Annotated in this window: 111 protein-coding genes and 2 pseudogenes (1 of these 113 only partly in view); 45 read left to right on the top strand and 68 right to left on the bottom strand. The window is 66.1% G+C overall.

Annotated elements, in window-relative coordinates:
* A protein-coding gene (locus tag ACTIF6_RS18025; RefSeq protein WP_439589304.1) for an ATP-binding protein crosses the window boundary here: on the bottom strand, positions 1-2,374 show its 5' portion. It extends 20 nt beyond the left edge of the window; only the first 2,374 of its 2,394 coding nucleotides appear in the window; it begins with the start codon at positions 2,372-2,374; its stop codon lies beyond the left edge, outside the window.
* Positions 2,375-2,567: 193 nt separating this feature from the next.
* Between ACTIF6_RS18025 and ACTIF6_RS18020 the strand changes: the two genes are divergently transcribed.
* The 5 genes from ACTIF6_RS18020 to ACTIF6_RS18000 all read left to right on the top strand — a co-directional run bounded on the left by ACTIF6_RS18020 (position 2,568) and on the right by ACTIF6_RS18000 (position 8,162).
* Entirely contained in the window at positions 2,568-3,764 is a 1,197-nt protein-coding gene (locus tag ACTIF6_RS18020; protein ID WP_439589303.1) for a threonine ammonia-lyase, read from the top strand.
* Positions 3,765-3,848: 84 nt separating this feature from the next.
* Positions 3,849-5,309, top strand: a complete 1,461-nt coding sequence (locus ACTIF6_RS18015; RefSeq protein WP_439589302.1) for a mechanosensitive ion channel — start codon at positions 3,849-3,851, stop codon at positions 5,307-5,309.
* A gap of 4 nt (positions 5,310-5,313) precedes the next feature.
* Complete coding sequence (locus ACTIF6_RS18010) at positions 5,314-5,724, top strand: PaaI family thioesterase (protein WP_439589301.1); 411 nt, start codon at positions 5,314-5,316, stop codon at positions 5,722-5,724.
* Between the two features lie 52 nt (positions 5,725-5,776).
* The gene (locus ACTIF6_RS18005) at positions 5,777-5,920 is read left to right on the top strand and encodes a hypothetical protein (RefSeq protein WP_439589300.1); all 144 of its coding nucleotides are present in this window, start codon (positions 5,777-5,779) and stop codon (positions 5,918-5,920) included.
* A gap of 382 nt (positions 5,921-6,302) precedes the next feature.
* On the top strand, positions 6,303-8,162 hold the full coding sequence (locus ACTIF6_RS18000; protein ID WP_439589299.1) for a phosphoenolpyruvate carboxykinase (GTP): 1,860 nt from the start codon (positions 6,303-6,305) through the stop codon (positions 8,160-8,162).
* A gap of 63 nt (positions 8,163-8,225) precedes the next feature.
* On the opposite strand, the gene ACTIF6_RS17995 is transcribed toward ACTIF6_RS18000, so the two are convergent.
* The gene (locus ACTIF6_RS17995) at positions 8,226-8,795 is read right to left on the bottom strand and encodes a hypothetical protein (protein ID WP_439589298.1); all 570 of its coding nucleotides are present in this window, start codon (positions 8,793-8,795) and stop codon (positions 8,226-8,228) included.
* Positions 8,796-8,901: 106 nt separating this feature from the next.
* Here ACTIF6_RS17995 and ACTIF6_RS17990 point away from each other — a divergent pair, with 106 nt between their 5' ends.
* From ACTIF6_RS17990 to ACTIF6_RS17980, 3 genes are read left to right on the top strand one after another with little or no spacing between them, the layout of a single operon-like run.
* Positions 8,902-9,918 carry a LysR family transcriptional regulator gene (locus tag ACTIF6_RS17990; RefSeq protein ID WP_439589333.1) on the top strand — a complete coding sequence of 339 codons (1,017 nt, stop codon included), beginning with the start codon at positions 8,902-8,904 and terminating at the stop codon, positions 9,916-9,918.
* A gap of 14 nt (positions 9,919-9,932) precedes the next feature.
* The gene (locus tag ACTIF6_RS17985; protein WP_439589297.1) at positions 9,933-10,769 is read left to right on the top strand and encodes a metallophosphoesterase; all 837 of its coding nucleotides are present in this window, start codon (positions 9,933-9,935) and stop codon (positions 10,767-10,769) included.
* Between the two features lie 23 nt (positions 10,770-10,792).
* Positions 10,793-11,215 (top strand): universal stress protein, encoded by a 423-nt coding sequence (locus ACTIF6_RS17980; RefSeq protein WP_439589296.1) that lies wholly within the window; start codon positions 10,793-10,795, stop codon positions 11,213-11,215.
* A gap of 10 nt (positions 11,216-11,225) precedes the next feature.
* On the opposite strand, the gene ACTIF6_RS17975 is transcribed toward ACTIF6_RS17980, so the two are convergent.
* A complete protein-coding gene (locus tag ACTIF6_RS17975) occupies positions 11,226-11,873 on the bottom strand; it encodes a TetR/AcrR family transcriptional regulator (RefSeq protein ID WP_439589295.1) in 648 nt (215 codons plus the stop codon).
* Positions 11,874-11,968: 95 nt separating this feature from the next.
* Entirely contained in the window at positions 11,969-12,898 is a 930-nt protein-coding gene (locus ACTIF6_RS17970; RefSeq protein WP_439589294.1) for a LysR family transcriptional regulator ArgP, read from the bottom strand.
* A gap of 112 nt (positions 12,899-13,010) precedes the next feature.
* Here ACTIF6_RS17970 and ACTIF6_RS17965 point away from each other — a divergent pair, with 112 nt between their 5' ends.
* Complete coding sequence (locus tag ACTIF6_RS17965) at positions 13,011-14,360, top strand: D-amino acid dehydrogenase (protein ID WP_439589293.1); 1,350 nt, start codon at positions 13,011-13,013, stop codon at positions 14,358-14,360.
* A 9-nt stretch (positions 14,361-14,369) separates the two neighbouring features.
* Here ACTIF6_RS17965 and ACTIF6_RS17960 read toward each other — a convergent pair whose 3' ends face one another.
* From ACTIF6_RS17960 to ACTIF6_RS17945, 4 genes are all read right to left on the bottom strand, one after another.
* Positions 14,370-15,263, bottom strand: coding sequence for a M14 family zinc carboxypeptidase (locus ACTIF6_RS17960; protein ID WP_439589292.1), 894 nt, complete (start codon positions 15,261-15,263; stop codon positions 14,370-14,372).
* Positions 15,256-16,524 carry an acyl-CoA dehydrogenase family protein gene (locus ACTIF6_RS17955; protein WP_439589332.1) on the bottom strand — a complete coding sequence of 423 codons (1,269 nt, stop codon included), beginning with the start codon at positions 16,522-16,524 and terminating at the stop codon, positions 15,256-15,258. Before ACTIF6_RS17955 ends, ACTIF6_RS17960 begins: the two co-directional genes overlap by 8 nt.
* A gap of 23 nt (positions 16,525-16,547) precedes the next feature.
* Positions 16,548-17,357: an alpha/beta fold hydrolase gene (locus ACTIF6_RS17950; protein ID WP_439589291.1), complete on the bottom strand. Its 810-nt coding sequence runs from the start codon at positions 17,355-17,357 to the stop codon at positions 16,548-16,550.
* Positions 17,358-17,442: 85 nt separating this feature from the next.
* Positions 17,443-18,492, bottom strand: a complete 1,050-nt coding sequence (locus ACTIF6_RS17945) for a peptidase M29 (RefSeq protein WP_439589290.1) — start codon at positions 18,490-18,492, stop codon at positions 17,443-17,445.
* Positions 18,493-18,553: 61 nt separating this feature from the next.
* Here ACTIF6_RS17945 and ACTIF6_RS17940 point away from each other — a divergent pair, with 61 nt between their 5' ends.
* The 3 genes from ACTIF6_RS17940 to ACTIF6_RS17930 all read left to right on the top strand — a co-directional run bounded on the left by ACTIF6_RS17940 (position 18,554) and on the right by ACTIF6_RS17930 (position 20,593).
* The gene (locus ACTIF6_RS17940; RefSeq protein WP_439589289.1) at positions 18,554-19,075 is read left to right on the top strand and encodes a flavin reductase family protein; all 522 of its coding nucleotides are present in this window, start codon (positions 18,554-18,556) and stop codon (positions 19,073-19,075) included.
* A 101-nt stretch (positions 19,076-19,176) separates the two neighbouring features.
* Complete coding sequence (locus ACTIF6_RS17935; RefSeq protein ID WP_439589288.1) at positions 19,177-19,668, top strand: MarR family winged helix-turn-helix transcriptional regulator; 492 nt, start codon at positions 19,177-19,179, stop codon at positions 19,666-19,668.
* Positions 19,669-19,687: 19 nt separating this feature from the next.
* The gene (locus ACTIF6_RS17930; protein WP_439589287.1) at positions 19,688-20,593 is read left to right on the top strand and encodes a DMT family transporter; all 906 of its coding nucleotides are present in this window, start codon (positions 19,688-19,690) and stop codon (positions 20,591-20,593) included.
* Here ACTIF6_RS17930 and ACTIF6_RS17925 read toward each other — a convergent pair.
* The gene (locus tag ACTIF6_RS17925; protein ID WP_439589286.1) at positions 20,526-21,509 is read right to left on the bottom strand and encodes a LysR family transcriptional regulator; all 984 of its coding nucleotides are present in this window, start codon (positions 21,507-21,509) and stop codon (positions 20,526-20,528) included. The two genes, ACTIF6_RS17930 and ACTIF6_RS17925, sit on opposite strands and share 68 nt — an antisense overlap.
* A 104-nt stretch (positions 21,510-21,613) precedes the next feature.
* Between ACTIF6_RS17925 and ACTIF6_RS17920 the strand changes: the two genes are divergently transcribed.
* On the top strand, positions 21,614-22,258 hold the full coding sequence (locus tag ACTIF6_RS17920; RefSeq protein ID WP_439589285.1) for an NAD(P)-dependent oxidoreductase: 645 nt from the start codon (positions 21,614-21,616) through the stop codon (positions 22,256-22,258).
* On the opposite strand, the gene ACTIF6_RS17915 is transcribed toward ACTIF6_RS17920, so the two are convergent.
* Positions 22,242-24,416, bottom strand: a complete 2,175-nt coding sequence (locus ACTIF6_RS17915; RefSeq protein ID WP_439589284.1) for an acetoacetate--CoA ligase — start codon at positions 24,414-24,416, stop codon at positions 22,242-22,244. The genes ACTIF6_RS17920 and ACTIF6_RS17915 overlap by 17 nt on opposite strands.
* A gap of 134 nt (positions 24,417-24,550) precedes the next feature.
* On the opposite strand from ACTIF6_RS17915, the gene ACTIF6_RS17910 reads away from it, so the two are divergent.
* Positions 24,551-25,906: a solute carrier family 23 protein gene (locus ACTIF6_RS17910; RefSeq protein ID WP_439589283.1), complete on the top strand. Its 1,356-nt coding sequence runs from the start codon at positions 24,551-24,553 to the stop codon at positions 25,904-25,906.
* A gap of 7 nt (positions 25,907-25,913) precedes the next feature.
* Here the strand turns inward: ACTIF6_RS17910 and ACTIF6_RS17905 are convergent, their stop codons facing one another.
* Positions 25,914-27,179, bottom strand: a complete 1,266-nt coding sequence (locus ACTIF6_RS17905; RefSeq protein ID WP_439589282.1) for a hypothetical protein — start codon at positions 27,177-27,179, stop codon at positions 25,914-25,916.
* A 102-nt stretch (positions 27,180-27,281) separates the two neighbouring features.
* Here ACTIF6_RS17905 and ACTIF6_RS17900 point away from each other — a divergent pair, with 102 nt between their 5' ends.
* Positions 27,282-27,704 (top strand): hotdog fold thioesterase, encoded by a 423-nt coding sequence (locus ACTIF6_RS17900; protein ID WP_439589281.1) that lies wholly within the window; start codon positions 27,282-27,284, stop codon positions 27,702-27,704.
* On the opposite strand, the gene ACTIF6_RS17895 is transcribed toward ACTIF6_RS17900, so the two are convergent.
* Together ACTIF6_RS17895 and ACTIF6_RS17890 are read right to left on the bottom strand one after the other, a co-directional pair.
* The gene (locus ACTIF6_RS17895) at positions 27,705-28,067 is read right to left on the bottom strand and encodes a hypothetical protein (protein WP_439589280.1); all 363 of its coding nucleotides are present in this window, start codon (positions 28,065-28,067) and stop codon (positions 27,705-27,707) included.
* Entirely contained in the window at positions 28,064-28,630 is a 567-nt protein-coding gene (locus ACTIF6_RS17890; RefSeq protein ID WP_439589279.1) for a cob(I)yrinic acid a,c-diamide adenosyltransferase, read from the bottom strand. The genes ACTIF6_RS17895 and ACTIF6_RS17890 overlap by 4 nt, the downstream gene beginning before the upstream one ends.
* A 537-nt stretch (positions 28,631-29,167) precedes the next feature.
* Between ACTIF6_RS17890 and ACTIF6_RS17885 the strand changes: the two genes are divergently transcribed.
* From ACTIF6_RS17885 to ACTIF6_RS17870, 4 genes are read left to right on the top strand one after another with little or no spacing between them, the layout of a single operon-like run.
* Entirely contained in the window at positions 29,168-29,776 is a 609-nt protein-coding gene (locus ACTIF6_RS17885) for a TetR/AcrR family transcriptional regulator (RefSeq protein WP_439589278.1), read from the top strand.
* On the top strand, positions 29,773-30,744 hold the full coding sequence (locus ACTIF6_RS17880; RefSeq protein ID WP_439589277.1) for a Bug family tripartite tricarboxylate transporter substrate binding protein: 972 nt from the start codon (positions 29,773-29,775) through the stop codon (positions 30,742-30,744). The genes ACTIF6_RS17885 and ACTIF6_RS17880 overlap by 4 nt, the downstream gene beginning before the upstream one ends.
* Positions 30,741-32,279 carry an amidase gene (locus ACTIF6_RS17875; protein ID WP_439589276.1) on the top strand — a complete coding sequence of 513 codons (1,539 nt, stop codon included), beginning with the start codon at positions 30,741-30,743 and terminating at the stop codon, positions 32,277-32,279. The genes ACTIF6_RS17880 and ACTIF6_RS17875 overlap by 4 nt, the downstream gene beginning before the upstream one ends.
* A 26-nt stretch (positions 32,280-32,305) precedes the next feature.
* Positions 32,306-33,730, top strand: coding sequence for an FAD-binding oxidoreductase (locus tag ACTIF6_RS17870; RefSeq protein ID WP_439589275.1), 1,425 nt, complete (start codon positions 32,306-32,308; stop codon positions 33,728-33,730).
* 6 nt (positions 33,731-33,736) lie between these two features.
* Here the strand turns inward: ACTIF6_RS17870 and ACTIF6_RS17865 are convergent, their stop codons facing one another.
* Positions 33,737-34,642, bottom strand: a complete 906-nt coding sequence (locus ACTIF6_RS17865; protein WP_439589274.1) for a helix-turn-helix domain-containing protein — start codon at positions 34,640-34,642, stop codon at positions 33,737-33,739.
* Between the two features lie 178 nt (positions 34,643-34,820).
* Here ACTIF6_RS17865 and ACTIF6_RS17860 point away from each other — a divergent pair, with 178 nt between their 5' ends.
* The gene (locus tag ACTIF6_RS17860) at positions 34,821-35,324 is read left to right on the top strand and encodes a 2,4'-dihydroxyacetophenone dioxygenase family protein (protein WP_439589273.1); all 504 of its coding nucleotides are present in this window, start codon (positions 34,821-34,823) and stop codon (positions 35,322-35,324) included.
* Positions 35,325-35,332: 8 nt separating this feature from the next.
* Here the strand turns inward: ACTIF6_RS17860 and ACTIF6_RS17855 are convergent, their stop codons facing one another.
* Entirely contained in the window at positions 35,333-36,136 is an 804-nt protein-coding gene (locus ACTIF6_RS17855) for a YbaY family lipoprotein (RefSeq protein WP_439589272.1), read from the bottom strand.
* 281 nt (positions 36,137-36,417) lie between these two features.
* On the opposite strand from ACTIF6_RS17855, the gene ACTIF6_RS17850 reads away from it, so the two are divergent.
* On the top strand, positions 36,418-37,407 hold the full coding sequence (locus ACTIF6_RS17850) for a pyrroline-5-carboxylate reductase family protein (RefSeq protein WP_439589271.1): 990 nt from the start codon (positions 36,418-36,420) through the stop codon (positions 37,405-37,407).
* A 12-nt stretch (positions 37,408-37,419) separates the two neighbouring features.
* Here ACTIF6_RS17850 and ACTIF6_RS17845 read toward each other — a convergent pair whose 3' ends face one another.
* From ACTIF6_RS17845 to mprF, 8 genes are all read right to left on the bottom strand, one after another.
* On the bottom strand, positions 37,420-38,337 hold the full coding sequence (locus ACTIF6_RS17845; RefSeq protein WP_439589270.1) for a ParB/RepB/Spo0J family partition protein: 918 nt from the start codon (positions 38,335-38,337) through the stop codon (positions 37,420-37,422).
* A gap of 14 nt (positions 38,338-38,351) precedes the next feature.
* Positions 38,352-38,891 (bottom strand): RBBP9/YdeN family alpha/beta hydrolase, encoded by a 540-nt coding sequence (locus ACTIF6_RS17840; protein WP_439589269.1) that lies wholly within the window; start codon positions 38,889-38,891, stop codon positions 38,352-38,354.
* A gap of 15 nt (positions 38,892-38,906) precedes the next feature.
* Positions 38,907-39,677 carry a ParA family protein gene (locus ACTIF6_RS17835; RefSeq protein WP_439589268.1) on the bottom strand — a complete coding sequence of 257 codons (771 nt, stop codon included), beginning with the start codon at positions 39,675-39,677 and terminating at the stop codon, positions 38,907-38,909.
* Positions 39,678-39,682: 5 nt separating this feature from the next.
* Positions 39,683-40,297, bottom strand: coding sequence for a LysE family transporter (locus ACTIF6_RS17830; protein ID WP_439589267.1), 615 nt, complete (start codon positions 40,295-40,297; stop codon positions 39,683-39,685).
* A 79-nt stretch (positions 40,298-40,376) separates the two neighbouring features.
* Complete coding sequence (rsmG, locus tag ACTIF6_RS17825) at positions 40,377-41,051, bottom strand: 16S rRNA (guanine(527)-N(7))-methyltransferase RsmG (RefSeq protein WP_439589266.1); 675 nt, start codon at positions 41,049-41,051, stop codon at positions 40,377-40,379.
* Positions 41,048-43,021, bottom strand: a complete 1,974-nt coding sequence (gene mnmG, locus ACTIF6_RS17820; protein ID WP_439589265.1) for a tRNA uridine-5-carboxymethylaminomethyl(34) synthesis enzyme MnmG — start codon at positions 43,019-43,021, stop codon at positions 41,048-41,050. The genes rsmG and mnmG overlap by 4 nt, the downstream gene beginning before the upstream one ends.
* 63 nt (positions 43,022-43,084) lie before the next feature.
* Positions 43,085-44,464: a virulence factor family protein gene (locus ACTIF6_RS17815; protein ID WP_439589264.1), complete on the bottom strand. Its 1,380-nt coding sequence runs from the start codon at positions 44,462-44,464 to the stop codon at positions 43,085-43,087.
* The gene (gene mprF, locus ACTIF6_RS17810; RefSeq protein ID WP_439589263.1) at positions 44,461-47,028 is read right to left on the bottom strand and encodes a bifunctional lysylphosphatidylglycerol flippase/synthetase MprF; all 2,568 of its coding nucleotides are present in this window, start codon (positions 47,026-47,028) and stop codon (positions 44,461-44,463) included. The genes ACTIF6_RS17815 and mprF overlap by 4 nt, the downstream gene beginning before the upstream one ends.
* Positions 47,029-47,193: 165 nt before the next feature.
* On the opposite strand from mprF, the gene ACTIF6_RS17805 reads away from it, so the two are divergent.
* The gene (locus ACTIF6_RS17805) at positions 47,194-47,964 is read left to right on the top strand and encodes a class II aldolase/adducin family protein (protein WP_439589262.1); all 771 of its coding nucleotides are present in this window, start codon (positions 47,194-47,196) and stop codon (positions 47,962-47,964) included.
* A 1-nt stretch (position 47,965) separates the two neighbouring features.
* Here the strand turns inward: ACTIF6_RS17805 and ACTIF6_RS17800 are convergent, their stop codons facing one another.
* The 14 genes from ACTIF6_RS17800 to ACTIF6_RS17735 form a co-directional block, all read right to left on the bottom strand.
* Positions 47,966-49,027, bottom strand: coding sequence for a hypothetical protein (locus tag ACTIF6_RS17800; protein ID WP_439589261.1), 1,062 nt, complete (start codon positions 49,025-49,027; stop codon positions 47,966-47,968).
* A gap of 2 nt (positions 49,028-49,029) precedes the next feature.
* The gene (locus tag ACTIF6_RS17795) at positions 49,030-49,449 is read right to left on the bottom strand and encodes a hypothetical protein (RefSeq protein ID WP_439589260.1); all 420 of its coding nucleotides are present in this window, start codon (positions 49,447-49,449) and stop codon (positions 49,030-49,032) included.
* A complete protein-coding gene (locus ACTIF6_RS17790; RefSeq protein ID WP_439589259.1) occupies positions 49,446-50,075 on the bottom strand; it encodes a hypothetical protein in 630 nt (209 codons plus the stop codon). Before ACTIF6_RS17790 ends, ACTIF6_RS17795 begins: the two co-directional genes overlap by 4 nt.
* A gap of 334 nt (positions 50,076-50,409) precedes the next feature.
* Positions 50,410-51,147 (bottom strand): hypothetical protein, encoded by a 738-nt coding sequence (locus ACTIF6_RS17785; protein ID WP_439589258.1) that lies wholly within the window; start codon positions 51,145-51,147, stop codon positions 50,410-50,412.
* Between the two features lie 9 nt (positions 51,148-51,156).
* Positions 51,157-52,503, bottom strand: coding sequence for a type III glutamate--ammonia ligase (locus tag ACTIF6_RS17780; RefSeq protein ID WP_439589257.1), 1,347 nt, complete (start codon positions 52,501-52,503; stop codon positions 51,157-51,159).
* The gene (gabT, locus tag ACTIF6_RS17775; protein ID WP_439589256.1) at positions 52,500-53,807 is read right to left on the bottom strand and encodes a 4-aminobutyrate--2-oxoglutarate transaminase; all 1,308 of its coding nucleotides are present in this window, start codon (positions 53,805-53,807) and stop codon (positions 52,500-52,502) included. The genes ACTIF6_RS17780 and gabT overlap by 4 nt, the downstream gene beginning before the upstream one ends.
* Positions 53,808-53,817: 10 nt before the next feature.
* A complete protein-coding gene (locus ACTIF6_RS17770) occupies positions 53,818-55,287 on the bottom strand; it encodes an aldehyde dehydrogenase (protein WP_439589255.1) in 1,470 nt (489 codons plus the stop codon).
* Between the two features lie 105 nt (positions 55,288-55,392).
* Positions 55,393-56,229 (bottom strand): ABC transporter permease, encoded by an 837-nt coding sequence (locus tag ACTIF6_RS17765; protein WP_439589254.1) that lies wholly within the window; start codon positions 56,227-56,229, stop codon positions 55,393-55,395.
* Positions 56,230-56,242: 13 nt separating this feature from the next.
* Positions 56,243-57,157 carry an ABC transporter permease gene (locus ACTIF6_RS17760; RefSeq protein ID WP_439589253.1) on the bottom strand — a complete coding sequence of 305 codons (915 nt, stop codon included), beginning with the start codon at positions 57,155-57,157 and terminating at the stop codon, positions 56,243-56,245.
* Positions 57,158-57,159: 2 nt separating this feature from the next.
* Positions 57,160-58,257, bottom strand: coding sequence for an ABC transporter ATP-binding protein (locus tag ACTIF6_RS17755; RefSeq protein WP_439589252.1), 1,098 nt, complete (start codon positions 58,255-58,257; stop codon positions 57,160-57,162).
* Between the two features lie 104 nt (positions 58,258-58,361).
* On the bottom strand, positions 58,362-59,540 hold the full coding sequence (locus ACTIF6_RS17750; protein ID WP_439589251.1) for an extracellular solute-binding protein: 1,179 nt from the start codon (positions 59,538-59,540) through the stop codon (positions 58,362-58,364).
* A gap of 149 nt (positions 59,541-59,689) precedes the next feature.
* Entirely contained in the window at positions 59,690-61,129 is a 1,440-nt protein-coding gene (locus tag ACTIF6_RS17745) for an aspartate aminotransferase family protein (protein WP_439589250.1), read from the bottom strand.
* A gap of 24 nt (positions 61,130-61,153) precedes the next feature.
* Complete coding sequence (locus ACTIF6_RS17740; RefSeq protein WP_439589249.1) at positions 61,154-62,524, bottom strand: glutamine synthetase family protein; 1,371 nt, start codon at positions 62,522-62,524, stop codon at positions 61,154-61,156.
* 32 nt (positions 62,525-62,556) lie between these two features.
* Positions 62,557-63,369 (bottom strand): gamma-glutamyl-gamma-aminobutyrate hydrolase family protein, encoded by an 813-nt coding sequence (locus ACTIF6_RS17735; RefSeq protein WP_439589248.1) that lies wholly within the window; start codon positions 63,367-63,369, stop codon positions 62,557-62,559.
* Between the two features lie 91 nt (positions 63,370-63,460).
* Between ACTIF6_RS17735 and ACTIF6_RS17730 the strand changes: the two genes are divergently transcribed.
* Positions 63,461-64,954, top strand: coding sequence for a PLP-dependent aminotransferase family protein (locus ACTIF6_RS17730; protein ID WP_439589331.1), 1,494 nt, complete (start codon positions 63,461-63,463; stop codon positions 64,952-64,954).
* On the opposite strand, the gene ACTIF6_RS17725 is transcribed toward ACTIF6_RS17730, so the two are convergent.
* The 3 genes from ACTIF6_RS17725 to speB are packed head-to-tail and all read right to left on the bottom strand — an operon-like array spanning position 64,947 to position 68,416.
* Positions 64,947-66,113: an ATP-binding protein gene (locus ACTIF6_RS17725; RefSeq protein WP_439589247.1), complete on the bottom strand. Its 1,167-nt coding sequence runs from the start codon at positions 66,111-66,113 to the stop codon at positions 64,947-64,949. The two genes, ACTIF6_RS17730 and ACTIF6_RS17725, sit on opposite strands and share 8 nt — an antisense overlap.
* Before the next feature lie 57 nt (positions 66,114-66,170).
* Positions 66,171-67,481 (bottom strand): NAD(P)/FAD-dependent oxidoreductase, encoded by a 1,311-nt coding sequence (locus tag ACTIF6_RS17720; RefSeq protein ID WP_439589246.1) that lies wholly within the window; start codon positions 67,479-67,481, stop codon positions 66,171-66,173.
* Positions 67,482-67,483: 2 nt separating this feature from the next.
* Positions 67,484-68,416, bottom strand: a complete 933-nt coding sequence (speB, locus tag ACTIF6_RS17715) for an agmatinase (RefSeq protein ID WP_439589245.1) — start codon at positions 68,414-68,416, stop codon at positions 67,484-67,486.
* A gap of 167 nt (positions 68,417-68,583) precedes the next feature.
* Between speB and ACTIF6_RS17710 the strand changes: the two genes are divergently transcribed.
* Both ACTIF6_RS17710 and ACTIF6_RS17705 read left to right on the top strand, forming a co-directional pair.
* Entirely contained in the window at positions 68,584-69,258 is a 675-nt protein-coding gene (locus ACTIF6_RS17710) for a LuxR C-terminal-related transcriptional regulator (protein WP_439589244.1), read from the top strand.
* A complete protein-coding gene (locus ACTIF6_RS17705; RefSeq protein WP_439589243.1) occupies positions 69,255-71,000 on the top strand; it encodes an ATP-binding response regulator in 1,746 nt (581 codons plus the stop codon). Before ACTIF6_RS17710 ends, ACTIF6_RS17705 begins: the two co-directional genes overlap by 4 nt.
* A 4-nt stretch (positions 71,001-71,004) precedes the next feature.
* On the opposite strand, the gene ACTIF6_RS17700 is transcribed toward ACTIF6_RS17705, so the two are convergent.
* Entirely contained in the window at positions 71,005-72,345 is a 1,341-nt protein-coding gene (locus tag ACTIF6_RS17700) for an AsmA family protein (protein ID WP_439589242.1), read from the bottom strand.
* A gap of 117 nt (positions 72,346-72,462) precedes the next feature.
* Between ACTIF6_RS17700 and gstA the strand changes: the two genes are divergently transcribed.
* Complete coding sequence (gene gstA / locus ACTIF6_RS17695; protein WP_439589241.1) at positions 72,463-73,071, top strand: glutathione transferase GstA; 609 nt, start codon at positions 72,463-72,465, stop codon at positions 73,069-73,071.
* Between the two features lie 4 nt (positions 73,072-73,075).
* Here gstA and ACTIF6_RS17690 read toward each other — a convergent pair whose 3' ends face one another.
* The 3 genes from ACTIF6_RS17690 to ACTIF6_RS17680 all read right to left on the bottom strand — a co-directional run bounded on the left by ACTIF6_RS17690 (position 73,076) and on the right by ACTIF6_RS17680 (position 77,345).
* Complete coding sequence (locus ACTIF6_RS17690) at positions 73,076-74,296, bottom strand: YbfB/YjiJ family MFS transporter (RefSeq protein ID WP_439589240.1); 1,221 nt, start codon at positions 74,294-74,296, stop codon at positions 73,076-73,078.
* A 58-nt stretch (positions 74,297-74,354) separates the two neighbouring features.
* Positions 74,355-74,951: a hemerythrin domain-containing protein gene (locus ACTIF6_RS17685; RefSeq protein ID WP_439589239.1), complete on the bottom strand. Its 597-nt coding sequence runs from the start codon at positions 74,949-74,951 to the stop codon at positions 74,355-74,357.
* Positions 74,952-75,020: 69 nt separating this feature from the next.
* Positions 75,021-77,345: a heavy metal translocating P-type ATPase gene (locus ACTIF6_RS17680; RefSeq protein WP_439589238.1), complete on the bottom strand. Its 2,325-nt coding sequence runs from the start codon at positions 77,343-77,345 to the stop codon at positions 75,021-75,023.
* Positions 77,346-77,498: 153 nt separating this feature from the next.
* On the opposite strand from ACTIF6_RS17680, the gene ACTIF6_RS17675 reads away from it, so the two are divergent.
* The 8 genes from ACTIF6_RS17675 (at position 77,499) to infA (ending at position 82,070) form a co-directional block, all read left to right on the top strand.
* A complete protein-coding gene (locus ACTIF6_RS17675; RefSeq protein WP_439589237.1) occupies positions 77,499-77,696 on the top strand; it encodes a heavy-metal-associated domain-containing protein in 198 nt (65 codons plus the stop codon).
* A 5-nt stretch (positions 77,697-77,701) separates the two neighbouring features.
* On the top strand, positions 77,702-78,223 hold the full coding sequence (gene cueR / locus ACTIF6_RS17670) for a Cu(I)-responsive transcriptional regulator (protein WP_439589236.1): 522 nt from the start codon (positions 77,702-77,704) through the stop codon (positions 78,221-78,223).
* 67 nt (positions 78,224-78,290) lie between these two features.
* On the top strand, positions 78,291-78,890 hold the full coding sequence (locus ACTIF6_RS17665) for a Spy/CpxP family protein refolding chaperone (RefSeq protein ID WP_439589235.1): 600 nt from the start codon (positions 78,291-78,293) through the stop codon (positions 78,888-78,890).
* Positions 78,891-79,279: 389 nt separating this feature from the next.
* Positions 79,280-80,044, top strand: a complete 765-nt coding sequence (gene minC, locus ACTIF6_RS17660) for a septum site-determining protein MinC (RefSeq protein WP_439589234.1) — start codon at positions 79,280-79,282, stop codon at positions 80,042-80,044.
* A 34-nt stretch (positions 80,045-80,078) separates the two neighbouring features.
* Positions 80,079-80,894 carry a septum site-determining protein MinD gene (gene minD / locus ACTIF6_RS17655; protein ID WP_439589233.1) on the top strand — a complete coding sequence of 272 codons (816 nt, stop codon included), beginning with the start codon at positions 80,079-80,081 and terminating at the stop codon, positions 80,892-80,894.
* 3 nt (positions 80,895-80,897) lie between these two features.
* Positions 80,898-81,158 carry a cell division topological specificity factor MinE gene (gene minE, locus ACTIF6_RS17650; RefSeq protein ID WP_297648695.1) on the top strand — a complete coding sequence of 87 codons (261 nt, stop codon included), beginning with the start codon at positions 80,898-80,900 and terminating at the stop codon, positions 81,156-81,158.
* A gap of 409 nt (positions 81,159-81,567) precedes the next feature.
* Positions 81,568-81,786, top strand: coding sequence for a hypothetical protein (locus ACTIF6_RS17645; protein ID WP_439589232.1), 219 nt, complete (start codon positions 81,568-81,570; stop codon positions 81,784-81,786).
* Between the two features lie 29 nt (positions 81,787-81,815).
* Positions 81,816-82,070 (top strand): translation initiation factor IF-1, encoded by a 255-nt coding sequence (infA, locus tag ACTIF6_RS17640; protein ID WP_056265133.1) that lies wholly within the window; start codon positions 81,816-81,818, stop codon positions 82,068-82,070.
* Positions 82,071-82,074: 4 nt separating this feature from the next.
* Here infA and ACTIF6_RS17635 read toward each other — a convergent pair whose 3' ends face one another.
* Together ACTIF6_RS17635 and ACTIF6_RS17630 are read right to left on the bottom strand one after the other, a co-directional pair.
* The gene (locus ACTIF6_RS17635; RefSeq protein ID WP_439589231.1) at positions 82,075-83,103 is read right to left on the bottom strand and encodes a patatin-like phospholipase family protein; all 1,029 of its coding nucleotides are present in this window, start codon (positions 83,101-83,103) and stop codon (positions 82,075-82,077) included.
* 8 nt (positions 83,104-83,111) lie between these two features.
* A pseudogene (locus ACTIF6_RS17630) lies at positions 83,112-84,208 on the bottom strand (3-deoxy-7-phosphoheptulonate synthase).
* Positions 84,209-84,377: 169 nt separating this feature from the next.
* On the opposite strand from ACTIF6_RS17630, the gene ACTIF6_RS17625 reads away from it, so the two are divergent.
* Positions 84,378-84,887, top strand: a complete 510-nt coding sequence (locus ACTIF6_RS17625; protein ID WP_439589230.1) for a hypothetical protein — start codon at positions 84,378-84,380, stop codon at positions 84,885-84,887.
* On the opposite strand, the gene ACTIF6_RS17620 is transcribed toward ACTIF6_RS17625, so the two are convergent.
* The gene (locus ACTIF6_RS17620) at positions 84,868-85,500 is read right to left on the bottom strand and encodes a 3'-5' exonuclease (RefSeq protein WP_439589229.1); all 633 of its coding nucleotides are present in this window, start codon (positions 85,498-85,500) and stop codon (positions 84,868-84,870) included. The two genes, ACTIF6_RS17625 and ACTIF6_RS17620, sit on opposite strands and share 20 nt — an antisense overlap.
* A 104-nt stretch (positions 85,501-85,604) precedes the next feature.
* Between ACTIF6_RS17620 and ACTIF6_RS17615 the strand changes: the two genes are divergently transcribed.
* Genes ACTIF6_RS17615 through ACTIF6_RS17605 form a run of 3 tightly spaced genes read left to right on the top strand, consistent with a single transcriptional unit; the run spans position 85,605 to position 88,542 of the window.
* Positions 85,605-86,366, top strand: coding sequence for an endonuclease/exonuclease/phosphatase family protein (locus ACTIF6_RS17615; protein WP_439589228.1), 762 nt, complete (start codon positions 85,605-85,607; stop codon positions 86,364-86,366).
* Positions 86,363-87,571 carry a cardiolipin synthase ClsB gene (clsB, locus tag ACTIF6_RS17610; protein WP_439589227.1) on the top strand — a complete coding sequence of 403 codons (1,209 nt, stop codon included), beginning with the start codon at positions 86,363-86,365 and terminating at the stop codon, positions 87,569-87,571. Before ACTIF6_RS17615 ends, clsB begins: the two co-directional genes overlap by 4 nt.
* 14 nt (positions 87,572-87,585) lie before the next feature.
* Complete coding sequence (locus ACTIF6_RS17605) at positions 87,586-88,542, top strand: lysylphosphatidylglycerol synthase domain-containing protein (RefSeq protein WP_439589226.1); 957 nt, start codon at positions 87,586-87,588, stop codon at positions 88,540-88,542.
* Here ACTIF6_RS17605 and ACTIF6_RS17600 read toward each other — a convergent pair.
* The 5 genes from ACTIF6_RS17600 to ACTIF6_RS17580 form a co-directional block, all read right to left on the bottom strand.
* Positions 88,521-89,909 carry a sensor histidine kinase gene (locus tag ACTIF6_RS17600; protein WP_439589225.1) on the bottom strand — a complete coding sequence of 463 codons (1,389 nt, stop codon included), beginning with the start codon at positions 89,907-89,909 and terminating at the stop codon, positions 88,521-88,523. The genes ACTIF6_RS17605 and ACTIF6_RS17600 overlap by 22 nt on opposite strands.
* A gap of 22 nt (positions 89,910-89,931) precedes the next feature.
* Entirely contained in the window at positions 89,932-90,336 is a 405-nt protein-coding gene (locus ACTIF6_RS17595; protein WP_439589224.1) for a response regulator, read from the bottom strand.
* A 152-nt stretch (positions 90,337-90,488) separates the two neighbouring features.
* The gene (locus ACTIF6_RS17590; protein WP_439589223.1) at positions 90,489-90,803 is read right to left on the bottom strand and encodes a BON domain-containing protein; all 315 of its coding nucleotides are present in this window, start codon (positions 90,801-90,803) and stop codon (positions 90,489-90,491) included.
* A 62-nt stretch (positions 90,804-90,865) separates the two neighbouring features.
* Positions 90,866-91,306 (bottom strand): BON domain-containing protein, encoded by a 441-nt coding sequence (locus ACTIF6_RS17585; protein WP_439589222.1) that lies wholly within the window; start codon positions 91,304-91,306, stop codon positions 90,866-90,868.
* A gap of 16 nt (positions 91,307-91,322) precedes the next feature.
* Positions 91,323-91,571, bottom strand: coding sequence for a CsbD family protein (locus ACTIF6_RS17580; protein ID WP_439589221.1), 249 nt, complete (start codon positions 91,569-91,571; stop codon positions 91,323-91,325).
* A gap of 267 nt (positions 91,572-91,838) precedes the next feature.
* Here ACTIF6_RS17580 and ACTIF6_RS17575 point away from each other — a divergent pair, with 267 nt between their 5' ends.
* From ACTIF6_RS17575 to ACTIF6_RS17565, 3 genes are all read left to right on the top strand, one after another.
* Entirely contained in the window at positions 91,839-92,471 is a 633-nt protein-coding gene (locus ACTIF6_RS17575) for a response regulator (RefSeq protein WP_439589220.1), read from the top strand.
* A 131-nt stretch (positions 92,472-92,602) separates the two neighbouring features.
* On the top strand, positions 92,603-92,767 hold the full coding sequence (locus ACTIF6_RS17570) for a DUF1328 domain-containing protein (protein WP_439589219.1): 165 nt from the start codon (positions 92,603-92,605) through the stop codon (positions 92,765-92,767).
* A 42-nt stretch (positions 92,768-92,809) separates the two neighbouring features.
* A complete protein-coding gene (locus tag ACTIF6_RS17565; RefSeq protein WP_439589218.1) occupies positions 92,810-93,058 on the top strand; it encodes a hypothetical protein in 249 nt (82 codons plus the stop codon).
* A 4-nt stretch (positions 93,059-93,062) separates the two neighbouring features.
* Here the strand turns inward: ACTIF6_RS17565 and ACTIF6_RS17560 are convergent, their stop codons facing one another.
* Positions 93,063-93,947, bottom strand: a complete 885-nt coding sequence (locus ACTIF6_RS17560) for a LysR family transcriptional regulator (RefSeq protein WP_439589330.1) — start codon at positions 93,945-93,947, stop codon at positions 93,063-93,065.
* A 73-nt stretch (positions 93,948-94,020) separates the two neighbouring features.
* Here ACTIF6_RS17560 and ACTIF6_RS17555 point away from each other — a divergent pair, with 73 nt between their 5' ends.
* Entirely contained in the window at positions 94,021-94,458 is a 438-nt protein-coding gene (locus ACTIF6_RS17555) for a PACE efflux transporter (RefSeq protein WP_439589217.1), read from the top strand.
* 57 nt (positions 94,459-94,515) lie between these two features.
* Here ACTIF6_RS17555 and ACTIF6_RS17550 read toward each other — a convergent pair whose 3' ends face one another.
* The 12 genes from ACTIF6_RS17550 to ACTIF6_RS17495 all read right to left on the bottom strand — a co-directional run bounded on the left by ACTIF6_RS17550 (position 94,516) and on the right by ACTIF6_RS17495 (position 105,697).
* Positions 94,516-94,887 carry a DUF4148 domain-containing protein gene (locus tag ACTIF6_RS17550; protein ID WP_439589216.1) on the bottom strand — a complete coding sequence of 124 codons (372 nt, stop codon included), beginning with the start codon at positions 94,885-94,887 and terminating at the stop codon, positions 94,516-94,518.
* A gap of 126 nt (positions 94,888-95,013) precedes the next feature.
* Entirely contained in the window at positions 95,014-95,439 is a 426-nt protein-coding gene (locus ACTIF6_RS17545) for a PaaI family thioesterase (protein ID WP_439589215.1), read from the bottom strand.
* Between the two features lie 39 nt (positions 95,440-95,478).
* Complete coding sequence (locus tag ACTIF6_RS17540) at positions 95,479-96,837, bottom strand: MATE family efflux transporter (protein ID WP_439589214.1); 1,359 nt, start codon at positions 96,835-96,837, stop codon at positions 95,479-95,481.
* Entirely contained in the window at positions 96,834-97,541 is a 708-nt protein-coding gene (locus tag ACTIF6_RS17535) for an SDR family oxidoreductase (RefSeq protein ID WP_439589213.1), read from the bottom strand. The genes ACTIF6_RS17540 and ACTIF6_RS17535 overlap by 4 nt, the downstream gene beginning before the upstream one ends.
* A 73-nt stretch (positions 97,542-97,614) precedes the next feature.
* Positions 97,615-98,205 (bottom strand): TetR/AcrR family transcriptional regulator, encoded by a 591-nt coding sequence (locus ACTIF6_RS17530; RefSeq protein WP_439589212.1) that lies wholly within the window; start codon positions 98,203-98,205, stop codon positions 97,615-97,617.
* Positions 98,206-98,290: 85 nt separating this feature from the next.
* On the bottom strand, positions 98,291-99,262 hold the full coding sequence (locus ACTIF6_RS17525; protein WP_439589211.1) for a Csu type fimbrial protein: 972 nt from the start codon (positions 99,260-99,262) through the stop codon (positions 98,291-98,293).
* Positions 99,253-101,673, bottom strand: a complete 2,421-nt coding sequence (locus ACTIF6_RS17520) for a fimbria/pilus outer membrane usher protein (RefSeq protein WP_439589210.1) — start codon at positions 101,671-101,673, stop codon at positions 99,253-99,255. Before ACTIF6_RS17520 ends, ACTIF6_RS17525 begins: the two co-directional genes overlap by 10 nt.
* On the bottom strand, positions 101,636-102,478 hold the full coding sequence (locus ACTIF6_RS17515) for a fimbrial biogenesis chaperone (RefSeq protein ID WP_439589209.1): 843 nt from the start codon (positions 102,476-102,478) through the stop codon (positions 101,636-101,638). Before ACTIF6_RS17515 ends, ACTIF6_RS17520 begins: the two co-directional genes overlap by 38 nt.
* Positions 102,479-102,483: 5 nt before the next feature.
* Positions 102,484-102,966: a Csu type fimbrial protein gene (locus ACTIF6_RS17510; protein WP_439589208.1), complete on the bottom strand. Its 483-nt coding sequence runs from the start codon at positions 102,964-102,966 to the stop codon at positions 102,484-102,486.
* Between the two features lie 202 nt (positions 102,967-103,168).
* Complete coding sequence (locus ACTIF6_RS17505) at positions 103,169-103,963, bottom strand: SDR family NAD(P)-dependent oxidoreductase (protein WP_439589207.1); 795 nt, start codon at positions 103,961-103,963, stop codon at positions 103,169-103,171.
* Between the two features lie 113 nt (positions 103,964-104,076).
* Entirely contained in the window at positions 104,077-104,418 is a 342-nt protein-coding gene (locus ACTIF6_RS17500) for a YciI family protein (RefSeq protein WP_439589206.1), read from the bottom strand.
* 22 nt (positions 104,419-104,440) lie between these two features.
* Entirely contained in the window at positions 104,441-105,697 is a 1,257-nt protein-coding gene (locus ACTIF6_RS17495) for an RNA polymerase sigma factor (RefSeq protein ID WP_439589205.1), read from the bottom strand.
* A 119-nt stretch (positions 105,698-105,816) separates the two neighbouring features.
* On the opposite strand from ACTIF6_RS17495, the gene ACTIF6_RS17490 reads away from it, so the two are divergent.
* Positions 105,817-106,224, top strand: a complete 408-nt coding sequence (locus tag ACTIF6_RS17490) for a response regulator (protein ID WP_439589204.1) — start codon at positions 105,817-105,819, stop codon at positions 106,222-106,224.
* On the opposite strand, the gene ACTIF6_RS17485 is transcribed toward ACTIF6_RS17490, so the two are convergent.
* The 3 genes and pseudogenes from ACTIF6_RS17485 to ACTIF6_RS17475 all read right to left on the bottom strand — a co-directional run.
* Entirely contained in the window at positions 106,205-106,456 is a 252-nt protein-coding gene (locus ACTIF6_RS17485) for a hypothetical protein (RefSeq protein WP_439589203.1), read from the bottom strand. The two genes, ACTIF6_RS17490 and ACTIF6_RS17485, sit on opposite strands and share 20 nt — an antisense overlap.
* A gap of 177 nt (positions 106,457-106,633) precedes the next feature.
* Entirely contained in the window at positions 106,634-106,876 is a 243-nt protein-coding gene (locus tag ACTIF6_RS17480) for a hypothetical protein (RefSeq protein ID WP_439589202.1), read from the bottom strand.
* Positions 106,877-106,952: 76 nt separating this feature from the next.
* Positions 106,953-107,129, bottom strand: a pseudogene (locus ACTIF6_RS17475) (twin-arginine translocation signal domain-containing protein); the annotation flags it as partial.
* 422 nt (positions 107,130-107,551) lie between these two features.
* On the opposite strand from ACTIF6_RS17475, the gene ACTIF6_RS17470 reads away from it, so the two are divergent.
* Together ACTIF6_RS17470 and ACTIF6_RS17465 are read left to right on the top strand one after the other, a co-directional pair.
* Complete coding sequence (locus ACTIF6_RS17470; RefSeq protein WP_439589201.1) at positions 107,552-108,010, top strand: MerR family transcriptional regulator; 459 nt, start codon at positions 107,552-107,554, stop codon at positions 108,008-108,010.
* 386 nt (positions 108,011-108,396) lie between these two features.
* Positions 108,397-108,789 carry an aspartyl protease family protein gene (locus ACTIF6_RS17465; RefSeq protein ID WP_439589329.1) on the top strand — a complete coding sequence of 131 codons (393 nt, stop codon included), beginning with the start codon at positions 108,397-108,399 and terminating at the stop codon, positions 108,787-108,789.
* Positions 108,790-109,086 lie beyond the last annotated feature (297 nt).

Below are 109,086 nucleotides of genomic sequence, written 5' to 3'. Positions count from 1 at the left end.
GGGCTTCCCGCACCTCGGGCTTGATGCGGTGCTCGGCCTCGAGCTGAGCCAGGAATTCCTCCGGCTCCATGGTTTCAGCCAGGATCTCCACCTGCCGTTTCACGGCGGCGAAGTCGCCAGGGCAGAGCTGTTCCAGCTTGGCCAGCCGGTTGACCAGTGAAGCGTCCAGCCGCGACGCATCGCCACCGAGCGCCTCCACCACGAACATCGTCTCACGCTGCGTCGCCGTGAGCGGCTTGAAGCGGATCTTGAAGGTGAAACGCCGCAGCGCCGCCTGATCGATGCTGTCCATCAAGTTGGTGGTGCAGATGAAGATGCCGGCAAAACGCTCCATGCCCTGCAGCATCTCGTTGACCTCGGTCACTTCGTAGGTGCGTTGCGCGCCACGGCGGTCCTGCAGGAAGCTGTCGGCCTCATCAAGCAGCAGCACGGCCTTTTCGGCTTCCGCCTCGCGAAACATGGCCGCCATCTGCTGTTCGGTTTCACCCACGAACTTGCTCACCAGGTCGCTGGCGCGGCGGATCATGAGCGGGCGCTCGAGCTGCTGCGCCAGGTGCTCGGCCAACGCCGTCTTGCCGGTGCCCGGCGCGCCGTGGAAACACAGGCAGCCATGGCCCCGCGCCTTGAGCGCGGCAATGATGCGCGGCAGTTCGTGGCGCGACTCGACGTTGAGCATGTCCAGGCTGTATTGCGTGGGACTGGGCCGCTGCACGATATCGGGTTTGCGGCCCAGCGCGAGGTCGGCGTTCTTGAGCTGGCGCTCGATCAGCGCATCCAGCACGGGCACGGGGGCCTTGCTGCGGCGGCGCGTGGCCGGGCGGGGGCTGGCGGCGAGCTGGGCGAAGCGCAGCGCAGTGCGGATCTGGGCCGGGGTGAGCCCCTTGCGTTCGGTCAGGCGGGCCACCAGCGCATCGGACACGGGGGCATCTTCCAGCGTCTTGCGCACCAGTTGCTCGCGCGCACCGGGCGGCGGACTCTTGAGTTCCAGGTGGTAGGCAAAACGGCGGCGGAACGCCGGATCGATCTGTTCGATGCGGTTGGTCACCCACAACGTGGGCACGGCATTGGTTTCCAGGATCTGGTTGACCCAGGCCTTGCCACTGACGCTGCCAGTGTGCGAGGCCGCGACGTGTTCGGCACGCGCCATGATTTGCGCCGCTTCGCTGGAGATGGGCGGGAACACGTCCTCCACTTCGTCGAACAGCAGCGCCGAGTGCGCCGTGCCTTTCAGGAACACCTGCGCGATCTGCAACGAGCGGTAGCGGTCGCGGCCCGACAGCGCGTTGCCGTCGCGGTCGGCGTATTCCACCTCGAAGAGCTCGAGGCCGGCGGCCTGCGCCACCACGCGCGCCAGCTCGGTCTTGCCGGTGCCGGGCGGGCCGTACATGAGCACATTCACGCCGGGCTCCTTGCGCGCCACGGCCTCGCGCAGCAGACCGCAGAGCAGGCGTACGTCTTCACCCACGTAGTCAAAATCCTTCTCGCTCAGCGCAGACCGCGCCGCTGGCCGCGTGAACACGGCCATGAGCTCACTCTGTGTGCGGTACTCGCGCATCAGCACCGGAGGCAGCTTCTCGCTGACCTTCATGAGGTCGGCCAGGTCGGTGATGTTGTGCTCGGAGATCAGGTTCTCCACCATGCCGATGCGCTCCAGCCGCGAGCCCGCGCGCAAGGCCTCGCCCACCTCGCTGGCCTTCACGCCCGCCACATCGGCGATGGCGGCGTAAGCCTCGGGCGCGTTGTTGACCTTGAATTCCACCAGGATGGAGCGCAGGTCGCGCTGGTAGCGCGCCAGCGTGCCGTAGAGCAGCAGGGCTCTTTCAGCGCGGTTGAGCTGCAACAGGCCCGCGAGGGCGTCGATGTTCTTCTCCACCAGGGTCGACTGTTTCTTCAGCGCCTGGCTCAGCCATTCGCCCGTGACGGCGAGCACCGACAGCAGGTCCTTGGGCGACTCCTTGGCGTATTCGTCGAGGTAGAAGAACAGCGTGCCTTCCTCGTAGGGGCCCCGCCAGACACCATAGCGCTCCATGAACGCGTTGGTGGTCAGGCGGTCGTGCCCCAGCCAGAGTTCGTTTTCCTTGCACCGGCGCTGCAGGAATTCGCGCAGGCGGGAAAGCACGGTGTGCGGCCAGACCAGGTGGCGGCCAGCGAGCGAAAGCAGGGTGTTGAGGTCGCGCCGCACGTTGAAGCGCGGACCCTGGCGCGCGGCCAGCGTAAGGACGAAGTGCGAGCACATGAGATCGAGCACCGGCGCCTGCCGCAAACCCGGGGGCACGAACACACGGCCTTCGCTTGCGAAGGGCTGGCGCCCCTCTCGTGCGTCGTGCACCGAGCGGGTCGCAGCGGCCGGTGGCGGCAACGATCGCTTGTTCATACAGACCTCCAGACATCCTTTCCAACGACGCCATGCCGTGCCCAGGCCGGCAGTCGATCGGACCATAACCCAGCTTGATCAATCATGGAAGTGACTGATGATGCGCGTTTGAGGAATCTGTAGGGCTTTATCAGCGCACCGGGCGTCGATGCGCGTTCACAATCGCGCCATGCAGCCACCAATTGACACTCAAGTGCAACAAAGCGATATCGAAGCGGCAGCCGACCGTCTGGCGGGCCAGATTCTGGACACGCCTTGTGTGGAATCCCGCACACTGTCGCAGCTCACCGGCTGTCAGGTTTTCCTGAAATTCGAGAACCTTCAGTACACCGCCTCGTTCAAGGAACGCGGCGCCTGCAACAAACTCGCGCAGCTCGACGCCGACGAACGGGCACGCGGCGTGATCGCGATGAGCGCGGGCAACCACGCGCAAGGTGTGGCGTACCACGCACAACGGCTGGGCCTGCGCGCGGTGATCGTCATGCCGCGCTTCACGCCGGGTGTGAAGGTGGAGCGCACGCGCGGCTTCGGCGCCGAGGTGGTTTTGCACGGCGACACCCTGGAAGCGGCACGCGCCCATGCGCGCGAACTCGCCGAGCAGCAGGGGCTGGTGTTCGTGCATCCCTACGACGATGCCGCCATCGTGGCCGGCCAGGGCACGGTCGCGCTGGAGATGCTGCGCGCGCAGCCCGACCTGGACACGCTGGTGATCGCCGTGGGCGGTGGCGGGTTGATCTCCGGCATGGCCACGGCCGCCAAGGCGATCCGTCCGGGCATTGAAGTGGTGGGTGTGCAGACCGAGCGTTTTCCCGCCATGTACAACGCCATCAAGGGCACGCACCTCGCACAGGGCAGCAGCACCATCGCCGAGGGCATTGCGGTCGGTACGCCGGGCGAGATCACGCAGACCATCATTCGCAACCTGGTCGACGACATGGTGCTGGTCGACGAAGGCGACATCGAGCAGGCCATCGTGATGCTGCTGGAGATCGAGAAGACGCTGGTGGAAGGCGCGGGCGCAGCCGGCCTGGCCGCGCTGCTCAAGCACCCCAGGCGCTTCGCGGGCAAGCGCGTCGGCCTGGTGCTGTGCGGCGGCAACATCGACCCGATGCTGCTGGCTTCCATCATCGAGCGCGGCATGGTGCGCGCCGGGCGGCTTGCGCGCATCCAGGTGAATGCGCGCGATGTGCCGGGCAACCTCGCGCGCATCACCGCGACCGTGGCCGACGCAGGCGCGAACATCGACGAAGTGCACCACCAGCGCGCGTTCACGCTGCTCGCGGCGCAGAACGTGGCCATTGAACTGGTGCTGCAGACGCGTGGGCGTGAACACGTGGCACAGGTGATCGAGCGCCTCCAGGAAGCCGGCTTCGAAGCTTCGTTGCTCTGAAATGCCTGAGGGCGTCGGGTTGACGCGGCGCGGCGCGCTCTGACATCATGCCCCGCATCGCAACCGCACCAAGGAGGACGCACCATGAACACCAATGCCTTGTGGGATTCGCTGCAAAGCGCGCTCGGCACCCACATACCGCAATTGCTGGGCGCGCTGGCCATCTTCATCCTGGGCTGGTTGATCGCCGTGCTTGTGCGCGCCGCGGCGCGCAAGACACTGGGCTTCATCGGCGTGAACCACCGCTTCGGCAAGCTCACCGGCACCGGCGTGGATATCGAGGGCGCGGTGGCGCTCGCGCTGTTCTGGCTGGTGATCCTGCTCACGCTGGTGGCGGTGTTCAACTCGTTGAACCTGGCACTGGTCTCGGGGCCGTTCTCGGCCTTCACCACCCAGCTTTTCGAATACGCACCGCGCCTGCTGGGCGGCCTGGTGCTGGCGCTGGTGGGCTGGCTGGTGGCCAGCGTGGTGCGTGCCATCTCGCAGAAGCTGCTGGACAAGACCACGCTGGATGAAAAGCTCTCCGAGCACGCCGACATGGCGCCCATCGGGCAAAGTCTCTCGGGCGCACTGTTCTGGCTGGTGATCCTGTTGTTCGTGCCCGCCATCCTGGGCGCACTGCAGCTCGAAGGTCTGCTGGACCCGCTGCGCGCCATGGTCACCAAGACGCTGGACATGCTGCCCAATGCAGTGGCCGCGCTGATCATCGGCGGCGTGGGCTGGATCCTGGCCACGGTGCTGCGCAACCTCACCACCCATCTGAGCCACACGGCCGGCGTGGACAAGCTGGGCAGCCGCGCCGGGCTGAGCGACACCGTGCGGCTCTCGCGCGTGATCGGGCTGCTGGTGTTCGTGGCGGTGTTCCTGCCCTCGCTGATCGCCGCGCTGGACGCGCTCAAGGTCGAGGCGATTTCCCGCCCGGCCACCGACATGCTGCAGACCCTGATGCAGGCCGTGCCCAACCTGATCGCCGCCGCCCTCATTCTTGTGGTCACCTGGCTCGTGGCCTCGTTCGCCAGCCAGTTGCTCGCCACCCTGCTGGCTACGCTGGGTTTCGATTCGCTGCCTGCGCGCATCCAGATGGCGCACGCCTTCGAACGCACCAGCGCCTCCGCCATGGTGGGACGCGTGGCACTGTTCTTCGCCATGTTGTTCGCCACCGTGGAGGCCGCCGCCCAGCTCGGCTTCATGCAGGTCAGCGACATCGTCGCCAGCTTCATCCGCTTCGGTGGCGACATCCTGCTCGGCTCGGCCATTCTGGTGATCGGTTTCTGGCTGGCCAACGTGGCCTACGAAGCCATCGACCGCGCCAGCGGCGCCGGTACCAAGGGCCTGGCACGCATCGGCCGCTACGCCATCCTCGCCCTGGTCATCGCGATGGGCCTGCGCGCCATGGGCATCGCCGACGACATCGTCAACCTCGCCTTCGGTCTCACGCTGGGTGCGGTGGCGGTGGCGGTAGCACTCTCCTTCGGCCTGGGCGGGCGAGAAGCGGCTGGCAAGCTGATGGACCACTGGCTCGCCCGTTTTCGCCGGGGAGAATGAGCGCATGACGACCAGCGTCGAATCCCTTCAGGGCCTGCTGGCCGACTGGTTCGCCCCCTGGATCCAGGCCATGGGCCTGCAGGTCGAGTCGTTCTCCGACGGCGAGGTCACCCTGCGCCTGCCGCAAAGCGACCAGCTTTCGCGCGTGGGCGGCATGCTGTGCGGCCAGGCCATGATGTCGGCCGCCGACACCGCCATGGTGCTGGCCATCGTCACCCAGCTCGGCGTTAAACGTCCGATGACCACGGTGCAGCTCAACTCCAGCTTCCTCAAGCCACTTTCGAACCAGGACGCGCGCATCACCGCCCGCGTGATCCGCGCCGGCAAGAACCTGGTGTTCGGCGAGATCGACATCTGCGGAGCCAACGATGGCAAGAGCGTGTGCCGCGCAAGCACAACCTACGCGCTGCTGTGATTCGGCTTCCCTTAAAATCCCCGGAGTTTTGAAACCACCGACGGAGCTCATCATGTCCAGCCACGACCACCACACCCCCAGCGACGCATCCGAGGATCTGGTGGAATCCATCGTTCCCTACATGCCCGTCGTGTTGCCCGTGGCCGGTGCCGTTCTCATGTTCCTGCTGGCCTTCATCGCCATCTACATGGCCTGAACGTTCTTCAAGGTTGCGCCGAAAAGGCCGGCATCCCTGGTGGGATCCGGCCTTTTTTCATGGCTGCCGCCCGAAAACCCCCGCCCATCCCCGTCAGACCGTTTAATGCATCACGTTATGCGGGTTTTGCATGTAACTACTTCGTAACCTTCCGGGCACTTTCATAAAATCGCCTCATTGGCCGACACGCCGATCAAGACCCGGGTCCACAAGCCCGGTTTTTTGTCTCTTCCGCTGCATGCGCCACCCGCATTGCAGCCAGGCGCCGACCGCAGATTTATGCCCCGGGATTTCCGAAACAGCCGCCCCGTCACCCAGCGTGACGTCTGCGGCTGTTGGTGTCTTGGAGGCTCGCCGCTTTACAAACTTCTGGAGCCGATCCATGAACTCTCCTGTGATGCAGGGCCTGGCCCTCAACACCCCCGCGCATGTCAAGAACGCCCGGCTGGTCGCCTGGGTGGCCGACATGGCCGCGCTGTGCAAGCCCGACCGCATCGTCTGGTGCGACGGCAGCGATGAGGAATACGCCCGCCTGTGCCAGCAACTGGTGGACGCGGGCACGATGAAGCGGCTCAACCCGGTCAAGCGGCCCAACAGCTTCCTGGCCTGCTCCGACCCTTCGGACGTGGCCCGGGTGGAAGACCGCACCTTCATCTGCTCGGAAAAGCAGGAAGATGCCGGCCCGACCAACAACTGGAAAGCGCCTGCCGAGATGCGCGCCACCCTGCAGCCGCTGTTCGACGGCTGCATGCGCGGGCGCACGATGTACGTGATCCCGTTCAGCATGGGCCCCCTGGGCAGTCCGATCGCCCACATCGGCGTCGAGCTCTCCGACAGCGCCTACGTGGCAGTGAACATGAAGCTCATGACCCGCATGGGCAAGGCGGTGTTCGATGTGCTGGGCACCGACGGTGAGTTCGTGCCCTGCGTGCACACGGTGGGCGCACCGCTGGCCGATGGCGAGAAGGACCAGAACGGCTGGCCCTGCAACCCGACCACCAAATACATCGTTCACTATCCCGAGACGCGCGAGATCTGGAGCTATGGCTCAGGCTACGGCGGCAACGCGCTGCTGGGCAAGAAGTGCTTCGCGCTGCGCATCGCCTCCACCATGGGTCGCCAGCAAGGCTGGCTGGCCGAACACATGCTGATTCTTGGCGTGACGAACCCCCAGGGCAGGAAGTACCACGTGGCGGCGGCTTTCCCCAGCGCCTGCGGCAAGACCAACTTCGCCATGCTGATTCCGCCCAAGGGCTTCGAGGGCTGGAAGGTCACCACCATCGGTGACGACATTGCCTGGATCAAGCCGCATGCCGACGGCCGCCTCTACGCCATCAACCCGGAAGCGGGCTACTTCGGCGTGGCACCTGGCACCAACCAGCAGACCAACCCCAACTGCATGGCCAGCCTGGACCGCGACGTGATCTTCACCAACGTAGCGCTCACCGACGACGGCGACGTGTGGTGGGAAGGCATGAGCGATGCGCCCGCGCACGCGATCGACTGGCAAGGCAAGGACTGGACGCCGCAGATCGCGAAGGAAACCGGCGCCAAGGCGGCCCATCCGAACGCGCGCTTCACCGTGGCCGCGACCAACAACCCGGCACTGGATCCCGCGTGGGACGATCCGGCCGGCGTGCCGATCGACGCCTTCATCTTCGGTGGCCGCCGTTCCACCACCGTGCCGCTGGTGACCGAGGCCCGCAACTGGACCGAAGGGGTCTACATGGCCGCCACCATGGGCTCGGAAACGACAGCCGCCGCCTTCGGTGCGCAAGGCGTGGTGCGCCGCGATCCGTTCGCCATGCTGCCGTTCACCGGCTACAACATGAGCGACTACTTCCAGCACTGGCTGGACCTGGGCCAGAAGCTCACCAGCCAGGGCGCGAAGCTGCCCGGCATCTTCTGCGTGAACTGGTTCCGCAAGGACGAGGCCGGCAAGTTCGTCTGGCCAGGCTTCGGTGAAAACATGCGCGTGCTCAAGTGGATGATCGATCGCCTGGAAGGTCGTGCGCAGCAGGGCACCGAACATGCCTTCGGCCTGAGCCCGCGCTATGAAGACATCCAGTGGAATGGCCTGGACTTCACGGTCGAACAGTACCGCACGGTGACCCACATCGACCGGGACGCCTGGGCCAAGGAACTGGAGCTCCATGGCGAACTGTTCACGCAGCTCGCCCACCACCTGCCACGCGAATTGCAGGACACCAAGGCACAGATCGAAAAGCGCCTGGTCGCCTGATCCACTTACCCAAAGAAAAAGCCACCGCATGCGGTGGCTTTTTTCATGGGCGAATCTCGACGTTCAGACGAAGCGGTGCAGCAAGGCCTGGCGGCTGCGGAATTCGACCCAGCGGTCCCACGCCGAGCTTTCGGCGGCATCTGCCTTCACATTCACTTCCATGCCCAGCGGTGCCAGGGCTTCGCTGAAGTCGGTGTGACCCGTGGTGGCAACGATGTCATCTTCTGCAGCCTCGGCACGCGTACGGGCCAGCGTCAGTTCGCTCATCAGGCGCGGATCGTGGCGTGCCATTTCCCACATGCGCATCTCGGCGCGGGCTTCGGCCATCGACTGCGACCAGCTGTCGAGATAGACACCGGCGCGACGCGCCAGGGAGCGGGCGGTACCGGCAAACAGCGCCAACCCTGCAAACACCACCACCCACAGCAGGACCCAGGCCAGGAAGAGGTGCCCGTCGGCCCAGGTGCTGATCACCTGATCGGCCAGCACCACCATACCCGCGACCACGGCGGCGAGCAAAAGGCCTGCCAACCCGCGCGTACCCGCGAAGCGGCTACCGGCTTCGTTGCGCGCCGAACCGGCTGCGGCGCTCAGCCCCAGGGGGGAGGAATGGGTGGATGCGAAACTGCTCATGGCGGACTCCTGAAAAGGATGAAATGTCTTTTGGACACCGCAATACTAGGGTAAACCCCAATTATTCGCCAATTTATTCTTGTGATGCCTTACATTCACACGGGTGATAAATAACCTCAATTTCCGCACACTCGACCTGAACCTGTTGCGCGTGTTCGACGAGGTGATGGCCGAGCGCAACCTCACGCGCGCGGCACACAACCTGGCCATGACACAGCCTGCGGTGAGCAACGCCCTGCGTCGCCTGCGCGAGGTCTTGGGCGACGAACTGGTGCAGCGCGCCGGCTACGGCGTGGAGCCCACGCCGACCGCGCTGGCGCTGTGGCCCACGGTGCGCGATGCGCTGCATTTGCTGCGCCAGTCCCTGGCGCCCGGCACTTTCGACCCGGCCAGCGCGCGAAACGCCTTCGTGCTGGCCATGGCCGACGCCACGGCCGCCAAGCTCGTCCCTGGCCTGATGGACATCTTTGAAAGCGAGGCGCCCGGAGCCAACCTGCGCGTGCTGCCCCTGACCACGCGGGATCCGCGCGACATGCTCGAATCGGGCCTGGCCGATCTGGCCATCGGCCACTTCCCCGGCGTGCTGGCCGAACTGGGCGCGCTGCACCTGCAGGAGCGCAACCCGCACTTCCTGCACCAGCGCCTCTACGATGGCGAGTACGTGGTGGTCATGCGCCGCGGTCATCCGCTGGCTGGCCAGACCATGAGCCTGGACACCTATTGCGAGGCGCGGCACCTGCTGGTGAGTTTCTCCGGTCGCCCGTTCGGTTTCGTGGACGAGGCGCTCGCCGCCCTGTCGCGCCAGCGCCGGGTGGTGCTGACGGTGAACCAGTTCTTCACCGCGGGACGCGTGGTCGCCACCACCGATCTGCTGACCGTGCTGCCGCGCCACTTCGTGGGCGCCACGGGTATCGAGCACGAACTGGCGCTTTGCGAGCTGCCCCTGGCCGTGCCGGCCGTGCATGTGGATTCGCTGTGGCACCGCAACGCCATGCACAACAGCGCGCACCGCTGGCTGCGCCAGGCGGTGGAGCGAGCCTCCGCCGTTGGATTCCGCACCACGCGGCCAACGGACGCGCCCGCGCCGCGCCGTTCCCGTAAGCGCCCCGCCCAAAAGCCCTGATCGACAATGCCCGCATGAACATCCAGTTGCTCAGCGACCTGCACCTCGAAGCCAACCCCGACTTCCGTCCCGAGCCTGCACCCGGCGCAGACCTGCTGGTGCTCGCGGGCGACGTGGGCTCCTACCAGAAGCGCCGTGACGGCAGCACCATGGACGAGCCCGACTGGGGCCTGGGTCGTTTTGCGGACTGGCCCGTGCCGGTGTTGTTCGTGCCGGGCAACCACGAGTACGACGCCCTCGACGTGGACGCAGCACACATCGAGCTGCGCGCGGCTTGCGAACACCTGGGGCTGATCTGGCTTGAGCGCGAGACACGCGTGCTGCAGGGTGTGCGCTTCGTGGGCACCACCTTGTGGAGCGACTACGACGCTTTGGGAGATCGTGAAAAAGCGTTCCGCGCGGCCAATCACTACCTGGTAAAGATGGCGGGCCTGCGCGATGGCCGTCTGTTTGATGCCCAGGCCATGCGCGAACTTGCGCTGGATTGCCAACAGTGGCTGAAAGAAGCGCTGACCGAAGAATTCGACGGCACCACCGTGGTGGTCACGCATTTCGCTCCCACGCTGCACAGCATGGACCCCCGCTACGGCCTGAGCCCTGGCACGGCGGGGTTCTGCAATGCGCTGGACGCGTGGTTGCCACGCGCCGATCTCTGGCTGCACGGCCACCTTCACTGCCCGACCGACATCCAGGTGGGGCGCTGCCGCATCGTGGCCAACCCGCTCGGCTACAGCGACAAGGACGAGCAGGCTGGCTTCGTGCCGCGCCAGTTGATCAGCGTGCCCGATACGAAGGGGTCTCTTGAGCCAGCGCAAAGTGGGCCGCGGCACAGGTCTTACACTGCCCCTTGACCAACCTTGAACAGGAGACCTCCATGAAAATTCTGCTGGCTGTCGACGGCAGCGCCTACACCAAGAAAATGCTGGGCTACCTCACCACGCACGATGAACTGTTCGGCGCATCCAACGCCTTCACCCTGTTGACGGTGCAGCCGCCTCTGCCTCCCCGCGCGCGCGCCGCAGTGGGTGCCGATGCGGCCAACGAGTACTACGCGGAAGAAGCTGGCAAGGTCACGGCGCCGGTGGTGAAGTTCCTCAAGCGCCACGGCATTGAGCCCAAGGTCGTCTACAAGGTGGGCTCGCCGGGCGAGCAGATCGCCAAGGTTGCCGACGCGGGCAAGTTCGACATGCTGATGATGGGCTCCCACGGCCACGGATCGCTGGGCAATCTGGTGATGGGATCTGTCGCCACGCAGGTGCTCGCGCACTGCGGCGTGCCGGTCCTGCTGGTGCGCTGACGCGCGCCGGTCAGCGGGCGCGCAGGCCTTCGAAGCAGGTGCCGAGCACCATGTCGATGATCTGCTCGCTGCTGTATTGGCCGTGGCTCTTGAGGAAACCGAGCACGGGATCGCAGGCGCGCGCGTACAGGGTGTAGAGCACGGCGATGGGCGGCAGCGCCTTGTTCAGGCTGCCGTCGGCCTGCGCGGCCGTGATCCACGCACCGAGGCGATCGCTCACGTCCATCAGCCCGTCCACGTAAGCCTTGTTGGTGGTGAGCGCTGCGCGCAGGCTGGAATTCTCACTGGGCAGCGAAGGCATCTCACCGGCCAGTTGCACTTCCAGCGTCCAGCGCGCGACCGCGCGCAACTGATCGATCGGGCGGGCATCGGCGTTGCCACCTTGCAGGCTGTCGAGAAAGGCGCGGGCGCGGTCCATGACCCGAACCATGGCCGCCGCCGCCAGATCTTCCTTGCTGGGGAAATGCTTGTAGAGGCTGGCCTTGGCGATGCCGACCTCCGCCGCCACCTCATCCACCGTCATGGCCTCGAAGCCCTTCTCGGCCAGCAGGCGGTTCACGGCAGAAACGATGGCGTCCTCGCGGGCGAGGTGCATCTGGGCGCGAAAGCTTCGTTTGGGGGGCGTTTCTGCGGCCGGCTTGAGGAGGGCGCTGGTCATGGACATCCTTGTGATCGGAGGCGAATTCTGCCTGAGTTTGACGGGTCCGTCGATATTCCTACCGATCGGTCACTTTGAATACCTGACGTCCAGACTCAGGCCGACACCGCCACGCCGGAGCGAAGGTTTTGTGCAGCGGCTCCCCGCAAGGCGGCACTCAAGCCATCCAGCACATCCGAGCTGAGGTTCCAGCAATGCCAGTACAAGGCCACGCCGAGCTGGTGGCGCGGCGCGAGGTTGACCAGTTCACCACTGACCAGTTGGTCGCGCACCCGGAGCTCGGGCAGCACGCTCACGCCCCAGCCGCCCAGCACCGCACGCACCTGGCCTTCGCTGGAAGGCACGAAGAGCTGCTTGAGCATGACCCGGGGCAGGCCAAAGGCCTTGGTCACGAAGCTGTGCTGCAGGTTGTCCTTGCGGTTGAAGGCCACAAAGGGAACCTTGTGGAAATTGTGCGCATTCAGTCCTTTGGGGCAGTGCACGGCTGCGTAATCGGCGTGGGCCACGGCCACGTAGTCCATCGTGCCCAAGGCTTCCATGCGGCATCCGCGCAAGGCCTGCCCGAGGGAGGTCACGCAGCCCAACACCTGTCCTTCGCGCAGCCACTCGTGGGTGAACTCCTGGTCGTCGGTGATGATTTCGATGGGCAGGCCGTTGCAAGCCAGTTGGTGCAGCGCCGGCAGTGCCCAGGTGGCGATGCTGTCGGCGTTGATGGCCACCGAGATGCGCTCTTCCTCCCGGCCACCGCCGGTGGAACTGGGCGCGAGTTCTTTCAGGTCTTTTTCGAGATCGGCGCGCAACAGACGCATCATCTTCGCGTGCTTGAGCATGAGCTGGCCGGCCGCCGTGGGCTTGAGCGGCCGGCTGCGCACGATCAGCACCGTGCCCACCTGGGCCTCGAGTGCGCGCAAACGCTGTGATACGGCCGACTGGGTGATCGAAAGCCGCTGCGCAGCCCGTTCGAACCCCCCCTCCTCAATGATGGCGGCCAGGCATTCAAGGGCGTCGGGATCAAATGTGCTCATGACAACTTATAAGCCGTTCTGATGTCAGTAATTTTAGTTTAATTTCACTTCACTTAGAGCCGGGTTTTTCCCATACTGCGTACCCAATTCCATTCATTTTCTGGAGCAGGCCATGCAAGTCACGGTATTGGGCGCGGGCATCATCGGGGTCAGCACCGCCTGGCACCTGCTGCAGCGGGGTCACGAGGTCACCCTGGTGGATCGACAGGAGGACGCGGCGCTGGAAACCAGCTTCGCCAACGCGGCTCAGATCTCGGTGAGCTATTGCGAACCCTGGGCCAACCGGGAGGCGCCGCTCAAGACCCTGAAGTGGATGTTCTCCGACGAGTCCCCGTTGCTGTTTCGTCCACAGCTCGACTGGGCGCAATGGCGCTGGGGCCTGCAATTCCTCGCCGAATGCAACGACGCCGCGTTCGTGCGCAACGTGGCCCAGTTGGTGGCGCTCGGCGCCTACAGCCACGCCGCCCTCAAAGACATGGTGAGCGAGACCGGCATCGAATACCACCGGCTCGAGCGCGGCATCGCGCACTATTACACCGACCAGAAATCCTTCGACGGCGCGGCTGGCGCTGCCGCGGTGATGCAGCGCTTCGGCGTGCAGCGCAGCGTGGTCTCGCGCGACGAGCTGCTGGCGATCGAGCCGGCGCTCAAGTCGTTTGCCGATCGCATCGTCGGCGGCACCTACACCAAGACCGACGAATCGGGCGATGCCCGGGTGTTCACCCAGAAGCTGGCGGCCCTGTGCGGCCAGCGTGGTGCCCGGCTGATGTTCGGCCACGACATCGAACGCATCGAGAGCGACGGCAGCGAGGTGCGGCAGGTGCGCGTGCGCGACCGTGCCACCGGCATGGCCAGCCTGCTCAAGGCCGACGCCTTCGTGGTGGCCTGCGGTTCCTACACCACGCCGCTGCTCAAGTCGGTGGGCGTGAACGTGCCGATCTACCCCGGCAAGGGCTACAGCGCCACGCTGCCGCTGATGCGGCCCCATCACGCGCCGAACGTGAGCATGATCGACGACCAGATGAAGTGCGCGGTTTCGCGCCTGGGCAGCCACCTGCGCGTGGCCGGCACCATCGAGCTGGGCGGTTTCGATCTTTCGCTCAACACACCGCTGGCGCGCAAGCGTTGCGAAATGCTGGTGCGCCGCATCGAGCAGGTGTTCCCCGGGGTGGCCGACACGCGCACGCCGGAGGAAGGCGGTGATCCGAAGTTCTGGTGCGGCCTGCGCCCGGCCACGCCGACCAACATCCCGCTGATCGGCCGCTCCAGGCTGCGCCGTCTGTGGGTGAACGCAGGCCACGGCACGCTCGGTTGGACGCACGGTGCGGGATCGGGCAAGGCCTTGGCCGAACTCATCAGCGGCGAGCAGCCTGCCATGCAGTTCGGCTTCTACGGCATGGATTCCCGCAACGGCCCGGTATCCAGCCCATTGCCCAGGCGCCTGCAGACCGATCGGGGCTGAACGAGCGTCTCAGCCCGGCCGGTGGGGTCGAAACGCGGGCATGGGCGCCACGGTGGGCGCGATGCGCTCGCCCATCCAGCGCAACAGGTCCATCCACATCTGCCGCATCTCTGCGTCCAGCGGTGTGCGAAACGCGTTGGGCAGTTCCACGGTGACCACCGGCATGCCCTGGTGCACGCCGCCATAGTTGCCCAGGCTGCCCGGAAAGATGCCCACCTGGTCCAGGTAGAGCCGGCCCAGTTGCGGCGGCGGCACACCGGGGCCATCGAAGTCCAGCACGCCGTAGGGCGCATGGATGCTGACGATGAGGTGGGGCTGGAAGCGCGCCATCTCTTCGTGCAGGAACCGTGACTCGGGCTCGGACAGCGGGCTGGGACCGGGCCAGCGGCGCGGGTCCTTGCGGGTGCGCTGCTCCCAGTACACCTTGGCGTCGCGCTTCCAGTTCGGTGTGGGGAAGTTGCGGTTGAGATCGACGCCGCGCGCGTTGGTGCGCCGCGCAGGTCGGGCCAGCAGCCCGTCGGGATTGAGCGCGGGCAGGAAGCGCCAGTGGGCGTTGACAGGTGTCTGCACGGCGTGCTGGATCCAGTGCAGCGCCACCGAGGCCGACGACAGTTCGTCGCCGTGCATCGCACCCACCACCAGCACACGAAGGCGCGCGTCCGGCCCGACGACGTCGCGCGCAAACAGAGGCCGACCCTGCACCGAACGCCCGCCGGTGTCCTTCAACTCGGCGGCATCGCACAGGGGGCGTTTGAGGTTCGGCAGGCGGGCCACAAAGGCATCGCAGGGTGATGCATCCGGCGTGGACGAGGATGTTTCCATGCCGCGCGGGGCTGCGTGGATGCTCACTGCCGTCAGACCAAGCGCCAGCGCCCACAGCCCGTTGCGGGCGAGCTCATTCATCGCGCTCACCGGCCTCGTACAAGGTCTCGCGACCCATGCGGTCCAGGATGAGCTCGGCCGTCCAGGGCAGCATGAGCGCACCGCAACGGCTGTCGCGGTACATCCGCTCCAGCGGCAGGTGTTTCATCATGCTCTGGCCGCCGCAGGTGCGGATGGCGAGGCGTGCGATGTCGTTGGCGCCCTCCATCACGCTGTAGTGCGCGGCGTACAGGCGCAACTTCTCGTCCTTCGACGGGTTGGGTCGTGCCTCGGCGATGGCGCGGGCAAAGATGCTCTTCATATTTTCGAGCTGGATGCGCATCTGCGCCACCGCGATCTGTTTGGTGGGGTATTGCCGGCGCTTGACCGGTGGCTCGCCCTCGACCTCGCCACGCAGGTACTGCACGGTGAAGTCGTAGGCCGCATTGGCCAGGCCCAGGTAGGTGGGCGAAAGGGTGAAGAACATGGCCGGCCAGGTCTGTGCGCCCTTGAAGTAGATGCCGCGCGGCATGAGCTGCTCCGCGTCGCTCACGAACACGTCCTTGAAAGCGAGGTTGCGGCTGACGGTGCCACGCATGCCCAGCGGGTCCCATTCGCCGCTGATGGAGAAGCCCTCGCTGGTGGCCGGCACGCTGATGTAGAGCGTGTCGCGCGCGTCGGGGTGGTCATCGCCCTTGTCTTCGGTGCAGAGGATGCCGTAGTAATCGGCCGCGCCGGAGAGGCTGGCGAAGATCTTGCGGCCGTTGACGAGCCAGCCGCCATCGACCTTTTTTGCCGTGGTGCCAAAGGGCGCCCGGCCGGCGGCGGCGGCGCTGCCTTCGCTGAAAGGCTGCGCGTAGATGGCACCGTCGTTCACGATGCGGCGGAAGTGCAGCTCGCGCCGCGCCAGGTGCTCGGCGCGCTGCGCGTCGGTCATGGCGATACCGTCGGCGAGCACGCCGGTCCACATGGTGCTGCAGATGTGCATGTTCCAGGTGAGCGCGGTAGCGCCGCAGAAGCGCCCGATTTCGGCCGCCACCATCATGTAGGTGGTGTAGTCGGCGCCAAGGCCTCCGTGAGAAGTGGGCACGCAGAGCTTGAGGAAACCGGCCTCACGCAGGTCCTTGTAGTTCTCGAAGGGAAAGCTGGCCTCGCGGTCCCACTGAGCGGCGCGCGCGGCAAAGCGGTCTCGGCCCAGCGCATGGGCGCGGGCCAGCAGCTCGCGCTGCAGGGGGGTGAAGGGCAGGTCGCCCACGGCGGGTGTGAAATCCAGGCCGGTGGCGGCAGCGGCAGGCAAAGGCATGTTCATGGCGTGTCTCCGTCGGCTCAGTGGGTGCCCTGTGTGGCCACGGGCAGGGGTTCGCGCAGGAAGTGAATCAGCAGCGCATCGAATTCGTCGGGCGCTTCCAGGTTCATCAGGTGACCAATACCGGCCAGCTCTGCATAGCGCGCCTGTGGAATGGCCTGCGCCATCTGCTTCATGACCGCTGGCGAGCCCACGCGGTCGAACTCGCCGCCGATGAGCAGCGTGGGCACGCGGATGTCGGCCAGTGCGTGCTGCCGGTCGAAGGTCACCAGGCAGTCGAGCGCGCGGCGGTAGGTGGCCGCAGGCACACTGGACATGCAGTGCTCGGCCAGACGCAGGCCTTCAGGCAGGGCGCCCGGACCGACCATCTGCGGCACGAGCTTCTGCGCCACATCGGCCATGCTCTTGCCGGCATCCAGCGGCGCGGTGCGCTGGTTCACGAATTCGCGTGCCCAGGCGTCGGCACTGCGGCCATCGGTGCGCTTGCCGAATGCGGCCGAGGTGCCGCAGAGCACCAGCCGGTTCACGCGATCGGGCCGGCGTGCCATCACTTCCTGCGCCACCATGCCGCCCATGCTGTGGCCAAGCAGGGTCACGTGTTCGCATTGCAAAGCGTCGATCAGGTCCACGCAGCTCTGCGCGAGGCCTTTGAAGGTGTAGGGCTCGATGGGTGCGCTGTGGCCGTAACCCGGCATGTCCCAGGCCACGGCACGAAAACCTGCGTTGGCCAGCGTTTCAACCTGGGGTGAGAAAGCGAGGTGGCCACCGCCGATGCCGTGCAGCATGAGCACAGTGGGACCACTGCCGAGCATGGTGAAGGCGGGTGTCATGACGCCCCCACGCTTGTCGCTGCGCGTACTGCGCTGTCCCCCAAGGGGGCTGGCCTTGCTTGGGGCGGCCCTGCGCGGCGGCCGTTCATGCGACCACCTTGCCCGCGTCGATCACCGCCGTGCCATCGAGCGTCACGGTGCAATGGCGCAGAGGGAAATCGAAATGGCCGCGCGTGTGGCGCCCTGCCACCTCGTTGGCGCCGGTGCTGTAGAGGAAGTTGCCGGCGAAGGCGCGCAGTTCGGTGCCGTTGAAATCGCGCTTGTCGTAGAGCGCCATGCTGTCCCAGCGCGCAGCCTCGTTCAAACCGTATCCGACGTGGCTGACGGCATAGGCCTCCTTTTCACCCCACGCCGCGTAGTGGCTGCGCAGCAGCTCGGCGTCCACGCCGCTTCCATCAATGCGCATCACATGGTCGTCCTCGATGGTGAGCGTGATGGCACGCTCGATGTAGCGCTTGAAGGTCAGGTTCACGTCGCCCTCGGCCAGCACCAGGGTACCGTTGACGCTGCCTGCGGAGGGAAACGCCAGCACCATGCCACCAGGCCAGTGGGTCAGTGTGCCGGCGCGGGTGGTGGTGCCCCAGTTGCCACCTGCCACCGCGCCCTGGAGCGAGATCGAGAGATCGGTGCCTGCAGGCGAGGTTACGTGCATGGCCTTGGCACCACGCACACGTTTCACATGTTCCTTCACACGTGCTTCGGTGGCGCCGTCGGGCAGCAGGCGAACCAGCGCTTCAGGGTGCTCGTTGCTCACGTAGACGATGCGCGGCTGCGTGGTCCCGTTGCCCTTGAGGATCGCAGGCAGTTCGGGCGCGTGCATCAGGCCCTCGACCGTGCAATCCACCACCAGCGTGCAACCCGCGAGCGCGGCGATCACCGGCGCGAGTTGCTGGATCGCCGGGCTGGCGCCGGTGGACCGCGAAACCGGTTCGCTGGCACTGAACACAGATGGCAGCACGAGCGTGAATATCCGCACGCCCAGGCGGCTCGCGGCGAGCCGGGCGAGCTCCAGCAGCACCGTGCGGCTCTGGGTTTCACCGAGAATGGCCACAGTGTCGCCCGGCTGGAGTGCGCAGCGGCGCAACACCGTTTCGAAGGCGTCAATCCAGGCGGGTTCGATCCGCTCCTGCAGCATGAAGTCTCCTTTTTGGTGGTGGTGTTGCCATTATTCATGAATTTTCATATAAATTCCAACCATGTCACCCGCTCGCTCCGCTGGCCTGCAAGCCAGGCCTCCTGATTTCTCGGTGCACGATTTCCGCGCCTCCCTGGGCATGTTCGCCACAGGCGTGACCATCGTGACCGCGCGCACCGATGCGGGAGAGCTGGTGGGTCTCACGGCCAATTCGTTCAACTCGGTCTCGCTGAGTCCGCCGCTGGTGCTCTGGAGCCTGGGCCGGGCCGCCGGCTCGCTGGCGGTGTTTTCCAACGGGGGGCACTACGCCATCAACGTGCTCGCGGCCGACCAGCAAGCCCTGGCCGAGCGCTTCGCCACGCGCGGCGCCGACCGCTGGACCGGTGTGGGCTTCAGCACCGGCCCGAGCGGTGCACCTGTGCTCGATGGCGCGGCCGCCAGCTTCGAATGCTTCAACCGCAGCCAGTACGCCGAGGGTGATCACGTGATTTTTGTGGGTGAAGTCGAGCGTTGCAGCCACCGGCCCAACGCATCGCCGCTGCTGTTTCACGGTGGCCGCTTCTACGCTGAACATCCCTTGTGAGCAAAGCCGGGCCAGCCGCAGGGCCGCTCCCAAGGCGGGCCCAGCCCCCCCGGGGGGCAGCGATCCGCAAAGGGGTGGAGCGTGGGGGCTCCCAGGCCGCAGTGCCGGGCCGCCCCAAGCCAGGCCAGCCCCCCCGGGGGGCAGCGACCCGCGCAGCGGCGGAGCGTGGGGGCTCCCGCTTCGTCGACGAATATCTGGGCTATCTCCTGGGCCAGGCCAACCACGCCCTGTTCAAGGATTTCGACGACGTCGTGCGCGAAGCCGGGCTGGGCTCACTCGAGTGGCGGGTGCTCGCGGTGCTCGAGTCCCAGGCGCCGATCAGCGTGGGCCAGCTCACGCAGGACGTGCTGAGCCTGCAACCCACGGTGACCAAGCTGGTGCAGCGCCTGGCCGCGCAGGGCTGGGTGGTGCTGCGCGACGACCCCGCCGACCAGCGCCGCACGCTGGTGGCCATCACGCCAGCCGGGCAGAAGAAGGTGGCGCCACTGATCTTGCAGGCGCGTGCCCATGAGACCACCGTGCTCGCCGGCCTGAGCGCAGCCGAGGTGCGCCGGCTCAAGGCGCAGTTGCGCCGTCTGGCGCAACCGGACTAAGCACCGACAATCCCTTCCCATGACCGCTGCCACTGCCCAACGAAAGGCGCACCTGGATGCGCTTGCCATCACGCTGCTCATTCTCTGCTGTGCCTTCTGGGGCTTCCAGCAGATCCTTATCAAGTACGCGGTCCGGGAGATTCCTCCCTTGTGGCAGGCCTCCCTGCGCATGTGGGGCGCCACTGCCCTGCTCTGGGCCTGGTGCGCGGCGCGCGGGGTGCCGCTGTTCGAGCGCGACGGCACCTTGCGCGCTGGTGTCCTGGCCGGCCTGCTGTTCGCGGGCGAATTCTGTTTCATCTACCTCGGCCTGATGCACACCAGCGCCTCGCGCCTGACGGTATTCCTCTACACCAGCCCTTTCGTGGTGGCGATCCTGCTGCCGCGCGTGGTGCCTGGTGAACAGCTGCGCCGCATCCAGTGGGCCGGAATGGTGATCGCGTTTGCGGCCGTGGCCATCGCCTTCAGCGAAGGTTTCCTGCACACCTCGCCCGTGGCTGGCCAGTGGCGCGGCGACCTGATGGGCCTGGCAGCCGGCGTGCTCTGGGGACTGACCACGCTGACGATTCGCGCCACTCGCCTGACCAGCGCAAGCGCAGAAAAGACGCTGTTCTACCAACTGGCCGTCACCGCGCTGGTGGCTCCGCTGCTCTCGGTGGCGCTCGGCGAGACCTGGGATGTCAACTATTCGGCGCTGGCGTGGGGCTCGGTGGTGTTGCAGACCGTGGTGGGCGCCTTCGCCAGCTACCTCACCTGGATGTGGATGCTGCGCCACTACCCGGCCACGCAGATGTCGACCTTCACGTTCCTCACACCGGTTTTCGCGCTGGTGTTCGGCATTGTGCTGCTGGGCGAGCCGCTCACCCCGCAGCTGGTGGTGGCTCTGACTGGTGTGGCGCTGGGGATCGTGCTGGTGTCCCGACGCTGATGCCGGCCGGATCGGCGTCGAAGTGCGCGCGCAGCGCTGCCAGCGCATGGCGCACTTTGGCCGGGAGTTCGTCGCGACGGGGTGTGACTGCGAAGACCGGAATGGGCGCGAGTTGCCAGCCGGGCAACACCGGTACCAGTCTGCCCTGAGTCATCGCGACCCGGGTGTCCTTGGTGACGGCGATCTGGATGCCCCAACCAGCCTCGGCCATGGCCTGCAGCGCGACTACCTGACTCGCCTGCACGCGCGCCTGCAGGCGCACGGTCTCATGTTCACCATGTGCGTTGGTCAGTTCCAGGGTTTCGGCACTGCCCTGCCGGGGCGGCAGACCCAGCCAGTCATGCTGTGCGAGATCGCGGGGATGCTGCGGCCAGCCGCGTTCAGCCAGGTAACGTGGCGCAGCGCACAACTGCCGAGGCAGGTGGCCCAGGGGCCGGGCCACCTGCGACGAATCCGGCAGCGGGCCCGTGCGCAAGGCCATGTCCACGCGAGAAGCCAGCAGATCGATCCGCGTGTCGTCCAGCAGCAGATGCAGGCGCAGGCGAGGATGCCGACGCAGCGGCTCGAGCGCCGTGGCCAGCAGTTCGCCGAAGCCGATGGGCGCGGCCAGCCGCAACTCGCCCTCGGGCTCGTCGCGCAGGCGTTCCAGCGCCTGATCGGCGCTGCGGGCCTGCGCCACCATGGCCGCGCACGCGGGGTAGTAGCGCTCACCCGCCTCGGTGAGCGTGATGCGCCGCGTGGAGCGGTTCAACAGCACCAGGCCCAAGGCCTGCTCGAGCAGTCGCAATTGCTGGCTGAGCGCCGACGGCGTGCTGCCGACACGGCGCGCCGCCGCGCTGATCGAGCCGCTGTCCACGATCTCGGCAAACAGGGCCATGCGCTTGAGCTTGTCGGTCCAGGTGGTGGTTTCGCTCATTCGTTAGATTTTCTACATAAAGATAGATGAAATTGCCTTCTACCGCCGATTTTATGTAGCTGTGACACTAACTGTCATCGCAACCCTTTGAAAAGGACCTCATCATGAAAATCGCCCTGATCGGTGGCACCGGCTTCGTCGGCAGCGCCGTGCTGACCGAATTGCTCTCCCGCGGCCACGCTGTGACCGCACTCGCGCGCCACCCCGAAAAGCTGGCTGCCCAGGCCACGCTGAAGGTGGTGAAGGCCGACGTCGCCCAGGCTGCGGAGGTGGCTTCGGCCGTCACCGGCCACGACGCCGTGGTGAGCGCCTACAACCCGGGCTGGGGCGAAGCGGACATCTTCCGCCTGTTCGGCCGAGGCTACGACGGCATCCTGGCGGGTCTGAAGCAGGCGGGTGTGAAACGCGTGCTGGCCGTGGGCGGCGCGGGCAGCCTGGAAGTGGTGCCCGGCCTGCAACTGGTGGATACGCCGGAGTTCCCAGCCGAATGGAAACAGGGCGCACTCGCCGCGCGCGACCTGCTCACACGCCTGCGCAACGAGACCGCGCTGGACTGGACCTTCCTCTCACCGCCGATCGCGCTCGCACCGGGCGAACGCACGGGCCAGTACCGCGTGGGTGGCGACCAGTTGCTGCCCGGTCAGGGCGAACAACCGGCCGGCATTTCGGTGCAGGACCTGGCGGTGGCGATCGTGGACGAGATCGAGAAACCCAAGCACGTGCGCCAGCGCTTTACGGTAGCGAACTGAGCGTCCCGAACACCCGCGAAGCCGCGAAGCTCACATACCACTCCAGGCATCCTGGATTGGCCATGGCCTCGCGGTTGATGACTTTCTCCAGCGGCTGACCCAGCAAGAGCTTCTTGATCGGCAGTTCCTGCTTCTTGCCCGAGAGCGTGCGTGGAATCTCGGCGACCTGGAACACGTCGTTGGGCACGAAGCGCGGGGAGAGCGCGGTCTTGATGCGGTCGACGATGCGCTGCCGCGTTGCATCGTCCAGCTGGTGGCCTTCGCGCAGCACCACGAAGAGCGGCATATAGCTCTCGCGGCCCAGGTATTCCAGGTCCACCACCATCGAGTCCATCACCTCGGGCAGGGCCTCCACCGCGCTGTAAAGCTCGCTCGTGCCCATGCGCAGGCCGTGTCGGTTGATGGTGGCGTCGGAGCGGCCGTAGATGACGCAGGAGCCGTCCGGGTGGATGCGCAGCCAGTCGCCGTGTCGCCAGACCGCGCCCGCCTGTGCATCGAGATCACCGCCACCGGGCTTTCGCCCCTGGCCAGGCGGGTAGGTGTCGAAATAGCTGCCGATCAGCCGGCGGTTGTCGACGTCGCCCACAAAGTACAGCGGCATCGAGGGAATGGGTTGCGTGCACACGAGTTCCCCCACCTCGTCCATGACAGGTTGCCCCTGCTCGTTCCAGGCCTCGACTGCGCAGCCGAGCAGGCGGCACTGCATGCGGCCTGGGGTCTGCGGCAGTTCGCGATGGCCACCGATGAAGGCACCAGCGAAGTCCGTTCCGCCCGAGATGTTGCACCACCAGATCTCGCCCCCACGCTCCGCCGCTGCGCGGGTCGCTGCCCCCCGAGGGGGCTGATCCGGCTTGGGGCGGCCCGGCGCCGGATCGTCGCGCAGGGCCGCGATGCGGGCGAACTGCTCCGTGCCCCAGCGCTGTGCGTCTTCAGACAGGGGTGAGCCGGTGGTGCCGAGCGCGCGCACGGCCGAGAGATCGCCGCAGGTGGAGAGGTCCACACCCGCCTTGAGGCAGTTGGCGAAGAACGCCGCGCCGGCACCGAAAAAGGTCACGCCTTCCTCGGCGGCGAAGCGCCAGAGCGTGGTCCAGTCCGGGCGTTCCTTGCTGCCGCCCGGGTTGCCGTCGTAGATCACGCAGGTGGTGCCGTTGAGCAGTCCGCTGGTCTGCGCGTTCCACATCACCCAGCCGGTGGAGCTGTACCAGTGGTAGCGCTCGCCCCAGCTGTTGGGGGCGTAGCTGCAGCCGATGTCGTTGTGCAGGATCTTCAGTGCCAGCCCCACGATGAGTGTGCCGCCGTGGCCGTGCACGATGGGCTTGGGCAGGCCGGTGGTGCCACTGGAATAGACGATCCACAGCGGGTGATTGAACGGCAGCCACAGGGGTTCGAAGGCGTGCACGCTGTCGTCGTCGCGCGCGGTGGCAGCCGTGAACCCCGTGCAGGGCGCGGCGCGTTGAAGGGCCTCGGCCTGCGCCGTATCGCCTTCAGCCAGGTTGGTGTGCAGCACCACGTGGCGCACGGTGGGCAAGGCCGCGCGCAACTGCGCCACCACGTCGAGCCGGTCGAAATCGCGCCCGCCGTACGTCACGCCGTCGCAGGCGATGAGCACCACCGGCTCGATCTGGCGGAATCGGTCGAGCACCGCGTTCGTGCCCATGTCGGGTGCGCAGATGCTCCAGACGCCACCGATGCTCACGGTGGCAAGAAAGGCCACCATGGCCTCGGGAATGTTGGGCAGGTAGGCGGCCACGCGGTCGCCCGGCTTCACGCCCTGGGCCTGCAGGTGCAGCGCAAGCGATGCCACCTGGCGCTGCAACTCGGGCCAGCTCAGCTCGGTGCGACGGCCTTTTTCATTGCGGCTGACCACGGCCGCAAAACCGGCCGCGTGCGCGGGCCGTGCATGGCGCATCACCTGCTGCGCGTAGTTCGCCTGCGCGCCAGGAAACCAGTTCGCACCCGGCATCACGTTAGTAGCCAGCACCGCCGTGTGCGGCGTGGGCGACTGCAGTTCGAAATAGTCCCAGATGCTTTGCCAGAAGGCATCAAGCTCGGTGGTGGACCAGCGCCACAGCGCGTCGTAGCTGTCGAAGCGCAGGCCTCGGTGTTCGGTGAGCCATTGTTGGTAGAGGCGGATCTGGGGCACATAGGGCGCGGTCATGGGCCGAGCTTAGTTCGCGCCCTTGCGGAGGGTGCCTAGGGTTTGCACGGTTGGGGCAGCGCAATGCCATTGGGAGCACAATGCCCGTCGGCGCGAGAGGCGCCGTTTCCAATACACACGACGAGGAGGCAAGCATGGGCATGTTCAACTGGACCGAGAAACCGGCTTCGACGCTAGCCGGCGGCGGCGTGATCGCGCCCGACGAACGCCTGCCCTGGCCGCAGACCGGGGTGATGGGTGTGCAGCATGTGATTGCCATGTTCGGCGCCACCGTGCTGGCGCCGTTGCTCATGGGGTTCGACCCCAACGTCGCCATCCTCATGAGCGGCATCGGCACGCTGATCTTCTTCGTCATCACCGGCGGCAAGGTGCCGAGCTACCTGGGGTCGAGCTTCGCCTTCATCGGCGTGGTGATCGCGGCCAGCGGCTACGCGGGCCCGGGCCTCAACACCAACCTGGGCGTTGCGCTGGGCGGCATCATCGCCTGCGGGGCGATCTACACGCTCATCGGCTTCATCGTGCACCTGACCAACGTGCGCCACACGCGCACCACGCCCATCAAGGGCATGGAGGTCGAGGAAGTGGAAAACGATGTCGCCGTGCACTGGATCGAGCGCTTCATGCCACCGGTGGTGACCGGTGCGGTGGTGGCCGTGATCGGCCTGAACCTCGCGGCCATCCCGATCAAGAACATGGCGCCCACCGGCTTCGATGCGTGGATGCAGGCCGTGACCTTCGTGAGCGTGGGCCTGGTCGCCGTGTACACGCGCGGCATGACGCAGCGGCTCCTCATTTTGGTCGGCCTCATCGTGGCCAGCCTGATCTACGCGGTGCTCACCAATGGCTTGGGGCTGGGCAAGCCGATCGACCTCTCGGCGCTGGCCACGGCACCGCTGTTCGGCCTGCCCAGGTTCGCCGCACCGGTGTTCGAGATCCAGGCCGTGCTGCTGATTGCCCCGGTGGCGCTGATCCTGGTGGCCGAGAACCTGGGTCACATCAAGGCGGTGAGTGCCATGACCGGGCGCGACCTGAACCCCTACCTCGGCAAGGCCTTCATCGGTGACGGCGTGGCCACCATGGTCAGCGGCGCCTCGGGTGGCACCGGCGTGACCACCTACGCGGAAAACATCGGCGTGATGGCCGCGACCAAGATCTATTCCACCGCCATGTTCGTGGTGGCCGCATGCGTGGCCATCGTGCTCGGCTTCAGCCCCAAGTTCGGCGCACTGATCCAGGCCATTCCACTGGCGGTGATGGGCGGCGTGTCCATCGTGGTGTTCGGTCTGATCGCCATTGCCGGCGCGAAGATCTGGGTCGACAACAAGGTGGACTTCTCGGACAACAAAAACCTGCTGGTGGCGGCGATCACGCTGATCCTCGGCACCGGTGAATACACGCTGAAGTTCGGCAGCTTTGCCCTGGGCGGCATCGGCACCGCCACCTTTGGCGCCATCCTGCTCTACGCCTTGTTGAACCGTCGCAAAGGCTAGCAAGTCCTCAGGGCGCCTGCGGCTCGGCCTGAGGCTTGGCGGGCGCGCTCAATGCGCCGCCGATTTTCGCGCCCAGCACGGTGCCGATCCCTGGCAACACCGCCGTGCCCGCCACCGCGCCGGCAATGGCTCCCCAGGCCACGGCAAAATCCGGCTGACGGGTGGGGCCCTTCACCGTGAACGGCACCTCGACCACGCCGCCACCTGTCTCGACCTTGCCCTCGGCATCGATCTGGCGGCGGTAGAGCGTGGCCCGGCCATGCGCCATGTAGGGGCCCGAGACAGCTTTCACTTGCGTGAACTCGGTCCTCATGCCCTGCTGGGTGTTCTGCGTGTCCATCACGCCGGTCAGGCTCTCCAGCGCGGTTTCGCCCGCGCGGTCTTCGCCCAGGGACTTGACGGCTTTTTCCATGTCGAAGCGCAGGATCTTCGCGCGCTCCACCCGCAGCACGCTGCGCGTGTGCAGCGAGCGGAAGAGCTCGGCGTAGCTGTCGCCGTCGGCGCGCAGTTCGGTCTTACCGGACGCAAAGCCACCGATGGGCGAGCGGCGATTGAAGGCCTTGAGCAGCGATTCCACCTCCACGTTGCGTGGCGCGAGCTCGCCCTCGAGGCTCATGCGGCCTTCGGGCGTGGTCGTCAGGCGGGCCTGTCCTTCTGCCGAACCACCGGCCGCCTGCAGTTGCAGCTGGTAGGTGTGAGCGCCGCCCTCGGCGGTGCCTTCCCGCGTGGCTTCCAGCAAGGTGGGCTGCTCCATCTCGGGCCGGCGGATCATCACGCGCTCGGGCAGGCGGTCGGCACCGAATAGCATCTCGCCCGCGTACACCACGGGGATGCCGCTGTAAGAGATGTAGGTGACGTCGTTGAACGAGAGTTCACGCAGCAACAGGCTGCCCCTGGAGGCCTGTTCCCTCCCTCGGTACGCGGCCAGGGCGTTGCGCGGCACCTCGGCGCCGTCCACCTCCAGGCGGTCGATCACGAGTTGCCGGTGAAGCAGGGGCAGGAGTTCGGGGTGGACACTCAGGCGGCGGATGCGGATGGGCTCGGGCTGCACGGTGTGCGCGTCCCTCAACTCGAGCATGGCACCGCCGAACACCCGCCACTGAACTGCGCCGACGACCAGCTTCTGCCCCAGGCGCGCCTCGAACTCGGCCTCCACGCGGCGCGCGAGCTCATCATCGGACGGCAGCCATGCCATCAGCGCCAGCCATGCGGCGGCCAGCAGCGCTGTGAGGCTGGCTGCGGCAACGGCCCAACGGCGGTTTGCGGGTGTCATGGGATGGTGTGCTCCAGACCCGATGGTGCGCGCGCGACGCGCTGCGGTCTGTAGGCGCACGCCGCGTCCTATAGTGACGCTCATGGTCACAGGAGAACACCATTGAGCGTCTGGAAAAAACCCATCTCGGTCGAAGAACTCACCCGCATCCACGACAACACCGCCGTGCGTCAACTGGGCATCGAGTTCCTGGAAGTCGGTGACGATTTCATCACCGCGCGCGTGCCGGTGGACACGCGCACGAAGCAGCCTTACGGCCTGCTGCACGGCGGCGTGAGCGTGGTTTTGGCGGAAACGCTGGGTTCGTGCGGCGCGGCCTACAGCTGCCCGGAAGGCCACCGCGCCGTGGGGCTGGACATCAACGCCAATCACCTGAAAGGCGCCACCAGCGGCTGGGTGACCGGCGTCACACGGCCGGTGCACATCGGCCGCACCACCCAGGTCTGGCAGATCGACATGACGAACGACGCGGGCGAACTCACCTGCGTTTCGCGCATCACGATGGCGGTGCTAGCACCGCGCTGATCAGCGCCGCTCGCAGCGGCCTTGTGAAGTAGCCGCCCCCCGGAAATCGCTGGTCCAGGTCTGGCTGGCGGTGTCGATCTGGATGCGCTCGTTGTCCACCGCGGTGAGGATCACCGTGTCCCGCACCGTGAAGGTGTAGACCGGCACGCCATCGATCTGCACCGTGCGCACGCGCTGCTGGTCGTAGCCGATGCTCACCAGGCGCGTCCAGGTGGTGCGCGCGGGCAGGTAGACCACCTCGCAGTTCAGCGACACTTCCTGAGCCGGTTTCTGCTTCTCGGCTTTCGGCCCCTTGCCTCCCTGCGCGCACGCCAGGCCTGTGGCGAGCGCGAGCAAGCCTGCCAGCCAGCCACTTGGACTCATGATGCGTCGGCCCGGGCCAGACGCTCGCTCTTCCAGTACACGTCGTCGCCCCCGTTCATGCGGTTGAGCACCCGCGCCAGCACGAACATCAGGTCCGACAGGCGGTTGAGGTACTGGCGCGGTGTCTCTTTGAGCGTTTCCTCGTGGTCCAGGGCCACCACGGCGCGTTCGGCGCGGCGCGCCACCGTGCGGCACACATGCGCCAGGCTGGCCGCGCGGGTGCCTGCGGGCAGGATGAATTCCTGCAGGCGAGGCAGCTTCTCGTTGTAGGTCTCCAGCGCCTCGTCGAGCGCAAGGACAGCCTCGGGTTTGAGCAACTCGAAACCGGGAATGGACAGCTCGCCGCCGAGGTTGAAAAGCTGATGCTGGATCTCGACCAGCAGTTCACGCACGTCATCGGCCATGTCCTCGCACAGCAGCACGCCGATGTGGGAGTTGAGTTCGTCCACCTCACCCATGGCGTGCACGCGCAGGCTGTTCTTGGACACGCGTGTGTTGTCGCCAAGGCCGGTGGTGCCGGCGTCGCCGGTGCGGGTAGCGATCTGGGTGAGTCGGTTGCCCATGAAAGTCCTTGGGAAATGGGATGCAGGCACCGATTGTCCTTGAGGTGGACACCGCACCGGGAACCCGTAACCGGATGAGGGGGAATGTGTCTTGCGCAAAGGTATCTTGAAGAGCGCAACCGCTGGCAAAAGCGCTTGGCTCGTCGACCGGACGCGTGCGTAATGCGACTTCGTCCACAGACACATGGAATTGCCGGATGTCCCGTTTTCGACTTCAGTCCCCTCTGTCCATTTCGGATTTCGAGAAGCGCAGCGTCCAGCTGATGGCGGCATGTGCCTTGAGCCTTGCCGGCATTGCCGCAGCGCCGGTGGCTCCGCCCACCCCACACGCGCTTTCCGTTTTCACACCGTCTCGACTCAACACACAGACACGCCCTCCGCGCCTGCAGGCCTTGCTCGCGCCGTTTCGCCCGGGCAGTCATCGGTCGTAGCCCGCACGCGGCGTCAGCCGCCGTCACCCGCCCGCGAAGTCATCAGGGTTTGCCCTCGCAGCGTCAAATTACATTACAACCATAATGTAATCAACGCTCGAATTCCATGGCACCCAACCTTCATCAACTCAAGAGCACCCAGACGCGCACACGTCTGCTGGACGCCGCCATCGAAGTGCTGGAGTCCAGGGGCTATGGGCAGTTGTCCATCCATGAGGTGGCACGCGTGGCACACATGACCACGGGTGCAGTGCAACACCATTTCGGCTCCAAGGCGGCGCTGATGATGGAAGTGCTCGCGCACCTGATCGACCGGCTCGACAAGGACAACCACTTCTGGCCGCCAGCGCAGTGGTCGGCACGCGAGCGCGCCGACCATTTCGTGCAGCAGGCCTGGGAGCAGTTGTACGGGCAACCGCGATTTGCCATGGCGTGGTCGGCGTACCTGGCCGCCCGCGAAGACCCCGTGATGACGGCGCACATCATCGAGCGACGCACCCAGCTCAGCGAGCGGCTGACACAGCGAATGCACGAGAGCTTTCCCGAACTTCGCCAACAGCGCGAGAGCATGGCCCATGTGAACTTCGTGCTTTCCTGCCTGCGCGGCCTGGGCCTGCAGGCCCCCTTTGCATCGAGCGAAGTAATCGACGCCCAGCTCAAGGTGCTTTCAAAGACCATCCAGTCGTTCCTGATCACCCCGGAGACACAACCATGAGCAAGACCCCCCTTCATTTCAAGCGGCTCGCCATCGCTTCGCTGGCACTGGGTGCAGCGCAAGCCATGGCACAGACACCACCCTTGCAGGTCGTCGCGCAGCAGCCGCCCGGCAGCGGCTCCGACGCCATGACCCGCGCCTGGGCCGAGTGCGCCTCGCGGCAGACAGGCATCACATCCGTCGTGATGAACCGCCCGGGTGCCAACGGCATCCTGGCCATCAACTACCTCAAGGGACAGCCCGCCGACGGCGCCAACGTGATGTCCATCGGCATGTCCCAGATGACCATCACGCCCTTCGTGCACAAACAGATGCCGTACGACCCGCTCAAGGACTTCGACGGCATCGCGGTGATCGGCACCTCGCCACTGGTGCTTGCGGTGCCTGCCGGCATGGGCATCCAGAAACTGACGGACCTGACCAGGGTGGCCAACGCGCAAAGCGGCGGCCTGAACTTCGGCTCGCCCGGCAAAGGCAGCCCGGCGCACCTGCTGACCACCGCGCTGGCCGAAGCCATGAAGTGGCCTGCCACACATGTGCCCTTCGTGGGTGAGTCCGCAGGCCTGAACGCTTTGATGGGCCATCACATCCAGGCCATGACGCTGGTGATTGGCACCGCCGCGACACAGGTGCAGGCCGGCAAGCTGGTCCCGCTGGCCGTGTTCGCCAGTGAGCGATCCAGCCTGATGCCCGACGTGCCCACGATCGCCGAAGCGGGTGGGCCGGCCGTGCTCGCGCGTCCGGCATGGATTGCCATCGTGGCGAAGAAGGGCACGCCGCCCGATGTGATCGCCAAGCTCAACGACGCCACCAACAAGTGTCGCAACGACAACACCTACGCCACCCGCATGAACACGATGAACGTGGCGCTGGTCAACAGCAAGCCCGGTGATGTCGCGGCCTACGCGGAACGCGACATTGCGGTCTGGAAACCCCTGATTGAAAAGCTGGGGCTGGCCACCGAGTGAGAAACCTATCTGCCGAATCCGCCGATCTGGTCGCATGGAGCGCGCGCGAGTTGCGCGCGTGCATCGCGCGCAAGGACATTTCACCGGTCGAGCTCATGCAGGCGTGCCTGGACCGCATCGATGCGATCAACCCGGCAGTCAATGCGATCTGCGCCAGGGACGACGAGCGCGCGATGGCGGCTGCCCGCAGCGCTGAACGCGCGGTGATGCGCAGCGACGGCAACCTGCCCTTGCTGCACGGCCTTCCGCTGGGCGTGAAAGACCTGCAGGACACCGCTGACCTGTTGACCACGCACGGCAACGTGCGTCTTCGCAGCCATGTGCCAGCCAGCGACAACGCGCTGGTGGCTCGGCTGCGCCAGGCCGGGGCGATCGTCACGGCCAAGACCAATGTGCCGGATTCCGGTGCCGGGGCAAACACGCGCAATCCGGTCTGGGGCGCCACGGGCAACCCTTTCAATCCGGCCCTGAACGCGGGGGGCTCATCCGGTGGCTCTGCGGCCGCGCTCGCCACCGACATGTTGCCGCTGTGCACCGGGTCCGACACCGGCGGTTCATTGCGCATACCCGCCTCACTCTGTGGCGTGGTGGGCCTGCGGCCTTCGCCCGGGATGATCGCCAACGACGCGCGGACGCTGGGCTGGTCCGCCATCTCGGTGTTGGGGCCAATGGCCCGAGACGTGTCCGATACCGCGTGGATGATGGCGGCTTGCGCAGGGCCCCACCCAATGGACCCGCTGGCGGTTCCGACCCGGCCCAACGCATTCTGGCCATTGCCCGAGGTGGACCTCTCGACGCTGCGTGTGGCTTTCACCCCTGACTTCGGGACCTGTGCGGTCGACCCCATGATCCGGCGCACCTTCGCACAGCGTGTGCAATCGCTGTCGTCAGCGGTCGCGCACTGCGAGGAACTGGAGTGGAGCCTGAACGAGGGTCACCGGTGCTTCGACGTCATCCGCGCCGAGAGCTTTCTGGCAGGCTTCGAAGCGATCTACCGCACCCAGCCCGAAACGCTGGGGCCCAACGTGCGGGCCAACGTGGAGCTCGCAGCCCACATCACCCTCTCGGAGCGTGCCCAGGCCCACCTGGCTCAGACCCGGATCTTCCGCCAGTTCCAGCGCGCCTTCGAACACGTCGACCTGATCGTGGCGCCCGTCACGCCCCTCTCGCCTTTCCCCTGGCGTCAGCTGTACGCAGAGCGGATTGACGGCGTCGAGCAGCGCAACTACTACGAGTGGCTCAGTCTCACCTACCTGGTCACGCTCTCGACCTGCCCCGCGCTGTCGCTGCCGTGCGGCCTGGACGAGTCGGGGATGCCGTTCGGCCTGCAACTGATCGCTCCCCTGCACCAGGATGCCCGCCTTCTGGCCATGGGCCGGTCACTGGAGACCTGGTGGGGTTCTGCTGGGCGCCCCCGCCCCGACATCGACGCCTTGCGTCGCGAGCCGCGCCCGGAATTGCGCGAAATCGTGACCCATCCGCCACAATGGGCGGCCGGCAGCGGCTACCATGAATCCGCTCCCACCGCCGTCTGAAAACCTGACCAGCGAGACAGCCCACCATGAACTCCCCCACCGCCCACGCCCATCTGGTGCCCGACGTCCACCAGCGCGCCATTCCCGAAGGCTTCATTGACGGCCTGCAGACGCGTTTCGGCGCGCAGTGCTCCACCGCCCTGGTGGTGCGCGAGCAGCATGGGCGCGACGAGTCGGTCTACCAGGTGCCACCACCAGCGGCCGTGGTGTTCGCTGAAAGCACGCAGGACGTGGCCGATGCGGTCAAGCTCGCCGCGCAGCACCACATGCCGGTGATCCCGTTCGGCGTGGGCTCCTCGCTCGAAGGCCACCTGCTCGCGGTGGAAGGCGGCATCAGCATCGACGTGAGCCGAATGAACAGCGTGCTCGCCATCAACGCCGAAGACCTCACGGTGACGGTGCAGCCCGGCGTGACGCGCAAGGCCGTGAACGAGGCCGTGAAGAGCGAGGGCCTGTTCTTCCCGATCGACCCTGGTGCCGATGCGTCGATTGGTGGCATGTCGGCCACGCGCGCCTCCGGCACCAACGCCGTGCGCTACGGCACCATGCGCGAGAACGTGCTGGCGCTTGAAGTGGTCACCGCCAGCGGCGAGGTCATCCGCACCGGCACGCGCGCGAAAAAGAGCAGCGCGGGCTACGACCTCACGCGCCTCATGGTGGGCAGCGAAGGCACGCTGGGCGTGATCACCGAGATCACGCTCAAGCTGTATCCGCTGCCCGAAGCCATCTCAGCGGCGACCTGCTCGTTCCCGAGCATCGAGGCTGCGGTGCGCACCGTCATCCAGGTGATCCAGCTCGGCGTGCCGATCGCGCGCTGCGAGCTGATCGACCACAACACCGTGCGCATGGTCAACGCGCACAGCAAGCTCGGCCTGCGCGAGGAAAACATGCTGCTCATGGAGTTCCACGGCTCGCCCGCGAGCGTGAAGGAGCAGGCCGAAACGGTGCAGGAGATCGCCAACGAGTTCGGTGGCAATGCCTTCCAGTGGGCCGACACGCCCGAGGAACGCACCCGCCTGTGGACCGCGCGGCACAACGCCTACTTCGCCGCCATCCAGAGCAAGCCCGGCTGCCGCGCCATCTCCACCGACACCTGCGTGCCCATCAGCCGCCTGGCCGACTGCCTGCTCGATTCGGTGAGCGAAGCCGACGCCGCCGGCCTGCCCTACTTCCTGGTCGGCCACGTGGGCGACGGCAACTTCCACTTCGGCTACCTGATCGATCCCGACAAGCCCGAAGAGCACACGCTGGCCGAGCAGCTCAACCACCAGCTGGTGGCGCGCGCCCTCCGCCTGGAGGGCACCTGCACCGGCGAGCACGGCGTGGGTCTGCACAAGAAGGACTTCCTGCTCACCGAGGCCGGCAGCGGCGCGGTGGACATGATGCGCACCATCAAGCGCGCGCTCGACCCGGACAACATCATGAATCCTGGGAAGATCTTTTCGCTCTGAAATCGGTCAGCGGCGGCGCTGCTGTCGCCAGTCGGTGGGTGTCAGGCCGAACTGTCGGCGAAACGCGGCCGAAAAATGACTGGCGCCGCGAAACCCGCACTGTTGGGCAATGTCGATCACGGCCATGTCGGTTCGCACCAGCCATTCCTGGGCATGCACCATGCGCCGGCCCAACACGTATTGGTGAGGCGTCTCTCCCACTGCGAGCTTGAACGCACGCAGGAAATGATCGGGCGAAAGGTGGGCGGTTTCGGCAAGTGTGCGCAGGCTGAGGCCGCCTGAAAGGTGCTCTTCGATGTGCGAGAACAGCCTGCGCAACGTGGCGCTGGTGAGCGCGATCCGTCGCGTGTCGACTGCGTCCGCACCTTTCGCGAAGGCGCGATCATCCCGTCGAACCAGATGAGCGAAGAGCAGGGCCTGCCACTGTTCCAGCGCGAAAGGGTCCAGCGCGTCTTCCATCGCTTCATGAAAGAGCCAGCGCAGCAAGCGTTGAAGTTGAGGGTCCTCATCGGCGAAAAAGTCCGCCAGGCCTTCACTCGGCCAGGGTCGACCGAGCCGCTCGGCGGCATCGGCGAGCGCCGCCGGATGCACGTAGGCGTGGGCCACCCGGCAGTGGCCATCGATCACCCAATCGGTGGTGCGCGCTGCAGGCACGAGGCTGATGCTGCCGACGCGCGAGCGGTGGCCGGATGACCGGCCATCGCACCATTTCTCCACCAGCGTGCAGCCCGACAGGTGCAGAGCGAGCGCGTGATGATCCAACCCCTTGACCTGAGTCTGTGTGGGCGGATGCGACCAGATCGCGCCCACCACGTCACCCGTCTGAGTGCGCAGCACGCGCTCGGGCTCTGCATGGGCGAAGCGCCCGATGCAATGAGCGGTGTCCATGGCGGAAGGATTCGTGGCCGGCATGGCGCGATGCTAGGCCAACGGCACGCTGTCGTCCATGCGGGTGGCTGTCGAAAAACCGGCATTGCACGTGTGCGCACGCACCGCTTTGAGGGGTTTCCCGCAGAGGTACGAGCGCTCAGGCGCCGAGCATGCGTCTGGCGGTCAATCGGGCCGTCATCACCTGCAGGAGACAGATACCATGACCATTACCCACGCAACCACTGGCACCGATCCACGCGTTTCGCTGCGCTACCCCGATGGCTCTCTCATTGTTCGCACCAGGGAAGTTCCCTGGACGCCCTGGGGCATGCCAGGCACTCACTTCAAGCTGCTGCACTGCGATGACGCGTCCAGCTTGCTCGTGATCCTTCTCAAGGTGGACCCGGGCACCGTGGCGGGTGTGCACAAGCACTTCGGAGCTGCGCACGCCTACATCGTGGAGGGTGGTTTTGGCTACGAGCACGGCGAGGTGTTTGCGGGCGACTACATGGTGGAAGCTGGCGGCATCACTCATCAGCCCTTCACCGGACCTGATGGCTTGATCCTGCTGGGCTTCATGTTCGGCCCCATCGGCGGCCTGGCCGAGGATGGCTCGCTGGCGGGTGTGCTGGACATCGAGTGGCACTACGAGACCGCGAAGGCCAACGGTGCGGCGGACCACATCCACCGCAAATCGGTGGTGGCGGCGCCCGCCTTGGCCTGAAGGATTCGTCAGAGAGCTGTACGCGCCTCGAACAAAGCCACCTGCGCACCCAGGCGGTCCAGCAAGCGAAGGCGCGTGCCCTGCATGGCCCATTGTTCGGTGGTGGCCAGGGCGAACATGAAGGCGCGTTCGCGCTCCATGTCGGCTGCGCAGACCTGCAGCTCGCGGCGTGGCCCGCGCAGCATCTGCAAGGCCTGACCATTCAGGGTATAGGTGCCCACCAGTGCGTTGCAGCCACCCGAACCCGTCACGCGGTTGCCTTCGGCGTTGAGCACGAAGTACGGCGTGCTCGCCGCGTCCTGCGGCGGCAGGGGCTGCCCATCCAGTGCCACCAGCGCCCAGCGCACGTTCTCGATGCGGGGCGATGCGGGTTGCGCGCGGGTGTCCACCGGGCGAAGCAGCACGTCTGCCTGGGTGTTGCCCGAATGGCCCAGCACCAGGTAGGCGCTGTCGGTCACATACAGGGCCTTGCCGTCCACCAGGATCTCGGCTCGCACCGAGTAGCTGCCGCGCTCCTGGACCAGCTTGCGATCCACCGGCAGGGTGAAACGCAAAGGCTGCGGTCCGCTGGCCGGGCCGGTGAAACGGGCCAGCGTGGTGGCACGGGCATCGGCGCGCGAGACATCGGCCACCGACACCTCCAGCACGGCGGTCGGCGGCAAGACCACCTGCCCATCGAAACGGGCGGTGCCGGTCACGGTGAGCGGCGGTTCAGTGGGTGCGGGGGTGGCGCAGGCCGACATCAGCAGGCCGGCGGCCAGGGCGGCCAGCAGCGGACGGCGTGCAAACAGGGGGGAGTTCGAGATCGTCATGGCGGCTCCTGAAGACGGGAAATGGCTTGCGGGACAGCGACCCCATTGTGCGCACAACCGATTGGGCGAACTCGCGCGCGTTGCACCTCGATTTCGAGGCTCGATTCCGGCGGCGTATTCCTCCATTCACCGGAGGGTTCGAGCGACGGCAAGAATCCGATGCATCGGATCGGTCCAGATCCTCCAGCCTCGGCGCGCAAGCGGGGCCCATCACAGCGAGCTCTGCCATGCCACTTCCTCGTATTCCGGGACGCGTTCTCTTCATCGGTGGTACCGGCAACATGGGAGGCCCCATCGCCAGCGCAATGCTTTCCTCCGAGCTCATCCGCCCAGACCAGCTCACTTTTGTTGCCAGCGGACCATCAAGCCTCGATAAGCTGAGGAAGAGCTTTCCGCAATCTGGACATCGTCTGCCGTTCGAAAAGGACCAAGGTGGCCCTCCCGATATGGTCTTTCTCGGCAGCAAGCCAAGCGGCATTGGCGAGGTCGGCGAACAACTCAAGACGTCCGTGGCGAACCGGTCGCGCGCTCTGCTTTTCTCAATCATGGCCGGCGTTTCGCCGCAATCCGTTGCGCAAGCCACGGGTGTAGCACCCGAGCAGGTCGTGTGGGCCATGCCCAACCAGGGCGCCTTGGTCGAGCGGTCGGCAACTGGCCTCTATGCCCCACCGGGCGTCTCCGCCGAGCACCGTGACATGGCCGAGCACATCGCCCGCTCATTCGGTTCAGCCACCTGGGTCGAGAGCCCTGAGCACATGCACGGCGTCACGGCTTGCGCCGGGTCTGGCATTGGTTTTGTCTTTCATCACATGCGGGCCCTCGAGACGGAAGCCATCCAGAGCGGCATGGCTCCTGATGCCGCGCGAGCTCATGCAGTCGGCGTGTGGGTCAGCGCGCTCAAAGACCTGCCGGGCACAGCCGACCTAAACGGCAGCCCTCACGACCCCCTTCGGTACATGGCGGCCATGATTCGCGGTGCCCAAGAGGCCACAGGGCTCCACGCCAGTACAGCCACATCCCTGGTCGTGGACACCGCCCAATCCGCCATCGAGGTGGTCACACGCGACCCCCACCAGCCGCTGGAAGAGCGGATCAGAGCGGTGACATCCCCCAATGGAACCACGGCAGCCGGGTTGAGTGCCATGGCGGGCAGGCACGATTCCAGCAGCGCCTTCGCAGCGGTGCTGGCGGCGGCCCATAGGTCTGTGGAGATGCAGGCGGGGTCGCACCCAGCCACAAAAACACCGTTGAGAGTGGCCGCGGCCTTGTGAGAGAACCGCCTCTCAGTGCCCTGCCCGCAAGCGGTCGATCAGCCCATTGAGCGCTTCCAGCGACCCGAACTGGATCGCGATCTCGCCCATGTCCTCCATGCGCCCATGGCGCTTCACGCGCTTCTTCACGCGCACCTCGACCTCGGCCGTGAGCAGATCGGCCAGTTCCTCTTCGACGCGGCGGATGTCGCGCGACTTTTCTTTCTTGAGCTTCTGCGGTGCCAGCGCGAACTCGGCGCCCAGCTTCTTCACCAGGTTCTCGGCCTCACGCACCGACATCTTCTTCGCAGCGATCTGGTTGCCCGCCGTGATCTGGTTGGCCTTGTCCAGCGCGAGCAGCGCGCGGGCGTGGCCCATGTCCAGGTCGCCGGCCATCAGCATGGTCTGCACCGGCTCGGCCAGTTGCAGCAGGCGCAGCAGGTTGCTGGCGGCGCTGCGCGAGCGGCCCACTGCCTGAGCCGCCTGTTCGTGAGTGAGTCCAAACTCTTTCACCAGCCGTTGCAGGCCGTGGGCCTCTTCCAGTGGATTGAGGTCTTCGCGCTGGATGTTTTCGATCAACGACATCGCGGCGGCGGACTCATCGGGCACGTCGCGCACCAGCACAGGCACGCTGTCCAGGCCCGCGAGCCGTGAGGCGCGAAAGCGCCGTTCACCCGCGATGATTTCGTACTTGCCGGCGTTCGGGCCGGCCGCGAGCTGGCGAACCAGGATGGGCTGCATCACGCCCTGCACCTTGATGCTCTCGGCCAGTTCGTACAGCGCGCCCTCGTCCATGCGGGTGCGCGGCTGGTAGATGCCGGCCACGAGCTGGTCGAGCTTGAGGCTCGATGGAAGCTGGTTGCCAGCTTCGGCCGGCGCGCCTTCGAACACTTTCGGACCCAGCAGGGCTTCGAGTCCGCGGCCGAGGCCCTTGGGTTTCTTGGTGACCATGGGTCTTTCCGCTTTCAGAGGTTCATGAGTTCGGCCAGCACGGCGTGGCCTTGCGGCCAGTCGCCCAGCCCGGAATCGGCGTTGATGTGGCCGGCTTCGCCCAGGTCCACAAAGCGCGAACCCCAGGCCAGGGCCAGGGCTTGGGCGCGCTCGAAGCTGCAATAGGGATCGTTGCGGCTGCCCACCAGCACGCTCGGGAACGGCAGGCGTTGCATGGGGATGGGCGACCAGCTAGGCAGCACCGGGCGCATCTCCTTGCGCTCGGCATCGCCCGGCGCCACCAGCAATGCGGCCTTCACCCGATCGAGATTCTTCGAATGGGACGCCCACGCCGCCGTGTGCAGGCAACCCAGGCTGTGGGCCACGAGCACCGCAGGCTCATCGCAGGTGAGCAGCACATCCTCCAGCCGGGCGATCCAGTCGCCACGTTTCGGTCGCATCCAGTCGTGCTGGTCGACCCGCCGGTAGCCGTGGCTCGCCTCCCACAGGCTTTGCCAGTGCGCCGGTCCGCTGTTCTGCCAGCCGGGAAGAATGAGTACGTTCTCTGGTTTCACGTGAAACATCCGGGCTCAGAGCTTGTGGATGCGTTCGACCATTTCCTTCGCGAACGCCACGAAGGCCTGGCTGCCGCGCGCCGAGGGATCGAACACCACGCCGGGCAGACCGTAGCTGGGGGCTTCGGCCAGGCGCACGTTGCGCGGGATCACGGTGTCGAACACCTTGTCGCCAAAATGCGATTTGAGCTGGTCGCTCACCTGCTGCTGCAGGGTGATGCGCGGATCGAACATCACGCGCAAGAGACCGATGATGGCCAGATCGGGATTCAAGTTGGCGTGGACCTGCTTGATGGTGTTGACCAGATCGGTGAGGCCTTCGAGCGCGAAGTACTCGCACTGCATGGGCACGATTACCCCGTGCGCAGCGCACAGGCCGTTGAGCGTGAGCATGCTCAGGGACGGTGGGCAGTCGATCAGGATGAAATCGAACTGCCCAGCCACTTCGGCCAGCGCCGTCTTCAGGCGCCGTTCACGCCGCTCCACCTCGACCAGCTCCACTTCGGCCCCAGCCAGTTCGCGGTTGGCACCCAGCACGTGGTAGCCGCACTTGTCCGAAAACACCGCCGCCTCGTTGACGGACGCGGATTCGAGCAGCACGTCGTACACCGAGAGCGCCATGCTGCGCTTGTCCACACCCGAACCCATGGTCGCGTTGCCCTGCGGATCCAGGTCGACCATCAGCACCCGTTGCCCCACCTTGGCGAGGCCGGCGGCGAGGTTGACGGTGGTGGTGGTCTTGCCGACCCCACCCTTCTGGTTCGCCACACAGAAAATTTTGGCCATCTGGTTTACTTCGAGATGGCCAACTTGAGGCCGAATCCGATGAGAAACAGCCCGGCCACCTTCTCCAGCGCCCGGCCGATCTTCGGGTTCGCGCGCATGCGCTCGGCGAGGAAGTGCGTGAGGAGCACAGCGGTGAGGCCATACAGAAAGGTCAATACGGCCACGGTGGCGGCCATGGCGCCGAAGGTGATCAGGCCCTGGTGGCGGGCCGGGTCAACAAACAGGGGGAAGAAGGCCATGTAGAACACGATGGCCTTGGGATTGAGCAGGGTGATGAGCGCCGCTTGCTGGAAATACTGGCGCGGGCGGATGTTCAGCACCGGTGTATCGCCTGCCTTGGCGGTCAGCATCTTCCAGCCCAGCCAGGCCAGATACGCAGCGCCCAACCACTGCACGGCGCTGAAAGCCGCCGGGTACGCCGTCAACAAGGCCGCGACACCGGCCACCGCCAGCCACATCAGGACCTGGTCGCCAGCGATCACACCGAAGGTCGCCGCCAGGCCGCCGCGCACACCACCCTTGCTGGTGGAGGTGATCAGGGCCAGGTTGCCCGGCCCTGGAATGAGCAAAAACACGATGATGGCCGCGACGAACGCGCCGTAGTCCGCAATGCCGAACATGAAAGACCCCTGGGATGTGGAGGGTCGAGTTTACGTGACGGTCTTGCCGGCTTGCGCCGCTTTCCGCACGCTGTGATGCTCAGGCCACAGACGGCGGGCCCGGACGCATCCAGACAATGCATCGTTCTGCATTCAGCCCGGGCACCTGCAATGGTTCCACGTGAAACACATCGACCGCCCCGCCTTCGGCGGACAGGGTGGCCAGCTCATCGGCGGGGTGTTTGCCTTTCATGGCCATCCACATGCCGCCCTGCCCCAACGCCTCGCGCGACCAGCGGGTGAAGTCCAGCAACGAGGCAAAGGCCCGCGCACCCACCACGTCGTATGCCGGTCCGGACAAGGCGTTGAGCGTCTCCACACGGGCGTGCAATCCGCGCAGGTTGGGCAAACGGAGCGTGGCCGCCGCCTGCTGGATGAAGGCAGCCTTCTTGGCCACGGTGTCCACGCAGGTCACGTCGATCTGCGGGCAGGCGATGGCGATCACCACGCCCGGCAGGCCGCCGCCGGAGCCGACGTCCAGCAATTTGATCGGGCGTTCGCCGACCTGTTGCAGCAAGGGGCGGATCACCGCCAGGCTGTCCAGCAGATGGTGAGTCATCATCTCGGCCGGATCCCTCACCGAAGTGAGGTTGTAGACCTTGTTCCATTTCTGGAGCAGGCCCATGTAGTCCAGCAGCCGATCGACCTGGCCGGGGTCGAGCTCAAGCCGAAGCGACTGCAGCCCGGCCTGCAGGGTGGAACGCAGGTCGCTCATGCGGAAATATCGGCGGCAACCGGCAGCGTCGCAAATCCCTTGAAGCCGCCCTTTTTCAGGTGAATCAGCAACAGGGAGATACTCGCGGGGGTGATGCCCGAAATGCGCGAGGCCTGGCCCAGGGTCTCGGGCCGGTGCTTGGCCAGCTTCTGGCGCGCCTCGAAAGACAAGGCCTTCACCTGCAAGTAGTCCAGGTCGGCTGGCAGTTTCAAGCCCTCGTAATGGGCAGCACGCTCCACCTCGTTTTTCTGGCGATCGATGTAGCCGGCGTACTTGGCGGCGATCTCCACCTGCTCCACCACCGGCTCCAGCAAGTCGGCCAGTGTTTCACGTGAAACGTCCGGTGCGGCGTACTTGCCGCCGTCCATTCCCACGACTGCCGAATAGGCCACGCCAGGGCGGCGCAGCAGGTCGAACAGGTTGTGCTCGTGCTCGATGGCCTTGCCCAGCACCCGCTCGCTTTCCTCCGCCGGGAGGTTGCGCGGACTCACCCAGGTCGCCTTGAGGCGCTCGGTCTCCCGTGCCACCGCATCGCGCTTGCGGGAAAAGGCATCCCATTGCGCGTCACCCACCAGCCCCAGGCGGCGCCCAGCTTCGGTCAGGCGCATGTCGGCGTTGTCTTCGCGCAGCTGCAGTCGGAACTCGGCGCGGCTGGTGAACATGCGGTAAGGCTCGGTCACGCCCTGGGTCACGAGGTCGTCGACCAGCACGCCGAGGTAAGCCTCGTCGCGGCGCGGCAGCCAGGCACCCTCCCCCCGGCATTGCAACGCGGCGTTGATCCCGGCGAACAGACCCTGCGCCGCCGCCTCCTCGTAGCCCGTGGTGCCGTTGATCTGGCCGGCGAAGAACAGGCCCTGGATCTGTTTCGTCTCGAAGCTGCTCTTGAGCGAGCGCGGGTCGAAGTAGTCGTATTCGATGGCGTAGCCCGGGCGCAGGATATGGGCGTTTTCCAGTCCGGCCATGCTGCGCACCAGCGCATGCTGGATGTCGAACGGCAGGCTGGTGGAAATGCCGTTGGGATACACCTCGTGCGTGGTCAGGCCCTCAGGCTCCAGGAAGATCTGGTGGCTGTCCTTGTCAGCGAAGCGGTTGATCTTGTCTTCCACGCTCGGGCAATAGCGCGGGCCCACGCCCTCGATCTTGCCGGTGAACATGGGGCTGCGGTCAAAGCCCGAGCGAATGATGTCGTGCGTGCGCTCATTGGTATGCGTGATCCAGCACGGCACCTGGCGCGGGTGCATGCCCGCATGGCCCATGAAGCTGAACACAGGCACCGGCTGGTCGGGATTCATCCCGCCGGGCACGCCGTCGCCGGGCTGCTCGGTGCATTTTGAATAGTCGATGCTGCGCCCGTCCAGGCGCGGTGGTGTGCCGGTTTTCAGGCGGCCTTGCGGCAGCTTCAGCTCTTTCAGCCGGGCCGACAGCGACACCGCCGGTGGGTCGCCCGCACGCCCGGCCGCGTAGTTGTTCAGGCCCACATGGATCTTGCCGTCGAGGAAAGTACCCGCCGTCAGCACCACCGTGCGCCCACGGAAGCGTACGCCCACTTGCGTTACAGCCCCCGTCACACGGTCACCTTCGATCATCAGGTCGTCCACCGCTTGCTGGAAAAGCCACAGGTTGGGCTGGTTTTCCAGGGTACGGCGAATGGCCGCCTTGTAGAGCACGCGGTCGGCCTGGGCGCGCGTGGCGCGCACCGCCGGGCCCTTGGAACTGTTGAGGACGCGGAACTGGATGCCACCCTCGTCGGTGGCCAGCGCCATCGCGCCACCGAGCGCGTCCACTTCCTTCACCAGGTGCCCCTTGCCGATGCCGCCGATGCTGGGGTTGCAACTCATCTGGCCCAGGGTCTCGATGTTGTGCGTGAGCAGCAGCGTGGCGCAGCCCATGCGCGCGGCGGCCAGCGCGGCTTCGGTGCCGGCGTGGCCACCGCCGACGACGATGACATCGAATTCCTGGGGGTACAGCATGGTGGGGATCGCCTCAGAAGGGCGGCATGAATGGCGCCCGGACAACCAGTGATTGTCCCACCATCACGGCGAGCGCGTGCGCTGCAGGATCTGCTCGGTCAGCTTCTGGTAGATGCCGTCGAAGTGGTGGTCGCCGGCCATCGGCACCCGGGTGACCTGGTCCTCGGGCACGTGGGGGCAGACCGTGTCGCGGTCGTCCGTGCCGTAGATGCACAGCGTGTTCGCTGCGGTGAGCTTCTGAAGCTCGGGTTTCAGGGGGCGCCCGCCCTTGTCGCGGCTGAGCCAGTTGCTCAGCCGAAACTCGAACGAAGCCTTCTCGCCCGGCCCGATCAGCACGGTGTGCGCCACCAGCGCGCGCGATGCGGGCGACAGGCGCGTGACGGCGAACGGCAGCACGTCGGCACCCTGCGAATAGCCGATCAGCAGCGCCCGGCTCTTCTTCCATTGGACCGCATAAGCACGCAGAACGCGGTCCAGGACGAGCGCCAGGCCTTCGGGCGTGCGCGCCGACCAGAAATATCGCAGTGAGTCCAGCCCCACCACCGGCACGCCCGCGGCCGACAGCTTGGCGGCCAGTTGTTTGTCGATGCCCGCCCAGCCGCCATCGCCCGAGAGCAGCACGGCAAAGGTGTCCGACGACACGGGGGACGTCACCGGCACCAGCGGCAGGTCGGCCAGGCTGGCCTCGGGCGCAGCAGGCGTTGCGGCCGCCGTCAGGCCCGTGGTGAGCTTGCGGTGCGCCGCGAGCAAGGCCGCCAGGGTCTCGCCCGCCGGCACGTTCACGCCTTCGGCGCCACCCACCTGCGCCACGAACTGTTGCGCCACCGCTGGCGCACAGGCCGGATTCCGTCCGCCCTGCACCGCCACCCAGGGTTCGCGCAGTTTCGACGCGGGCAACAGCGTCAGGCTGCGCCCGCCCGGGTTGCGCTTGAAGTGCACGTCCTCGCCCTTGCAAAGCGGCTTGCGCACATTCAGCACAGGGCAGAAGCCCAGCGAGATGCCGCCGCCAAGCACATCGGCCGGCGCCTGCGCAAGCATGGCGTAGCCCAGCGTGCCGCCCGAGCCCTGGCCCACCAGCACGGGCGGGAAATACGCCGGCAGGCGCGCATAGCCCTGCAGGAAATGCGAAAGGTTCTCCAGGTCGCCATCGGGCAGCAGACAGTCGCCGCTGGCCTTGTTCACGGCGGCCAGCATGCGCGGGGTGTGAATGCCGGCCACCGCCGCGCCCTGGTCGGCCAGCGCTTGCGCCTGGGTGGCGAGCGCGGGCGTCCAGCCTTCGTCGCCGGAGAGGAACAGCACGAAGGACTTCGCTTCGCCCTTGGGCCGGTACAGCAGCACGTCCTTGAAGTTGCCGTGCGAGATCTTTTCCTGGGCCAGCGCGGTCACAGGTCCACCCAAGGCCAACGCCAGACCCATCACAACAGTGAAGAACAGTCGCTTCATTTGGTGATCACGCGGCGCAGGCCGCCAGCGATGAGTGCGGCCACATCGGCCAGGATGAAGAACGGCGCAAAGCCGCCGGGCGAGGCCAGGTAACGCGGCTCCCAGACTGGATCAAACTTTTCCTTGAAAGCCCTCAGACCCTGGAAGTTGTAGAAGTTCTCGCCGTGGTTGAACAGCAGTCGCCCCAGGCGGTGCCAGTTGGGCGCCAGCGGGTGCTGCGCCATGCCCGAGAGCGGCACCATGCCCAGGTTGAAGCGCTGGTAACCCTGCGCCTGGAAATGCAGGATGAGCTGGGCGAAGAGAAAGTCCATCGCACTGCGCGGCGCGTCCGGCAACTGGCGCATCAGGTCCACGCTGGCCTCAAGCCTCTGGTCGGTGCACAGCAGCGTGGCGAACGCCACCATACGCCCGCCCTGCCGCACCACCGCCACCGGCTGGCGCAACACGTAGTCGCGCCGGAACGCGCCGAGCGAAAAGGCCTTTTCCGCCGTCTGGTGTTTGCCCAGCCAGGCGTCGGAGATGACCTGCAATTCGTCGAACCCACTGGCCACCGCAGCCGGTTCGAGCACCTCGAAGCTCAGGCCCTCGCGCTGCGCGCGCGCCACCCCGTGGCGCAGGTTCGCGCGCTGCTTGCCCTGCAGGCTGAAGCCGGGCAGGTCCACCAGCGCGCACTCGCCGAGCTTGTAGACGCGCAGCCCCGCGTCCAGGTACACCGGCAGGCCTTCGGGGCGCACCTGGTAGAACGCCGCGCGTCCGCCCGCCTCCCGCGCCTGCTCCACGAAACGCCACACCAGTTCCGGCCACTCGGCCACGGGCCCCACCGGGTCGTACAGCCCCACCCACGAACGCCCGCGTCGCCCGAACATGATGAAGGTCCGCTGCGACTCCGACACCATCAGGCTCTTGTCGCCCATCATCACCAGCCCCGCGCCCGCCACCGGCTGCGCCCGCACGATGCGCGACGCCTGGTCCAGCGCGCCAGCATCGGGCTTCACCAGTGTGCCGCGCGGTCGGCGCAGCAACTGGCCCAGCGCCACCACCAGGGTGATGAGGCACACGGCCACCAGCGCCCGCAGCGAGCGCGGTGCGTGGCCGTCGAACTCGAACTGCCACCAGACCTGGTTCGCGTAGTCCACATCGCGGTAGGCAAAGAACAGCAGCGCCGTGACCGCCACCACGACCGCCGCCACCGCCGCCAGCCAGCCCCAGGTGAAGGCCTGGGCGAACAGCGCGGCGCGCCGGTTGAAGTGCTTGCGCGAGAGCGCGAGCGAACCGGCCAGCACCAGCAGCAGCGCCGCCTCGGACACGGCAATGCCTTTGGGCAGGCAGAGCACCAGGCTCACCAGCGCCAGCCCCAGGCCGGCCCACCAGGCCGCGTCCAGCCGCAGGAACATGCCGCGTGCCACGAACAGCAGCGCCAGCCCGGCGATGCTGCCCAGGAAGTGCGCGGCCTCCACCACCGGCAGTGGCATGAAGCGCGACAGCAGCTCGGTGGCGTCGTCGGTGGCCGGTGTGACGCCCGAAACCAGCAGCACCACGCCCACCACCCAGGTGAACGCAGAGAGCAGCAACGGCGACAGCGCCGATGCGGCCTTCACCACCGGCGTAGCCGCACCGCGTTGCCACTCGGTCCCGGCCAGCATCAGCACCGCCAGCGCCAGGGGCAGCAGGTGGTAGATCACACGGTAGAGCACCAGCGCGCCGGCCAGTTGCTCGGCCGGCACATGCTGGCCCAGCGCCAGCAGCATCACCGCCTCGAACACGCCCAGGCCGGCGGGCACGTGGCTGATCACTCCAAGGGCGATGGCCAGCGCGAAGAAACCCACAAACGCCGGAAAGGGAATGGCACCCGAAGGCAGCAGGAACCACAGGGCGGCCGCCGCGGCCACCACGTCGACCGCCGAGATCAGCAACTGCTGCGACGCGAGCGACGCACTGGGCAGGCGAATCGACACCCCGCGAAACACCGGCTGCACACCACCGAAGCGACAGAAGCCGATGAACGCGCCCGCCGCCAGCAGCACCACCACCGCCAGCCCCCGCAGCAGCCCGGGCGGCGCACCGAACACGGTCTGCACCGTGCCCGCGCCCCACACCAGCGCCGCCGCACCCACCACCACCACCCCCAGGCCGAAGCCAAAGGCGTTGAAGACGATGGCGCGCGAGATCAGGCCCGCCTCCAGCCCCGCCGCGCCATAGAGCCGCATGCGCACGGCACCGCCGGTGAGCACACCCAGGCCGATGGTGTTGGAAAGGGCGTAGGCAATGAACGCCGTCTTGGCCACCACGCGCTGCGGCAGACGGGCACCCGCGTAAGCCAGGGCGGAACGGTCGTAATAAGTAAGGGCCAGGTAACTCAGCGCCGTGGCCAGCACCGAGAGCAGCAGGGCGGTCCAGGGCGTGGTGCGCACCGCCGCCACGACAGCAGCATAACTCACCTCGGCCATCACCTTGTGCGCGGCCTGCACTACCAGCACGCCCAGCAGCAACGCCAGCGCGGCATACACCCACAGGCGCCACTGCCGCAGACGGGAGACCAGCGTTTCGGGGGCGAGAGCGTTCAAGGGCAAGGCGCGCAAAGCGTGGGTCGCGTTGGCAGGCCAGTGTACGCGTCCCCACTCGGTTGACCTTCCATCCGCGCTGTCGATGCAGCGACAGCACAGGATCGCCCAAACGGCCTACAGTGCGAGGCAGGCCGCACACCTTCGAGGCGGCCATGGAGACACGCCATGCACATTCCGTCCCTCCGGGAAGTGGTCAGCGCCGAGGAATGGGCGCTGCGCTGCGATCTCGCCGCCTGCTACCGCCTGGCCGCCGCCTACGGCTGGACCGATCTGGTGTTCACGCACATCAGCGCCAAGCTGCCCGACAGCTTGACCGGCGGCGAGCACCAGTTCCTCATCAACCCCTATGGCCTCATGTTCGACGAGATCACGGCCAGCAGCCTGGTCAAGGTCGACATGGCGTGCAACAAGCTGCACGACTCGCCCTTCCCCGTGAACCCGGCCGGCTTCGTGATCCACAGCGCCGTGCACGAAGCCCGGCCCGAAGCCGGCTGCGTGCTGCACACGCACACCCGCGCGGGCGTGGGCGTGAGCGCGCAGAAGGCCGGCATCCTGCCCATCAGCCAGCAAAGCACCTTCGTGCTGCATTCGCTGGCGTACCACGACTACGAAGGCGTGGCGCTGCGGCCAGAGGAAAAGGTGCGCCTGCAGGCCGACCTGGGCGAGGCCAACTACCTCGTGCTGCGCAACCACGGCATGCTCACCGTGGGCCGCACCATCGCCGACGCGTTCCTGCACATGTACACGCTGGAGAACACCTGCCGCATCCAGATCGATGCGCAGGCCGGCGGTGGTGAACTCACGCAGGTGAACCCCGCCATCCTCGCCGGCATGGCCGACGTGATGCGCGTGGCCACCGCCGGCCAGGGCGCCCAGCTGGCGTGGCCGGCGCTGCTGCGCAAGGCCGAGCGGATGGACCCGGGCTACAGGACCTGAATCAAGGCCCGTTCAGCACGCGGCGTGTTTCAGGGAGCGGAGCCGAAGCGGCGCGGGTACGGTGTGCTTTCTCCAGGAAACCCCTCCATGTCGCATGGCCTGCAGTGGCGGGCGCTGCCTGCGTGCAAAGCTGACTCACCACTTCGCTCTGCCGCTCTGGCGAGAGGCCCCTTGCAGCGTCTATCACCAGTCCCGCGCAATCCTTGTCGCCCTCTCGCGCCACTCGCCGCACGAATTCGAGCGTGAGCAATCGATTCGCCACCCTTGCGAAACCGTCCGGAGGCAAGGCTTGCGCCGCCTGCGCCACGATCGCAATGCCCATCAGGTCGGTGGAAGTCTCCACCGCACCCAGCACACCGTCTGCATAGATCCGAGACAGGAAAACCGCTTGCGCCTCGGCGTCGAGATGGCCAACACCCGAAGCAACGAATCCGATGGTTCTGGCGTCATCTGATTGCAGCACAGCGTCCAGCGAATCGTCCGTGATCAAGCGACCCAGTGCGTGCCCCTTCCGCTCCCGAGGCAGATCGTCCATCGCGTTGGCCACATCCCCGATGAGCACGGCGTCGCCCGACTGGGCCACTTCGTCCACAGCACGGTCCATGAACAACGCTTGCATGGCCGCGAACCGCGCGGTAATTGGAAAGGCGATGCACGCGCCGGCCACACGGGCGATCGCACCCGCCTCGCCCAGCCTGGCCACGGTGTCGATGGCTTCCGGCGTGAGCAGCTCGAGCAATGGCGGGGCGCGCTCGGCATCGGGCAGGTCTTCCAGGGCGTAAACCACATAGTCGATCAACCCGGCGTTGCCAGAAGCCGCCACGGTGCCCAAGGCCCGCGATTTGCACAAGCGGCGCAACACATCCTGGTTCTGCAACTCATTGCTCAGGAAGATGGCCGCCCTGAAGACGTCGCGGATCAACGCCAGATTGCCACCGCCCGTCATCAGATCGACCACAGGGTCTTGAGACAGCAGCTCGAGAAGCGCCGATGACCGCTTGCCATCGCTGCGACCGAGAGCTGTTCTCAGATCGCCATGCAACTCCTCGATCCGGCTCGGCATGGTCAGGTAAGCGCGCAACCCCGAGGCGGCCGTAGCCGCCGTTGTGCGATGGTGGAAGTGTCCCCCACCCCATTCAACACACGCTTCCACGGCGGATCGGACATCTCGGATCTTTGCATCGGCGCACCCGAGCTCGATGCCAGCTGCGCAATCACCCTATCGCGCACCCCATCCTTCAGCAACGGAGGCAGCGAACCAGGAGAGCAGATCACCCGGGTCAGCCAGCCAATGCACTCGGGATTTTCCGAGGTGGCGGCCGCCCTGGTCACCCGCCCGATGGCCCGGAAATCGCCCGATTGCGCGAGCGTGATCAGCGCCGGTGGCATGAGCGCCTCTCGCAACGCTGCCGTGCGCTCCGCAGGGTCCAACGCGCTGGCTGCTACTTCACAGGCCTCGACGATCTGGATCAGTTCCTCCGTCACAGCCCAGCGCCTCCCGGGCCAGAGAGGCGGGGAGTTCCTGCTGCCGTTGTCGCTCCATTCGCGACATCGCGCCACGAAAGACCGGCGGTCGCCTGGGCTCCTGACGACAGTCCTGCGATCACCCCATCCCTTCTCTCGGGGGGCAGATGCTGCGCCGCCCTTTTCGTTGCTTCAATGCCTTGAGCGCCGCCGGAGGCCACCACCGTATTGAGCGCACCGGGTGTCAACAGGTGGCCGAGGGCAGTTGCCTGGTCTGCAACGGGCAGGCGGTCAATGGCATCGGCCATCATGGCAATGTCCAGGCCCCGGTCCGTTTGCGCGACCTTGTCCAGAAGATCCGGCGTGAGCAAAAGGCGCTGCACCTCGCGCTGTTGGGCCTCGGGAGCCTCCGTGGCGGCGGAGGCGATCAGTGAAATGCCATGGATGTCACCATTCGTGGCCACCGCCTGCAGCACTTCGGTGGCCAGCAGCCTGCGCTGCACCGCCCCCCGCTGCGCGTCATCGCTCATGACGTGAGCTCCATGCAGGGCATGTCCGATGGCCTGCGCGTCGCCTGAAGCCGCCAGCTGTTCGATCACGTGCGGCGTGAAAAACCGGTCCAGCTCATTCCGCAGCTCAGGAAGCATACCGAGTTGGCCTGCGATCCATCCGACGGTCCGGGCATCGCATAAGGGTGCCACCTGCTGCAACCGTTCTGGCGTGAAGAGTTGGGAATAGGCTCCGGGCCGGTGTTCGGGAGGCATCCGCCCGATGGCGTCAATGGCACGGCTCAGCCTCTCTGGGTTCTGGATCGGGGCAAGAGAAGGAGAGTGTTGGGGTTCAGGGTTCTGCGGCATCGCCACTCCAAAGGGAAACTGGCGCGCATTCTGGCCCGTCGCATGGCCCGCTTCCCCACCCGTTCACAGACCCGTGACCCGCGGTCACGAAGCATCGGCGGCCTGGAACCGGGGTCGTCCGCGTTCAGCGGCGCGGCTCGACAAATGCCGCCATGCCCTTGAGCACCGTTCGCAACCGCACCAGCTCCCGGGAGCCGTCCAGCCGGCGCGACCAGGCCGCCAGGCGCGAGACGCGCTGCAGGCGCGGCAGCAGGTGAGCGATGTAGGCGCGCAAGGCGTGCCCTTCGGGCGCCGCGTCGTCGTAGGCCTGCAGCACCGCCTGCACCGCGCCCGGCCCCAGCGGCTGCAGGTAGCGCGCCAGCGACAGCAGCAACTGCAGCATGTCGTACACCTGCACCGTGGCCAGGGCCATGCCGGGTTGCAGGCGTTCCTCGAAATCGAGCCGGGCGAAGCGCTCGCCATCCCAGGTGATGTTGCGGATCTGCGCCCCACCGTGCCATTGCCCCCGCGCGTGGAAGGCCGCCAGATCGGCACTGGCCGCGCACATCAGCGCCAGCCACTCGGTCTCGGGCAGACGGTGCAGCTGGTGGTCCAGCGTGTCGCCCACGTCGCCGGTGGTGAGCGCCTGGCCGTTGAACGCCAGCACGGGTGGCACCTGTTCGCCGGCCGCCGCCAGCGCCAGCAGCCGTTCGTGCTCGTAGGCCAGCAGGGCCACGCCGTCGGTCTGGCGCACCGCATGCCACGGCACCGGCACGCCCACGAAATGGGCGAACAGCCAGATGCTCATCGACTTGCGCAGGCTGCGCAGGGGCCGATCGGCGGTCTTGGTCCAGGTCTTGAGGGCGGAGTTGGGCGGGTTCAACGGGGCCGATTATCCAGCGTCGGCGTACCGGTCCATTTCCCAGTCGCTGACCTGCAGGCTCCAGGCGTCCCACTCGGTGCGTTTGAGCGCCAGGAACTGCTCGCAGAACGCAGCGCCCACGGCTTCGCGCAATGCGGTGTCGCCGGCCAGTGCATCCAGCGCCGCATGCAGGTCGCGTGGCAGACGTTCCGGCATGGGTCCACCGCGCGCGTGGCGTTCGTACAGGTCGTCTTCGCAGGGCGTCGGCATCGGCAGCGCCTGGTCGATGCCCGACAGGCCGGCGGCCAGCGTGCCGGCGATGGCGGCGTAGACGTTGCAGGAGGGATCGGGCAGGCGCCATTCCAGCCGGCCCGCCACCGTGCGCACGAGGCAGGTGCGGTTGTTGTCGCCCACGGCCTTCCACACCGGCGACCAGGTGGTGCCCGATGCGCTGGCGCTCGCGGCCAGGCGCCTGTAGCTGTTCACCGTGGGCGCACACAGTGCGGCCAGCGCATCGGCGTGGTGCAGCAGGCCGGCGGCGAACTGCTGGCCGGTTTCGCTCAAGCCCAGTGTGCCGGCAGGGTCGGCCATCAGGGCGTTGCCCTTTTCGTCGGTCAGGCTCAGGTGAAAGTGCAGGCCACTGCCCGGTGCGTGCGCCAGCGGCTTGGGCATCGTGGAGAACACCAGCCCGTGCTGCTGGGCCACGGCCTGCGTGGCAAGCTTGAAGAGCTGGTAGCGGTCGGCGGCAGCCAGGGCGTCGTCGTGCCGGTAGTTGATCTCGTACTGGCCGATGGCGTCCTCGTGGTCCATCTGCTGGAGCTCGAAGCCCAGCGCGTCCAGCGTCTGGCGCATGGCATCCAGAAAACCGAAGTTGCGGCCGATGGCCGACAGGTCGTAGGACGGCTTGGCCAGCCTGTCCTCGGCGTCGGCCACCTGCCAGCCGCCTTGGGCCTGGCGCTTCAACAGAAAGAACTCGGGCTCGATGCCGACCCACAGCGTCCAGCCACGCGCCTTCAGGCGCGCCACCTGGCGTTGCAGCACCTGGCGCGGGCAGGTGTCCAGCGGTTCGCCGCCGGCAAAACCGTCGCACACCGCGTGCGCCACACCCGGCATGAAAGGCAGCGGGCGCAGGCTTTCGGGCCGCACGCGGCCCATGTATTCGCTGCGCGCACCCATGCGCGGCAGACCGGTGCCGGCAATGCTCGGCCCGGAAAACCCGGCCCCGGTTTCCACCGCGCCCGCCAGGCCCGAGAGCGGCACCAGCTTGCCCTTGGGCACGCCCGGCAGGTCGGTGAACGTGGCGAGCACCGAATGGATGCCCTGCGCGCGCAGCGCGGCGATGCGCTCGTCCAGCGTGGGCGTGGGCTGCCGGCTCAAGCCAGCACCTCGGCCATGGCCGCGTCCAGCACCGCCAGGGCTTCGTCGAACACCTGGTCCTCGATGGTCAGCGGGAACAGGAAGCGGATCACGTTGGCGTAGACGCCACAGGTCAGCAGCAACAGGCCGCGCTGAAGCGCAGCGGCCTGCACGCGCTTCGTGACGTCGGCGTCGGGCGCGCCAGTGGCGGCGTCGTTGAACTCGCAGGCCACCATGGCGCCCAGGCCGCGCACGTCGCCGATGCGGCGGTACTTCGCCTTCGCCGAGTTCAGGTGGGTGATGAGCCGGTCGCCCAGTTGCTGCGCGCGCTCGGGCAGCTTCTCTTCCAGCATCACGTCCAGCACCGCGTGCGATGCCGCGATGGCCAGCGGGTTGCCCGCATAGGTGCCGCCCAGGCCGCCCGGCGCGGGGCCGTCCATGATGGTGGCCTTGCCACTCACGGCCGACAGCGTGGTGCCACCGGCCATGCTCTTGGCCATGGTCATCAGGTCGGGGCTCACGCCGAAGTGCTCCAGCGCGAACATCTTCCCCGTGCGCGCAAAACCGGTCTGCACCTCGTCGGCCACCAGCAGGATGCCGTGCTGGTCGCAGAGGCCGCGCAGCCACTGCACGGCCTCCTTCTGAATCACGTTGAAACCGCCCTCGCCCTGCACCGGCTCGAACACGATGGCGGCCACGCGCGAAGGTTCGATGTCGCACTTGAAGAGCTGCTCCATCGCGTGCTTGGTGTCATCGAGCGAAGTGCCGTCGGCTGGGAAGGGCACGTGGTAGATCTCGGGCGGGAACGGGCCGAAGCCGGCCTTGTAGGGCTGCACCTTGCCGGTGAGCGCCACCGAGAACATGCTGCGGCCGTGGAACGCGCCGCCGAAGGCGATGACACCGCTGCGGCCGGTGCTGCTGCGCGCGATCTTCATCGCGTTCTCGATCGCCTCGGCACCCGTGGAGAAAAACGCCGTCTTCACCGGGCCGTCGATCGGCACCAGCTCATTGATGCGCTCGGCCAGCGCCACGTATTCGGTGTACGGCACCACCTGATAGCAGCTGTGCGTGAAGCGCTGCAACTGCGCTGCAATCGCCGCCTGCACCTTCGGGTGCACATGCCCGGTGTTGAGCACCGCGATGCCGCCCGCGAAGTCGATGAAGCGGCGCCCCTCGATGTCCCAGAACTCCGCGTTCTTCGCGCGTTCGATGAAGAAGTCACCCATCACGCCCACGCCGCGCGGCGTGGCGGCCAGCCGGCGCGCGTGCCAGGCGGCGTTGGTGTGGGGCGCGTTCAGGTGCTCGGACTTTTGCGGTGCATTCATCTCGGTCTCCTTAAACAGGGCTGTCGATCCGGATCCACGTCGTCTTGGTCTCGGTGTACTTGTCGAAGGCGTGCAGCGACTTGTCGCGGCCCACGCCGCTCTGCTTGAAGCCGCCGAAGGGCACGGTGATATCGTCCTCGTCGTACTGGTTCACGTGCACCGTGCCGGCGCGCAGCGCGCGCGCCACACCATGCGCCTTGTTGATGTCGCGCGTCCACACCGCCGCCTGCAGGCCGTAGATGTTGCTGTTGGCCTGCTTCACCACGTCGGCCGCATCGGTGAAAGACAGCACGGAAAGCACCGGGCCGAAGATCTCCTCGCGCGCGATGGTCATGGTGTTGGTCACACCATCGAAGATCGTCGGCTGCACGTACAGACCACCCTTGACGGGCTCCACCGCCGCGCCACCCGCGAGCAGCTTCGCGCCCTCCTGCTGGCCACTGTCGATGTAGCGCAGCACGGTGTCGAGCTGCGTGCGGTCGACGATCGCGCCCATCACCGTGCTTTTCTCCAGCGGGTTGCCGGGCTGGTACTGCGGCACCAGCTTCAGGGCTTTTTCCAGGAAGGCGTCCTTGATCGACGCTTCGACAAACAGGCGCGAGGGCGCGTTGCAGCTCTCGCCCTGGTTGAAGAAGATGCTGCCCACCGCGGCTTCCACCGCCTTGTCCAGGTCAGGGCAGTCTGCGAACACGATGTTGGGCGACTTGCCTCCCAGTTCCGTCCAGGCGCGCTTCAGGTTGCTCTGCCCGGCCATCACATGGATCTGCTTGCCCACGCGCGTGCTGCCGGTGAAGGCGATGCAGTCCACGTCCATGTGGAGCGCAAGCGGGCTGCCGGTTTCCGGGCCGTAACCCGGCACCACATTGAACACGCCGGGCGGAATGCCCGCGGCCAACGCCAGCTCGGCCAGGCGCAGCGCGGTCAACGGGCTCTTTTCGCTCGGCTTGAGCACCACGGAATTGCCGGCCGCCAGCGCGGGCGCGATCTTCCACGCCGCCATGATCATGGGGTAGTTCCACGGCACGATGACGCCCACCACGCCGACCGGCTCGCGCGTGATCAGCGCCAGCGCGTTGCGGCCAGTGGGCGCAATCTCGTCGTACACCTTGTCCACCGCCTCGCCGTACCAGCGGATGCAGTTGGCCGCGCTGTTCACGTCCACACTGCGCGCGTATTTGACCGGCTTGCCCATGTCCAGCGTCTCGGTCAGCGCGAGCTCGTCGGCGTGGGCGATGAGCTGCTCGGCGAACTTGATCATCACGCGCTTGCGCTGCGCCGGCGCCATGCCGCTCCAGCGCTGGTCCTCGAAGGCGGTGCGCGCAGCGGTCACGGCGGCGTCGATGTCGGCCTCGCCGCAGCGCGCCACCGCCGTCAGCAACCGGCCGTCCACCGGCGAGAGGCAGTCAAAGGTCTGGCCGTCGCGCGCGGCGACGCGCTCGCCGTTGATGAAAGCGCGGCCGTCGAAAGTCAGGTCGGTCATGGGCGGGTTCCGGGGTGCAGGGCCAGAGGAAGTGGCCCCATGCTACGCCCGAAACCGTCATCGCCGCAAAGCCAATTTCCCCGGTTGGCAGCGATCCAGTGGAGATCAACTCCTCACCGCTGCAGCGATCTCCCGCTCCCGCTTGCGCGTCGCCCGCGCCACCCACACCGCGTAGCTCACGATCACGATGGTCACGGTGGTGATCAGCAGCGTGGCGGCCGCGTAGATGGTGGGGTTGATGCCGCGCCGGGCGTAGCCGAAGATCACCTGCGGCAGGGTATTCACGCCCGGGCCGGAGAGGAATTCGGCGATCACCACGTCGTCGAACGACAGCGTGAACGCCAGCAGGAAGGCCGCGAGCAGCGCCTGGAAGATGTTGGGCAGCGTGATCAGGAAGAACACCTGATGGGGCCTGGCTCCCAGGTCCATGGCGGCGTCTTCGATGGAGCGGTCCATTTCGGCCAGGCGCGACTGAATCACCACCACGCCATACGCCATGCCCAGCAGCGTGTGGCCCAGGATGATGGTGAGCAACCCGCGCTGCGGCCAGCCGAACAGGTTCTGCGCACCCACCGCCAGCAGCAGCAGCGACAGGCCAATGATCACCTCGGGCATCACCAGCGGCGCGTTGACCATGCCGCTGAAGATGGTGCGGCCAAGGAAGCGGCGGTAGCGCACCAGCACGAAGGCGGCAAACGTGGCGAGCACGGCCGAGAGCAGGCCGGTGACCGTGGCCACCTTGAGCGAGAGCCAGAAGCCTTCGACGATCTTGGTGTCTCGCGTGAGCGCCTCGTACCAGCGCAGCGAGAAGCCGGTGAAGCGCGCGTCCTGCCGGGTGCTGTTGAACGAGAACACGATCATGAACAGCAGCGGCAGGTACAGGAAGGCGAACACCAGCGCCAGCCAGGCCTTGCCGAAGTGTTTTTCAAGCAGTTGTTTCATGGTCTGGCCCTGTTCACTTGCGCGGCTCGGCGGCGTCGGCAGTGTAGTGGTAGTACAGCGCCAGCGGGATCACGATCAGCGCGATCATCACCACCGCCAGCGCGGTGGCGCGCGGCCAGTCGTTGGCGGTGAACATCTCGTCCCACACCACGCGCCCGATCATCAGGTTCTCCGGCCCGCCCAGCAGCGAGGGAATCACGAACTCGCCCACGCAGGGAATGAACACCAGCATGAAGCCAGCGATGATGCCGGCCTTGGACAGCGGCACGGTGACCAGCCAGAAGGCCTTGAAGGGCGAGGTGCCCAGGTCGTAGGCGGCCTCAAGCAGTCGGAAGTCCATCTTCACCAGGTTGGCGTAGAGCGGCAGCACCATGAACGGCAGGTACACGTAGGTCATGCCGATCAGCATGGACACGTTGGTGTAGAGCATGGGAATGGGCTCGCTGGTGATCCCGAGCGTCATCAACAGCCGGTTGAGCACGCCCTGGTCGGCGAGGATGCCCTTCCAGGCGTAGACGCGCAGCAGGAACGAGGTCCAGAACGGCAGCATCACCATGAGCAGCAGCGCTGGCCGGATGCTGGCCGGCGAGCGCGCGATGAAGTAGGCAAACGGATAGCCGATGACCAGGCACAGGATGGCGGTGCACAGCGCGTACCAGATCGATCGCACGTAGGCATCGATGTAGAGCGTGCGGAACAGCGGCTCACCCTCGGCCACCCGGAAGATCGACAGGTAGTTCTCGTACTTCAGGCTGAGGATGCCGGTGACCGGGTCCCAGATCGGTTTGAAGGGGCTGATGTCGCCGCCCATGTCCACGAAGCTGATGTAGAGCAGGATCAGGAACGGCAGGAAGAAGAACACCAGCAGCCACACATAGGGCACGCCGATGACGAAGCGCTTGCCGGGAACGGGGATGTGTGCGGCCATGATCAGTCCCTCAGCACGATGCCGGCGCTGTCGGACCACCAGAAATAGACGTTGTCTTCCCAGGTGATGTCGGACAGGTCGTGGCGCGAGGTGTTGGCCTCGGTGATCTTCACCTTGGTGCCGTCACTGGCGGCCACGATGAAGGTGTTGTAGGAACCGAAGTAGGCGATTTCCTTGACCTTGCCGGTGAACACATTGGGCCCGGCATCGGCGCCCGGGTGCTGCTTGCTGATCTCCAGCTTCTCGGGCCGCACGGCAATCGCCACCGGCATGTTCAGCGTGCCGCTCACGCCGTGGCCGACGTGGATCTCGCCGATGGCCGTGGACGCGGCACAACGATCGGGTTCATCGACGCTCAGCTTGCCCTCGAACAGATTGACGTTGCCAATGAAGTCGGCAACGAAGCGGTTGGTGGGGTGCTCGTAGATTTCTTCCGGCGTGCCCACCTGCAGCACGCGCCCCTTGCTCATGATGGCGATGCGGCTGGCCATGGTCATGGCCTCTTCCTGGTCGTGCGTGACCATCACCACCGTCACGCCCACCTTCTCGATGATGTTCACCAGCTCGAACTGCGTCTGCTCGCGCAGCTTCTTGTCCAGCGCGCCCAGGGGCTCGTCGAGCAGCAGCATCTTGGGCCGCTTGGCCAGGCTGCGCGCCAGGGCCACGCGCTGCTGCTGCCCGCCCGAGAGCTGGTGCGGCTTGCGCTTGGCATAAGGCGTGAGCTGCACCAGCGCCAGCATCTCGTCGGTGCGCTGCTGGATTTCCGCCTTCGGCAGACCCTCACGCTTGAGGCCGAAGGCCACGTTCTCCCAGATGTTGAGGTGCGGAAACAGCGCGTAGGACTGGAACATCATGTTCACCGGGCGGTCGTAGGGCGGCATGGCCGCCACGTCCTGCCCGCCGAGCAGGATGCGCCCCGACGTGGGTTTCTCGAAGCCCGCGAGCATGCGCAGCAGGGTGGACTTGCCACAGCCCGAGCTGCCCAGCAAGGCAAAGATCTCGCCCTTGCCGATGGACAGCGACACCTCGTCCACCGCCACCGCCTCGTCAAACCGTTTGACCAGTTTCTCGGTCACCAGGAAACCCGCTGTGTCTGCCATCTTGAAGTCCCTTTCTGCGCTTCTTCGCAGTACCCAATGAAAAGGGCTGTTCGACCCGGAGGAAGAACAGCCCTTGGTGTGCCCGAGCGGCGTCGGCGCGTGAATTACTTGCCGCGCTTGAACGCGTTGTAGGTCTCGTTGACCACACCGGAGACATCGTTGGAGAACCCGCCGGTGGCGATCAGGCGAGCCGTGTCTTCCGGGGTCAGGAAGATGGTCGTGTTGCCCTTGACCTCATCCTTGATGTCGGCGAGCGCGGCCTTGTTGCCCGTGGGGTAGTTCAGCTCGTTGGCCATGGCCGCGCCGTTGGCCGCGCGCAGGTAGTAGTCCATGAACACGTGCGCGTTGTTCGGGTGCTTGGCGTCCTTGGGGATGGCCATGGTGTCGATGAACACCAGACCACCGCCGGTGGGCAGCAGCGGCACGATCTCGTCCTTGCCACCGGTTTCCTTCACGCGGTCGGCGGCGATGTTGATGTCGCCCGACCAGCCGATGAAGGCGCAGGCCTTGCCGCCGGCGATGTCGTCGATCATGGTGCTGGAGAACAGGCGCACGTCCTTGCGCACCTTCTTCAGCATGTCACCCGCGAGCTTGAAGTCGTCCTTGTTCTCGCTGTAGGCCGGCTTGCCCACGTAGTGCAGCGCCACCGGCAGGATCTCGCTGGGCGAGTCGAGGTAGGCGATGCCACAGGAGCGCAGCTTGCTGGAGTACTCGGGCTTGAACACCAGGTCCCAGGCGTTTTCAGGCATGGGCATGCCGCCCAGCGCCTTCTCGACCTTCTGCTTGTTGATGCCCACGGTGGTGAAGCCCCAGGCCCATGGCACCAGGTGCTTGTTCTCCGGGTCCACGCCGGCGATCTTGGCCATGAAGTCGGGGTCGAGGTTGGCGTAGTTGGTCAGCTTGCTCTTGTCGATCGGCTGGTAGAGACCACCGTCGATCTGCTTCTTGGCGAAGCCGGCGGTGGGGATCACGATGTCGTAGCCCGAATTGCCGGCCACCAGCTTGGCGTGCAGGGCTTCGTTGTTCTCGAAGGTGTCGTAGTTCACCTTGATGCCGTACTCCTTCTCGAAGTCGGCGACCAGGGTCTCGGTGATGTAGTCCGGCCAGTTGTAAATGTTCAGGACCTTCTCGTCGTCCAGCACCGGGCCGGGCGGCGGCGCGGGAGTGGCCGGGGCGGCGGCCACCGGGGCGGGCGCGGCAGGTGCCGCTGCAGGCTCCTCTTTCTTGCCACAGGCGGCCAGCAGAACAGCTGACATCGCGAGAACCAGGACGTGCTTTTTCATGGTGTTGCTCACTCCAAGGAGGTTAATGACCGTTAGAACTCAACCGGACGGGCTGACAAACGCGTGGACAAGCCTAGCAATTTCCAGACCCAATGCGGGCCCACAGGTTCCAGGAATCGACCAGCGGGGCGCTGCAACGGGCATTCTATTCAAGCCAGTTGCCCTGCCCCGCGCAACTCTTCCAGCGTGGCGTCCAGGCAGCGCAGGATGAGCGCCATCATCTCGTCGATCTGGGCGCGCGTCATCACCAGCGGCGGCGCAATGATCATGCGGTCGCCCACGGCGCGCATGATCAGGCCGTTCTTGAAGCAGTGCGCGCGGCACTTCATGCCCACCCCGAGTTCCGGGTCGAACATCTCGCGCTTGCCCTTGTGCTTCACCAGCACCAGACCGGCCACGAAGCCGCAGGTCTCGGCCGCGCCCACCAGGGGGTGGCTGGCCAGCTGGGCAAAACACTCTGCCAGGTAGGGGCCGGTGTCGTCCTTCACCCGTTCCACCAGCTTCTCGCGCTCCATGAGCTCGATGTTGGCCAGCGCCACCGCGCAGGCCACCGGGTGGCCGCTGTAGGTGTAACCGTGGTTGAACTCGCCGCCCTTGTCCACCAGCACCTGGGCCACGCGGTCGCCCACCATCACGCCGCCGAGCGGAATGTAGCCACTGGTCACGCCTTTGGCGAAGGTCACCAGGTCGGGGCGAATGCCGAACCTCTCGTAGGCGAACCAGTGGCCGAGCCGGCCAAAGGCGCAGATCACTTCGTCGGCAATCAGCAGGATGCCGTGCTTGTCCACGATGCGCTGGATCTCGGGCCAGTAGGTCTCGGGCGGAATGATCACACCGCCAGCGCCCTGCACCGGCTCGGCGATGAACGCCGCCACCCGGCCTGCGCCCACCGCGAGGATTTTCTCTTCCAGCCAGCGCGCCGCACGCACACCGAACGCGGCCGGCGTTTCACCCGGCTGCGCGTGTTCGTAGAAGTACGGCTGCTCGATGTGCGTGATGTCGGGAATCGGCAGGTCGCCCTGCGCGTGCATGCCGCTCATGCCGCCCAGCGAGGCGCCGGCCATGGTGCTGCCGTGGTAGGCGTTGTGGCGGCTGATGATCACCTTGCGCTGCGGCTGCCCCAGCAGGTCCCAGTAGCGGCGCACCATGCGCACGTTGGTGTCGTTGCTCTCGCTGCCGCTGGAGCTGAAGAACACGTGCTCGAACTTGCGGCCACCCACCTGCGGCGCGATCTGCGCCAGCTTGGTCGCCAGCTGAACCGCCGGCACGTTGGTGGTCTGGAAAAAGCTGTTGTAGAAGGGCAGCGTCATCATCTGCTGATACGCCGCATCGGCCAGCTCCTTGCGCCCGTAGCCGGCGTTGACGCACCACAGCCCGCTCATCGCGTCGAGGATCTTCTTGCCCTCGGAGTCCCAGATGTAGATGTCCTCGGCCCGGGTGATCACGCGGGCACCGCGTGTGGCCAGATCGCCATGGTCGGTGAAGGGGTGAAGGTAATGCGCGCTGTCCAGCGCCTGGATCGCCTGGGTATCGTGCTGCTCGGCACGGCGCACCAGGGCGGGAGGAGCAATGAGGGTGGAGGTGTTCATGGCGTGCGTCCAGGAATGGCGTGTTCAGACATGCAGAAGGAGGTGCTCGCGTTCCCAGGGCGAGATCACCTTCATGAACTCGTCGAACTCCAGCTCCTTGATCTCGGTGTAGATGGTGATGAATTCCTTGCCCAGCACCTCGTGCAGGTCGGGCTCGCGGCGCAACCAATCGAGCGCCTCGCCCAGGCTGCGCGGCAGCGAGTACGGCGCCAGGTAGGCGTCGCCCTTCATCTCCGGCTTGGGCTTGATCTTGTTCTTCAGGCCCAGGTAGCCGCAGGCCAGCGTCATGGCCATGGCCACATAAGGGTTGGCGTCGGCGCCGATCACGCGGTTCTCCACCCGGCGCGCCTGCGGCGTGGAGATCGGCGAGCGAATGCCCACCGTGCGGTTGTCGTGGCCCCACTCGATGTTGATGGGTGCGGCGGTGTGGCGCGAGAGGCGGCGGTAGCTGTTCACATACGGCGCCACCAGCACCATGGCCGCAGGAATGTAGCGCTGCAACCCGCCGATGTAGTGGTAGAACGCCTCGGAGGGCGTGCCGTCGTCGTTGCTGAAGATGTTCTTGCCGGTGGCCTTGTCCAGGATGCTCTGGTGCACGTGCATGGCCGAGCCCGGCTCGCCCGCGATGGGCTTGGCCATGAAAGTGGCGTACATGTCGTGGCGCAGCGCGGCCTCGCGCACCGTGCGCTTGAAGAAGAACACCTCGTCGGCCAGGCCCAGCGGGTGGGCGTGGAAGAAGTTGATCTCCATCTGCCCGGCACCCACCTCGTGGATCAGCGTGTCCACGTTGAGCTGCATCTTGTCGCAGTAGTCGTAAATCTCCTCGAACAGCGGGTCGAACTCGTTGACCGCGTCGATGCTGTAGGCCTGGCGCGAGGTCTCGGCGCGGCCGCTGCGCCCGATCGGCGGCTTGAGCAGCGTGTTCGGGTCGGTGTTGCGCGCGGTCAGGTAGAACTCCAGCTCGGGCGCCACCACTGGGTCCAGGCCCTCGGCGTCGAACAGCTCGCACACATGGCGCAGCACGCTGCGCGGCGCGAACGGCACCAGCTTGCCGGCGTGGTCGAAGCAGTCGTGGATCACCTGCGCGGTGGGGTCGGTGGCCCAGGGCACGATGCGCACCGTGGTCGGGTCCGGGCGCAGCTGCATGTCGCGATCGGTCGGCTCGATCACATCGTAGTAAGGCCCGCTCTCGGGAAACTCGCCCGTCACCCCCATGGCCACGATGGCTTGCGGCAGGCGCATGCCCCGGTCCTCGGTGAACTTCTCGCGCGGCAGGATCTTGCCCCGCGCCACGCCGGTCAGGTCGGGCACCAGGCACTCGACCTCGGTCACCCGGTTCTGGTTGAGCCAGTTCTCCAGGTCGTTGAAGTTCATCTTCTTGGGGGGGGCTGTCATGTGCCGTCTCCGGTGAGGTTGCTGGGGTGATATCAGGCGCTGGTGCTGGCCGCGCTTCGCGCGAGGTCGGCGGCCTGCAGGCGCTGGCTGGTGCGCTGGCGGCAGGCTCGCCCGAAAGCTTCGAAGATGGCGGCGTAGAACGGCGTTTCCCAGCACCGCCATTCGGGGTGGAACTGCACCGCGTAGGCAAAGGTGCGCGCACCGCGCACGCCAAAGGCCTCCACCACACCATCGGGCGCGTGGGCCAGCGCCTCCAGCCCCGCGGCCAGCCGGTTGATGCCCTGGCCGTGCAGCGAATTCACCTGGGCCTCGGGGCCACCCGCCCATTCCTCGAACACGCTGCCCGGTGCCAGGCGGATGGCATGGCGCGGGGCGTACTGTTCGTCGGGCGGTGCGGTCTTGGGTTCGCGGTGGTCCATCAGGCCGGGCACCTCGTGCACCCTTTGGTGGAGCGTGCCGCCCAGGGCGACGTTGATTTCCTGGAACCCGCGGCAGATGCCGAGCAGCGGCACGCCTTCGTGCACGCAAGCCTTCACGAGCGCGAGCGTCAGCAGATCGCGGTCGGCGTCCAGCGGCAGGCTGGGATCGGCCACGTCCTCATCGAAATGGGAGGGGTGCACATTGGAGGGCGAGCCGGTCAGCATCACCCCGTCCACCAGCGCAAGCAGTTCGCTGATCTGGCCGGTGTCGGCCAGGGGGAACATCACCGGCTGGGCCTGGGCACCCACCTTGACCGCACGAGCGTATTTGTCACCCAGCAGCAGAAAGGGCATCTGGTGCCCGTGATCCCCCATCAGGCGGTGATCCGCGGGCAGCCAGACCATGCACGGCGGCGGCTTGTTCATGAGACGACTCCAGACAATGGCCTTCATTGTGGGGGGCCAATTGGATCACAATGAGAGCCAATTCGACCCACCAATGGGTGCCACTTACCCCATGCTCTCCGAATTCCTCCTCGCCGAAATGGGCCGCCTCGGCACCCAGGGCGCACTGCCATTGCACCGGCAACTCTACGAAGCGTTGCGCCGCGCCATGCTCGACGGCAAGCTCGGCGCGGGCGAGCGCCTGCCCTCCAGCCGCGACCTGGCAGAGGATCTGACCCTCTCGCGCAACACCGTGGTGGCCGCCATCAACCAGCTCAGCGTGGAGGGCTACCTGGCGAGCCGCGTGGGCAGCGGCACCTATGTGAACGACAACGTGCCACGCGCCACCCCCGGACGAACGGCGCGCGCCAGCGCAGGCCAGGCAGCCAGCCCGCAGGCCCGGCGCCTGTCAACACGCGGCCAGGCGCTGGCCACCACCTACTGCGCCACCGAGCTGGAGGTGCAGCCCTTCACACCCGGCATTGTCGACTTCAGCGCCTTCCCGGTCACGCTCTGGCAGCGCCTGCAGAACAAGCACTGGCGCATGACCTACCCGGACATGCTGGACTACAACGACTCGGGCGGCTACACGCCGCTGCGCCGCGCCGTGGCCGACTACCTGCGCGTGTTCCGCAGCGTGCACCTGGAGGCCGACCAGGTCGTCATCACCACCGGAACACAGCAATCGCTGGAACTCTGCGCCCGCCTGCTGGCCGACCACGGCGACACGGTGTGGGTGGAAGACCCGGCCTACTGGGGCGCGGTCAAGGCCTTCATGGCCACCGGGCTCTCACTGCATCCCGTGGCGGTGGACGAACAGGGCATCAACCCGAGCACGGTCGACAACACGAAGCCCCCGCGCCTGATCTACGTGACGCCTTCGCACCAGTACCCCACAGGCGCCGTGATGTCGCTGCCACGGCGCCACCAGCTGCTGGCCACCGCCCGCGCGCACGACGCCTGGGTGCTGGAAGACGACTACGACAGCGAATACCGCTTCAGCGGCCCGCCGATCTCCAGCCTCGAAGGCCTCGATACGGATGGCCGCGTGTTCTACATGGGCACGTTCTCCAAGGTGCTCTACCCGGGCCTGAAGATCGGCTACCTCGTGGTGCCCAAGCCGCTGGTGGCCGCCTTCAAGCAGGCCCACTACGACCTCAACCGCCCAGGCCAGATGCCGGTGCAGGCGGCCCTGGCCGAGTTCATCGAAATGGGCCATTTCGCCAGCGCGCTGCGGCGCGCGCGCCAGAACTACGGCGAACGTCGACAGTGCCTGCTGGAAGCCCTCAAGCCCGTGCTGCGCGATGAACCGGACGGCCCCAGCATCAGCGGCGCCGAACAGGGCCTGCACCTGTGCCTGCGCCTGCCACCCGATGTGGACGACCGCGCGCTGGCACTTCGCCTGGCGCAACACGGCCTGACCGCGCGGCCGCTGTCGGCCTACTGCCTCGCGCGCACCGACCTGCGTGGTTTGGTGATCGGGTATGGCTATGCGCCGCTGGCCGAGATCGAACGCTGTGGGCCCCTGATCGCGGCGGCTGTGCGACAGGGATTGGGCATCAAATGATGCCCGCGAATTCGCGCCAGCCCAGCACCTCGCAGCCCTGTCGCTCATAGCGTCCCGATCCGCCAAATACAAGACCCGGCGTGCGCAGCGGCGTCTGGTCGCGTCGGGCGAGTTCCTGCCACTGTCGCGCTCCCTCGGCCCAATCCGAAACCAGCGTGCTGCCTGATTTGACCTCGATGGCCTGCAGTCCCTCGGGAGTCTCGAAGACGATGTCCACCTCGTGGCCCAGGCTGTCGCGCCAGAAATGGAGGTCGGCGCTCTGGCCCGCGTTGTAGCGCTGCTTGATCAGCTCGGTCACCACCCAGGTCTCAAACAGGGCTCCTCGCGCGGCGTGTGTGTCTAGCGTATTCGCGTCGCGTATGCCGAGCAGCCAGGCCATGAGTCCCACATCCAGAAAGTAAAGCTTGGGCGTTTTCACCAGCCGTTTTCCAAAGTTGCGGTGGTGAGGCAACAAACGGGTCACCAGGTAACTCGTTTCCAACACCGAAATCCAGTCGCGTGCCGTGTTGGACGAAATGCCACAGTCGGCCCCCAGGGCCGACAGGTTGAGCAATTGCCCCGAGCGGGCCGCGCACATGCGGATGAACCGCTGAAACTGACCCAGGTCACGCACCGCAATGAGCTGACGCACATCGCGCTCCACGTAGGTGGTCACGTAGTTGGAAAACCAGTCCGCTGGATCGAGCTCCCGGTCATACAGCGCTGGGTAGGCGCCTTTCAAGAGCATGTCTTCCAGCCTGGAAGGTGCATGCGCCACACCCAGCTCCGCCCCTGAAAAGGGCAACAACTCGACGCGCCCCACCCGGCCAGCGAGCGACTGTGAAATGCCCGCCATGAGATCGAATTGCGCCGATCCTGTGAGCACAAAATCGCCCATGCGCCGGCGTTCGTCCACCACCCCCTGTAGCCAGGAAAACAGGCTGGGGCATCGCTGGACCTCGTCGAGAACGGCGCCGTCCTCGAACCTCGCCAGAAAACGCCGAGGGTCCTGCTCGGCGAACTCCCGCTCTTCCGGATTCTCCAGCGAGACATAAGGCTTGTCCGCGAACAGCTGGCGTGCAAGCGTGGTCTTGCCGGACTGACGCGGACCCGTCAACGCCAGGATGGGGAAACCTTTCGCAAGCCTTTGCAGAGTAGGAGTGGCAAGGCGTGGAATCATGGAATTACAAATTCGAAATTGAATTTCAGATTTGTAATTCTAGCGCTCCCGCCCGGTTTAGAGAACATCCCTCAGCCGGTGCCACAGCATCCCCATCGCCAGACTGGGCGTGCGCAACAGCGGGCCGCCGGGAAAGCGGCTGTGCCTGAGGCGCGCGTACACGTCGAAGCGCTCCGCTTGCCCAGCCACCGCTTCGGCCACGAGCTGCCCGGCAAGACCCGTGAGCGCCACGCCGTGGCCGCTGAAGCCTTGCAGGTAATAGAGGTTGTGGCCCAGGCGGCCGAAGTCGGGCGCGCGGTTCATGCTGATGTCGACGAAGCCGCCCCAGACGAATTCGGTGGGCACCTCACGCAACGCGGGAAACACCAGGGCCATGCGCTGGCGCATCACGGCTTCCAGATTCACCGGTGTGCGGGTGGTGTAGCTCACACGGCCGCCGAACAGCATGCGGTGATCTGCGCTGAAGCGGAAGTAGTCGAGCACGAAGTTGTTGTCGCACACCGCCGCGTTGCGCGGAATCAGGCGCTCGCAGAGTTCGGGGTCAAGCGGCGCGGTGGCCACGATGTAGGTGCCCACCGGCATGATGCGCGGCGCCACCTCGGGCGCCACGCGCGGGCCGTGTTCGGGCAGCATGCAGTTGCCTGCCAGCACGCCGAAGCGCGCCTTCACCTGGCCCTGCGGGGTGCCGGCCACCAGCGTGGAGCCGCGCAGCAGGCCGGTCACCGGCGAGTGCTCGAAGATGCGCACGCCCGCCGCCTGCGCGGCACGTGCAAGGCCCAGCGCGTACTTCAGCGGGTGCAGGTGGCCCGAGCGCTGTTCGCGCGCGGCCGCCACGTAGCGCGGGCTGTTGATCAGGCGCGGCAGGTCCGCGCCTTCGGCCCAGTCCACCGCAATACCGCGCCGCTTCAGGCCTTCCATCTCCTCGTGCAGTGCCATCGCCTTGCGCGCCGAATCGGCCACGTACACATAACCGTCCACACGGTCGCATTCGATGCCGTGTTCGGCAATGCGCGCGTCGATCAGGTCGATGGCTTCGATCGACATGTCCCAGGCGCGCTGCGCGTCGGCCGCGCCGAGCTGTTTTTCGAACGGCCCCTGTCCGCTCGCGTAGCCCACGATGGCCTGCCCGCCGTTGCGCCCGCTCGCACCGCTGCCGATGCGATCGGCCTCCAGCACCACCACCGAGAGGCCGCGCCGGGCCAGTTCCAGCGCCGCGCTCAGGCCCGAAAAGCCCGCGCCGACCACCACCGCGTCGGCTTCCAGCGATTCCTGCAGCGGCGGCAAGGGATCAGGCCGCTGGACGCTGGCCTCGTAGTAGCTCTTCTGGTTGAGCTGGGTGTCGGAACCCACGAGCGAACGCGCGAACACGATCAGGCCTTCTGCATGCGTTTGGCCACCTGGCCACTCAGGTAGGTCCACACAAAGGTGGCGGCAGCGTTCGTGGTGAGTTCGGCATGGTCGTAGGCTGGTGCCACTTCCACGCAATCCATGCCGATCCAGTTCAGGTCGGCGAGCGCCTCGAGAAAGGTCAGCACCTGCGAACTGGTCATGCCGCCGGGTTCAGGCGTGCCGGTGCCGGGTGCAAATGCGGGGTCCAGGCAGTCGATGTCGAGCGTGAGGTAACACGGCCGCTGGCCGATGCGCCCACGGATCGCATCGATCGCCGACCGAAGACCCATGCCGTCGAGGCCGCGCAGCGCGCGCGCCGTGAAGATCTGCCCGCCCTGGTCGGCCACGTACTCGCGCGCGGCGCGGTCTCCGCTGGAACGGATGCCGATCTGCACCGTGTGCGCCGCGCTCACCAGACCTTCCTGCAAGGCCTCGTAGGTCCAGGTCCCGTGGCCTGACGGCTCGCCGAAGTGATCGGCCCAGGTGTCGCAATGCGCGTCGAAATGCACCAGCGCCAGCGGCTCGCCACCGTGCCGTGCCTTGGCCGCTCGCAGCAACGAGAGCGTGACGGAGTGGTCTCCACCGAGGAACACGCTGTGGTGTCTCGCCATCAGCGCTGCCGCCTGCGCTTCGATGTGGCGGCGCACCTCGGGCAACGGCGAGGCGTTGGGCAGGCGCATGTCCAGCGCGTCGCCCAGGTGGGCCAGCGGCGAGACATCGAACACCGGATGGATACCGTCGCACAGCATCAGGCTGGCGGCGCGGATGGCCTGCGGACCGAAGCGCGCTCCGGGTCGGTTGGTCACCACGCCATCAAAAGGCACGCCGACGATCGCGAACGGCTGGTCCGCCAGGGGTTCGCAACCGAGGAAGCGGTTGCTGTTGTTGGCGTAGGCGAACTGACCCAGGGCCATGGTGGGATTTCTCGGGAAGGTAAGGGCGGGGCGGGTCTCAGAAGATACCGCCGGAGTACGGATCCCATGAGTCCATTTGCCCTGCACCGGCGGCGTCCACCCAGGCCGGGCGGGGTGACTTTTGGCACTTCCACATTGCCGGCCCAGCCTCTAACATGCGCGCACCCATGTCCACCCTGGCCCCATCCCCCCTCGAAATCCGGCAAGCCACCACGCTGCTGGTGGTCGACGATCACGACCTGCTGCGCCTGGGCCTGCTCACCCTGGTGCAGGCACACGCCACTGGCAGCGGGCGCCCCATTCCGGTGCTGGAATCGCGCACGCTGCAGGAGGCCCTGGACCTCTACCGCGAGCACGAAGCACAGATCGGCCTGGTGCTGCTGGACCTGCACCTGCCCGATGCCCATGGCCTCACGGGCCTCACCAATTTCCTCAAGGCCTTTCCGCAGGCGCCCGTGGTGGTGCTCTCCGGCGTGAACGATCCCGGGCTGATGCGCTACGCACTCTCGCGCGGCGCCCGCGCCTATCTCACCAAATCCGGCGACCTCAAGGAGGTCATCAGCTACATCCGCGCCCTGGGCATGTTGGGATCGCCCGCACTCGGCAGCACCGCGCCGCCGAGGGAGCCCGTGCTGCGCACGGTGCGCAACACCAGCGGCGAGACACTGCAACTTACCGAGCGCCAGGCGCAAGTGCTCGACTGCATCCTGGCCGGCGAATCCAACCGGGACATCGCCGAGCGCGCCCAGTTGAGCGAGGGCACGGTGAAGAACCACGTCTCCGCACTTCTTCTGCTCTTTGGCGTGCGCTCGCGCGCCCAGCTCATCAGCACCCTGCGATGACCACCTCGCAGCAGCGTGTGCTGCGCGAGCAGGTGGCCGCGCTCTATGCCACCTCACTGAGTTCGACCATTGCCGACGCGGTGATCGCGTGGGCGGTGTGCGCGCTGTTCTGGTGGCAGCTGGGCAATCCGCTGGTGTTCGTCTGGCTCGGGCTGCACACCATCCAGGTGCTGCGCTACCCGCTGATCCGGGCCTACTACAAAGACCCCAACGCCGCCGAACGCAGCGACTTCTGGGCGCGACGGCAATGGCGCGAGCTGATCTACTACAGCGCCACCTGGGGCCTGGCGCCCTGGCTGTTCATGCCGGCCGACAACATGCCCATGACCACGCTGCTCATGCTCATCATGCTGGGCCTGGTCAGCGGCGGCGTACCGGCCGTGGCGTCGCACTGGCCTTCGGTGCTGGCCCTGGTGGTGCCCATGATGACCGGGCTCATCTCGGCCCTGCTCTGGCAAGGCGACGCCACCCACTTCTTCCTCGCCGTCTGCGTCGGCATCTATGCCGGCGCCATGCTGCACTTCGCGCACCGCCAGCACACGCTGCTCACCGAATCGCTGCAGATGCGGTTCGAAAAGGAACTGCTGGCCGAGCAACTCGCGCAGCAGGTGACGGCGACCCAGCGCGCCAGCGAAGAGAAGACTCGCTTTTTCGCCGCCGCCAGCCACGACCTGCGCCAGCCGCTGCACGCCATCGCCCTCTTCGGCGCCGTGCTCGACAAGGAGTTGCAGGGCCAGCCTTCCCACGCTCATGCGCAAAGGCTCATGGGTGCGGTGCGTTCGCTGGGCACCTCGCTCGACACCATGCTCGACGTATCCCGGCTGGACGCTGGCGTGATCGAACCCGAACTTCAGGATATCCCGCTCAACGCCGTGCTGCAGGCCCTGCACCCTTCGTTCGCCTCGCGCGCCGAGGAACGCAAACAGCAGCTGCGCCTGCGCGCCACGCCAGTGTGGGTGCGCACCGATGCGCACCTGCTGCAGCGCCTGCTGGGCAACCTGATCGAGAACGCCATCAAGTACACGCCCACTGGCGGCGGGGTGCTGGTGGTGGCGCGTGCACGCGGTGCGCAGGTGTGGATCGACGTGATCGACACCGGCATCGGCATCAGCCCTGAACACGCCGACCGCGTGTTCGACGAGTTCTACCAGGTCGACAACCCCGGGCGCGACCGCACCCGCGGCCTGGGCATGGGCCTGTCCATCGTGCGGCGCCTCTCGCTCCTGCTCGACCACCCGGTGTCATTGCGCTCGCACCCAGGGCGGGGCAGCCGCTTTCGCGTCACCGTGCCGCGCGTGGCACCCCGGCCGGCGAGCCCGGTTCGCCCACCCGACGCCGAGCAGACCCACCAGTTGCCGCAGCGGGTGCTGCTGGTCGATGACGAGACCGACATCACCGATGCCCTGGGTGCCTTCCTCGAGGTGTGGGGCGTGGCTTCGCGCGCCGCGCGCGATGAAGCCTCGGCGGCCCTGGCGTTGAGCGCGGCCCGACACAACGGCCGCCCCTTCGACGCCATGCTCTGCGACTTCCGTCTCGCCGATGGCGCCGACGGCCTGGATGCCGCCCTGCGCCTGCGCGAACGCTTCGCCCCGGGCCTGCCGCTGCTGCTCATCACGGGCGAGACCGCCCCCGAGCGCCTGCAGCGCGTGCGCGATTCGGGTGTGCCCGTGCTGTTCAAACCGGTCGATCCCGACCGCCTGCTGCAAGCCCTGACCGGGCTGGCGACATCGCACGCGCCCTGACGCTTCAGCGCTTGGGGTCGCTGCCGCCCAGCAGGCCCTTGAGCCCTTCGCCGATGCGGTCCCCCAGATTGGCGCCCGCACCCGTGCCCACGCCAGGCAGGATGGCGGTGCCGATGGCCGCGCCCAGCAGGGCTGCGCGCGTGAGCGTGACGCTGGGATCGTCCAGCGTGCCGCCCACGGCCAGCGGCACGCTCACCACGCCGCCGCTGGCACCGCGCGTCAGGTCCACGCGCAGGCGACCCGAAAGCGCACGCGAGGCGGCCACCGTCACATCGCCCGTGGCCGAGAGCAGGCCTGATTTCGCCTGCAGCTCGGTGAGCTGGATCGTCTGGCCGCGCGTGCTCACCTCACCGCTCAAGGTGTCGAGCTGCGTGACGCCACCCCGCGACAGACCGACGGAGGCCACCGCGTTCACCAGATCCAGCCCCTGCAGCACCGCGCCCTGCACCGTGAACCGCGTCTGCGTGTGCAACGCCTCGCTGATCGCCGCCGCGCTGCCGCGTGGATCGATGCGCGCCGACAACCGGGTATCGGCATCCACCCGGCCGGTCAGCGGCCGGCTCGGCGCCGTCAGGGCAGACACTTCCACGCCGCGCGTCTGCAACGTGCCCTCCAGCACCAGGTCGCGCGCCTTGGGGTTGCCCGCCACGGGCAAGGTCGCTTTCAACGGCCCCTGCACCGTGCCGCCGCCCACTTCGGCCTTGAGATGCCACGCCGTCGCACCGTCCGGTTCCCGTTGCAGGCTGGCCTTGGTGCCCTTCATCTCCCCACCGGTCACCTCAACATCGGCCGAAGCCGGCCAGCCGTCCTCATCCAGACGCGTGGTCGCGGTCACGGTGGTACCGCGTCCGCGTTCGTTGACCCAGGTGATGTCGTCCAGCACCACGCTGCGCGGCAACCAGCCCAGGTCCAGCGCTTCGCCACCGCCCACCCGGGTGGTCCCACCAGCCGGCGGCGCGACTTCCCGCGCAGGGTCCTTGAGCCGGGCCGCCAGCAGCACCAGCGTGGCCTGCGGAAGCACCGCCTTGCGCACCCGCAGCGTAGACACCTCCAGCCGGCCTGAGAGCAGTGCTGCCCACACAGGCCGCGCCACCACGCGCTCCAGCGTGAGCGGCGGACTGGCCTGGATCTCGAGACCTTCGAGCGCCACCGCCGGCAACGGCCACACATCCACCGTCACACGCGCCAGCCGCACCGGCACACCCAGCGCGGTGCTGGCTTCGCGCTCGATGCGCTGGCGAAAACCGTCGGATCCAGTCCACAGGTGCAGAGCCACCGCCACGCCCGCACCCAGCAGCAAGGCAAGGCACAGCGCGATGATGAGTAGTCGGACAAGGCGGGGCATGCCGGCATGGTAGCGGCCGGGTCTTCCGCATGGCCCCCGCCCGGCAGGAAACCCGTCGCGCCGGTAGGATCGCCACAGATGCCGAATCCAGCGCATCGATCCGAGGACACAACCACCATGAAGCTCTACTACTCCCCCGGCGCCTGCTCGCTCTCGCCTCACATTGCCCTGCACGAAGCCGGCCTGGCCTTCGAAGCGGTGCCCGCGCCCACCAAGACGCACCAGTTGCCCGACGGCACCGACTACTACACCATCAACCCGCTGGGCTACGTGCCGCTGCTCGAGCTCGACAACGGCGAGCGGCTGCGCGAGGGCCCGGCCATCGTGCAGTACATCGCCGACCAGGTGCCTCAGAAAAACCTGGCTCCGGCCGCCGGCACCATGGCGCGCTACCGCCTGCAGGAATGGCTCACCTTCATCGGCACCGAGGTGCACAAGGGCTTCTCGCCCCTGTTCAACCCGGCCACGCCCGAAGAATTCAAGGCCGCCACCAAGACCAAGCTGTCACAGCGCCTGGCCTGGGTCGACGGTCAGCTCGCTGGCCAGCAGTACCTGATGGGCGACTCCTTCACCGTGGCCGATGGTTACCTGTTCACCGTGACCAACTGGGCGCCGCGCGTGGGTGTGGACATCACCGGCCTGGCGAACCTGGTGGCTTACCGCGAGCGCGTAGGTGCACGGCCCGCGGTTCAGGCCGCCATGAAGGCCGAAGGACTGCTGAAGTAAAACGTCAAAGCGCGCGCTGGCGCCACGCCAGCGCCGCGCCGACCCACAACGCCCCGGCCGAGAACAGCAGGCCGCGCTCCAGACCACCCGGGCCATCGGAAATGAAGCCGACCACCGTCGGTCCCACGATCTGCCCGGCGGCGAACACGATGGTGAATGCGCTGATACCGGCAGCCCATTGCGCAGGGGGCAGGTTGTGGCGCACGAGCGCGGTGGTGGAAGCCACCAACGAGAGAAACACCCCGCCGAACAGCAGGCCCGAAGCCAGCACCAGCGGCCAGGCAGAAGTGATGGCGGGCACGATCGCCGCCAGGCCCAGCAGGGCATTGAGAAAAGCGAGTGGCCGGCCGTTGCGATGGCGGTCCAGCAGGCCGGCCCAGATGCGTGAGGAAGCCACCACCGCCACACCCAGCAGCGCATAGAACAGGGTGACCTGCGACGCGCTGCTGCCCTGCTCGTGCAACAGCGCGATCACGAAGGTCATGTAGCCAATGTAGCCCACGCCAAACCCGGCATAGCCGGCGAGCGCGAAAGCAAAGTCGCGCGTGCGGTAGACCCGCGCACCCTGGCCCAGCACTTGTTGGGGGGGTGCCGGGTGGCCAGCCAGCACGCGGGCCGGCCAGGCCATGAGCGCTGTCGCCAGCAGGCACACCAGCGCGAGCATCCACCAGGCCCAGGCCCAGCCGTGTGGCTGCTGCGCCGCAGCGGCCAGCACGGGCGGAACACCCAGCGCCGAGACCACGATCCCCAGACCAGTGCCACCGTAGTACAGCCCCAGCAGGAAACCGCTGCGCCGAGGCTGATGCGAACCCAGGCGTGCGGCCAGCAAGCCCCCGGCAATGAGCACCATCGCGCTGGCCACACCGGCCAGCAGCCGCTGGGCCAGCAGGGGCGCCGCCGCAGAGAAGAAGCCACTCAGCGCCATGAACACCGAAGCCAGCAGGGAACCGATGATCAGCAGGCGCGTGGGTGGCACGCGCCGCATCAGCCAGGGCGTGGCCAGCGCACCGATGAGGTAGCCCAGCGCATTGAAGGTGTTCATGGCGCCGGCCAGCGTGTAGCTCCAGCCCAGGTCTTCCCGCATCGGCGGCAGCAGCAGCCCATAGGCGAAACGCGTGATGCCCAACGACACAGCCGCGCCCAGCGAAAGCGCGAGCGCCAGACGCACATAGGGCGTGGTGTCGGGTGCACCGACGATCGGAGTGGGTGGCGTGGCGCGGACCATGGCCCGGCCATTGTGTGCGAAGCCGGCGCACCGGCTGCGCCAGACCCGCCGCCCGCGGTCAACCCTCCCCGAGACCCACGGGCGCGGGTGCGCACATCACGATGCGCGTGAAGAGCCGGTCGAACTGCGGGTCGCGTGGAATGCGGCGGTTCAGTGGATCCCGGTTGGTCGCAAACGCTACGTCCAGTGCGTGCCAGTCACCATCGTCGAGCGAGCGTTCTGCCTCGGGCAGCACCACGCTTTCCTCCAGCCGCATGTGCTCCAGGTAGAAAGCGACATAACTGCGGGCTTCCGCCTCAAAGGCCGGCCGGCGCGTCTCGCCCAGGTACTCCCAGGCCATCAGCAGGTGCATGAGTTCCTTCACCTTCGACTCGCCGGCCATGTGGTCGCGTTCAAGCTGCTCGATCGTGGCCATCACCTGTGGCGCCGCGCGAGCCAGGCGTGGAAACAGCAGGTCCGATTCCTTGGGGTGGTGCAGCTTCTCGGGGAACTCACCGATGTAGAAAAGCATGGCACGCAGCACGTCGAAAAACAGTTCGTGCTGGTCCTTGCCCGCAGGCTCGGGTCCGCGCTGGATCATCTGCAGCAGCGATTGCAGCATGGCGGCCAAGCCGGCATGTTCGTCGCGAATGACGTGCAGGGCTTCTCGGTTCATGGGCTGTCTCCTCGGAGCCTGAAGCATCCCGCAAGACAGCGATCCATGCCTTGACATGGGTCAACAAATTCAGCGCACCGGCGGCTTCCACCGCTTGAGCAGCAGCGCATTGCTCACCACACTGACCGAGCTCAGCGCCATGGCCGCACCCGCCACCACGGGGCTCAGGAAACCCAGGGCTGCCAGAGGAATGCCGGCCACGTTGTAGGCAAAGGCCCAGAACAGGTTCTGCCGGATCTTGCTCACCGTGCGCCGCGAAATGTCCAGCGCTGCGGCCACCAGCATGGGGTCGCCACGCATGAGCGTGATGCCGGCCGCGTGCATGGCCACGTCCGATCCACCACCTTGCGCGTGGCTCATCGCCATGCCCACGTCCGCCGCAGCCAGTGCGGGCGCGTCGTTCACGCCGTCGCCCACCATGGCCACCGTGTGCAGGGATTCACCCGCACCCGAGGACTTCAACCGGCGAACCGTCGCCGCCTTGTCACCGGGCAACACTTCGGCAATGACCTCACCCTCATTGGCGCGCAGTCCCAGGCGCGCGGCCATCGCGAACGCAGCTCCCCGGTTGTCGCCCGAGACCATGTAGAGACGCATGCCCCTGGCGCGCAGATCGGCAATCGCCTCCGCCGCACCGGCCTTGGGTTCATCGCCAAAGGCCAGCAGCGCCAGGGGTGTCCAGGTGGCCGCCGCCGCGGCATCACCGGGCGACTGGCTGGCCAGCACCGACACCGTGGCGCCCTGAGCCTGCACTGCCCGGGCGCGCTCCTCGAGCGGTCCCAGGGCCGCTCCCAGTTCTTCCATCCATCGCAGGCTGCCCAATGCCAGCGAAGTGCCGTTCACCCGGCCTTCACTGCCTCGGCCGGAAACCGCCCGGACATCGCTGGCGTCGTCGGGCCGGATCTGAATCGAGCGAGCGAGCGCGGCCTGCACCACAGCGCGGGCGAGCGGGTGGGCGCTCTGCACCTGCAAGGCGGCTGCGGTGTGCAGCACAGCCATCTCGTCCACACCCGGTACGGCTTCGATCACAAGCAGTCGCGGATGGCCTTCGGTGAGCGTGCCGGTCTTGTCGAACGCCACGGTGTCCACCTGGTGCGCGATCTCCAGCGCCTGCGCATCCTTGATCAGGATGCCGTGCTGCGCGGCCACGCCGGTGCCCGCCATGATGGCGGTGGGTGTGGCCAGGCCGAGCGCACAGGGACAGGCGATCACCAGCACCGCCACCGCGTGCAGCAGGGCTTCTTCCAGTGGCGCACCAGTCCACAACCAGGCCACCAGTGTGATCAACGCAATCACCAGCACCACCGGCACGAACACAGCGGCCACCTGGTCCACCATGCGCTGCACCGGCGCCTTGGTGGCCTGGGCATCCTGCACCAGGCTGATGATGCGCGAGAGCACACTCTGCGCACCAATCGCTTGCACCTTCACATCCACCGCACCTTCGCCATTGAGCGAGCCGCCCGTCACAGGATCGCCCACCTCCTTGGGCACCGGCATCGCTTCGCCTGTCAGCATGGATTCGTCGGCCTGTGTGCGGCCCTGCACCACTTCGCCATCGGCCGCAAAGCGTTCGCCCGGCAACACACGAACCACGTCGCCAGGCAGCAACTCGTCCACCGCCACATCGGTCGGTTCGGTGCGGCGCACACCATCGGGCAACAGATGGGCACGTTCGGGACGCAAGGCGTGCAGCGCGCGAATGGCCACGGTGGTCTGGCGTTTGGCGCGCGTCTCCAGCCACTTTCCCAGCAGCACCAGCGTGATCACAACGGCAGAAGCCTCGTAGTAGAGGTGCACCATCTCGCCGGACTCGGCCCGCCACCACAACCAGGTGGACAGGGCCCAGCCTGCGGTCGTGCCAATGGCCACGAGCAGTTCCATGTTGCCCGTGAAGGCCTTGAGCGCGTGCCAGCCCGCCCGGTAGAAGCGGGCACCCAACACGAACTGCACCGGTGTGGCCAGCAGGAACTGGATCCAGGCCGGCAACATCCAGTGCCGACCAAAAAGATCACCCACCATGGGCACCACCAGCGGCAACGACAACACCACGCCGATCAACACCGGCAGGAAGCTGTGCGGCACGCCGTGCCAGTTCGGCTCGGTATCGTCTTCCACCGCCTCGCGAGACCGTGGCTCGTAGCCCGCATCGCGCACCGCACGCTTGATGCGAGCCAGCGCGTCGACCTCGTCGGTGGTGATGAGCATCACGCGTGCCGACTCGGTGGCCAGGTTCACGGAAGCATCGCTCACGCCCGCCTGTTTCCGGAGCGCCTTCTCCACACGCGTGACACAAGATGCGCAGGTCATGCCGCCAATACCCAGGTCAATCTGGATCTGCGGAGTCTGGGAAAGAAGGTCTCCCGGTCGGGTGGAAGCAACGATCGTGTTCATGGGGTCAGCATAAGCTTTACCACCATGGCAAGGTCAAGCGCCACCTTGTTGCCAACTGTGAATGAAGGGAGGACTGGAAAAGTCTTGACCTTGACACCATGTCAAGGATGAGAATGCAGACATGTTCCCTTCTTTCACTTCAAAGGAATCACCATGAACCAGATCTTCGACGTCAAAGGCATGACCTGTGGCCATTGCGAGAAGGCCGTGAGCAGCGCCATCCGTCAACTCGATCCTCAGGCAAAGATACAGATCGACCGCACCAGCAACCGGGTGGAAGTCGACACCATGCAAACACGCGAAGCATTGGCCGAAGCGATCCGCGAAGAGGGTTACCAGGTCGAGGCCTGAGCATCATGTCCACTGCCATGGCACGACACAGACATCGCAACGGCTGGCCGGTGAGCATCGGCAAGGCGGCCGCACTCAGCGGTATCTCACCCAAAATGCTGCGCCACTACGAGAGCCTGGGCCTGCTCGCTGCAGTCCCACGCACCGACAGCAACTACCGCCAGTACAGCCAGGCCGATGTGCACACACTGCGCTTCATCCGCCGTTCTCGCGACATGGGTTTCAGCCTGGACGCCATCACCGAGCTCGTGAGCCTGTGGCACAACCGACGACGCAGCAGCGAAAGCGTCAAGCGCGTGGCTCAGAAACATGTGGACGAACTGCATCGACGCATCGAAGCCCTGCAGGCCATGCAGCGCACCCTGAACCACCTGCTGGCGCAGTGCCCCGGCGATGACCGGCCCGACTGTCCCATCCTTGACGATTTAAGCCATCCTGCGTCCACATTTGATGCAAAAAGCGGCGCGAAACTTTACGCAGCCGCCACACCAGCGGCACAGGTCGGAAACACCCGGAGCCGACACTGAAGCCACTCCACTCACCGGCTCTTCGGCGATGTGGTGGTTCTCTCCAACACGTTCAAAGGAGTCTTCCATGAAACAGCTTCCCAAACGCGCCCTGATTGCCGCCGCCCTGGCCACCGCCTTCGTTGGTGTCTCCGCCACCGCGATCGACCAGAGCCTGGTCCAGACCCAGAACCACGCACAGGTCACCCAACTGGCTCAGGCCGATGCCACAACCACCCCCACGGCACCCCCCAAGGTCGACGGACAGAAGGCGACCCAACGCCACGCCGAGCGCATGGAACGCATGGAACGCATGCAGAAAAGGGTGGCCGAGCGCCAGGCACAACTCAAGTCCGAACTCAAACTCACCCCTGCCCAGGAACCGGCCTGGAACGCTTTCCTGGCGCGCACCCAGCCCCAGGCCCGTCCGGCATCCCAGACCCCGCGCGAAGACTGGTCCAAGCTGACCACACCGCAACGCCTGGACAAGATGCAGGCCATGAAGACCGAACGCGATGCGCGCCTGGTGCAACGCACGGATGCCATCAAGAGCTTCTACGCCGCCCTCGACACCGATCAGAAGAAAGTCTTCGACGACAAGTACCGCGTTGGCTCCCCTCGCGCTGGCATGCACCACAGAGGTCATCCGGGTGGACACCCTCACCACAAGGATGAGATGAAGAGCTGATAGCAAGGTTCAAGCGGTCTGTCTTGTTCTTATAGATATCTTTAAATACAAGATAGCAGTAGTAGTAGAGGGCGCTGTCCGTTGTGGACAAGCGCCCCTTCTCTTTGCCCTACAACGATTTTTGGCACCGGAAACCCTGTGTGAACAGGTCGGTTGCCCAATGCTGCAAACAGGGACAAGTTGGCACGACGGGATTTCGCTGTGGACAACCAGGTGCTTGTTCAAAAGTTACACACAGCTTTGTTCGATGGACCCGGAAACATGCGCTGACACCTCCACACCCACCTTGATCAAAATCGTCGCATGTGGCTGCTAAGATGCGCCGCTTCATGGCCGGTCATGCCCACAAGGTGTTCCTGCGGCCAGCCCGTCTCTGGATCATCTTGCCCATGTCTGTTGCGCTCGCAGGAAACACACCCGCCACCTTCGAAATCAAGAGTGCCCAGCTGCCCCTCGTGGCGCTCATGCTCAAGTCTTCCGATCTGCAGCGCCTGGGCGAAGAGCTCGCCCAGCGGTTTGGCGACATGCCGGATTTTTTCGATCACGATCCCGTGGTCATCGACCTGCATCCCTTGAATGTGGCCGAGGCCAACGCCTTGCCGGACTTTGGTGCCTTGCAGACGTTGCTGCGTCAATACCGACTGATGCCCCTGGCTGTGCGGGGTGGCACCATCGAACAGACCAGGCTGGCCATAGCGGCCGGCCTCACGCCCACACCCGAAGCTTCGGTGTTGCGCACACCACCTGCAGCGGCTCTCACCGAGATCGCTGTGCCTACTGAGCCTGCACCACAGCCCTTGCCCATTCCAGGTGCCATGGTGATCGACAAGCCTTTGCGCTCGGGCCAGCAGGTCTATGCGCGTGGTCGCGACCTGGTCGTCATGGCCATGGTCAACCCGGGTGCCGAAGTCATTGCCGATGGACACGTCCACGTGTACGCGCCCTTGCGTGGCAAGGCCATCGCCGGCGCCAGGGGCAACAACGACGCGCGCATCTTCACGCTGGGCATGGCACCAGAACTGGTTTCCATCGCCGGCATCTACCGCACCAGCGAAGTCCCCTGGCCCAGCACGTTGCTGGGCAAGCCGGCCCAGGTGCGCCTGGTGCCAGGCCCGGAAGGCGACCGGCTGGTGGTCGATGCCATTGGCTCCTGAACCCCATTTACCCGAATCAGAAAGATTTCTCACCATGACCAAGATCGTTGTCGTCACCTCAGGCAAGGGTGGTGTGGGCAAGACCACCACCAGCGCCAGTTTCGCCACGGGACTGGCACTGCGTGGCCACAAGACCGCCGTGATCGACTTCGACGTGGGTCTGCGCAACCTGGACCTCATCATGGGTTGTGAGCGGCGCGTGGTCTACGACCTGATCAACGTGATCCAGGGCGAGGCCAACCTCAACCAGGCGCTGATCAAGGACAAGCAGTGCGAGAACCTGTTCGTGCTGGCGGCCAGCCAGACGCGCGACAAGGATGCCCTCAGCCAGGAAGGCGTGCGCAAGGTGCTGACCGACCTGACCGGCATGGGTTTCGAGTACATCGTCTGCGATTCGCCCGCTGGCATCGAGACCGGTGCGCTCATGGCCATGCACTACGCCGACGAAGCGCTCATCGTGACCAACCCGGAAGTCTCCAGCGTGCGCGATTCCGACCGCATCCTGGGCATGCTGGGCAGCAAGACACAGCGCGCCATCGAAGGCAAAGACCCGATCAAGGAACACCTGCTCATCACGCGCTACAACCCCTCGCGAGTGGCCGATGGCCAGATGCTGTCGCTGCAGGACATCCAGGACATCCTGCGCATCAAGCTGATCGGCGTGATTCCGGAGAGCGAGAACGTGCTGACTGCCTCCAACCAGGGCACGCCGGCCATCCACCTCAAGGGCACCGACGTGGCCGAGGCTTACAGCGATGTGATCGACCGCTTCCTGGGCGCAGACAAGCCGCTGCGCTTCATCGAGGCAGAAAAGACGGGCTTCTTCAAACGCCTGTTTGGAGGGAAGTAAGGCATGTCATTGCTCTCCTTCCTGCTCGGCGAGAAGAAAAAGACCGCCAGCGTCGCCAAAGAACGGCTGCAGATCATCCTGGCGCACGAGCGCAGCGGTCGCAGCGCCTCCGAGCCTGACTATCTGCCGGCGCTGCAACGCGAACTCGTGGCGGTGATCGGCAAGTACATCAAGATCAACCCGGACGACATCAAGGTCCAGCTCGACCGCCAGGACAACCTGGATGTGCTCGAGGTGAAGATCGAGTTGCCCGATCGCAAGTAAGGGAGCTGCGCTTTTTCGCCCGGCGTGTTACATTACTGGGTCGCCCAGAGCGACCAGCAGCGTCCAGGTGATCCACACAGGACGCAACCGCCCCCGGCAGAGGGGCCGCTGGTCCAGCCCCTCCAGGGCGCGCCACACCGCTTTCTCACAGCACTGTGGCTCTTCTTCCCTGCTGTTGCCGATGCCCCTGCCGTGGCTCGTGCGCCGATCAAGGCCTGTTGCATTCCTGCGCCAGGCCACTGGCCGGACCAACCAGTGGGGCACCCCGGCGCTTGGGGCTGCCACCGTATTGCTTTTGTTTTCGGGCCTTGTCCCTGCTGTGGCGAAGCGCCAAAGCTCTGGCCCCCTGATGTTTTTGATGAATCACACAACACCTATTACAACGACCGCGAGACCGCCTCTTCTCACCTTGGGCAAGTACCGCATTGCGGCTTCGCCACGCCTGTTGCCTGACGGCCTGTTTGCCGCTCAGGTCTCGATTGCGAGCGGCCAGGGCAGCGCCTGCACCGCCCGCGTGATCCGCTTCGATAGCGCTTTCTCCACGCAAGCTGCAGCAACCGACTACGCCCTCGAACAGGGCATCGACTGGGTGCAAGACGCCACCCGCCTGCGCGCGCGCCCTAACTGACCGATACACTTCACGCAAAGGAACACACCATGGCCAAGGAAGAACTGATCGACATGATGGGCATCGTCAACGAGGTGCTGCCCGACACGCGCTTTCGCGTCACGCTGGACAACGGTCACCAGTTGATCGCCTATTCGGCGGGCAAGATGAAGAAGAACCACATCCGCATCCTGGCAGGTGACCGGGTCTCGCTCGAGCTCTCGCCCTACGACCTCACCAAGGGTCGCATCAACTTCCGCCACATCGAAGGCCGCGGTCCGATGGTGCCGCGCAAGCCGCGCTGAGCGTTCAGTAGAACAAGGCTTCCAGGTCGACGCTGCTGCGTCGACCGACGTCGGCCCGGTGCGCCGACAGCCACGCGCAGGCCCGTTCGCGGCCGAGCGCGAACAGCATTTCGAAGAAGCGCATGTTCGCCGCGATCTTGCTTTCGGTGCTCAGCTCGCGCAGCACCTCGCTGGCTTCGATCACGTGAAACTGCGTGCCGGCCAGGCGCCGGTCGAGGTCGCCACGGCGCCACCAGGGCGTGCGGGCCGCTCGCTCCCGCAGATGCGCAAACATGCGCATTTCCCTCAGGAAAGTGGCATTGAACGCCAGCTCCATCATGCGGTTCCGGATGTCGGTGGCCGATTGCGGCGTCGCGCTGTGCTTCAGTGGCGCAAGCATCACCAGCAGGATGTCTCTTGCATTGCATTCATGGAACAGCGGGAACACCGCGGGATTCGCCGCGTAGCCTCCATCCCAATACGGCTCACCATCGATCACCACGCTGCGGTGCATGGTAGGCAGGCATGCCGAGGCCAGCACGGCGTCGGCCGTGAGTTCGGGTGAACGGAACAGGCGCAGCTTGCCGGTGTTGGCGTTGGTCGTGGCGATGAACAGCTTGATGGGGCTGTGCTCGCGCAGGCGTTCGAAGTCGACTTGCTCCGAGAGGATCTTGCGCAAGGGGTTGAGGTCGAACGGGTTGAGCTGCTCTGGCGAGAAATAGTGCGTCCATTGCAGCATCAGGCGCATGGTGGGTGCGAGAACCATGTCCCTGCCGTCCGAGGTGGGCACCGCCACCTCGAATGGCGTGCTCCCGGCCACCGCGGTCCAGAAGGCGCGCAGCGCGGCCCGAGCGCCTGGCGATCCATCCGCCATCAGGCCCTGCGCCAGCACCACTGCGTTCATCGCTCCCGCACTCGTTCCGCTGACGCCGTCGAAGTGCACGCGGCCGTCTTCAAGCAGGGCGTCGAGCACGCCCCAGGTAAAAGCGCCGTGTGCACCACCGCCCTGCAGGGCCAGATTGACGGTGGGCGCACTGCGCCAGTTCAGGGCCATGCGGTTGCCTATTTGCGCCCACGCCGCACGCGAACCGCAGAGGCCAACCCTTCGAGCACCGGCACAGTCTGCTCGAACGAAATGCAGGCGTCGGTCACGCTCACGCCGCGCTTCAGGGGTTCACCGGGCACGATGTCCTGGCGTCCTTCGGACAAGTGGCTCTCGATCATCAGACCCATGATGCGCCCATCGCCGGCGGCCACTTGCGCTGCCACTTCGGCGGCCACCTCGATCTGCCGCAGGTGTTGCTTGCTGCTGTTGGCGTGCGAGACGTCCACCATGACCTGTTCGCGCAGACCAGCCTTCTTCAACAGCGCGCAGGCCGCATCCACGTCGGCCGCGCTGTAATTGGGTTGGGCACCGCCGCGCAGGATCACGTGGCAGTCGTCGTTGCCGCGCGTCTCGAAGATGGCCGCTTGCCCCATCTTGGTCATGCCCATGAAGGCGTGTTCGGCCCGTGCGGCCTGGATGGCGTCGCTGGCCACTTTCACCCCCCATCGGTGCCATTCTTGAACCCCACCGGACAGCTCAGGCCACTCGCGAGCTGGCGGTGGCTCTGGCTTTCGGTGGTGCGAGCACCAATGGCACCCCAACTCACGAGGTCGCTGATGAACTGCGGGCTGAGCAGATCCAGGAACTCGGTGCCCACCGGCAGGCCCAGCGCCAGCACGTCCAGCAGCAGGGCGCGCGCCAGCTCGAGTCCCTCGTTGATGGCGAAGCTGCCGTCCAGATGCGGGTCGTTGATGTAACCCTTCCAGCCTACTGTGGTGCGCGGTTTCTCGAAGTACACACGCATCACCACCAGCAGGTCTTCGGCCAGCCCATCGGCGCTGGCCTTGAGCTGTCGTGCGTAGTCCATGGCTTGCTCATGGTCGTGGATGGAGCATGGCCCCACCACGACCACCAGCCGGTCGTCCTGCCCATGCAGCACGCGAGAAATGTCGGCCCGGCTGCGCTCTACCAGCCCTTGCGCCGCGTCGGGCGCCGGTTGCCATTCCTGCAGCAGGGCTGGCGTGATCAGGGGTCGCACGGCGCCGATGCGCAGATCATCGATGCGGGTGGTGTCGTGGGTTGACAGTGGTGCGTGGGGCGTGTGGGTTTTCATGGTCGTTGCTGTGCGTTTTTGGCCACTGGGGTCGTGTTTGCGCCCGGAATCTGTGGAAATGTCACACGGATGCCATCTCTGGAGGTCTGTCGATTCAAGTTGCAGTTGGGTACGGCCGAAACTGAATGTGACACACACGGGCGGCGGTTCCGCCCGACTCGGGGGACCCATGAAGACTTTGTACTGCATCTGCTCGCTGGCCAGTGCCTGCCTGTTTGGCCTGGCACCTGGTGTGGCGGGCGCTGCAACGGCCGAGGCACCCAAGGTGGCTGAGACAGGGAACACCTACAAGCCGCAGTTCTGGGTGAATCTGGGTGGTTTCTCGCGCCACTTCTCCAACAGCAAGGGCTACAACGAGAACAACCTGGGCCTGGGCCTGGAATACCGCACAAGTCCGGAAATCGCCTACATGGCCGGGGCGTACTACAACAGTGTGTACAAGACCACATCGTACGCGGCGGTGAACTGGCAGCCCTGGCAACTGGGCCCGGTGAAGCTGGGCGCGGCACTGGGCGTGATGAACGGCTATCCCTCCCTGGCCAACGGCGGCAGCTTCTTTGCCGCGTTGCCGCTAGCCACCATCGAAGGCCGTCACTTCGGCATCAACCTCGGCGTGATTCCCTCGATGGGCAAAGTCGATGGTGCCGTCATCATCCAGTTCAAGCTGCGGCTGAACTGAGCGCACCCTTCGCCCGGGCCTGCATGAACGTGGGCAAGGCCGCGCGCGTGCATCGTTGCATGGCCATCAGGAAGGCGTGATCGGGCTGCGCCACGCCGTGGCGCGTGCGCAAATCCTGCTGGATGCGCGCGAGCAACTCCGCCGCCATCTCGGCATCGGCCAGAGCCCGGTGCGCCTGACCTGTGCGCGGCAGCCGGAAATGGTCCACCAGGGTACCCAGCCTGTGGCTCGGTGCTTCGGGGTAGAGCCGGCGCGACAGCAGCACCGTGCAGGCAAAGGCGTGCGGCGCAGCCTGGCCGGCCAGTGCCAGTTCCGCACACCAGAAGCGCCTGTCGAAGGAAGCGTTGTGCGCCACCATGGGCAGGTCGCCGACGAATTCTGCGGCCTCTCGCATCACGCGCTCGGCCGAAGGCGCGGTTGCCACCATGGCGTTGGTGATGCCGGTGAGCTGTGTGATGAACGACGGGACGCGCACCCCTGCGTTCATGAGGCTCTGGTAGCGATCGACCACACGCCCTTGCTCCAGGATCACCACCGCCACCTCGGTGGCGCGGTCGCCCGCTGAGGGCGAGATGCCCGTGGTTTCGAAGTCGATGACGGCGATGCGGTTCATGGTGATGGGGTTCGTGTCGGAACGGCGGAAGTCGTTTGTAGGACATGAGCTTATCCTGCGGCTCGAACCTTGTTGATGCCACACCCGCGTGTCATGCTGGCTGCATGCGCGAAACCAGAATCTCGCGAACCATTCGCGTCCTCACCGTGAACATCCACAAGGGCTACAACGCATTCAACAACCGCTTCGTGCTGCACGAGCTGCGGGATGCGGTGCGGGCCGAACAGAGCGACCTTGTCTTCCTGCAGGAAGTCAGTGGTGCATCGGGTCCTGCACATGCGTCGTCGGTGGGGGCGCAGTACGAGTTCCTGGCCGATCAGATCTGGTCGGATCACGCCTATGGACGCAACGCCGTTGCTCAGGGCAAAGACCATGGCAACGCGGTGCTGTCGCGCTTTCCCGTTCGGCACAGCCACAACCACGATATGTCGATCAAGGGATCTGAACCGCGAGGCATGCTTCATTGCGCGCTCACACTGGACGAACACGAGCCGGAGCTGCATGTGATCTGCGTGCACCTGGGACTCAGCGAGTCCCATCGTGCCCGCCAGATGGCCAGCCTGTGCGAGATGGTCCAAAGCGAGGTGCCCGCCGACTCGCCGCTGGTGGTCGCTGGCGACTTCAACGACTGGCGTTCACGCGCCGACGCCGCGCTGGCTCCTGCGGGTTTGCGGGAGGTGTTTCGCGGCGCCTTCGGCCACCATGCCCGCACCTTTCCCGCCCGCTGGCCCTGGCTGAGGCTTGATCGCATCTACACACGCGGTGTGGCTGCCGCAAGACCTTTGCCCCTGCCGCACAGCCCCTGGGCCCATCTCTCCGATCACGCGCCGCTGGCGGCCGAGATCGATCTGCTGGAGGCGACATGAACTCGCATTGGCTGCCTGGCAACCGCATCACCCTGCTGGAAAACGGCGAGGGTTACTACCCGCGCGTGTTCGAGGCGATCTCGCAGGCAAAGGAAGAAGTGCTGCTGGAGACCTTCATCCTGTTCGACGACAAGGTGGGTCGTCAGCTTCACAGGGCCTTGCTGAGTGCCGCCGCGAATGGTGCCACCGTGCATGTGCTGATCGATGGCTGGGGCTCTCCCGACCTGCCGCCGTCCTTCACCCAGCCACTGCTGGACGCCGGCGTGCGCCTGCGAGCTTTCGAGCCGGTACGGCGCCTCTTCGGTGCGCGTGTGAACCTGCTGCGTCGCATGCACCACAAGATCGTGGTGGTCGATGGCCAGCATGCGTTCGTCGGCGGCATCAACTACTCCATCGACCATATTGCCGAATTCGGCCCGCAGGCCAAGCAGGATTACGCAGTCGAGGTGGAAGGGCCGCTCGTGGGTCAGATTCAGGCCTTCTGCCGCGCCAACGTGGAGGCACCACAACCTTCACGTCGGGCATGGGTGCAGCGCTGGCGGAACATGCGCGATCGCGCCGAAGAGGAACGCGAGGTCGAAGACGGAGCGGTGGCCGCCTTCGTGACGCGCGACAACCACCTGCACCGCAGCGACATCGAGCGCCATTACCGCGCGGCGATCCGCAGCGCGCGCCATCGCATCCTCATCGCCAACGCCTACTTCTTTCCGGGCTACCGTCTGCTTCGGGACCTGCGTCGAGCAGCCCGGCGCGGCGTGCAGGTCGACCTGGTCATGCAGGGCCAGCCCGACATGGTGTGGGTCATGCGCGCCACCGAGTTGCTCTACCGGCACCTCATCCGCGCCGGTGTGCGCGTGCACCAGTATTGCGAACGGCCCCTGCACGCCAAGGTCGCGGTGATCGACGATCGCTGGGCCACGGTCGGTTCCAGCAACCTGGATCCGACCAGCCTCAGCCTGAACCTGGAAGCCAACGTCATCGTGCGCGACGAAGCATTCGCCCGCCATCTGCGGGAACGCATTGAACAACTCATGACATCGCACTGCAAGCTGGTGGAGCGGCCGGTACCCGGCAAACTGCGCTCGGCCTGGATCGGCGTGCGCAGCTTCGTGGTGTTCCACGCCCTGCGCCGCTTCCCGGTCTGGATGCAGCGGCTGACCGCACCACCACCGCGTGTGGTGCCCATGGGCGACGAACCCACATGAACAGGAGTCCCCGCATGCGCACCTTGTGGGGCTGGACCCGAAAGGCATTTCCCTGGCTGCTGGCGGTGCTGGTGCTGGCGCTGGTGGCCCGCCAGGCACGCGCTGTGGAATGGGTCGAGGTGTGGGCGGCGGTGCAAGCGATCCCGGCCAGACAGCTGGTGCTGGCGACCTCGCTCGCCGCACTGAGCTACACGCTCTATGCCAGCTTCGACCTGATCGGACGTCATCTCACCCGGGCGCGCATATCCGCTGGCCGCAGCCTCGGCACAGCGGCCATCAGCTACGCCTTCAACCTGAACTTCGGCTCGCTGGTGGGCGGCATGGCCATGCGTCTTCGCCTGTACACGCGATGGGGGTTGTCCGCGCCCACGGTGGCGAAGGTCATCGCCTACAGCATGGTGACCAACTGGCTGGGCTATTCGTGGGTGGCTGGCGCGGTGCTGCTGTGGGCGCCGCCGCGCCTGACCGAAAGCTGGGTTTCAAGCGATCTTCTGCTGCTGCAAACCCTTGGCCTGGCCATGATCCTTTTGACGGTGGTGTACGTCGCCCTGTGCTTCTTCTCGCGCCGACGCCAGCTGTCCTGGCGAGAGCATCGACTCGAGTTGGCCAGCGGGCCGTTGGCGCTGCTGCAGGCGGCCCTGGGTGGGACGAGCTGGTTGCTCATCGGGGCGATTGTCTGGAGCGTGTTTGCCGGCCGCATCGACTACCTCGACGTGCTGGGCGCCCTGCTGCTGGCGGCGGTGGCTGGCGTGCTTACGCACGTGCCTGCGGGCCTGGGCGTGCTGGAGGCGGTCTTCGCCGCGTCGCTCGGAGACTTGTTGCCGGTGGCGGAGGTGCTGGCCGTGGTGCTGGTCTACCGCGCCATCTATTACCTGCTTCCGTTGTGCTTCGCGCTGCCAGCGTATGGCCTGAGCGAAGCCGCGGCGCGCCGCCGTCGACGCACCCGTCCTCAGGACGGGGCGCCCGCCTGATCCTGTGTGCTGGCCAGTTCCACCGGGGCGGGAGGCGGCGGCGAGAACAAGGGCAGCTCCACGCTCACGCGCGTGCCCTGGCCCGGCGCGCTGGTGATGGTCAACTTGCCGGTGTGCGACTCCACGCGAACCCGCATGCCCAAAAGACCATGATGGCCTGCGCGCACCTGGCTCGGGTCGAAGCCCTTTCCATCGTCGCGCACCAGCAGGCGCGCCTGGCCTTCCTGGCGCATGAGTGAGACCCATGCATGGCGCGCATTGGCGTACTTGCTGATGTTCGTCAACGATTCCTGCACCACGCGGTAGACCGTCAGTTCGGCCTCCCGATCCAGCTCCACGGCCTCCAGCTGCGGCACGACAGGAATGCCCAGGCTGCTGGAGACGTCCTGGCACAGCACCTCCAGTGCGGCGATGAGGCCGAGCTGGTCCAGCGAAGACGGCCGCAGGTTCTCGACAATGCGGCGCTTGACGGCGATGCCCTCGTTGAGTCGCTGTTCAATGCCGCCCAGGCGCTCTCGCGCCACGGGTGGCAGATCGGGCACGCGGCGCAGGCGGGCCATTTCCAGTTTCATGGCTGTGAGCAGGCCGCCCATTTCATCGTGCAGTTCGCGGGCAACGCGACCACGCTCGTCCTCGCGGGTGTTCACCAGGTGGCCCGCCAGTTCGCGCAGCTCGGCGGTTCGAACCGCAATCTCGAGTTCCAGCACCTGGCTCTCGCGCGCCTTGCGCTCGTCGCTCTCGCGCAACTGGCGCATGAACATCAACAACGCCATCACCGCCACCAGAACCAGTGCGTGAAGGGCCAGGCGGTTGAGCATGATGGCGTCGAAAAGAGAGAGCCGTGTCGTCTGCTGCGCGGCGGCAGCCCGGTCGAGGACGTGGTCGAATTCCTGCCGCAGCTCCACGTAGCCCTGGCGGCTGCGGTCACTGCTCGCGAGGATGTGCGCACGCGTGCGCTGACCCCGTTCCGTGGAGGCAATCCACTCCTCCAGTGCCGCCACCCGGTTCTGAATTCGTGTCCGCACGGCTTCCACCGACACGGTGCGCCGGGGGTCAGCGTCGGCGATGCGCTGGAAAGCGCCCTCCTGCGCCGCGCGCAGGGTTTCGATGGCCTCCCGGTAGTCGGACCGGTAAATCTCCTGTCCGTTGATCAGGTAGGCACGCGTGGCTGTCTCGGCATCGGTGAGGGCCTGCAGCGCGCGCAAGGCCTGATGACGGGCATCAGACAAGCGGATGCCGCTCTCCAGCGTGGTGCGGGAATGCTGGTACGTGGATTCATTGATGACGATCGTGATCACAGCCAGCGCCAGCACGATGGGCATGACGTAGCGCGTGCGCGCGACGCGTTCGATCGAGGACTTGATCATCCGGGTTCCTGAAGACCCATGACTAGTTCAGGTCGCCAGGCACCGTGCCACCACCATCAGACACGTGGGCGCAGTAGTCGATGAGATCTTCCAGCTCATGGGATTTGTCGAACACCCGGTTCGCGCCGAGCACTTCGCAGCGTCGCCGGATGTCGGCGGTGGCGTAGTTGGTGAGCACCACACGCCTGGCCTGCAGACCAGCTTCCTGCGCTGCCTTGAGCACGCCCAGGCCAGAACCAGAAAGCAGGAAGATATCGATGATCAACAGGTCGACGGACTTGCCCTGTCCCTGCAACCACTGGGTTGCACTGCGCTCGTCCATGGCTCGCCCCACCACCTCGACGTTGGTGAGTTCTTCCAGTGTGGACACCAGGTTCTCATAGATCACCGGGTTGTCCTCAACGATGAAGGTTCTCAGTGACGCCATGGAGGGGGATGGGAGTTCGAAGCGGTGAAAAGAAACGACTGTAAACGGCTCGGGGCGGGTATGGGCGGTCTTGCCGCGCCTCCCCGCCCCGAGCTTGCTCCAGTCCCGGCGCCGTGTCTGTAGGTTTCGTCCTACAGCACGGGCTCGGAATTTCAGGGGCGCACCACGATGTCGTTTCGCACGCCCTTCACGCCGGGGGTCGCCTTGGCCAGGTTCTCGGCGGTGGATTTTTCGGCGTTCGACTTGGCAAAGCCCGAAAGCTGCACCGTGCCATTGAGCGTTTCCACGCTGATGGACGTGGCGCTCACCGTCTTGTCCTCGGCGAAACGAGCCTTCACGCGGGTGGTGATGGCGGCATCGTCGACGTAGGCTCCGACCGTCTGCTGGTCGCGCGCGACGGCGCAGCCCGTGATCTGGACCAGAGAGAAAGTGGCGGCGACAGCCACCAGTGCGGTTGCGATCTTCATGATGTGTTTTCCTAGGAATGATGGGAAGCGGCGCCCTCCTCAGGGACGCTCCCCGGGGTTGATCAGCTGTTCTTCTGCACGACCAGGCGGTTGTCCACGGCAACCACGCCATCCACCGCGGCGGCCAGTGTGGTGGCGCGATCGCGCGAGTCGGCATCGGGCGCGGTGCCCTTGAGGGCGACGCGACCGCCGTCGGTATCGACGTTGATCTGCAGCGCACTCAACTTGTCGTCGGCAGCCAGGGCGGCATTCACCTTGGCGGTGATGGCCATGTCGCTGGCGCCTTCAGCCACGGCCTGGCCGGCTTCAGAACCAGCGGCCTGCATGTCCTTCGCTGCTTCCCTGGCGTCGTTCTGCATCTGGGTCCCAGCGCTTTGCGTCTGGTTGACGCCGCTATCGATCTGCTGACCCACAGTGGCGTCTTCGTTCTTGCCGCAGGCGGCGAGCGCGATGGTGGCTGCCGCAGCGGCAATCAGGGTGAGGTGACGGGTTTGCGTTTTCATGGTGATGTCCTTTCAGTCAGAGCTTTTCGGTCGGGCGCTTCGCCGAGGGGCTGTCGAACCAGTCGTCGCCAGCACTGCGCTCCCAGGCGGCGACCTGTCGCTCGGCTTCGTCCTTGGCCACGCCGTAGCGTTCCTGGATCTTGCCGGCGAGCTGTTCGCGACGGCCGGCAACAACGTCGAAGTCGTCGTCGGTGAGCTTGCCCCACTTCTCGACCACGCGGCCCTTGAGTTGCTTCCAGTTGCCTTCAATGCGATCCCAGTTCATATGCATCTCCTTAAAAGTTGCTGATGTCGTGTCGGACCGGCGGTATGCCCGTCCCGGCTGGCGTTGTTCGTATCGCGTTGCCGTGAATGAACTGTAGGTTTGCCTCCTCGTGGAAGATGTCGGGCAGGCCGCCGCTGCGGTGTAGGACGTATCCGATCGAAAGCGGAGGGTTGTAGGAGCTGTCCGACGCAAGCCGTGCCCGGCGCCTGTTAAATTGCCCGCTCTCACCCACCACCCAGCCACGGCCACACGCCATCAGAGGTCACCATGATCAGAGTCGGAATCGTCGACGACCACGCCATCGTGCGTTCTGGACTGCGCCAGTTCCTCACCGAGCACGTGGACCTGCGCGTCACGGGCGAAGCCAACAACGGCCGCGAAGCCCTGGACCTGGCGCGCACGGGTGAGGTGGACGTGCTGCTGATGGACATCTCCATGCCCGAGCACGGTGGCGTGGACGCGCTGCAGGCCATCAAGGCGCGCTTTCCGGATCTGCACGTTCTCATCCTCAGCGGCTTCCCCGAGGCGCAGTACGCCACCACCCTGCTGCGCCATGGCGCCAGCGGCTACCTGAACAAGGAATGTGCGCCCGAGGAGATCGTCAACGCCATTCGCACGGTCTTTCGCGGCCGGCGCTACATCAGCCCGGCGGTGGCCGAGTTGCTGGCCGACGGCGCGGTGGGTGAAGCCGAACGCCCGCCGCACGAATTGCTCTCCGAGCGCGAGCTCCAGGTTTTCCTGCGGCTGGCCAAGGGCGAGACCATTGGTCACATGGCCGAGAACATGTTCCTCAGCGTGAAGACCGTGAGCACCTACCGCACCCGCGTTCTGGAGAAGCTCAAGCTCGCCAGCAACAGCGACCTGACCTATTACGCACTCAAGAACGGCCTGATCCAGTAAGCGGCTGGCGCGGTCCAGTCGGTGCCGTCCTACAAGCCAGTGAGGTGTTGGCTTGCAGGCAACTGCAGCGTCGATCCCTACAGTGGATACATCGCAATGATGGTCGTTGCGAATCCATCTGGAGAGCTTTCATGCTGCACTACGCTGTTGTCTTCTTCATCATTGCCCTGGTCGCTGCCGTCCTCGGCTTCGGCGGTATTGCCGCAGGCGCCGCAGGCATCGCCAAGATCCTCTTTGGAGTGTTCATCATCCTGGCGCTGGTGTCGCTGGTGGCCGACCTCGTGCGAAAGCGCTGAAGCTCGACGAGCTTTCCTTCACCCTTCTCACAGGAGCCTCACATGTTCAAGACCCCATCGCAAGATCTCACCCGCCAGGCGCTGGACACCGCCAGCGATGTTTCCGACCGCGTCGCACGCGCCGCTCACCACAGCATCGACACGCTGCGCCACCAGGCGTCTCGTGTCGGTGACCAGACGGTGGGCTATGTGCGCGACGAGCCCGTGAAATCACTGGTGGCCGCTGTTGCATTGGGCGCCCTCGCCGCAGTGTTGATCGGCTGGCTGGGTCGCTCGCGCAGCGACTATTGAGCCTTCAGGTCGCCAGGCGCATCAGCTCGATGAAGCGCTTGGCCCCCAACCCGAGCGGCTGATCGTTCTGCCACACCACATCGACCCAGAGCCGCAGCTGGTTGCTCATGTTGCCGAACCGGATTTCCACCAGTTGGCCAGAGGCCACCAGTGGCTCCACCAGGCGCTGCGGCAGGTAAGCCCAGCCCAATCCCGCCTGCACCAGGCTGAGGGTGGCCAGATGGCTGTCGGTGCGCCAGATCTGTCGCGCGACCAACAGGCGCGGATCAGCGCCGTGGGCATCCCGGCTGGCCACCGCAATCTGCCGGACGTCGAGCAGGTCCTTCAGGCTCAGGTGGTCCTGGCGGGTTCTGGCATCGGGATGCTCTGGCGACATCACCGCCACCAGCGTCTCGTGGCCCAACTCCTGAAAGCTTTCACGCTCGTCGGTGCCCGGACGCTCGAACACCAGCGCCAACTGGGCCTCTCCGGCATGCAGCATGCGCAGCGCGGCCGCCTGCGGTGCTGACAGCACTTCCACATCCAGCGAAGGAAATTCCTGGGCCAGGATGGCCAGCGGTTGGCTCCATGGCACCGACAGCAGCTCGGGCGCGATCGCCAGCGTGAGGCGCTTTTCAAGCCCCTGATGGAGTTCCTGCGCGTGGGCCTGCAACTGCCGCAACTGACTGGCGATCTGTCTGGCTTGGGGCTCCAGGGCCCGGGCCACATCGGTGGGTCGTGGCTCGCGCGTGCGGCGATCGAACAACATCAGATCGAGCTCGGCCTCCAGTTGCGCGATCGTCATGCTCACGGCCGAGGGCACCCGTCCGAGTGAGCGCGCGGCGGCAGAGAACGAGCCGGTATCCAGCACCGCCAGAAACACCCGCACGTTGTCGCTGTTGAAGGCCATGGGCCGCAACATATCAGAATTTCTGAAAGTATCTGACTTCTACCGTCAGTCAGACGCACCTAAACTGCGCCGCATGCAAGGCATCAAACGAAAAATCGTCTACGTCACGCTCTACGAGCTCTTCGCCATCGCCTTCTCGAGCGTGGGGTTGGCGCTGCTGGCGGGCGCCAGCATGGGCCACGCCGGTGTGGCGGCCGTGGCCGCTTCCGCGATTGCGGTGGTGTGGAACCTGGTCTTCAACAGCCTGTTCGAGCGTTGGGAAAGCCGGCAAGCCACCAAAGGCCGCAGTCTGGGCCGCCGGGTTGCTCACGCCATCGGTTTCGAAGGCGGCCTGGTGTTCACGCTGGTGCCGCTCTTTGCGTGGTGGCTGGAGATCTCGCTCTGGCAGGCCTTCGTGCTCGACCTCGGCCTGATCGTCTTCTTCCTGATCTACACCTTCGTGTTCAACCTGTTGTTCGATCGGCTGTTCGGCCTGCCGGCGTCGGCCTTGCCCGTCGGGCAAGGGGCCTGAGCGCACAGCCGACAGCCGCGCGATGCACGCGCGGCTGTTGTGGGCTGAGGCTGAGGATCAGTTGAAGCGCTGCAGGTTGCTGAGCTCGCCGTTGGCCATCAGCGTGCCATTGGCTTCAGCGTTGCGCAGTTCACCGACCACATCGGCGCGCGTCTTGTTGAAGGTGGTCTTTTCCATCAGCTGCTTCTTGACCTGCAGGGTGGAGCCGATTTCACCGTTGTCGATCAGCGTGCCGTTGGCCTTGGCGTTGCGGAGTTCAGTTGCCACTTCAGCGCGGCTCTTGCCCATGTGGGTGTTTTCCATCAGCTGCTTCTTGACTTGCATCGTGGAACCGATCTCGCCATTGGCGATGGGTTCGGCGGCGAAGGCGCTGCCTGCGCTGGCGGCTGCGATGGACAGGGCGATAAGGGAAATGCGTGCGGATTTCATGAGAGTTTCCTTTCAGTGGATACCGGCGTGCCGGCGTTGGGTTGCCCACTGAATACGCCCTTGCCGGGTCACCGGATTCAACTCATTTCGCGCCTGAAACCTTTTTTGACAACTTGCCACGCGGGCTCAGCCGGCGGCCTTCGGGTACAGCACCATCTGCGTGCAACGGAACAGCGCAATCGTCTTGCCCGTCTCGCGGTGTGTCACCACCGCGTCCCACACCTGTGTGGTACGGCCCAGGTGCACTGGCCGTGCCACGCATTCAATGGTGCCCGTGAGCGCGGTGCCCAGATGGTTGCTCTTGAGTTCGATGGTGGTGAAGCCATTGGCACCCTGCGGCAGGTTGGCCACGCAGCCATAGCCCGAGCAGGTGTCTGCCAGCGTGACGATGCTGCCCGCGTGCAGGAAGCCGTTGGGCGCCATGGTGTTGGGACACACATCGAGCTCGGCACGGACTTCGTCCGCGCTCAGGTGCGTGACCACCAGACCCAGGTGGCCGGGCAGCGCGCCGGCACCGCGCTGGTTCCATTCTTCAACCGAGTTATTGCTCACGGGGGTCTCCTTTGATGAATGTGTGCGAATGGATGGCGCTCATCGCGTCCAGCTGCCGAGGCGGATGGCGATGGCCAGGGTGGAGCCGTAGACCACGAGGCTGAAGGCAACGATGGCGAAGAAAACCGTGGCAGGCGCCTGGAACACATGCACGCAGAGCCAGCCGCCCACCACCAGCACCACCAGGCGTCCCATGCTGGCCGTGAGCGGCCAGAACATGCGCCCCGCTCCTTGCGAAGCGAAGAACAATGCCAGGCCGAGGCCGAAGAAGGCGTAGCAGGCGCCCACGATGTTCAGGTAGGCCGCACCGAAGCCCAGCACCGCCGGGTCGCTGGTGAACAGGTTCATCCACAGCGAGGGTGCGATGGCGGTGACCAGCCCGATCACGCCCGTGATGGCCGCCACCAGGGCACCGCCCGTCCAGGCCACGCGCAAGGCGCGCGCAGATTGGCCCGCACCCATGTTGGTCGCGACCATGGCGGTGAGCGCAGTGCCGAAGCCGAAGGCGATCGGCACCAGGATGTATTCCAGCCGTGCCGCCACGCCATAACCTGCCAGCGCCGCCGTGCCGTAGCTGCCCACGAAGGCGGTGGCAGCGGCGATCGATGCGTTGCTGATCACCGGGCTCATCGAGGCCGGCAGGCCCACGCGCAGGATGTCGCGCATCAGTGGCCTGTGCACGCGCCACGGCGTGCGGTTGAGGTGCACGGCGCCATCGGTGCGCAGCAGGTAGATGGCCATCACCAGCGCCGACAACGCGTTGACGGTGAGCGTGCTGGCGGCAGCGCCCGCCACACCCAGGGCAGGCACAGGACCCCAGCCGAACACCAGCAATGGACAAAGCATCACGTGCAGCACGGCGGTGCCGAGCAGCATCAGCGAAGGGAGCAGCATGTTGCCGGCGCCGCGCACCACGGCGGCCAGCACGTTGGTGAGCCAGATTACCGCTGCGCCACCGAAGAGCACGTTGGAATACGCCAGCGCGGTCTCCAGCGCCGCACCGCGCCCACCCATGGCGCTGTAGATGCCGCGCCCGAAACCCAGCAGCACGAACATGAACAGCGCAGCCAGCAGCAACGCGATCCACATCGACTGCTGAGCCAGGCGGTTGGCGTCCTCACCTCGCCCGCCGCCCAGCGCGCGGGCCACGGCGGCGGTGGTCGCGCCGCCAATGCCGCCGGCCGACATCTGCAACATCAGCATCGAGAGCGGAAACACCAGCGCGATGCCCGCCAGCGCATCGGCTCCGATGCGTCCGAGGATGTAGCCGTCGTAGCCGATCACCACCGTCATGGCGAACAGGCCCATCACATTGGGCGTGGCCAGGCGCAGCAGCGTGGGCAGCAGCGGCGCATGCAGCATCTGCTGCACGCGCGTCTGGGCCAGTGTTGCGCTCATCCCCGGGCATCCCGCAGGTAGATGCCGGGCTCGGCCGAGAGACCCCGTTTGACCTGTTGCGTGAGCTCGTCGCCGAGCACTTCTTCGGCACCGGCTTCCAGCGCGTCAAAGGCGCGGCGCACCACCTCATCAGGCGACGTCTTCGGCATGTCGATGCCCCGTGTGAGATCGGTGTCAACGAAACCCATGTGCAGGCCCAGCACCTGCGTGCCCTGCGCGCGCAGGTCGTTGCGCAAACCGTTGGTGAGGGCCCAGGCGGCCGACTTGCTCGCGCCATAGACCGAGAGCATGGGCGAGTTGATCCAGCTCGCCACCGAGAGCACATTGAGGATCGCGCCGCCGCCGTGGGCGGCCAGCACGGGCGCAAAGGCCTGGCTCACGCGCAAGGGGCCGAAGAAGTTCGTCTCCATCTGCGCGCGGGCGGACGCGATGCCGCCGTCGGCCAGGAAGCCACCGGGCGATGCGATGCCTGCGTTGTTGATCACCAGCGTCACGTCAGCGCATTGCCGCGCGGCTGCGGCCACCTGCGCGTCGTCGTTCACGTCCAGCGCGATCGGCTCCACGCCTGGCAGCGTGACGCTGGCGGGGTCGCGTGCGCCGGCGTAGACCTTGCGTGCACCGCGCGACAGCGCCTCGCGGGCAAAGGCCAGACCGATGCCGCGGTTGGCCCCGGTGATGAGAAGGGTGGCGCCGTGGATTTTCATGATGGGACTTCCGTGTTGTTGAATATGATGATCGTCATAATTTCGGTCGATCGACAGGGAGACTGGTGGCCGCTCAGTGGTCGGACGGTGTGTCGAAAAGCGCCAGCAAGGCGTTGCGGTTGGTGGCCAGCAGCGCCTTGCCCTCAGTGTTGTCGCCCAGGGCCCTCGCGAGCTGCAGCGCACCCACCATCTGGCTGGCAATGGCAGGCGCACGGGCGGCTTCGGTACCGGCAGGCAGCGCGCCTTCCACCAGCTTGATGAGGCTGCGCACGCGTTGCGCAGCGGCGGCACGCACCTCGGGCGACTGGCGTGGCATCTCTGATGCCAGCGCAGCCACCGCGCAACCGTTCTCGGTGCCGCTCAGATGCCGGTCCGAGAGATAGCCTTCGACGAGCGCGCGAAACGGGCTGGCGCCGCGCGCCTCGCGCGTGGCATTGCCTTTGGCGATGCGCTCGGCGCTTTGCCGGCCCGCATGCGCCAGCGCCTCGGCCAGCAGCGCGTCGCGCGAAGCAAAGTGGGCATAGAAGCCACCGTGCGTGAGGCCGGCCTCTTTCATGATGTCGGCCACGCCCACACCGTTGAAACCCGTGCGCCGGATCACGCGGGCCGCCGTGTCCAGGATGCGCTCGTGGGTCTGTGCCTTGCGATTGGGTGCGATTTCCATGGCGGCATTGTAGCCGTCAATATGACGATCATCATATGATGACCATCATGCAAATCTGGTTTTCCCCCTCTTCGCTCTTTTCTCCCTAGTAGGTCAGGGTCACGATCACGGTGTCCGTGTACGAACCCGAAGACACGCCGCCTTGTGCCGGGATGCGACCGTGGATGGGGACAGGGGTGGGCGAGCCCGTGCCGGTGCCGGAGACGGTGTTCGCGCCCAGGCTGTTGCCCCAGGCGAGCGACCGGGCGGCATCGCGAAAGATTCCGTAGCCGACATACCCGCCCGCGCCGTTGTGCATGCGGCGGCTGCCGGCGTGGTGCTGGCCGTTGTCCATGCCGATCTGCCAGGGCGTTCCACTGGGGCAGCGCAGCGTCACCGAAGCGGACTGGTCGTGCGAGCTCGTGAGCGAGGACGCCAGCGTGCCGAAGTCCAGCTCCGTCACGGCGGTGATCTGGCATCCGGAAGGCACATTGGCGTGGTTGCCCGAGAACCCCAGGCCGATGTTCGTGCCGCTGGAACAGTTGGCCGGGTAGCCGCCACTCCCAAAGGCGTAGCGGAGTTGCCCATCGGGTATCTGGGCCTGGTAGTTGCCGGCAGGCAGGGCGCCTTGCCCGGCGAACACCCGACCATGGATCGGCATGGAACCCGATGCCTGTCCATACCCGCCCGAGCCGGGGATCAGCAGTGTCCACGTGTATTCCGGGTACCCGCCACCCTGGGGCCCGATGATCTGTGTGCGCGCGGCATCGGAGAACAGGTTGTACCGAAGGTAGGCGCCGTTGTAGTTGGTCATCTGGCGCGGATCGACGTCCGGCACCGGCGAACCGCCCGCGATGTACAGGCACGCGCGCACGTAGGCCGGCGTGGACCCGCTTCCGCAGGTGAAGGGCAACGTGGTCTGCGTGTCCGTCGGGTTCACGGCGCTGATGGCACCGAAATTCAGGCCGATGCCGCCACTGACCCAGCAGTTCTGTGCCTGCGCAAGTCCTGGCATGAAGAGGCCACCACCCGCCACCAGAGCCCACAGCCCGATTCGATGAACGAAGGTCATCTGCATGCCATTTCTCCCAGGTGAATCTGACCGGATGGATCGGGTGCGGTCTCGGGCAACCGGACGCGGCAGCTGGCGCCGCCCGGCAGGTCGACCCGGAGCACGGTCTCCGGCGCCGGGTTCTCCATGAGGATTTCTCCGTCGTAGCCGACGTGCGGAAAGAGGGTCATGGCGGGTTCCTGAACCGGCGTGGCGCGGTGGGTGCTTTCCACCACCACGGTGCTGCCCATGGGAATGGGGCGACCCAGTGCATCGCGCAATGCCACCCGTGCCGAGACCACCCGCCGGAAAGCGAAGTCCACTCTCACGCCGCTGTAGCGTTGCGGCACGGCATGGAGGGTGGTGGGCGCGGCGGACACGTCGTATGCCAGGTCCAGCAGGTCCACCGAGATCTGGTTGCGCTGGTTGGCGTTCAGCCGGTTCACCAGCAGGTGGCCGTTCGAATCCGTGCGCCCGATGGGCCGGTTCTCCAGCTTCACCGGAATGCCCTCGAGTCCGTGGGTGGATACCAGGGCGAAGGCATCGTCGATGCGCCGGGTGAGGAACGCCCTGCGGTCCATGAGCGCCACCGCGCCGCCAAACGACGTGCTGAACGAGGTGGTTGAGCCCACCGTCCCCACGCCGTTGTACCGGTCGACCGAACCGGCCCACTGCCCATAGGGTGTGGTCTGGTTCAGGTTCAGGTGGGCCGAGCCCTTGGGCCCGTTCTGCGCAATGCGCCACGACCAGTCGCCGTCCTGCAGGGCGGACCGGCTGGCCTGCCAGCCTCCGGAAAGCTGGCCGTCGTGTCGCTGCGCCGAGGTCGACAGCGTGACGCCCTGATCGAGCGGAACGCTGAGCAGGAAACTCAGGCGCGCGTCTTTCCGGGTCGATCGGGTTTCGGAGAGACCGACCGTCCAGCGCAGCCCGCCGGTGTGCTGCCGTGTCAATGCCACGCTCGCCAGACGCAGCGCCTGCCCGTGAACTTCCTGCTGTCGCATCGCCGTGGCTCCGATGTCCCACCCCGACTGGCTGAAGCCGAAGAACACCCGGTCGCTGCTGCGCGGCGAAGGTGTGCCACCGACCAGCGCCAGATCCCGGAAATGCGGCGAGGCGCGCTGGCTGCGCACCGAGAATCGCCACGGCCGTGCCTGCCACTGAAAGCCGGCGCTGGCCTGCTGGCCGGTGGGTCCACCCGCCGCGTCGCTGGCCGCGAGCGACGCGTTGAGCACACCACCCTGCGCACCGAGCCGGCCCACGCCGCCGAAGCCGATCAGCCTGACGCCTTGGCCCCACTGCGCCTGGCCTTCCACCGTGAAGGCATCGCTCCAACCGTAGCGCCAGGAACCGCTGGCCACCGCTCCGGATGCGTACGAGAAAGACTCGCGTCCATAGGCCTGGCGCATTGCGCCGACTTCGAACGACCCCTCCACCAGCCCCTCGCGAAGCAGCTCCACCGTGCCGTAGATGGGCACGTCCAGCGTGCGCCGCTGGCCGGTGGCGTCCGTGATGACGAGCTGGGCCATGCCCGCGCCGTTGACGGTGGTGAGGCTTTCAATGGTGAAGGCACCGGGCAGAACCTGCAGTTGCTCCTTCAACAGGCCATCGACATACAGGTCCACGGTGGACGGCAGCACCGCCTGCCCTTCATAGCGGGTCAGCGGACTGGTGGAGCGGTAGGGCTGCAGGCCGAAGTCCGTCCCCAGGCGAAGGCCACCCAAGCGCACGGGGCGCAACCACGACAGCGCCGAACTCACGGTGTCGCCCAGGACCAGCGAAAGGCCCTTGTCTGCAAAGTCGCTGCGCCAGCTGGTGTCCAGCCGCAGGTGCGAAGACCCCGCGCCCGGACCGGACGCCCGTTGCGACCACTGACTGAGCATGGTGTGGCTGAACACCCCCAGCGGCTGGAAGTGGCGCCACTCGGTCCATGCATTCAGGTGCGTGGATGCGCCCCCGCTGCGCGCCGAGCGTTGCAGGTACAGGTCGTAGTTCAGCAGCAGGCCTGATGAAGCAGTGTCCACCAGCGGGAGCGGGGTCTTCTGCTGGAGGCCCGTGGTGTGGGTGGTGCTGCGTTCCAGCAGATGCACGGGCGCCAGAACGCTCACCCGTTGGTGGGGTGCGTCGTAGTGCACCTGAACGTCGTGTAGCAGATCGAGCCGGATCTGTTCCTGTTGCCAGAGCCCTGCGGGCAGCCCGTCCGGATTCAGGCCGAGGTCGTGCATGGCCTGGCGGTCTGCCCACACCTGTCCACCCGAGATCGTCAGGCGGACGAGGCCCTGAGCCGGGACCTGGTTGACCCGGGCTTCGAGGTAGAGCACCTGAGCGGAGGCGTCCGGTGCACTGGCCTGAGCCAACGTGACACAGGACAGCGCAGACACGAACAGGAGTGCAGCGGCGACGTCAGGGCTGACCAGGGACCTGCACCAAGACCGTCTCATGGTCGTCCTCGTTGATCCTCGCCTTGAGGGTGCCGTCGATCCGCTGGAGCGAGGCCGGCACCGGCAGGCTCCATTGCCTTGCCGTGCCGGAGAGGACGTAGCCAAACAGGCCCGCACTGAACACCTGGCTCTCGCCGCTGGCCGCATCGACATACGACAGGCCGCTGAACTTGACGCGCCTGGGGCCGTTGTTGCGGATCGTCAGCAAGACCTTCTGGTCTCCCGCGAGCGTCAGCCGGGCGGTGACGTGGGATGCGGGAGCGGACCCGGTCGCGGCGCCGGGAGGGCTTTTGTCCGCCCTTTCCTGTGGCGCGACGAAGACCGGGATCAGGTAGCGAAAAAGGAACTGCACGCCGCCGGGGCGCACGGTCGCCTGGGGCGAGGCCACGTGGGGCGACTCGGGCAGCTGATCGACCAGCAGGCGGTAGGCTGCCTCCGACAGAGGGCTGCTGGCTGGCGTACGGACGATCCGCACGATCTGGGTTTGTCCCGGCGGTATTTCCACCAGCGGAGGGCTTGCCACGAGCTCGGTCGTGCGTTCGAGCGCTTCCTCGCCATCCACCTGGCGCCAGGCCATCACACGGACCTGGGCCTTGACGGGATGCGTGGCGGAATTGCTGAGCCAGACCGCCTGCGCCCGTTGACCGGGGGCGAACTCCAGCAGCACGGGCGTGACCTGAAGGCCGCTCGCGCAGGCGGAGCCGAATGGCAGGCCAGAGCCCAGCGCCACGGATGCCCACAGGGCCACGCGCCAGCGTGCCCATGCACCCCCGCGTGGCGCGGGGGTGGCCACACGACCCGACATCGGGATCAGTAGGTCACCGTGGCGATGACCACATCCGTGTAGTCACCGGCCGGTGAGTTCGCCGAGGCGATCCGACCGTACACCGGGATGGTCTGGGCCGAGCCCGAGCCCGTACCGGCCAGCGAGCCGGCCAGGTCGTTGCCCCAGACCTGCGAGCGTCCCGCGTCGCGGTAGAGCTCGTAGGCAACGTAGTCGGTGCCCTTGGCCATGCGGCGCTCGCCGCCGCTGAAGTTCTCACCGCCGTCCAGGCCGATGGTGTAGTCCGTACCCGGCGTGCAGTTGACGCTGAGCGCACCGGCCGCGTCGGTATCGATGGCGGTGGACTGGATGCTGCCGAAGTCCACATCCGTCGGGCTCACCGAGTGGATGTTGCAGGTGGCTGTGATGGTCACCTTGACGGTCAGGTTGGCGGTGTCCGATGCGGCATGGGCACCGTAGGCGCCCAGGAGGCAGGCGGTGAAGATCGACAACTGGCGCAGGCTGAGCATGATGATTCCTTCCAAGGTTCAGCGGCGCATGCGGACTTGAACAGGAGGTTCAAGTTTTTCATGGCCTAGTCGGAAGGCTAATGAAGCCGATGCTTATGGAAGTACGAAAGGCATCAAATGCATTTTGGGCGTCACCAAATGCTGAATTTCGACATGGAGTGTTTGGAACGGCTCCAGCCCGCGCTGCGTTTGAGGGGTGTGATCAGTCCAGCACCAGCCCGCTCATGTTCACCACGACACCCGAAATCGCCGCCGCGCCATCGGACGCGAGGAACACGAGCGTGGCGGTCAGGTCGTCCAGCGTGGGCAGGCGCTTGAGCAAGGTGGTGGTAGCCGCACCCTCCAGCATCTGGTCCACCGTCAGCCCCAGGCGCCGCGCTTCGGTGGCGAACACCGGCCCTGCGTGCGAACCCAGCGGCAGCGTTTGCGGAATGGCATGCGAGCGAACGCACACGCTGCGGACATCGCTGGCGCCGAGCTCGCCGGCCAGGTGCCTTGAAAACGCCTCCACGCCCGCGCAGGCCACGCTGTGGCCCAGAAAACCCGGCCCCACCATGCGCGAGGCTGGCGTGGTGAGCGAGAGCACCACGCCACGGCGCTGGCGCACCATGTGCGGCGCCACCGCCTTGGCGATGTTGAAGCTGCTGCGGATGTAGGTGTCCACCGGCAGCGCGAAGTCATCCAGCGACAGCCCTTCCAGCGGCACGCCCTGCACGTGCACCACGCCAATGGCATTGAAGGCGATGTGAATGCCCGGGGCGCGCCCGGCCACGCGGGCGGCGTGCTGCTCGACGGCCGCCGCGTCCAGTGCGTCCACCGTGTCCCAGTGCGCCGATCCGCCAGCGGCGGCAATGTCCCGTGCCACCGCCTCCAGGCGAGGCGCGGAACGCCCCGCCAGAAACACCTGAGCGCCGGCGCGCGCGAAAGCGCGTGCAGCCGCGCCACCCAAAGCGCCACCACCGCCATACACGATGGCCGTGCGTCCTTCCAGAACCATGAGGAACTCCTTGTCTTGCGCGCCGGCTGGCGAACCTGCCGCCGGTCGCTCCACAAGGACGTGCGTGCGCCGTGTTTTCCGACACTGCTCCGCGCATCGATCAGGCGCGTCGATCAGTCCGGCTCCATCCCCTGCACGGGCAGCACGCCGGGCGCAAAGGCCACGATGGGGCGCACCACGAAGCGTGCCGTGTCGAACGTGAGGCGTTGAGCGGCCGCGTGCGCATCGGCTGGCGAGGCACAGTCGATCACGTAGATGCCCATCAGCTGCTCCTTGGTTTCGGCAAAGGGGCCATCCGTGACCGGTGGCGCCAGCCGCATCACCGGACCCAGCTGGTGCCGCGCCAGCAACTCGCGGCGCAGCTCGGCGTGTCGGCCCATCACCTCCGCCTCCTCGCGTTCAGACCACGCCGCCACGGCGGCTTCCGAGCCATAGATCAGGATCGAGTACAGCATCGGAACGCCTCTTTCTCTTTCTTCAGTTGCGATCAGGTTCCCGGCCGCGCAAGGCGTCCAGGCGGGCATGGATGTGCCGCCTCTCGGCGGGTGTGCGGGCCATCGCCAGCGCGCAGTCGAGCGCGGCCCGCGCTTCTTCAGGGCGGTCCAGCTCGTGCAGCAGCGCGCCGCGCAAGCCGTGAAAATGGAAGTACCCGGCCAGGCTCTGCGTCAGTGGATCGACCAGGCGAAGCGCCGCAGCAGGCCCGCGCAGCTTCGACACCGCCACCGCCCGGTTCAGCGTCACCACCGGCGAAGGCTGCAGCGCTTCCAGCGCGGCATAGAGCCGATCGATCTCCCCCCAGTCGGTGAGCTCCGCGCACGGCGCGCGTGCGTGCGTGGCGGCAATGGCGGCCTGCAACTGGTAGGGCCCGGGCGCCTGCCGGGCCAGCGCGTCGTGCAGGTAGGCCAGGCCCAGTTCGATCTGGGCAGGGTCCCAGCGCGTGCGGTCCTGCGCCTCCAGCAGCACGATGTCGCCCGCCGCGTCCAGCCGGGCCGCTGCGCGGGCATGCTGCAACAGCATCAGCGCCACCAGCCCGCCCACTTCGGCATCGTCGTCAAAGAGCTGGTGCAGCAGGCGCACCAGGCGAATCGCCTCTTCGCAAAGCGCCGGGCGCAGATGCTGTTCGCCGCCACTGGCCGCATAGCCCTCGTTGAACACCAGGTACAGCGTCGACAGCACCGCTGAAAGCCGGCGCCCGGTTTCGATGCGGCCAGGCGCCTCGAACGGCACGCGCAGTTCGCCAATGCGCCGCTTGGCCCGCGTGATGCGCTGTTCCATCGCGTCTTCGCTCACCAGAAAGGCGCTGGCCAGTTCGGCCAGCGAAAGCCCCGAGACCACGCGCAGCGCCAGCGCCAGCTGCTGCGGGAGCGGCAAGGCCGAGTGGCAGCAGACGAACAGCAGGCGAAGCACGTCGTCGCGGTACCTCGAGCGTTCCAGCCGGTCGATCAGCGCGGGGTCGGCGTCGTCCGTGTCGGACATCATGTCTTCGGCCGGCAGGGGTTCGTTGCGGGCGCGCCGCCGCAGCTCATCGATGCCCGCGTTGCGGCCCACCAGCACCAGCCAGGCTACCGGATCGCGAGGCGGCCCGTCTGCAGACCACACGCGGATGGCCTGCACGCAGGCTTCCTGCAAGGCGTCTTCGGCGGTGTCGAGATCGCGGAAATAGCGCAGCAGCGCCGCCAGCGCCCGGGCGCGGCTGTCTTTCAGGCTCTCGGTGATCCAGGCGGAGTCGTTCATGGCGTCGGCGGTGTTGCGGGGCGCTTTCCCCGAAGGACGCATCAGCCGCGAGAATACCGACATGGGCCGCTGAACGGTCGAAATCCTTCGCCGTCAGACCGCCACTGGAAACTCGCCACATGGACCCGTTGACCGATACCGCGCCGCAGCCTGCCGACGGACTCGACGTGCTGGTCGTCGACGACTCGCCGGAAGCCGCCGAGACCCTGGCCATGGCGCTCACCATGGACGGCTACCGTGTGCGCACCTGCCACAGCGGCGCGAGCGCGCTGGCCTGCATCGCGCGGGACTTTCCGCTGTGTGTGCTCATGGATTTCGGCCTGCCCGACATGGACGGCCTGGACATCGTCAAGGAAGTGCGCGCCCTGCACGGCAACGCCATCGTGATCGTCATGGTCACCGGCCAGGACATCACCCACACCCGGGTGGCAGAGGCTGCCGGGCTGGTGGACCACTACTTCACCAAGCCCGTCAGCCTGGAAAAACTCCGCCAGATCCTGCCGCCCGTCAGGCCGCCATCGACATAGCCTGTGGTTGCTGATTCTGCGGTGCGGGCACCCGGTGCTCAAATGCCCGCTCTTCGTCGTTCACCAGCTCCACACGAAAGCCCGACAACAAGCTGGCAGGCAGGCGCGGATCGAGGTACGGACACTCATCCAGCCACAGGTCGGGGTGGCTCTGCAGATCCTGCACGCAACTGTGGAACAGCAAGCCTTCATCAAAGCCGGGTTGCACTCCAAAAATCTTGTACGCCAACATGAACGCCCTCCAGAAAACAGATCAACGAATGGGGCCAACGACATGGACTTCAAACTTTGTACTCACATGCTGCCACCGCTGCGAGGCAAGAATATGACGCCCGGCGCGAACGGTTTGTAGGACGCGTGCCAATTCTCACGACAGCACCTTCAAAACGGCCAACGGCACCGCCCCCCATCAGTGCTTCGCTTGCGCGTCGGTCTTGATGGCGCCGCGGATGTTCATCGCCGCCAGCCCCACCTGCAGCGCGATCAGTGCGTACGCCCCCGCATGCAAGCCCCATACCACCCACAGCACATTGCTCGCCAGAAACACCCAGAAGCCCACGTTGCGCCGCACCGCGCTGCGCGAAGCCACCAGCCAGGAGGCGACCAAGGTCACCACCATGGCCGGCCATTGCATGAGATCGAGCAGGTTCATGCCTGCATGGTGCGGGGCGATGCACCGTTTTGACTGTTCGGCACCCCACAGAGACACTTCATGGCGCGCTGCGGATGCATTCCAGCCCATGCAGCCACAGCACCGGCGTGCGCGGCCTGTTTTCCATGGCGTGCGCCATCTGCGGCACAAAAGAAGGCGCCAACCCCAGCGAGGTGGCCGTGAGCGAGCCCTATTTGAGAAAGCTGCGGCGCGAAAGGCCTTTGCGGCGCATGACCTCGTAGAAGGTTTCCATGACGGGTGGTCTCCAGTGCTTTTGATCGGGGGGCCGGGGCTGCATCGCAATTCGTGAGCCAGCCTGATCAAGGCACGGGAATACCCTATGGGGCGCGGTTAAGTTGTTGTTTTTGTTGGTGTGTGGCGCGGGGATTGGCGCAGCGAGGAAGGTTGGGGATTTGGGGGTGGAAACTGGGTTGCCGGTGTGGCGATCGGATTGGAAGATGATCTTGCAGATTTGCGAAGACCGCGCACTTTGATCCAACTCCCTTGCTTAGTGCTCCCGGTCGAGGGCTCGAAAAGGAAGCGATGGCTTGATCCAGCGGCTCCTAACTTCAGAGTGAGGCTGTGGAAAACCCTGTGTATATAAAGTGGATAAGCGGTTGATTCTTTGAGAAGTTTTGCACTATAAACACAGTATGACGCTAAACTTTTTTTAAAATGTCGCCGGTTGCTCGACACAACCCGACCGAGTGGTTTTCTGCCACTCAAGCTGCTCGCTTGGCTGGGTTGTCAAAGGCTATGTTGAACTACTTGTGTCGCTCTGGCTTGGTGTTGCCGTCTTGTGACTGCCCTCGCGGTCATGGCATTCCAAGGCACTACTCTTTTGGCGACGTGGTGGCCCTAAGGTTGGTTGCACGTTTGTCCAACGCTGGGATCTCCCCGCTCAGGATGCGTAAGGGACTCGAGTACCTTCGGGCCCATCAACCCCGAATCACGCTTACTTCTCTGCCAGCGACCCATCTGGTGACTGACGGTGAGTATGTGTACTTAAGGGGCGCTTCTGACTCTTTGGAGCGTGCAACCGACGGTCAATACGCTTTTGCGTTTGTGGTTGAGCTTGAACAAGTTCGACGCGAAGTTGTCGATTTGATGGAACAAAAAGCTGCAACAGGCTGACGCGCGCAGGTGGCTAGAGCAAAGATTCGAGGTAAAACGGTGTCTAGCGTTTTACCTCTGCACAGGAGGTCCTATATGGTTGAAGCAACACACGTTTTGCCAAGAGCTGAGCTCTTAACTTTTGAAGATGCCTTGCCTCGCATCCTTCCTCAACATGAGGGCGAGTACGTCGTAATTCAGGGGCAGCATTTGTTGAAGTTTTTCAGCACTTACGGGGATGCGTTGGATTGGGCGTACTCCACTTTGGACCTTGACTCCTTTTTTGTTAAGCGAGTCTCACCTGCTGAGCTGAGCACGGTGCACTTCACCCGCGATTTAGGTCCGTGCCGCAACAGCTGAGTCTTGAGGCTCGCGGTAACGGGCTCATCGTCGATGCGACGGTGTGGATGAGTCCTCAGCGGCGAGCTGCGCTTTTTCAACGCGGGCGTCAGCATGAAGTGGGACATGCAATCCCAATCTCTCTCATTATTGATACTGGCGCAGACAGCACGATGCTCAGTAGTCAGCTAATGCGAAGTTTAGGTATCGAGCCTACCGGTCAGACTCGGGTACTCACCTCAGCCTCTCGCGGTGTGCCAGAGCTCGTTGATATCTATGGCGTTGAGCTAACGATACTAGGTAACCCGACGCAGCAGCCCTGGCGTCTTTCAACGCTCGAAGTCTTGGCCCGCTCGCTTGAGAACCAGGGTACAGACGGCATGCTGGGCCGTGATGTTCTCAAGCTAGGCATATTGCACTATGACGGCCCGCGTGGCCGCTTCACGCTCGACTACTCCTGACGAGGCGACGCTGCGGGCCATTCAGTCTGCATAAGAGCACGGCGCGAGACTTGGCGGCGCGACACGGTGTGCCGGGCGTAGGCGACTGGACCAACAGCACGCTGGCTTCGTGGAAGAAGTGCCTGCATGGGCTGGGCAGCAGCAACTACCAACGGTTATCTCGGCTCATGAGGTCCAGGTAGTACTCACCTACGTAGAAGTCGCGGTAAGCGCGATAGAGTGTTGATTCATTTCCAAAGCTGGGCCATTTCGGGACGCTTTCACGTTGAAATCTGAGCCACGTTGCCGCTCTATCCT

The sequence above is a fragment of the Hydrogenophaga sp. genome (genome assembly GCF_051860785.1).
GTDB lineage: Bacteria > Pseudomonadota > Gammaproteobacteria > Burkholderiales > Burkholderiaceae_C > Hydrogenophaga.
This window is presented reverse-complemented; position numbering and strand designations above follow the sequence as displayed.

Bases quoted from the DNA above. Each gene is read 5' to 3' on its own strand.
- ACTIF6_RS18005 (WP_439589300.1), top strand. From the start codon at position 5,777: ATGTCCAGCCACGACCACCACACCCCCAGCGACGCATCCGAGGATCTG.
- ACTIF6_RS17860 (WP_439589273.1), top strand. From the start codon at position 34,821: ATGACCATTACCCACGCAACCACTGGCACCGATCCACGCGTTTCGCTG.
- ACTIF6_RS17735 (WP_439589248.1), bottom strand. From the start codon at position 63,369: ATGAACAAGCCGCCGCCGTGCATGGTCTGGCTGCCCGCGGATCACCGC.
- ACTIF6_RS17535 (WP_439589213.1), bottom strand. From the start codon at position 97,541: ATGAAAATCCACGGCGCCACCCTTCTCATCACCGGGGCCAACCGCGGC.
- ACTIF6_RS17615 (WP_439589228.1), top strand. From the start codon at position 85,605: ATGCGCGAAACCAGAATCTCGCGAACCATTCGCGTCCTCACCGTGAAC.
- infA (WP_056265133.1), top strand. From the start codon at position 81,816: ATGGCCAAGGAAGAACTGATCGACATGATGGGCATCGTCAACGAGGTG.
- ACTIF6_RS17525 (WP_439589211.1), bottom strand. From the start codon at position 99,262: ATGCAGATGACCTTCGTTCATCGAATCGGGCTGTGGGCTCTGGTGGCG.
- ACTIF6_RS17985 (WP_439589297.1), top strand. From the start codon at position 9,933: ATGAACATCCAGTTGCTCAGCGACCTGCACCTCGAAGCCAACCCCGAC.
- ACTIF6_RS17540 (WP_439589214.1), bottom strand. From the start codon at position 96,837: ATGAGCGCAACACTGGCCCAGACGCGCGTGCAGCAGATGCTGCATGCG.
- ACTIF6_RS17495 (WP_439589205.1), bottom strand. From the start codon at position 105,697: ATGAACGACTCCGCCTGGATCACCGAGAGCCTGAAAGACAGCCGCGCC.
- ACTIF6_RS17800 (WP_439589261.1), bottom strand. From the start codon at position 49,027: ATGCCGAGCCGGATCGAGGAGTTGCATGGCGATCTGAGAACAGCTCTC.
- ACTIF6_RS17710 (WP_439589244.1), top strand. From the start codon at position 68,584: ATGTCCACCCTGGCCCCATCCCCCCTCGAAATCCGGCAAGCCACCACG.
- ACTIF6_RS17665 (WP_439589235.1), top strand. From the start codon at position 78,291: ATGAAACAGCTTCCCAAACGCGCCCTGATTGCCGCCGCCCTGGCCACC.
- ACTIF6_RS17915 (WP_439589284.1), bottom strand. From the start codon at position 24,416: ATGACCGCGCCCTATGTGCCCCAGATCCGCCTCTACCAACAATGGCTC.
- speB (WP_439589245.1), bottom strand. From the start codon at position 68,416: ATGGCCCTGGGTCAGTTCGCCTACGCCAACAACAGCAACCGCTTCCTC.
- ACTIF6_RS17835 (WP_439589268.1), bottom strand. From the start codon at position 39,677: ATGGCCAAAATTTTCTGTGTGGCGAACCAGAAGGGTGGGGTCGGCAAG.
- ACTIF6_RS17945 (WP_439589290.1), bottom strand. From the start codon at position 18,492: ATGCTGCAGGAGCGGATCGAACCCGCCTGGATTGACGCCTTCGAAACG.
- ACTIF6_RS17905 (WP_439589282.1), bottom strand. From the start codon at position 27,179: ATGACACCCGCAAACCGCCGTTGGGCCGTTGCCGCAGCCAGCCTCACA.
- ACTIF6_RS17485 (WP_439589203.1), bottom strand. From the start codon at position 106,456: ATGTTGGCGTACAAGATTTTTGGAGTGCAACCCGGCTTTGATGAAGGC.
- ACTIF6_RS18000 (WP_439589299.1), top strand. From the start codon at position 6,303: ATGAACTCTCCTGTGATGCAGGGCCTGGCCCTCAACACCCCCGCGCAT.
- ACTIF6_RS17885 (WP_439589278.1), top strand. From the start codon at position 29,168: ATGGCACCCAACCTTCATCAACTCAAGAGCACCCAGACGCGCACACGT.
- ACTIF6_RS17960 (WP_439589292.1), bottom strand. From the start codon at position 15,263: ATGAATGAGCTCGCCCGCAACGGGCTGTGGGCGCTGGCGCTTGGTCTG.
- ACTIF6_RS17550 (WP_439589216.1), bottom strand. From the start codon at position 94,887: ATGAAATCCGCACGCATTTCCCTTATCGCCCTGTCCATCGCAGCCGCC.
- ACTIF6_RS17755 (WP_439589252.1), bottom strand. From the start codon at position 58,257: ATGGCAGACACAGCGGGTTTCCTGGTGACCGAGAAACTGGTCAAACGG.
- ACTIF6_RS17585 (WP_439589222.1), bottom strand. From the start codon at position 91,306: ATGAAAACGCAAACCCGTCACCTCACCCTGATTGCCGCTGCGGCAGCC.
- ACTIF6_RS17465 (WP_439589329.1), top strand. From the start codon at position 108,397: ATGAGTCCTCAGCGGCGAGCTGCGCTTTTTCAACGCGGGCGTCAGCAT.
- ACTIF6_RS17855 (WP_439589272.1), bottom strand. From the start codon at position 36,136: ATGACGATCTCGAACTCCCCCCTGTTTGCACGCCGTCCGCTGCTGGCC.
- ACTIF6_RS17950 (WP_439589291.1), bottom strand. From the start codon at position 17,357: ATGACACCCGCCTTCACCATGCTCGGCAGTGGTCCCACTGTGCTCATG.
- minC (WP_439589234.1), top strand. From the start codon at position 79,280: ATGTCTGTTGCGCTCGCAGGAAACACACCCGCCACCTTCGAAATCAAG.
- ACTIF6_RS17850 (WP_439589271.1), top strand. From the start codon at position 36,418: ATGGGAGGCCCCATCGCCAGCGCAATGCTTTCCTCCGAGCTCATCCGC.
- gstA (WP_439589241.1), top strand. From the start codon at position 72,463: ATGAAGCTCTACTACTCCCCCGGCGCCTGCTCGCTCTCGCCTCACATT.
- ACTIF6_RS17965 (WP_439589293.1), top strand. From the start codon at position 13,011: ATGCAAGTCACGGTATTGGGCGCGGGCATCATCGGGGTCAGCACCGCC.
- ACTIF6_RS17530 (WP_439589212.1), bottom strand. From the start codon at position 98,205: ATGGAAATCGCACCCAATCGCAAGGCACAGACCCACGAGCGCATCCTG.
- ACTIF6_RS17635 (WP_439589231.1), bottom strand. From the start codon at position 83,103: ATGGCCCTGAACTGGCGCAGTGCGCCCACCGTCAATCTGGCCCTGCAG.
- ACTIF6_RS17870 (WP_439589275.1), top strand. From the start codon at position 32,306: ATGAACTCCCCCACCGCCCACGCCCATCTGGTGCCCGACGTCCACCAG.
- ACTIF6_RS17580 (WP_439589221.1), bottom strand. From the start codon at position 91,571: ATGAACTGGGATCGCATTGAAGGCAACTGGAAGCAACTCAAGGGCCGC.
- ACTIF6_RS17745 (WP_439589250.1), bottom strand. From the start codon at position 61,129: ATGAACACCTCCACCCTCATTGCTCCTCCCGCCCTGGTGCGCCGTGCC.
- ACTIF6_RS17595 (WP_439589224.1), bottom strand. From the start codon at position 90,336: ATGGCGTCACTGAGAACCTTCATCGTTGAGGACAACCCGGTGATCTAT.
- ACTIF6_RS17500 (WP_439589206.1), bottom strand. From the start codon at position 104,418: ATGCTGTACTCGATCCTGATCTATGGCTCGGAAGCCGCCGTGGCGGCG.
- ACTIF6_RS17740 (WP_439589249.1), bottom strand. From the start codon at position 62,524: ATGACAGCCCCCCCCAAGAAGATGAACTTCAACGACCTGGAGAACTGG.
- ACTIF6_RS17600 (WP_439589225.1), bottom strand. From the start codon at position 89,909: ATGATCAAGTCCTCGATCGAACGCGTCGCGCGCACGCGCTACGTCATG.
- ACTIF6_RS17770 (WP_439589255.1), bottom strand. From the start codon at position 55,287: ATGACCGACCTGACTTTCGACGGCCGCGCTTTCATCAACGGCGAGCGC.
- ACTIF6_RS17865 (WP_439589274.1), bottom strand. From the start codon at position 34,642: ATGCCGGCCACGAATCCTTCCGCCATGGACACCGCTCATTGCATCGGG.
- ACTIF6_RS17625 (WP_439589230.1), top strand. From the start codon at position 84,378: ATGAAGACTTTGTACTGCATCTGCTCGCTGGCCAGTGCCTGCCTGTTT.
- ACTIF6_RS17590 (WP_439589223.1), bottom strand. From the start codon at position 90,803: ATGAAGATCGCAACCGCACTGGTGGCTGTCGCCGCCACTTTCTCTCTG.
- ACTIF6_RS17750 (WP_439589251.1), bottom strand. From the start codon at position 59,540: ATGAAAAAGCACGTCCTGGTTCTCGCGATGTCAGCTGTTCTGCTGGCC.
- ACTIF6_RS17605 (WP_439589226.1), top strand. From the start codon at position 87,586: ATGCGCACCTTGTGGGGCTGGACCCGAAAGGCATTTCCCTGGCTGCTG.
- ACTIF6_RS17895 (WP_439589280.1), bottom strand. From the start codon at position 28,067: ATGAGTCCAAGTGGCTGGCTGGCAGGCTTGCTCGCGCTCGCCACAGGC.
- ACTIF6_RS18010 (WP_439589301.1), top strand. From the start codon at position 5,314: ATGACGACCAGCGTCGAATCCCTTCAGGGCCTGCTGGCCGACTGGTTC.
- ACTIF6_RS17510 (WP_439589208.1), bottom strand. From the start codon at position 102,966: ATGCTCAGCCTGCGCCAGTTGTCGATCTTCACCGCCTGCCTCCTGGGC.
- ACTIF6_RS17705 (WP_439589243.1), top strand. From the start codon at position 69,255: ATGACCACCTCGCAGCAGCGTGTGCTGCGCGAGCAGGTGGCCGCGCTC.
- ACTIF6_RS17520 (WP_439589210.1), bottom strand. From the start codon at position 101,673: ATGAGACGGTCTTGGTGCAGGTCCCTGGTCAGCCCTGACGTCGCCGCT.
- ACTIF6_RS17480 (WP_439589202.1), bottom strand. From the start codon at position 106,876: ATGAACCTGCTCGATCTCATGCAATGGCCGGCCATGGTGGTGACCTTG.
- ACTIF6_RS17880 (WP_439589277.1), top strand. From the start codon at position 29,773: ATGAGCAAGACCCCCCTTCATTTCAAGCGGCTCGCCATCGCTTCGCTG.
- ACTIF6_RS17730 (WP_439589331.1), top strand. From the start codon at position 63,461: ATGCTCTCCGAATTCCTCCTCGCCGAAATGGGCCGCCTCGGCACCCAG.
- ACTIF6_RS17975 (WP_439589295.1), bottom strand. From the start codon at position 11,873: ATGACCAGCGCCCTCCTCAAGCCGGCCGCAGAAACGCCCCCCAAACGA.
- minE (WP_297648695.1), top strand. From the start codon at position 80,898: ATGTCATTGCTCTCCTTCCTGCTCGGCGAGAAGAAAAAGACCGCCAGC.
- ACTIF6_RS17680 (WP_439589238.1), bottom strand. From the start codon at position 77,345: ATGAACACGATCGTTGCTTCCACCCGACCGGGAGACCTTCTTTCCCAG.
- ACTIF6_RS17790 (WP_439589259.1), bottom strand. From the start codon at position 50,075: ATGCTTCCTGAGCTGCGGAATGAGCTGGACCGGTTTTTCACGCCGCAC.
- ACTIF6_RS17555 (WP_439589217.1), top strand. From the start codon at position 94,021: ATGCAAGGCATCAAACGAAAAATCGTCTACGTCACGCTCTACGAGCTC.
- ACTIF6_RS17620 (WP_439589229.1), bottom strand. From the start codon at position 85,500: ATGAACCGCATCGCCGTCATCGACTTCGAAACCACGGGCATCTCGCCC.
- ACTIF6_RS17805 (WP_439589262.1), top strand. From the start codon at position 47,194: ATGCACATTCCGTCCCTCCGGGAAGTGGTCAGCGCCGAGGAATGGGCG.
- ACTIF6_RS17940 (WP_439589289.1), top strand. From the start codon at position 18,554: ATGTCACCCGCTCGCTCCGCTGGCCTGCAAGCCAGGCCTCCTGATTTC.
- ACTIF6_RS17575 (WP_439589220.1), top strand. From the start codon at position 91,839: ATGATCAGAGTCGGAATCGTCGACGACCACGCCATCGTGCGTTCTGGA.
- clsB (WP_439589227.1), top strand. From the start codon at position 86,363: ATGAACTCGCATTGGCTGCCTGGCAACCGCATCACCCTGCTGGAAAAC.
- ACTIF6_RS17570 (WP_439589219.1), top strand. From the start codon at position 92,603: ATGCTGCACTACGCTGTTGTCTTCTTCATCATTGCCCTGGTCGCTGCC.
- ACTIF6_RS17515 (WP_439589209.1), bottom strand. From the start codon at position 102,478: ATGTCGGGTCGTGTGGCCACCCCCGCGCCACGCGGGGGTGCATGGGCA.
- ACTIF6_RS17980 (WP_439589296.1), top strand. From the start codon at position 10,793: ATGAAAATTCTGCTGGCTGTCGACGGCAGCGCCTACACCAAGAAAATG.
- ACTIF6_RS17760 (WP_439589253.1), bottom strand. From the start codon at position 57,157: ATGGCCGCACACATCCCCGTTCCCGGCAAGCGCTTCGTCATCGGCGTG.
- ACTIF6_RS17765 (WP_439589254.1), bottom strand. From the start codon at position 56,229: ATGAAACAACTGCTTGAAAAACACTTCGGCAAGGCCTGGCTGGCGCTG.
- ACTIF6_RS17970 (WP_439589294.1), bottom strand. From the start codon at position 12,898: ATGAGCACATTTGATCCCGACGCCCTTGAATGCCTGGCCGCCATCATT.
- ACTIF6_RS17470 (WP_439589201.1), top strand. From the start codon at position 107,552: ATGTCGCCGGTTGCTCGACACAACCCGACCGAGTGGTTTTCTGCCACT.
- ACTIF6_RS17920 (WP_439589285.1), top strand. From the start codon at position 21,614: ATGAAAATCGCCCTGATCGGTGGCACCGGCTTCGTCGGCAGCGCCGTG.
- ACTIF6_RS17675 (WP_439589237.1), top strand. From the start codon at position 77,499: ATGAACCAGATCTTCGACGTCAAAGGCATGACCTGTGGCCATTGCGAG.
- ACTIF6_RS17725 (WP_439589247.1), bottom strand. From the start codon at position 66,113: ATGATTCCACGCCTTGCCACTCCTACTCTGCAAAGGCTTGCGAAAGGT.
- ACTIF6_RS17995 (WP_439589298.1), bottom strand. From the start codon at position 8,795: ATGAGCAGTTTCGCATCCACCCATTCCTCCCCCCTGGGGCTGAGCGCC.
- ACTIF6_RS17505 (WP_439589207.1), bottom strand. From the start codon at position 103,963: ATGGTTCTGGAAGGACGCACGGCCATCGTGTATGGCGGTGGTGGCGCT.
- gabT (WP_439589256.1), bottom strand. From the start codon at position 53,807: ATGAATGCACCGCAAAAGTCCGAGCACCTGAACGCGCCCCACACCAAC.
- minD (WP_439589233.1), top strand. From the start codon at position 80,079: ATGACCAAGATCGTTGTCGTCACCTCAGGCAAGGGTGGTGTGGGCAAG.
- ACTIF6_RS17910 (WP_439589283.1), top strand. From the start codon at position 24,551: ATGGGCATGTTCAACTGGACCGAGAAACCGGCTTCGACGCTAGCCGGC.
- ACTIF6_RS17925 (WP_439589286.1), bottom strand. From the start codon at position 21,509: ATGAGCGAAACCACCACCTGGACCGACAAGCTCAAGCGCATGGCCCTG.
- ACTIF6_RS17565 (WP_439589218.1), top strand. From the start codon at position 92,810: ATGTTCAAGACCCCATCGCAAGATCTCACCCGCCAGGCGCTGGACACC.
- ACTIF6_RS17955 (WP_439589332.1), bottom strand. From the start codon at position 16,524: ATGCCTTTGCCTGCCGCTGCCGCCACCGGCCTGGATTTCACACCCGCC.
- ACTIF6_RS17685 (WP_439589239.1), bottom strand. From the start codon at position 74,951: ATGAACCGAGAAGCCCTGCACGTCATTCGCGACGAACATGCCGGCTTG.
- ACTIF6_RS17845 (WP_439589270.1), bottom strand. From the start codon at position 38,337: ATGGTCACCAAGAAACCCAAGGGCCTCGGCCGCGGACTCGAAGCCCTG.
- rsmG (WP_439589266.1), bottom strand. From the start codon at position 41,051: ATGAGCGACCTGCGTTCCACCCTGCAGGCCGGGCTGCAGTCGCTTCGG.
- ACTIF6_RS17830 (WP_439589267.1), bottom strand. From the start codon at position 40,297: ATGTTCGGCATTGCGGACTACGGCGCGTTCGTCGCGGCCATCATCGTG.
- ACTIF6_RS17890 (WP_439589279.1), bottom strand. From the start codon at position 28,630: ATGGGCAACCGACTCACCCAGATCGCTACCCGCACCGGCGACGCCGGC.
- ACTIF6_RS18015 (WP_439589302.1), top strand. From the start codon at position 3,849: ATGAACACCAATGCCTTGTGGGATTCGCTGCAAAGCGCGCTCGGCACC.
- ACTIF6_RS17690 (WP_439589240.1), bottom strand. From the start codon at position 74,296: ATGGTCCGCGCCACGCCACCCACTCCGATCGTCGGTGCACCCGACACC.
- ACTIF6_RS17815 (WP_439589264.1), bottom strand. From the start codon at position 44,464: ATGAAGCGACTGTTCTTCACTGTTGTGATGGGTCTGGCGTTGGCCTTG.
- ACTIF6_RS17700 (WP_439589242.1), bottom strand. From the start codon at position 72,345: ATGCCCCGCCTTGTCCGACTACTCATCATCGCGCTGTGCCTTGCCTTG.
- cueR (WP_439589236.1), top strand. From the start codon at position 77,702: ATGTCCACTGCCATGGCACGACACAGACATCGCAACGGCTGGCCGGTG.
- ACTIF6_RS17490 (WP_439589204.1), top strand. From the start codon at position 105,817: ATGGACCCGTTGACCGATACCGCGCCGCAGCCTGCCGACGGACTCGAC.
- mnmG (WP_439589265.1), bottom strand. From the start codon at position 43,021: ATGCTGTACCCCCAGGAATTCGATGTCATCGTCGTCGGCGGTGGCCAC.
- ACTIF6_RS17930 (WP_439589287.1), top strand. From the start codon at position 19,688: ATGACCGCTGCCACTGCCCAACGAAAGGCGCACCTGGATGCGCTTGCC.
- ACTIF6_RS17560 (WP_439589330.1), bottom strand. From the start codon at position 93,947: ATGGCCTTCAACAGCGACAACGTGCGGGTGTTTCTGGCGGTGCTGGAT.